The sequence below is a fragment of the Streptomyces sp. Root1310 genome (assembly GCF_001426425.1).
Classification (GTDB): Bacteria; Actinomycetota; Actinomycetes; order Streptomycetales; family Streptomycetaceae; genus Streptomyces.
In genome coordinates this window covers 1-115343 of record NZ_LMEQ01000002.1, presented here as the reverse complement: position 1 = coordinate 115343, position 115343 = coordinate 1, and the positions used below count along the sequence as shown (strand labels likewise).

Here is a 115343-nt window from a genome sequence, read left to right as displayed (position 1 = left end):
TGCCGGACGGCTCCACGGTCGGCTTCCCCGGCGATCCCGCCGAGGGGCCCATCGAGCGGGGGGCAGTACTCGACCACTGGAAGGCGAACGACTTCCGCGCGCCGGTGCACCCCGCGAGTCTCTTCGTACGGCGGGACCTGCTGACCGCGCTCGGCGGCTGGATGGCCCTGCCTGCGTCCGAGGACACCGGTGTCCTGCTGGCGCTCAACTCGGTGAGCCGCGGCTGGTTCTCGGCGCGGACCGGGCTCCTCTACCGGAAGTGGGACGGGCAGGTGACGGGCCAGTCCGCGCACGTCGACCCCGCCGAACGGGAGGCGCGCATGGCGGTGGTGGAGGCGCGGACCCGGGCGCTGGAGTCCTTCCGCTGGAGCTACCCGCCCCGGGGCACCCCTAGAGGCTGATGGCCTGCGACGGGCAGCGCTCGGCCGCCTCCCGCACCTCCGGGTCGCCGCCCGTTTCCTCGCGCCCCGGGACGACGGCTCCGAGGCCGTCGTCCGCGGTGGTGAAGACGGAGGGCAGGCGGAAGGCGCATTCGCCGGAGCCGTAACAGAGTTCGCGGTTCACGGAGACCGTCATACGCCGTGTCTGCCCTGCGTCCGCCTCACTCAACCGGCCTGCCCGCCAGGGCCATCCAGTGGGCGACCCGGCGCAGCGTGGCCTCGTCCACCTGGTCGACCAGAGTCCGGACGGCGGTCACGTCCTCCGGCGCGAGATCGTAGAGGCCCGCCTTGCCCAGGCCCGCCATGATGACCTGGTGCCGGCGGTCCTCCATGCGTTCCGCGAGCTTGGCATGGCCGGGCCGCGCGCCGCCATCGCCCGACGGCTGCGCAGCCTCCGGGACGGAACCGGCCGGGGACGAGGACGGGGTCAAGGACGGGGTCAAGGCCGGGGACGAGGACGGGGACGGGTCGTAGCGCCGCCACTCACCGTCCTTCGGGCCCCACAGGTCGACGGCGACCTCGTCGCCCCGGGCCCGTTTGACCTGCGTCATCTCGCCGATCGCGTACAACACGGGCGTGCGGTCGGGGGATTCGGCGCCCGGCCGCCAGGACGTCGAGGCCGGGTCGTAGAACATCGCCACCCAGCGGGGAACGCCCGGCGGCTGCGGGCTCCGGGGAGGACGGCTCGGACGATCCGTTTCGGTCTCCATGGCGCTCGCCCCTTCCATATCGGCAACGGCATCGGCAACGGCATCGGCGCCGGTCCGGGTGATGGCTTCGGCCCGCCAGGGGACGATAACTGACGGGCCGTCAGCTCACCAGACGCGGAACGGATTACCGGACGGCCGGGACGGGCGCCGGGAGGGCACCGGGCGGGCGCCGGGAGGGCACCGGGCGGGCACCGGGCGGCCGGACAGGTACCTGCCGACCGGCACGAACCGCAGGTGAAGGGGGCCTCGGAGTGAGTCCTAGATGCCGCCGGCGCTCTCGCGGGTGAGCGCCACTTCCCGGTGCTCGTTGCAGCGCGGAAGGACCGTGAGGTCCGCACCCGGGTACCTCTGGTGGGCCTGGAGAGCGGCGCTCACCAGCGTCATGAGCAGGTCGATGTCCGTCTCGCACTCCAGATGGACGGTCACCCAGGGCGAGCCGGGCAGCAGCCGGATCGCGCTGGAGTGCCGCAGGTCCCTCTCGAACCGGTGGATCGCCTTGCCGGTGAGATGCAGGTCGACACTCCGGTCGGAGTGGAAGTGCGCGATCTCGACCCCGCCCGAGCGCAACGCCCGACCGGTGCCGCAGCTGGGCCGGACCTCCGCGAGGTCGGGCCAGGTCGCCAGTCGTGTCAAGGCACGCGAGGCCGCCGTCATGGCCCCATCATGAGGCGCTAACCGCCCGGCCACCAGGGGTTGAGGGAGCCGTAACCGGCGCGTAGCAGGGGGAATTTCGGGTTTGGGACGCTCAAGTGAGCTGAACGTCGACGGCCGGGAACACTCAGTTGTTCCACGACTCGTCGTAGGGGTCCCGTGGGGTCGGGGTCGGTGTGGCGGTGGTGACCTTGAGGAAGGGGATGGGGCCGTTGTTCACCGGGTCGTGGGTGGTGCGAGGGGTGTAGGTGCCGGTGATGGTCAGCCAGGTGTCCGGCTGGAGGACCGGAGGAATGGCGCCGGTCAGACCGACCTTGACCGGCTGGGCATCCGCGGCGCAGCAGTTGAGGGCCATGCGGACCAGATAGGGCGTGCCGTCGTGGTCCAGGGCCACGAAGCCGGTCAGGCGGACCTCGCGGCCGGTGAGGGTGCGGCCGTGGTCGTATACGGCTCGGCCCGCGTAGTCGACGACGCTCAGCGGCAGCGGGTCCGTGGCGGGGAGGGCCGGGTAGGCGAGGGGCTCCTGGAGGGCCGTGCCCGTGCGGGTCGCGCTGTACGAGCCCAGGGCCGGCGGGGCGACCAGGATCAGTGCAAGGAGGGGGAGGATCAGAAGCCAGGAGACCCGGGGTTCGGGGTGGGCGTGTTCGAGGTGCGCTTCCTCGGGGTGTGTGTGGGCGTCCGCGGCTGCTTCGTGCCCCTCCGGCCGACGCGTCGTCGCCGTCTCTGTCGCCGTAGCCGTCTCTGTAGCCGTCGCCGTAGCAGTAGCCGTCGCTGTAGCCGTCGCCACGGTCTTCGTCCGGGCCTTCGTCCGGGCCTTCGTCCGGGCCTTCGTCCGGGTCCGCGTCTGGGTCCTCGTCCTGCGGTGTTCGTACCAGGCCGTCGCCAGCGCCGTGACGATGAGGATCGCGCCGGACGCCAGGAGCAGCGGGCGCAGGCCCGCCTTGACGTAGCGGAGATAGAGGTCGGTGGTGCCGGCGTGCAGCATGGCCGCGCCGAGGAGGAAGAGGACGGCCGCCTGGGACTGTCGGTTCACAGCAGGACCCATCCCGTCAGGACCGCCGACACGATGGCCAGCGCGAAGGTCGCCGGGGCGAAGCGCAGCGCGAAGCCCCGGCCGAAGGTGCCCGCCTGCATCGCGAACAGCTTGAGGTCGATCATCGGGCCGACCACCAGGAAGGCGAGCCGGGCCGTGAGGGAGAACTGGGTCAGCGACGCGGCGACGAACGCGTCCGCCTCCGAACAGATGGAGAGGACCACCGCGAGGACGGCCAGCGTCAGGACGGCGACCGCCGGGTTCTCCGCGGCCGTGCGCAGCCAGCTCTCCGGAGCGACGGCCTTCAGGGTCGCCGCCGCCATCGCACCCAGGACCAGGAAGCCGCCCGCGTGCATCACGTCGTGCCGGACCGAGTCCCAGAACGCGGCCCCCTTGGTCTCCCCCTCGTGCGGCGCGTGGGCCGGCAGCCGCAACCAGTCCGTGCGGCCCAGCCGTTGCCACAGCCAGCCCATCGCGCACGCCACGAGCAGGCTGGCGACGAACCGGGCCAGCACCATCTCGGGGTTGCGGGGAAAGGCCACGGCCGTCGCCGTGAGCACGATCGGGTTGATCGCCGGGGCGGAGAGCAGGAAGGCGAGAGCCGCGGCCGGGGTCACGCCCCGGCGGACCAGGGCCCCGGCAACCGGGACCGACGCGCACTCGCAGCCGGGCAGCAGCGCGCCCGCGACCCCGGCGACCGGGACGGCGAGTCCGGGGCGGGACGGCAGGGCACGGGCGAAGAAGGAGGGCGGTACGTAGACCGCGATCGCCGCCGACAGCAGCACCCCCAGCACCAGGAACGGCAGCGCCTGCACCACCACCGCCACGAACACCGTCATCCAGCTCTGCATCACCGGGGCGGACAGCGCGCGCCGGATGGGGCTCTGCAGCAGCACCATCAGGAGCAGCAGCAGGGTCAGGGCCAGGGGCGAGGTGAGCCGCCCGGGCTCGTCGGGCGGCGTGAGAGGCGCTGAAGACGCGGAAGGCGCTGAAGGTGCGGGATGCGCGGGGGATGCGGGAGGCGCCTGCGGTCGGTCCCGGCGGGGGCCCTCCTCGTGCGGGGCCGCTCTGGTGATGGCCACGGGTCGCGCACCTCCGGCTTCCGTGTTCTCCCTGATGCCTGTTTCTCGCATTCCCTCCCCTTTCATACGGGAGTTCCGTACGGGGTGTTCACCTCATCCGTGGAACCTCCCGTCCCGGTGAGGCAGTCTTCTCCCTCGTGGGGACCGTTCCGAATCAGGGTCAGCCGCCGGGCACCGCCGGCGCGCACATGGTGGTGTGCGGTGACGACGGTCTCGCGCACCGGCTCGCCGCCGAACTGCGGGGGGTGTACGAGGAACAGGTCACGCTCGTCGTGCCGCCCGCCGAGCGGACGGTGCGGCCGCCGGTCGTGGGGCGGGCCCGGGCGGTGTCGGCGGCGCTGCTCGACCGGGTGGTGAGCGCGGCCGTCAACCGGGCGGCGGGCAACGGCACGCCCGCCGCGCCGAGCGAACCCGTGGGCGGGCAGCGGACGTTGGAGGCCCTGGAGGCCACCGAGGCGGTGCTCGCCGAGGCGGGGGTGGAGCGGGCCGCCGCGCTGGCGCTCGTGTACGACGACGACGAGACCAACATCCGGGCCGCCCTCACCGCCCGCCGTCTCAACCCCCGGCTGCGGCTCGTCCTGCGGCTCTACAACCGGCGGTTGGGCCAGCACATCGAGGAACTCCTGGACCAGGCTGCCGCGTTGGCCGCCGAGAGCGGGGGCGCGACGGGAGACGCCTACGACATCTCCTCCGGTGACGCCTCGACCACCGTGCTGTCCGACGCCGACACCGCGGCCCCCGCGCTCGCCGCGACCGCCGTCGTCGGCACCAGCAAGGTCGTCCAGACGGACGGGCTGCTGCTGCGTGCCGTGGAGCGGCCGCCGGCCGGCCCCGGGGAGTCCGACCCGCCGGGCCTGCCCACGCTCGCGCTGCTCTCCGCGATCGGCGGCGACCCGGCCTTCGCAGACGGTTCCGAGGCCAGCGGTGAGCAGGGGCCGCTGCTGTTGCCCGACGCGGCGGCCGTCCGGGAGGCGGCCGCGTCCGGGAGGCGCGGATCCGTCGTCCTGGAGCAGGTCGCCTACTCCGCCGGGCCCGCGTTGCCGGCCGGGCGGGGCGTCGGGGTCGTGGCGCCCTTCGCCTCCCTGTTCTCGCGGCGGCTGCGGTGGTCGCTGGCCGGACTGGTCGGGTGTGTGTTCGCGCTGGCCGTGGCGTTATGGCTGGTGACCGGTATCCATCCGCTGGGCGCGCTGTATCTGACGCTGCTGGATCTGTTCGCCATCAACGACCCGGCCGTCGGGGCCACCACCGAACGCCAGGTCCTTCAACTCCTCTCCGGGCTGATGGGGTTGCTGCTGCTGCCGGTGCTGCTGGCGGCGGTGCTGGAGGCGCTCGGGACATTCCGCGGGGCGGGTGCCCTGCGCCGGCCGCCCCGGGGTCTCGGCGGACATGTCGTGCTGCTCGGGCTGGGGAAGATCGGCACCCGGGTGCTGACCCGGTTGCGTGAGCTGAACATTCCCGTGGTGTGCGTCGAGGCCGGGCCGGAGGCGCGGGGACTCGCGGTGGCGCGGCGGTTGCGGGTGCCGGTGGTGCTGGGGGACGTCACGCAGGAGGGGGTGCTGGAGGCCGCGAAGATCCACCGCGCGCACGCGCTGCTCGCGGTGACCAGCTCCGACACGACGAATCTGGAGGCCGCGTTGTACGCGCGGTCGCTGCGGCCCGATCTACGGGTGGTGCTGCGGCTGTACGACGACGACTTCGCGACCGCCGTGTACCGCACCCTGCGGGCCGCGCACCCGCAGGCGCTGACCCGGAGCCGGAGCGTCACGCATCTCGCGGCGCCGTCGTTCGCCGGGGCGATGATGGGGCGGCAGATCCTGGGGGCGATCCCGGTGGAGCGGCGGGTGTTGTTGTTCGCCGCGCTGCAGGTCGGGGGGCATGCGCAGTTGGAGGGCAAGACGGTCGGGGAGGCGTTTCGGGCGGGGTACTGGCGGGTGCTGGCGCTGGACACCGGCCGTGAGGGTCAGGGTGGGTCCGGACTGTTGTGGGACCTCTCTGACGCGTATGTCCTGCGGGGCTCGGATCGGGTGGTGCTGGCCGCTACCCGACGGGGGCTGGCGGAGTTGCTGCGCCGCAGGGGGCGAGGCGGGTCCGGGCGCTAGCCCCCACCCCTCCGGGCGAACCCTCGGCGGGTCCGGGCGCCAGCCCCCACCCCTCCGGGCGAACGCTCGGCCCCTCCCGCCCAGGGGGTTTCCCGCCCCCGCCGCCCCTGCCCTTCCCGACCTCGGGGGCTCCGCCCCCGAACCCCCGCTCCTGGAACGCCGGAGGGGCTGGGAGACGACCGGCGCGGAGGAGCCGAGGGTTCGGACAGAGGGAGGGGCCGCGTGGGGCTGAGAGTCGGGCTGGGGTTGGCACTCAGCGGGGCAAGTGCCTTTCCGCGAACTCGAGTTCCAGTCTCACCTGCTTGATGCGCTCGTCCACCACCAGTGAGCCGTGGCCCGCGTCGTAGCGGTACACCTCGTGCACCGCTCCCCTCGTCTCCAGGCGCTTGACGTAGTTGTCGATCTGGCGGATGGGGCAGCGGGGGTCGTTCACACCGGCCGAGATGTAGACGGGGGCCCGCACCTTGTCGACGTACGTCAGCGGGGACGAGGCCTCGAAGCGCTCCGGGACCTCCTCCGGGGTGCCGCCGAGCAGCGTGCGGTCCATCGCCTTCAGGGCCTCCATCTCGTCGTGGTAGGCCGTGACGTAGTCGGCGACGGGGACGGCGGCGATGCCCAAGGCCCACGCGTCGGGCTGGGCGCCGAGGCCGAGGAGGGTCAGGTAGCCGCCCCAGGAGCCGCCGGTGAGGATCAGCCGGGCCGGGTCGGCGAGGCCGGAGCCGACCGCCCATTCCCGGACCGCCTCGATGTCCTCGAGCTCGATGAGGCCCACCCGGTGCTTGAGGGCGTCCGTCCAGGCGCGGCCGTAGCCGGTGGAGCCGCGGTAGTTGACGCGGACGACCGCGTAGCCGTGGTCCACCCAGGCCGCCGGGGCCGCCGCGAAGGCGTCGCTGTCGTGCCAGGTCGGGCCGCCGTGGATGTCGAAGACGGTGGGCAGCGGGCCGGTGGCGCCGGCGGGCCGCTGGACCAGCGCGTGGATGCGGCCGCCGGGCCCCTCCACCCACACGTCCTCCACCGGGACCGATCCGGGGGACTTCATACCGGGCGGGTCCAGGACCACTTCGCCGGTCGTGGAGCGGACCGCCGGCGGCCGGGCCGCGGACGACCACAGGTACTCCACGCTGCCGTCCGGACGGGCCGTGGCCCCGGATACCGTGCCCGGCGGGGTCGTGATCCGCTCCAGCGCGGCGCTCGCGAGGTCGTAGCGGAACAGTTCGCTGCGGGCCTCGAAGCTGTGCACGATGAGCAGGCCCGAGCCGTCCGGGTACCACTCGGCGCTGACGTCGCCGGGCAGGTCCAGGTCCAGGTCCTTCTCCAGGCCGGTCGCCACGTCCCAGACCAGGGGCTCCCAGCGGCCGCGGCGCTGGTGGCCGATCAGCAGCCGGGAGTCACCGTCGACCGGGGCGAAGCCCAGCACCTCCAGGCCCAGTTCCTCGACGCCGCCCTTGGTGTCGTCCAGCTCGGCGACCTTCGAGCCGTCGGGGCGCAGGACCCGCAGCGCGGAGTGCATCGCGTCGCCGTGCTCTGTGTGCTCGACGGCGATGAGGGAGCCGTCGTGGGAGAGGTCGCCCACGCCCGCGGACTCCCGGTGGCGGTAGAGCTCGAAGGGCGGCTCACCGATCCGCGCCACGTGGATCGTCGTACCCTCCTCGTCCGTGGAGCGACCGACCACCGCGGTACGACCGTCGCGGCCGAGGGCCAGGCCCGCCGGGTAGGAGGCGTCCAGGCCCGGGGTGGCGGGCTCGTCGGCTCCGCCGCCGAAGGGCTGACGGCGCCAGACGCCGAACTCGTCGCCGTCCTTGTCGTCGAACCACCAGATCCACGCGCCGTCCGGGGAGAGCACGCCGTCCGTCGTGCCGTTGGCCCGGTCGGTCACCTGGCGCTGGTGGCCCGTGGCCCGGTCCCAGGCGTACAGCTCGTACGTCCCCGTCGCATTGGAAACGAACAGGGAGCGGTCCGGCGCGTCCTCCGCCCAGTCGGGCAGCGACACCCGCGGCGCCCGGAAGCGCTTCTCCCAGTCCGGCATCTCCTCGTACTGCTCGGGTGCGGCGGACCCGTTGCTCTCAGTCATGACCCCATATTGCCCGCCCGCGAGGGCAATGGGACGCCAAGGTCCCCAGGCTGTGGATAACTTCCCACCGACTTCGCACCTCCTTCCCACCAATGAGCCCCGGCCGACCCCCACCCGACCCCCGCGCAAGCCGCGCCACGAGCCCCGCACGAGCCGCGCAAGAGCCCCTCCCGCGTCCGGCCCCCGCGTCCGACCGCCCAGCCCCGCACGGCCCTCGCCCGCGTCCCGCCCGACCCTCACCCCGCGGGTCGGCACCCGGCGCCCGCCCCGTACCGTGGAGGGCGTGTACCGGTTCCTGCTGACGCCCCGCTGGTGGGGGATCAACGTCTTCGTGCTGCTGGCCATCCCCTTCTGCGTGTTCATGGGGTCCTGGCAGCTGAGCCGGTTCGAGGCGCGGGTGGACGACCACCGCAGCGCGAAGGAGCAGGCCGAGTCGGCCCGCACGCAGACCGCGCGACCCCTGACCGGGCTGCTGCCCGTGGACAAGTCGACCTCTGGCCGGCGCACCACCGCCACCGGCCACTACGGCACGCAGTTGCTGGTGCCCGACCGGCAGCTCGACGGCAAGGACGGGTACTACGTGCTGACCCTGCTGCGCACGGACGGCGGCAAGGCGCTGCCCGTGGTGCGCGGCTGGCTGCCCGGCAGCGCCGACTCCGCGAAGGCCCCGAAGCCGCCGGCCGGTCAGGTCACCGTCACCGGCACGCTCCAGGCCTCCGAGACGCCGGGCGACAACGGGGTGAGAGCCCAGGGCGGCCTGCCGGCCGGTCAGACCTCGGCGATCAGCGCCGCGTCACTGGTCAACCTGGTGCCGTACGACCTCTACGACGCCTGGGTCACGCTCGACACCGCCGACTCGGGGATGACGGCGGTGCCCGCGAGCGCGGCGGCCGACACGGGGCTCGATCTGAAGGCGTTCCAGAACCTCGGCTACACCGGCGAGTGGTTCGTCTTCGCCGGGTTCGTGGTGTTCATGTGGTTCCGGCTGCTGCGCCGCGAGGTGGAGTTCGTGCGGGACGCGGAGCTCGGCATCCTCCCCGAGGAGCCCGGGGAATCCGAGGAGCCCGGTGCCGGATCGGCCGGTCGCCGGGAGCCGGTTCAGGAAGACGCCAGCACGCCCGTCCGGTAGATCGTCCCCGCGCACGCGTCGGACACCGTGGCCACGCTCGTCGGGGAACCGCTCTCGGCCGTGTAGGACACGTTCACGCTGCCGTCGACCGTGCCGTCCTCGGTGTACATCTGGGCCGTGGTGCCGGAGGTGGTCTCGCCGGTCGTGCTCGACTGCTCGGTCGGAGTCGGGGAGGGGGACGCCGAGCCGCCGCTGTCGCCGCCGCCGCTGCCGCCCGTGGTGGGGCAGGTCTCGGAGGGCACCCAGGCGAACTTGACCTCGTAGGCCGAGCCGGGGGCGAGCGCGTGCTGGGAGACGTAGAGGGAGGGGTCGGGCAGGCCGGCCGCCGCGTCCCCGGAGGCGTGCTCCACGACGGTGATCTTCGAGGCGTCGGCGGCGCCCTGGGCACCGAAGGTCACGGAGACGGCGCCACTGACGGTGCAGGTGGCGCTGGAGGCGTTCTGGACGCGGAAGGTGCCGTAGACGGTGCCGGCCGCGTCGGGGACGTCGACGCTCGGGGTGCCGGCGTCGAGCTGGTCCGCCGTACAGGCGGGCGCGCTCGCCGCGGACTCGGAGGTGGGGCCGGTACCGCTGGAGGCGGTGCTGCCCTCGGACGCCTTGCCCTGGTCGGGATCGGTGGCGCCGCCCTTGTCCTGCTCACCGGTCTTGCCGGAGGAGTCGCCGACCTTGCCCGAGGAGCCGCCGTCGGGGCCCTTGCCCTGATCCGCGCCCCCCTGCGCCTGTGAGGCCTGGCCGGCGATGGAAGGGTTGGCGTCGGAGCCGCCGGAGTTCGAGACGTGCAGCACGGCCGGGACGGCGGTGCCGAGGAAGAGAGCCGCGGCCGCCATGCCGACGGCCGCCTGCCGCTTGCGGGCCCGCCGGACGGGAACGGCCCGCCGCAGGTGGTCCAGCGAGCCGTCGCGCGGCTCCATCTCCTGGACGGCGTCGCGCAGCATCCGGCGCAGAGCCAGCTCGTCCGAGTCGAGCCCTTCGGGGCCCTGGTCGTCGAGGTGGTGGTTCACGGTTGAGTTCCCAGCGTGCGATTGCTTCGGCTCTTGTGTACGCGACGCGGACGTCGGCTCGTGCCACGCGAACGGCTCGTGGCGCTCGTGGCTGTCGTGGCTGCCGTGTGCGCCCTGTCCTTCGGCTTCCCCGCTCACGCCGACGCCTCCATGGCTATGCGCAGGGCGGCGATGCCGCGTGAGCCGTAGGCCTTGACCGAGCCGAGGGAGACGCCGAGGGTCGCGGCGACCTGGGCCTCGGTCATGTCGGCGAAGTAGCGCAGCACGAGGACCTCGCGCTGCCGGCGCTGAAGGCCCTTCATCGCCTTGATGAGCGAGTCGCGCTCCAACTGGTCGTAGGCGCCCTCCTCCGCGCTGGCCATGTCCGGCATCGGCTTCGAGAGCAGCTTCAGACCGAGGATGCGGCGGCGCAGGGCGGAGCGGGAGAGGTTGACGACCGTCTGACGCAGGTAGGCCAGGGTCTTCTCCGGGTCGCGGACGCGTTTGCGCGCGGAGTGGACACGGATGAAGGCCTCCTGGACGACGTCCTCGCAGGAGGCGGTGTCGTCGAGGAGGAGGGCGGCGAGCCCGAGCAGCGAGCGGTAGTGCGCCCGGTAGGTCTCGGTGAGGTGGTCGACGGTGGTGCCGGCCGCCTCGGCGGTCTCGGCGGCGACGGTCGCTTCCGCGGCTTCGGCGGCTTCGGCGCCGTCACGCTGGCTGGGGACGCGGGCGGGCCGCGCTGCGGGCATGGGCGCGATCACCGGCATGCCGCCGGGCGTGCCGGGCATACGGGGTCGGAGGACGGCTCGCGGCGGCCGAAGGGCCGCGCCGCGGGGCGCCACTGGGAGTTCGAGTACCTCTGCCACGCCAGTTGGACACACTTCCCCCTGTGGGGGTTGTACGCGTCCGGCGTCACTTTTGCGTCGGCCAAGGCCCCGCGCACCCGTCTCATCTGTCCCGCTCTTCCCCTATATGCCATATGAACGGGCGTCCCCACGCCCCGATCACCGCGTCCCCGAACGCTGTGATCGTTCACACGTCTGCGCACACCCCGCAGGGTGTCCACAAAGACGCTCCCCGCCCTGCGCACGGTTGCGGAGAGCGGGGAGGAAAATCTTCGGATGCCAAAGGTGTCCGGTACAAGTGGTTCGGACCATCGACCCGCTCACATTGCACTGGAGATCCTACAAACCCACCAAGCCCTGGCCAGCGCTTTTACCCTGGGTAGCGCCTTACCGGACGCCGGCGCGGCCGCCTCAGGACAGCTCGGCCGCCACCAGCTCCGCGATCTGCGCGGTGTTCAGCGCGGCCCCCTTGCGCAGGTTGTCCCCGCACACGAAGAGTTCGAGCGCCGTCGGGTCGTCGAGAGCCCGCCGCACCCGGCCCACCCAGGTCGGGTCGGTGCCGACCACGTCGGCGGGGGTGGGGAACTCCCCCGCCGCCGGATTGTCGAACAGGACGACACCCGGCGCCGTCGCGATGATCTCGCGGGCGCCCTCCACGGTCACCTCGTCCTGGAAACGGGCGTGCACGGTGAGGGAGTGCGTGGTGACCACCGGGACGCGCACACAGGTCACGGCCACCGGGAGCTTCGGCAGCCCGAGGATCTTGCGGGACTCGTCCCGCACCTTCATCTCCTCCGACGACCAGCCGTCCGCGCGCAGCGACCCGGCCCACGGGACGACGTTCAGCGCCACCGGCTCCGGGAACGGACCGGTGTCGTCGCCGACGGCCCGCCGCAGGTCACCGGGCCCGGTCCCCAGCTCGGTGCCGGCGACCAGCGACATCTGCCGCCGCAATGTCTCCACGCCGGCCCGCCCGGCCCCGCTCACCGCCTGGTACGACGACACCACCAGCTCGCGCAGGCCGTACTCGGCGTGCAGCGCGCCCAGGGCGACGATCATCGACAGCGTCGTGCAGTTGGGGTTGGCGACGATCCCGCGCGGACGGGTCCGCAGCGCGTGCGCGTTGACCTCGGGGACGACCAGCGGCACCTCCGGGTCCATCCGGAAGGCGCCCGAGTTGTCGACGACGACCACGCCCTTGGCGGCGGCGACCGGCGCCCATTGCGCCGCGACCTCGTCGGGAACGTCGAACATGGCGACGTCGACCCCGTCGAAGGCCTCCTCCGACAGGGCCACCACCTCGACCTCCTCGCCGCGCACGGCCAGCTTGCGGCCGGCCGAACGCGGAGAGGCGACGAGGCGGATCTCACCCCAGATGTCGGCCCGCTGGGAGAGGATCCTGAGCATGACCGAGCCGACGGCCCCGGTCGCTCCCACGACCGCGAGGGTCGGCCGCACGGTAGTGGCCATCAGCGGCCGGTGCCCCCGTAGACGACGGCCTCGTCGCTGTCGGAGTCGAGCCCGAAGGCGGTGTGCACGGCGCGCACGGCCTCGTTGACGTCGTCGGCGCGCGTCACGACCGAGATGCGGATCTCGGAGGTCGAGATGAGCTCGATGTTGACGCCCGCGTCGGACAGGGCCTTGAAGAAGTCGGCCGTGACGCCCGGGTTGGTCTTCATCCCGGCGCCGACCAGGGAGATCTTGCCGATCTGGTCGTCGTAGCGCAGCGAGTCGAAGCCGATGCCGGCCTTGTTCTTCTCCAGGGCGTCGATGGCCTTGCGGCCCTCGGCCTTGGGCAGCGTGAAGGAGATGTCCGTCAGACCGGTGGAGGCCGCGGACACGTTCTGCACGATCATGTCGATGTTGATCTCGGCGTCGGCGATCGTCCGGAAGATCACGGCGGCCTCGCCCGGCTTGTCCGGCACGCCCACGACCGTGACCTTGGCCTCGGAGGTGTCGTGCGCGACACCGGAGATGATGGCCTGCTCCACCGGCTTTTCCCCTTGCTGCTGTGTCTTCGGAACGAGTGGCTCACTGCTGACCCACGTGCCCTGGAGTCCGCTGAAGGACGAGCGGACATGGATCGGGATGTTGTAGCGGCGGGCGTACTCCACACAACGGTGGAGCAGCACCTTGGATCCGGAGGCCGCGAGCTCCAGCATGTCCTCGAAGGCGATCCAGTCGATCTTCTGCGCCTTCTTCACCACGCGCGGGTCGGCGGTGAACACGCCGTCCACGTCGGTGTAGATCTCGCAGACCTCGGCGTCGAGCGCGGCGGCGAGGGCGACGGCCGTGGTGTCGGACCCGCCACGCCCCAGCGTGGTGATGTCCTTCTTGTCCTGGCTGACACCCTGGAACCCGGCGACGATGGCGATGTTGCCCTCGTCCAGCGCGGTCCGGATGCGCCCCGGCGTGACGTCGATGATCCGGGCTTTGTTGTGAACCGAGTCGGTGATGACGCCTGCCTGGCTGCCGGTGAACGACTGGGCGCTGTGACCCAGGTTTTTGATCGCCATAGCCAGCAGGGCCATGGAGATCCGCTCTCCGGCGGTCAGCAGCATGTCGAATTCCCGGCCGCTGGGCATCGGTGATACCTGCTCGGCGAGATCGATCAGCTCGTCCGTCGTGTCGCCCATCGCGGAAACGACCACGACCACCTGGTGGCCGTTCTTCTTCGCTTCCACGATCCGCTTGGCGACGCGCTTGATGCCCTCGGCATCGGCTACGGAGGAGCCTCCGTACTTCTGCACGACAAGGCCCACGTGCGCTCCTCGCTCAGTTTGTCTGTTTCCGCACATACGCCCTTGTACTGCGGGTCGGCTCAGTCTAACGAGCGCCCGAAAACCACCTCCCGAGTACCGCATGGTGAGACTCGTCGAGGCTCGTGGAAGAGGCCGGAAAGGGGTCCGTACGCCCGTCGTCGGGTCTTCCCTTCCCACTGACGCCGAAGTGATAGCTGTGAATTAAGTTTCAAGCACTATCGTGCGGCTGTGCACGTACTCCTCGTGGAAGACGACGAACCGGTCGCCGAGTCGCTGCGGCGCGGGCTGAGGCGCTACGGCTTCGAGGTCGACTGGGTCACCACGGGCGCCGCCGCGCTCGCCCACTCGGACCCCTACGACGTCGTCCTGCTGGACCTGGGCCTGCCCGACACCGACGGCCTGGACGTGTGCAGGGCCCTGCGCGAGCGCGGCGACGTCCCGATCATCGTGATCAGCGCCCGCAGCGACGAGACGGACCGGGTGGTCGGCCTGGAGCTGGGTGCCGACGACTACGTGTCCAAGCCGTTCGGGGTGCGGGAGGTCATCGCGCGCATACGGGCGGTGATGCGGCGCGTGCGGCGGGAGACGGCGGACGAGGGCACGACCGGCGGCGCGGACCGCTACGGCCCCCGGCTGACCGTCGACCGCAAGGCGGCCCGCGTCCACGTGGACGGCGCGGAGATCGCGCTCGCGCCGAAGGAGTACGACCTGCTCTCCTTCCTCACCGAGGAACCGGGCGCGCTGATGTCGCGCGAGCAGATCATGGAAGCGGTCTGGGACGCGAACTGGTTCGGACCGACGAAGACGCTGGATGTGCACGTGGCGGCGCTGCGGCGGAAGTTCGCCGGGGTCGTCGCCATCGAGGCCGTGCGCGGGGTGGGCTTCCGCCTGGAGATAGTCGGCGGGGCCGCTCCCACCGGCCCCACCGGCCCGGTCGGCCTCGGCGGGTCGGTCGGCCTCAGCGGCCCGGTCGGCCCTGGCGACGCCGGCGGCCCTGGCGATGCCGGCGGCCCTGGCGGCCCGGTCGACCCCGCGTCATGATCAAGCAACTCATCCGCAGCTATGTGCTGCTGGTGGCCGTCGCCATCCTCCTGTTCACCGTGCCGGTGGCCTTCACCCTCACCGCCCAGCTGCGCGGCGACACCGAGGTGTCCATCGAGCGCGAGGCGACGACCATGGCGCTGCTGCTGGGCAACGGCGACACCGCTTCCTGTCAGGCGCTGGAGGAGATGGCCAGGGCGTACGCCGTGGAGACCGAGGACGAGGTGCAGGCCACCGCCACCGCCCGGTGCACACCGGCGCTGCCGCGCCCCGAGCGGGACACGGCACTGGCCGAGGCCCTGGAGCGGGGCCGGCCGACCACCGACTGGGGGTCGGACCTCATCTGGGGCCGCGACCTGGTGATCACGGTCCCCGCGAAGGACGACGGTCAGGTCGTCGGCGCCGTACGGATCGTCTACCCGACCTCGGGACTCACCCACAGGCTGTGGACGATCTGGGGCTTCCGGGCGGGACTCGCCGTGACGGTGCTCGGCGTGGCCGCGTTGATCGGCGCGGTCGTCGCCCGCCGCATCACCCGCCCCCTGCGCCAGCTGAACGACATGGCGAGCAAGTTCAGCGACGGCGACCTGACGGCCCGCTCCCCCGTGACGGGCCCCCAGGAGACCCGGACCCTGGCCCACACCCTCAACCAGGCCGGGGAGCGCCTCGACACACTGATCGCCTCGCAGCGCATCTTCGTGGCGGACGCCTCGCACCAGCTCAGGACCCCGCTGACGGCACTCCGCCTGTCCCTGGACAACATCGCGGACGGTGTCGACGACGAGTTCGTCCGGGAGGACGTGGAGCAGGCCACCGCCGAGGTGGTGCGGATGAGCCGGCTGGTCAACGGCCTGCTGGTGCTGGCCCGGGCCGAGGCCAAGGTGACGGCGGCGGAACCGCTGTCCCTGACGGACATCGTGGCGGAACGTCTGTCGGTGTGGAGGCCGGCCGCCGACGAGCGCGGAGTCACCATCGCGCTCAGGGGGAGTGTTGTCGACGACCGGCCGTCTGTGCTGGCCAGCCCCGGTCATCTGGACCAGGTGCTGGACAACGTGCTCTCGAACGCCCTGGAGGTGTCACCCGACGGCGGGACGATCACCGTCCGGACCGACGCCGGGGCCAGGGAGGTGGTCCTGTCCGTCGCGGACGAGGGACCGGGCATGTCGGACGCTGAGAAGTCCCGCGCCTTCGACCGCTTCTGGCGCGGTCAGGGCCTGACCGGGCGCTCCGGTTCCGGGCTCGGCCTCTCCGTCGTCAAACAGCTGGTGACGGACGACGGCGGGACGGTGGCCCTGGCGGACGCCCCCGGGGGCGGGCTCTCGGTGAGGATCAGCCTTCGGGCATCGCGGACGAGTGGTGGTTGACGATCTTCCACACGCCGTCGCGCTTCTCGTACTCGTAGGTGTAGCGGGCCTCGACGACCCGCTTCCTGCCGGTGTCGGGGTCGGTGAGCGTGAACGCGTAGACGCCGGTGTCGATGGCGGAGTCGCGGTCGAGGACGTCGACGATCGTCTGAACCTTCTTGCCGACCGGCTTGTTGTGGAGGAAGTGCTCGAAGTAGTCGACGATGCCGGCGCGATCGGTGCGGACCTTGTTGGAGACGGTGGGCAGCAGGACCGCGTCCGCGGCGTAGCGGTCCGCGACGATCTCCGCGTCGCCGGTCCGCAGCGCGGAGTTCCAGCCGTCGAAGAGGGCGGCGATCTGCTTCTCGGAGGGCTTCGAGGGCTTCGCGTGCTTCTCTGAGCCGGCCGCGCTGACTCCGACCGTCACCGTGGCGGCGGTGACGACGGCGGTGGCGGTGACGAGGGCGGCGCGTATGCGGGTCGTGCGGGTCATCGCAACTCCTGTGCGGCTTGCTGCTGTCGGGATGACCCAAGATTCGCGGCCGGCCGGTTAGCGCCCGTGCAGCCCGCGTACAGGGGACGTCCAACACCCCGCCAATTCTCAGGAGGCGGTCTTCCGGCCCCGGTCCCGGTCCCGGACCAGGCTGACGCCGGCCCCGAGCGACACGACGCCCATCCCGACGGCCGTCATCACGCCCTGCGATCCGTCGACGACGAAGGGGGCGACGGCGGCGACCGCGAGGTTGAAGAGGAAGAGGAACCACAGGACGGGACGGGAGGAGAGCAGAGCCTTCATGACGGCCTTCCTTGAACGGGAGTCGGTTTCGCTTGCGAGATCAACGATCCCGTCCCTGGCCTGCGGGAAGGAGGGAGCGCACTCCCGAAGCCATGGTGTAGGCAGGTACACCATGACGACCGGGACGAGTGAGGCACTGCTGGCGGGGATCGTGCTGCTGGGTTCCTGTGTGCAGTGGCTGACCGGGATGGGCTTCGCCCTGGTCGCCGTCCCCGCGCTGGTGCTGCTGCTCGGCCCGGCCCAGGGGGTCGTCCTGGCGAACTGCGCGGCGGGCGCGATCAGCGTCGTGGGCCTGGCGGGCGGCTGGCGCCGGGTACGACCGGCCGCGATGGTCCCGCTGTGCGTGGCCGCCGCGTGCACGGTCCCGGCGGGTACCTGGCTGACCCGCAGGCTCCCCGAACCCGCCCTGCTGTCGGTCATGGGCGGGCTGGTGACGGTCGCGGTCCTGCTGGTCATGCGAGGCGTCCGCATCCCCGCACTGCGCGGTACCCGGGGTGCGGTCGTGGCCGGCGCGGCGGGCGGCTTCATGAACTCGGCGGCGGGCGTCGGCGGCCCGCCCGTCTCCCTGTACGCCGTCAACGCGGGCTGGACGGTACGGGAGTTCCTCCCGAACGCGCAGTTCTACAGCGTCGTCGTCAACGCCTTCTCGGTCGCGGCGAACGGCGTCCCGGAGCTGAGCGTCCCCCAGTGGAGGTCGGTGGCCGTCGCGATGACCACGGGCGCGCTCATCGGCAGGGGCCTCGCGGGCCGGCTACCGGAGAAACGGGCCCGCATGCTGGTACTCGGCCTGGCCCTGGCGGGCGGGGTGACGGCGGTGGGAAAGGGGGTGTGGGGGCTGTGATCGGTCCGCGCACCCCTTAGGGGCTCCGTGTCCAGGGTGCTGCGGCGGGGGGACTCAGCGCTTCCCCCGCACCGCCCGGACCACCTCGGCCACGGCCCCCAGGATCCCGGCCCGGTCCTTCGACTCGGCGCCGTGGAGGGCGGAGCGGACGACGAGAACGGCGGCCGCGGCGACGATCAGCAGGGTGAGAACGCTGCAGGCTGCGGCGGCGAGAACCGGGTCCATGGCGATTCCTTCGCAAGGTCGGGTGGTGCGGGTCGGTGACGTCGACGAAGGTGCCGAGGCCCGGTCGGCCGACGGGCGGGCAATCTGCCGGATCGGAGGTTGCCGCCCAGGTCAGGGCGGTACTTTGAGTCCTTCCGAGTCGCACGACTCGGACGACTCGGAGGCACACGCGGTACGAGGACGGGGGCCATGGCGGAAGCGGCCAGGTACGAGGAGCAGTTGGCCCGGCTGGTGAACCTTGCCGGGAAACCCAAGAGCCCGGCGGTCTGTGCGGAGATGCGGAACCTGCTGCCGCGCGGCGCGGAGACCCCGCACCCGAACACCGTCTCGGACTGGGTGGCGTTGCGTACCGTGCCCCGGGACGACGGCCAACTGGAGCTCCTGCTCACGGCGCTGCAGAACCTCGCCCGCGCCCGACAGAACCGGCCTGGCCTGCGCTTCGCTCCGGCCGGCGACTGGCACGCCTGGGCGGGACGCGCCAGAGAGCAGCGCAAGGCGAACGCCAGGCCCTCCGCGCCGCACCGTTCCCCCCTCACGAGCGTGCCGACCTGGCGCAGGAACGTGGCGGGCTCACCCGTCTGGCAGCTGCTCGCCGTGGACAGAGCCGGGGCGTCCGACGCGTTGCTCGACCAGTCACAGCAACTGGCCGATCTGCTGGAGGAGCTGTACGCGGACGCGCGGCACGCCCTCGACGACGACCCCTGGCACGACGAGCACCTGGCCCGCCGGATCTCCCGCCGGACGAATCAGCTGGTGCTCCTTCTGTGGCGCGGCAGGGAGGGCTTCCTCGATCCCGCCGAGGCGGCGTTGATCGCGCTCCTGCCCTTCCTGTACCAGACGCACCGAGCCCGCACGGCGGTGGAGCTGTCCCACATCGACCCGACCGACCTGAGTCACCGGTCCGCGCCGCACCCGGAGCGGCGGATGTACGAGAAACTGCTCCGCGCGCATGAACGGCTCGTACGGCGCGCCGAGTTGGGCGGCCTGGCCGACCGACGGGACGACGGGCGTCCGCTGATCGGCTGGTGGCTCTTCCACCAGTGGGCGGGGCGGCAGCCGGGGCGGCTGACGGACCTTCTCTCAGCCGTGGAGGCGGACGGCTCCGGCCTCGACGACATCGCCGCCGTACTCGCGCCCGACCTCCTCTCCCGACTCCTGCACTGCGCCCACGCGGGCCCGGCGGAGCTCTACGACCGCGCTCGCCCGGACCATCTGCGCGAGGACCCGTTCCCACTCGACTTCCACGGGCAGGACTTCCAGGATGTGCGCGAACGGCTGGTCGGCTCGCTGTTCGCCGTCGCGCACGCCCTGGCGATCGAGGCCACGACGCTGCCCTCGGTGATCGTCCGACACGTCGGCATCCCGGAGGCGCTGGACCCCGGTGCACTCCTGGGCACGCTCGAGAACGCGTCCTGGCTGCCCCGTCGGGACGGGGTCGGCCTCAGGGCAGGCTGCCGGCACCCCGCTGTCGTGGCCGCCCTCGACGAGCACGCCGAACGGGTCGAGTCACTGCTGCGTGCCGTACGCCGGTCCGGCCCGGCCGAGTTCGCCGCGCTGCCGCTGTACACCTGGGCCGACGAGGTACGCGAGGTCGACGAGACGGGCGAGCCGGTGCCGGTCGAAGGGGTCATCCGCTTCCGCCTCGACGAGGAACGCGTCCAGGAACTACTCATGGGAGAGAACCTCTACCGCGACCGCTCCCTCGCCATCCGTGAGCTGTACCAGAACGCCCTGGACGCCTGCCGGTACCGCAGGGCAAGGTCCCGGGCCGCCGATCCGTACAGCGAGTACAAGGGCCGGATCACGTTCACGCAGGGATACGACGAGGTCGAGGGCCGCCACTACCTCGAGTGCCGGGACAACGGCGTGGGCATGGACGAGCTGACCCTGTCGGAGGTGTTCTCACAGGCCGGAGTCCGCTTCACCGACCTTCCGCGCTACCGGGAGGAATCACAGGAGTGGCAGGACAGCGGGGTCGCCCTGCATCCCAACAGCAGGTTCGGGATCGGGGTGCTGAGCTATTTCATGCTGGCCGACGAAGTGCGGGTGACGACCTGCCACATGGACCGGATCGACGGCAGGCTGACGGAACTCGGCGTCCTCATCACCGGGCCCGGACACTACTTCCGGGTACGGCCCACCGGACGCCCCGGGACGATCGGTACGACCGTACGGCTGTATCTGAGGGACGGGGACAAGGCACCCTCCTGCGTGCGGGAGATGCGTCGGTTCCTCGGGATCGCCGAGTTCACGACGACGGCCGCGTACGAGGGACGGCCGCCGGTGACGTGGGAACCAGGGGTCATGCAGACCCGGGAACCCATGGCCTTCCAGCCGAACGGCTTCGCGGCCCACGGAACCACCGCGTCCTGGAAGTCCGGCCCTCAGGGCGAGGACGGCCAGGTCGTCTGGTGCGCGAACGGCGGAGGCGTCCTGGTCGACGGCATCCACGCCGAGCCCAGGGCGAAGCAGGGCATCCTGAGCAGCCCGGACGAGTCGCCCCGGCTGCGCGGCGTCGTGGTCAACCTCGCCGGTGCGACCCGGCCCCTGAACCTCTCCGTGGATCGTGCGGAGATTCTGGACCCCGACCTGCACCGGGTCGTCGAACAGCTGATCAGAAAGGCTCTGCCGACGCTCATCTCCGCCGAACCGCCCATCCTCACCCATGAGTGGCTCAGCAGCGTCGCCAACCACAGCCTGCGGCTCGCGGACATCGTGACGGAGGCGGCCGGGGCCGCGGGATACGCACTGGACATCCGGGGCACGTCGTCGGCGATGTCGGTCGCCGGCTTCTTTCCCGCGGACGCGTCCCTCATCGGCGAGGACGCTCCGTTCGACGGCTACACCAGGGGCGTCGCGGACGGTGCCACCGCGCTCTGGCGGCTGCTCTCCCACCGCCCGCACGCCACGCTGGCCGCGCTCACGGAACTCGTGCCGGAACTGAGCCGCGTGGAGAGTGTGCTTCCGGCGCGCCCTTCGGACTACTTCGCCCGCACGGAGATCCAGCGCGGGGGCCATTGGCAGGAGCGCGGCTGGGTCACCGATCGCGAGCACACGGACCTGACCCACCCGGGCCACGCGCTTCTCCTCGCCGGCATGTGCGGTTGCTCGTACCAGGAGATCCTGGCCCGCATGGCGGTGCTGCGCCTGCCGACTCCACCGGCGCCCGACGGCACGCCCTCGGCCGACGAGATCGACCTCGCGCTCGTCGCCGTCAGCTCCTTCTCCCCCGAGAGAACGGTGCCGCCCGGGCACCTTCTCAAAGCGCACCTCGAGTTCGGCATCAGCATCGACGAGGCGGCCCAGCGGATGCGCATGTACGGCCTCCGCCTCCCGGAACAGGACTCCTCCCCGGGCGACGCGGACGAGCTGACCCTTCGGCTGCTCAGCACGAACCTGAACGGAGAGGCCCCCTGGCTCGACATCGACCGCGACGTGCTTCCGGCACACCTGTACCGGGCCCACACCGCCCTGGGCGTGGGTGTCAGGGAGGCCGTGCGGCGCATCTCGGCGTTCGGTTTCACCGTCACGGGCACGCAAGCGATACCCGACGAGCCCGCCGAGAGCACTGTGCTTCTCTTCCGCGCCCTGGGTGGCTTCCTGACCTACACGAAGTCCGCCTCGGTCCCCCGTGTGCTCGACGCGGCGATCGAGGTCAAGCGTCCCGTGACCGAGGTGGTGCAGACGCTGCGCGCCCATGATCTTCTGGTGGAGATCACTCCCGCCCTCGAACTGCTGCCCCTCGAGGTCTTGGCGGACTCGGCGGCGTGGGGCATGAGCACCACCGACTGGGCGGAGTTCGCCGACGGAACGGTGGCGCCAGGTCTGCTGGCCCGTGTCGCTGCCAGGCGCAGCGGTGGCTCCGTCGAGGACACTGCCCGGTTCTTCGGGGATCTGGGCTTCGACATCTCCCCCGTGCTGCCCCGAACGGTGGCCCATTCGGACGAGACGATCCTCAGCCGCGACATCGACGAACGCACCCCCTGGCTCCGGACGGGCGATCTCGTCCCTCTTCTTCACGTGGTCAGGGCGTCCGTCCACACCGGTGTGCCGACCACGGAAGTGGCCGCGCGGCTCCGCGCCTACGGTCTGGTACCACCGGACATGCCGCTTCCCCCCGCGTCGAGACCGGACGGGAGCTTCAGGGTGGACTCCTACGTCCGCGACCTGAGCGCGGGCTACGACGGCCCGCTGTCCACGAGCGAGTCGGTACCGCTGCACTATCTGCTGTACATCGCGTCCCAGGTGTCGACGGATCCCGGGTCCGTCGCGGATTCACTGGCCGCCTACGGCTTCCGGGTCGACCGCGACCGGTTGAGCCGGCTCGGCGAGGCGGACCGTGTGTTCGTGCAGAACCTGACCATGCAGGGGGTGCACCTGAATCAGCCCCTCACCGACTTCACCGACTTCACCGACATCGTCGGCAGCTCCGGTCTGCCGGCCCGCGAGGTCATCCGGTTGCTCGACCGCCTCGACGTGAACGTCGAAAGCGTCCGCGACGCCGTCCTCGCCGCGCTCCCCTACGTCCCCGGACTCGTCGTCATGGAGCCGGAGGGCACGAATCCCTCCGGTGAGGACGTCAGCCCTTGACCGGTCCTCGTACGCCCAGCTGTCCGCCGATCTCCTTCTCCATGACCCGGCCCGCCTCGAACTCGAGGGTTTCGTCGCCCAGGGGGGACTGGTCGGTGTCGAGGCCGTTCAGTTCCTCGAGGGGCTGGTCCAGGCGGATGTGGGCGAGGACCGAGTGCAGGGCGCGCAGGGTCGCCGAGGCGGTCGAGCCCCAGTTGGAGAAGTAGGAGAACTGCCACCACCACAGGGCCTCCGTGGTGCGGCCGGCGCGGTAGTGGACCATGCCGTGGCGCAGGTCGGCGATGACGTCGGCGAGGTCGTCGGAGATCCGGGCCGGGACGGGCGCCTTGCGGGGCTCGTAGGGGTCGAAGACCTCCGAGTAGACGTCGACCGGCTCCAGGAGGCGGGCGAGGTTCTCGCGGAGTTCGTCGGCGTCCGGCTCGAAGCCCGGGTCGGGCTCGTAGCGCTCGTCGGGGACGATGTCCTCGTGCGCGCCGAGGCGGCCGCCGGCCAGGAGCAGCTGGGAGACCTCAAGGAGGAGGAAGGGGACCGCCAGGCCCGGCTCGTCGCCCTTCGCGACCTCCGTGACGGCTACCAGGAAGCTCTCGACCTGATCCGCGATCTGGACCACGAAATCGTCCGGGTTGTGGTCGGTCGCGTGCAGCGTGGCGTCAGACATCTAGGAGTCGTCTCCCCTCGAAGGCGCGACCGAGGGTCACCTCGTCCGCGTATTCCAGGTCGCCACCCACCGGGAGGCCGCTGGCCAGGCGGGTGACCTTCAGGCCCATGGGCTTGATCATGCGGGCGAGGTACGTGGCCGTCGCCTCGCCCTCCAGGTTCGGGTCGGTGGCCAGGATCAGCTCCGTGACCGTCCCGTCGGCCAACCGCGCGAGAAGTTCTCGTATCCGCAGGTCGTCGGGACCGACACCTTCGATGGGGCTGATCGCGCCGCCCAGGACGTGGTACTTGCCGCGGAACTCACGTGTGCGCTCGACCGCCACGACGTCCTTCGGCTCCTCGACGACGCAGATGACGCTCGGGTCGCGGCGCGGGTCGCGGCAGATGCCGCAGAACTCCTCCTGCGCCACGTTGCCGCAGGTCGCGCAGAAGCGGACCTTCGCCTTGACCTCCATCAGGCACTGCGCGAGCCGCCGTACGTCCGTCGGTTCCGCCTGCAGGATGTGGAAGGCGATCCGCTGCGCGCTCTTGGGACCGACGCCGGGCAGTCGCCCCAGCTCGTCGATGAGGTCCTGGACCACGCCTTCGTACAACGGACTGCCGTCCTTCCTGGGGTTCCTTGCGGTACGTACGGTAGTTGGCCGAGGCCGGTCTTAGAAAGGCGGACCGCTCCTAGAAAGGCAGTCCGGGGATTCCGCTGCCGCCACCCAGTCCCTGGGCCAGCGGACCGAGCTTCTGCTGCTGGAGCGTCTGCGCGTTCTCGTTGGCCGCGTGGACGGCCGCGACGACCAGGTCGGCGAGGGTCTCGGTGTCGTCCGGGTCCACCGCCTTCGGGTCGATCCGCAGGGCGCGCAGCTCACCGGAGCCGGTCACGGTGGCCTGCACCAGGCCGCCGCCCGCCTGTCCGTCGACCTCCGTGTTCGCCAGCTCCTCCTGGGCACGGGCCAGGTCCTGCTGCATCTTCTGGGCCTGCTGGAGCAGCTGCTGCATGTTGGGCTGGCCACCACCGGGAATCACGATCAGCTCCTGTGTCCTACGACTGTCGGGCGTGCCTTCGGGCGGGCTTTTTCCCGCTCGGCACGAGCCTACGTGGTCTGTGCGGGTGTCGCCCCAGCACTCTTTCGAGTGAGTCAGGTGTGAGGCCTATACCTGATCAAGGCCCACTTCCGGGCGTAAAAGAGATGAAACCTTCCTCTTCGCCACCCATTGGGAGGTAGGAAAGGTCCGGCGCAGCAGCATCAGGCGTCACGGGTGTCACGCAACGTGAGCGGTCGGGATCGGTCGGGTTCCATCGGCCGGGATCAGTAGGGAGTGCCGGGTGGGTCAGCAGCCGGAGATGCAGCCCGAGGGTCCGCCTCAGGACGGGCGGAGTGAGGGCGCGGCCGGGCTGCGGCCGGGCGACCTGGCCGGGCGGACGTTTCCGCTCGGGGACTGGGGTGAGCCAGCCGAGCGGCTGGACGAGCTGTACCGGTGGGTGGAGCGCGGGGCGCTGGAGACCGCCGCCTGGTACCTCACCGACCGGGTGTGGAAGCGGCGGGGCGCCCGGGTGCTGCGCACCGGGGCGGCGGCGGGGGCGGTGTGCGCGGCCGCGCTGCCGCTGCTGGACCTCACCCGGGTGCTGGGCGGTGTCGCTCCCTGGGGGTATCTGGCGCTGCTGGTCGCGGTGGCGTGTGCGGCGGTGGACCGGTTCTTCGGAGTGACGTCCGGCTGGATAAGGGACGTGGCCACCGCGCAGGCCGTGCAGCGCCGGCTCCAGGTGCTCCAGTTCGACTGGGCCTCGGAGAGCGTCCGGGAGGTGCTGGGCCCGGCGGAGGGTACGGCGAGCGAGGCCGCGGAGCGGTGTCTGGCGGTGCTGCGGCGGTTCTCGGAGGACGTCTCGGAGCTGGTGCGTACGGAGACGGCGGACTGGATGGTCGAGTTTCGGACCGGACCGGCGCCCATGGGGATGCAGGGGGCGGTCGCCTCCGGCGGGCGGGCGGAGGCGGGCGGGGGCTACGGGCGGTTTCCGATGCCGCCGGGGGCGAACGCCCGGCCGAACATGCCTCGTCAGCGGCCGCCCGAGCCTCGGTGAGGGGGGCTTCGCCACGCCCTTTCGCCCCGTCGCCCCTGACCTTCCCGTCCCCGTCCCCGGGGGCTGTGCCCCCGGACCCCCTGAGGCCCGGACCCCCTGAGGCCCGGACCCCCTGAGGCCCGGACCCCTTGACGCCCAGACCTCCTGAGCGGGGCGGCTGGGCGGCCTCGTCCTCGGTCGCCGGACGGGCTTCACCGGCACAGGCGCATGCCCTCCGGGGTCCGGACGTTCGCGTGACGTTCACCGCCGGGTGTAGGTCAGCTTCTCCCCGGTGCCGGTGTTCACCCGGCGCAGCGTGCCGTCGGCGAGCAGGGTGACCTCGGAGGCGGCGCCCGGGCTGCACGAGGAGAGGGGTTCACCGGCGGTGACCTTGGACGGGCCTATCTTCAACGGGCCTTCGCCGCCCGGCCGTTCGGAGAGGGCGGCGCTGAACTCGCAGTGGTAGCCCTCCCCGTCGGCGACGAGGGCGAGCACCGCGTCGCCCACCTTGCCCTGGGCGAGGGTCAGCCGGCGGGTGTTCGTACCGCTCTCGTTCTCGATGGTGGTGGTCCAGGTGCCGACGTAGGCCGCCGGGACCACGCCGTCCGCCGGGGACGCGGAGGGGGACGCGGACGGGGACGGCGACGCGTCCGGCGCGGGCAGCTCCGAGGCCTTCGCGGAGGAGGACGTCGAGCCGCCGGACGTCGTGGGCGCCGCGTTCGCGGCGGCATCGTCGTCACCGTTCATGTACGCGTACACCGAGCCGCCCGCGGCGATCGCGACCACCAGGGCGACGGCGACGAGCACCGCGGTCGTCCGGCCGCTGCGGCGCGGCGGCTCCTGCGGACCCGCGGGGCCGGCCGGCCCGTACGGGTCGTGCGGGTGGTGCGCGGGAGCGGCGCCGGGGCCCGCGGGGCCGTCCGCGTACGGGTTGTACGACCCCGGTGCCGCGGACCAGGCGGCCGGCTGCTGCTGCGGGTGGCCGTAGGCGGCCGGGGCCTGCTGCGCATGCTGCTGCGGATAGCCGTACACCGGGTGGGCCGGGGCGGCCTGGCCGCCGGGCGGCAGGGGCTGTGCCGGGATGCCGTCGGCGCCCGCGACCAGGGTGGGGCGGCGGTCCGGTGAGGGCGCGTGGCCGCGCGGGCCGGAGTGTTCCGGGAAGGCCTCGGGGGCGGTGGCCGTGTGGTCGAGGAGGGTGGGGCGCGTCCCGTGGCCGGAGGTGGACGGTGCCGCACCCTGCGGGTCCTCCACCTCCAGCAGTCGCACGGCGTGGCGGCCGAGCTGTGCCACGAGGGCGCCGGGCAGCCAGGGGTCGCGGGAGCGGCCGTCGGAGACGGTGTCGTCGACGCCGGTGAGTTCCAGGACGCGGTCGAGGGAGGGGCGGGCGCCCGGGTCCTTGCGCAGACAGCCGCGGACCAGGTCGGCGATGCCCTCGGGGACGCCCGAGAGGTCGGGTTCGTCCTCGGCGATGCGGAACATCAGGGCGTGTGCCGCACTGTCGGCGGAGCCGAAGGGGAGGCTGCCGGTCGCGGCGTAGGTGATCACCGAGCCGAGGCAGAAGACATCGCTGGCGGGCGTGACCGGGTCGCCGCGCAGCTGCTCGGGGGCCATGAAACCGGGCGAGCCGATCACCGCGCCGGTCTGGGTCAGCCGGCTGTCGCCGGTCACGCTCTCCAGCGCCCGCGCAACACCGAAGTCGATGACCCGGGGCCCTTCGATGGTGACCATCACGTTGGACGGCTTGAGGTCACGGTGGACGATCCCGGCCGCGTGGATGTTGGCCAGCGCGTGGGCGAGCCCGGCGGCGAGGATGCGCACCGACCGCTCGGGCAGCGGACCGTGGTCGTGGCTCACGACCTGCTGGAGGCTCGGCCCGGCGACATAGCCCGTGGCGACCCAGGGCACGGCGGCCTCGGTGTCGGCGTCGAGGACGGGCGCGGTCCAGAAGCCGCCGACCCGCTGCGCGTTGCGCACCTCCTGCCGGAACCGCGCCCGGAACTCCTCGCGCGCCGCCAGTTCCCGCCGGACCAGCTTCACCGCGACCGTGCGCCCCCGGTCCGAGCGGGCGAGGTAGACCTGCCCCATGCCGCCCGCGCCCAGCCGCGCGAGCAGCCGGTAGCCGCCGATGCGCTGCGGGTCCCCCGGGCCCAGCTTCTCCATCGCAGCGCCGCCTTTCCCGCACATGTGTGATCGAGACATGTGCAACCCAGCCGAGAATAATCCGGCGGTTCGGGGAGTAGTGCGGTGCGGTGTCTACGGTTGCGTAACAGCGGGCTCCAGGCCGTCCAGCACCTTGGACAGCCGTTCCAGTACATGGACGGCCTCGGCGAGCTCCGCCTGCCCGAACGCCTCCGCCAGCCGGTCGGCGAGGGCCTCGTGCCCGGGGTTGATACGGGCGACCGCGGCCCGCCCCGCCTCGGTGGGCGCGAGCAGCTTGGCGCGCCGGTGGGCCGGGTTGGGCCGGTACTCGGCGAGACCGTGCTCCACCAGCAGGTCGGCGACGCGCTGGACGCTCTGCCGGGTGATGCCCATGGCGCGGGCGATGCCGGACACGGGCAGCGGGTCGCCGAGCACCGCGCCGAGCACCTGCCACCGGGCGGCGGTGAGCCCGGCGGGCCCGGCCAGTTCCTCGGCCACGGTGAGGAACTGGCCGTTCAGCCGGAACACCCCGAGGGCGCTGCGGCTGAGCAGATCCTGCCGTTCCCTGCTCACCGGTCGGCCGTCGCCTTCTCCAGCACCTCGTACGCCGCCGCGTCGGAGTCGTGGAACAGCCGGTACCAGGCGTCCAGCACCTCACCCTCGTAGACGCCGAGCAGCCGGAAGATCTCGCGCGCGAAGGCGACCGGCTCGGTCGGGCCCGCGGTGATCAGGTTCGCGTCGGTGACCGCGTCCGCCTCGACGTACCGGTCGCCGCCCGCGTAGCCGGTCGCCGCCAGGTAGAAGGAGACCGCGCCGGTGTGGTCCCGGTCGTCGAGCAGGCCTTCGCGGGCGAGTCCGGCGGTGGCCCCGCAGATCGCGGCGACGGGCACCCCGGCGTCGAGGAAGGCGCGCGCCGTGCGGGCGAAGGGCGCGAGGTCGTCGGAGGTGTCCCAGAGGTCGGCGCCCGGCAGGATCAGCAGCGAGCTGTCCTCGGGGCGCAGGGTGTCCAGCGTCAGGTCGGGCCGGATCCGCAGTCCGCCGGTGCTGAGCACCGGCTCCCCCGACCCGCCGACCGTCCGGATCTCGTAGCCGTTTCGCGCGAGGTACGCCGTCGCGAACCCCGTCTCCCAGTCGGCGAGCGTGTCGTACACGGCGAGATGCACCGGCTTGCGGCTCATGGCTCCTCCTCGGTGAGCGGGTCCCCGCATCAGCGGGATGACAGCAGACTGTCACTTCGACAGCAGGCTGTCAACACCTGCAACGGGCTCCTCGCACGCCCGACAACCTGTCGCGGAATCGCCCCCTCCACGGAACAGGACGCCGATACCGCTTCCGCATCGCGGACATTTACGCTCACTGACATGACCCCTCAGTCCAGCCCCCAGGCCGGCGCCGCCGTGAAGGCCGCGGACCGCGCGCATGTCTTCCACTCCTGGTCCGCCCAGGAGCTCATCGACCCGCTCGCCGTGGCCGGCGCGGAGGGGTCGTACTTCTGGGACTACGACGGCAAGCGGTACCTCGACCTCACCAGCGGGCTCGTCTACGCCAACATCGGCTACCAGCACCCGAAGGTCGTCGCCGCGATCCAGGAGCAGGCCGCACACCTGACCACCTTCGCGCCCGCCTTCGCCGTCGAGGCCCGTTCGGAGGCGGCCCGGCTGATCGCCGAGCGGACCCCCGGCGACCTGGACAAGATCTTCTTCACCAACGGCGGGGCCGACGCGGTCGAGCACGCCGTGCGCATGGCCCGGCTGCACACCGGGCGCGCCAAGGTGCTGTCCGCCTACCGCTCGTACCACGGCGGCACCCAGCAGGCCGTGAACCTCACCGGCGACCCGCGCCGCTGGGCCTCCGACAGCGCGACGGCCGGGGTCGTCCACTTCTGGGCGCCGTACCTGTACCGCTCCCGCTTCTACGCGGAGACGGAGGAGCAGGAGACCGCGCGGGCGCTGGAGCACCTGGAGACGACGATCGCCTTCGAGGGGCCGGGGACGATCGCCGCGATCATCCTGGAGACCGTCCCGGGCACCGCCGGGATCATGGTCCCGCCGCCCGGCTATCTCGCCGGGGTGCGCCGGCTCTGCGACCAGTACGGGATCGTCTTCGTCCTGGACGAGGTCATGGCCGGGTTCGGTCGCACCGGTGAGTGGTTCGCGGCCGACCTGTTCGACGTGACCCCCGACCTGATGACCTTCGCCAAGGGCGTGAACAGCGGATACGTGCCGCTCGGCGGGGTCGCCATCTCCGGCGCGATCGCGGAGACCTTCGCCAGGCGGCCCTACCCGGGCGGTCTGACGTACTCCGGGCACCCGCTGGCCTGCGCGGCCGCCGTCGCGACGATCAACGTCATGGCGGAGGAAGGCATCGTCGAGAACGCGAAGAACCTGGGCGCCACGGTCGTCGAGCCGGGGCTGCGGGAACTGGCCGAGCGGCACGCGTGCGTCGGCGAGGTGCGCGGGGTCGGCATGTTCTGGGCCCTCGAGCTGGTGAAGAACCGGGGGACCCGCGAGCCGCTCGTGCCGTACAACGCGGCCGGCGAGGCCAACGCGGCCATGGCCGCCTTCGGCGCGGCCGCCAAGAAGGCCGGGGTGTGGCCGTTCGTGAACATGAACCGCACCCACTTCGTGCCGCCGCTCAACGTCTCCGAGTCCGAGATCAAGGAGGGCCTCGCAGCCCTGGACACGGCCCTCTCGGTGGCCGACGAGTACACCGACTAAACCCGGCCGGGGACCGGACGGGGCGCTGGGCGGGTGCCGSACGGGGGCCGGGCCTCGCCCGCAACGGGGCCGGCCCGGGGGCGCCCCAGCCGCCCCCAGGGGCGCGGGGAACTGCGCGACCAGCCCCCACCGACCCGCACCGGACAAAGCACCCGACAACACGCCCGACAGCGCACCAATCGTCCAAGGTCTTGATTTCGTCGAACGCGTAAGGTGGCGTGCTCGTACATACCGACGAGCACGCCGCTTTCCCGCACCTGACGATGGAGACGCCCCGACCATGCCCGGCAGCACCGGCAACGGAGCCGTGACGCGCAGCACCCTGCGACAGCAGATCGCCGACGCGCTGCGCGACGAGGTGCTGGGGGGACGGCTCCAGCCGGGCCAGGAGTTCACCGTCAAGGAGATCGCCGAGCAGTACGGCGTCTCCGCGACCCCCGTCCGCGAGGCCCTCGTCGACCTCTCCGCGCAGGGCCTCCTGGAGGCCGACCAGCACCGGGGCTTCCGGGTCCACGAGTACTCCGTCGCGGACTTCCGGGGCATGATCGAGGCGCGCAGCCTGATCATCGAGGGCATGTTCCTCGCCCTGGACGAGGGCCGTCAGCGCCACCACGACTACGAGGACCCGCGGACCGCCGCCGCGATAGCGGGTGTGCGCCGCCGCGGCGAGGAGGCGCAGCGGGCCGCGGCCGCCGGTGACCTCACCGTCCTGATCGGCTACGACCTGCGCTTCTGGCGCGAGCTGAGCGCCCTGTTCGGCAACCCCTATCTCACCGACTTCCTGCACCGGCTGCGGCTCCAGTCCTGGGTGTGCACGGTGCAGCACCTGCGCCGGCCGACCGATCTGCGCGGCCACCTGTGGTCCGGCCACACCGAACTGGTCGACGCCCTGTACGACCGCGACACCGCCACCGCCCGGGCGATGCTCGCCGCGTACAACGACGACTCCATCGCCCTGATCGAGCGACTGGCGGCGGAATGAGCAGGGCGCAAGCCCCCGGCAAGCCCGCTCCCGCGCACCGCACCGCGTCCGTCGAACTCTCCGTCGTCATCCCCGCCTTCAACGAGGAGCGCCGGCTCGGCGCGACCCTGGACGCCGTCACCCGCTACCTCGACGCGACCGGGAGCCACTGGCGCACCTGGGAGATCCTGGTCGCCGACGACGGTTCCACCGACGCCACCCGTGAGCTCGTCACCGTCCGCCGCGACCCACGGGTGAAGCTCGTCGCGGGTTCCGGCAACCGGGGCAAGGGCCACGCCCTGCGCCGCGGTGTCGCCGCCGGCCGGGGCCGCCAGGTGCTGGTGATGGACGCCGATCTCGCCACTCCCGTCGAGGAGTTGGAGCGCCTGGAGAAGGCGCTCGCGGACGGCAACGCGGCGGCGATCGGTTCGCGGGCCGTACCCGGCGCGACCCTCGGCGACCGCCAGCACCGGCTACGCGAACTCGCCGGCCGGGCGGGCAACCTGCTCATACGCCGGACGACCCTGCGCGGGACGCGCGACACCCAGTGCGGGTTCAAGCTGTTCGACGGCGACAAGGCCCGTGCCGCCTTCGCCGCCTCCCGCCTCGACGGCTGGGCCATCGACGTGGAGGTGCTGCGCCACTTCCAGCGGGTCGGCTGGCCGGTCGCCGAGGTGCCTGTGCACTGGTCGCACCAGCCCGGCTCGAAGGTCCGTCCGGCGGACTACCTCCGGGTCCTGCGCGACCTGGTCCGGCTCCGGATCCCGGTGCCGGGACCGGCGGACGTGGTCGCCGTCCTGCTGTTCCTCGCGATGGCGGTGGCCCTCTACTCCGGCCGCGTCCTCGAACCGGCCCACCGCTATCTCACCGACTCCCTCCAGGACCAGAACCAGTGGGAGTGGTTCTTCGCGGTGAGCGCCGACAACATCGCCCACCTGCGCAATCCCCTCTTCACCGGCCTCCAGGGCGCCCCGGACGGCGTGAACCTGATGGCCAACACGACGATGCTGGGCCTGTCCGTCCCGCTCACGCCCGTCACACTGCTGTCCGGCCCGGCGGTCACGCTGAGCCTGGTGATGACGCTGGGCCTGGCCGCGACGGCCGTCGCCTGGTACCGGCTGATCGTGAAACGGCTCGTCCGCCAGCGGGCGGCCGCCTTCGCCGGAGCCGCGCTGGCCACGTTCGCGCCGCCCATGATCAGCCACGCCAACGCGCACCCGAACTTCGTCGTGCTGTTCATGATCCCGCCGATCATCGAGCGCTCGCTGCGGCTCACGGCCGGTGAGCGGGTCACCCGCAACGCGGTCGTCCTCGGCCTGATGGCGGCCTACCAGTTCTTCCTCGGCGAGGAGCCGCTGCTGCTCGCCACGATGGGCATGCTGCTCTTCGCGGTCGCCTACGCGGCCGTACGCCCCGACGTCGCGCGGAAGGCCCTGCGGCCGCTCCTGAACGGGCTGGCGGTCGCCGCCGCAGTCTGTCTCCCGCTCGTCGTGTACCCGCTGGCCTGGCAGTTCTCCGGCCCGCAGAGCTACACCGGCATCGATCACGGCACGGGGCCCGGCGTCGCCAACTCCGTCCGGGCACTGCTCTCCTTCGCCGGGCGTTCCCTGATCGCCGGCGACGCCCACCGCGCCGACGCCCTCTCCCTGAACCCGACCGAGCAGAACGCCTTCTACGGCTGGCCGCTGGTGCTGCTCGTGTTCGCGATCGCGGTGGGGCTGCGGCGGCGGCCTGAGGTCAAGGCGCTGGCCGCCACGGCGGCGGCCGCGGCCGTGCTGTCCCTCGGCTCGCGCATCCCCCTCCCGCTCACCGACACCACCGTCCCCGGCCCCTGGGCCCCGCTCGCCGGCCTGCCGCTCTTCGATTCGGTCATCGAGAGCCGGGTGGCGCTGGTCTGCGCCCCGCCGCTGGGCATGCTGCTCGCCCTGGCGGTCGGCCACCTCGCCCGGGCCCGCCGGCTGGGCACGCAGTACGCCGGTCTGCTCGCCGTCTGCCTCGCCCTGCTCCCCCTCGTCCCGGCCCCGCTGAGGTCCGAGCCGCGCGCCGAGGTGCCCGCGTTCTTCACCGACGGCACCTGGAAGAGCTACGTCCGGGGCGACGAGACGCTGGTCCCGGTGCCGCTCGCGGAACCCGAGGACGCCGAGGCGCTGCACTGGCAGACGGCGGCCGGACTCGGTTTCCGGATGCCCGGCGGCTACTTCAACGGACCGTACGGCGACGGCGACCGCACCGGTGTCTACGGCGTCCCGCTGCGCTTCACGGCGAGTCTGCTGCGGGACGTGCGCTACACGGGCGTCGTCCCGGTGATCGACGCACGGGCGCGGGCCGAGACCCGCGAGGACCTCGCGTACTGGAGGGCGGGCGCGCTGGTGCTGGCCCCGCAGCCGCACGAGGACCGACTGCGTGAGACGGTGGACAAGCTGGTCGGCCGGCCGGGTAGGCGGGTGGCCGGAGTGTGGGTATGGGATCTGCACAAGGGGAGCTGATGCGGGTCGCACCGACTAGTCTTCCCTGACCGGTCAACGTACTGAGTGAGGAGCACTCTTTGGCCTGTGACCTGTGGCTGGTGCCACTCGTCGACGTGTTGTGCCACACCCCCGACAACCCCTTCGCCGACGAACTCGCCCAGTACAACAAGGTGCTGGCCGAGGCGGGTCTGCCGCCCGTGCCGGTGTACCAGTACATGCCGGGGCTGTCCGGCGAGGTCGCCCCGGTGGCCGGCTTCGACTACGACGCCCTGCACTTCCTGCGCCGCGCCTACCTCCTCCAGGTGTGCGGGCTGCCGGTGACTCCCGTGGACGAGCTGGGCGGCGACTACGAACAGCTCCTGGAGATGTTCGAGGCGACGGCCCAGCAGTCGCACCTGGTCTGGCACTACGACCACGCGGGCGCGTACGTTCCCGTCGACTTCCCGCAGCCCCTGTCCAACGACGAACTCCTCGCGGGCGGCGGGCCCCTGGGTTCCGCGCAGTCGCTGCTGCGGGAGCTGGAGTTCGTGGCCCCGTCGATCGGCATCGATCCGGCCAATCCGCCGTTGGCTCCGCAACCGCCCGCCGGGCCGACGGAGTTGGAGGAGCCCGCCGTTCCGGCGCCGTACGACTCCAGCCCCTTCGCGCGCGAGCGGCACGTCTGGCTAGGGCTGCACGCGGCGGCGACGCGGAGTCTGGCGCAGGGGTCGATGATCGTCTTCAGCTGACCGGCCGGCCGGGGGGACGGTCAACGGCCGAGCTGGGAGAGGCCCTTCTGCACGTCCTCCCTGTTCATCACCGGGGTGTAGGAGATCTCGGCCCCGAGGGTGAGGAAGAACGGCTCGCTGAGCACGGGCATCTGCGCGCTCTCCTCCATGTCGAAGAACAGGAAGGCGGTGCGCTTGCCGTGGTCGGTGGTGAAGTAGGCAGCCTCGGGCTTGAGCTGCGCCATGGACTCCTCGATCAGCTTCCCGAGGGTGCCGTTGCGGATGGCCTCGTTCGCCTTCTCGGTGTCCATGGACGCCTTCAGCATCATGCGCATCGCAGTCACTTCCTTCTGGTCGACGCACACGCCTGACCACCCCAGGATATGCCCGTATGCGGCATTTCTCCCTAGGTGCGGGACGGGCCGGCCGGCGCCGGAAGACGGCCGTGCCGGCCTGCGTCGGCTTCCAGTTGGCGGCAGCCACGTGCTTCCGCCGGTCACGGACGTGACCGCGTCGCCGGGTACGGACGTGACCGCGTCGCCGGCCACGGCTGGGACCGCGCACAGGCATGGGCCGGTCGTGGATGTCCAGGACCGGCCCATGCCGAGGTACCGCCGTGCTACTACAGGAACGAGTTGATCTCGATCGTCTCGTCCCGGCCCGGGCCCACGCCGATCGCGGAGATCGGGGCGCCGGACATCTCCTCCAGCGCCTTGACGTACGCCTGGGCGTTCTGCGGCAGGTCGGAGAAGGACTTCGCCTTGGTGATGTCCTCGGACCAGCCGGGCAGGGTCTCGTAGATCGGCTTCGCGTGGTGGAAGTCGCTCTGCGAGTACGGGAGTTCCTCGACGCGCTTGCCGTCGATCTCGTACGCCACGCAGACCGGGATCTGCTCCCAGCCGGTCAGGACGTCGAGCTTCGTCAGGAAGAAGTCCGTCAGGCCGTTCACGCGGGTCGCGTAGCGGGCGATGACCGCGTCGAACCAGCCGCAGCGGCGGTCACGACCGGTCGTCACGCCCCGCTCGCCACCGATGCGGCGCAGCGCCTCGCCGTCCTCGTCGAACAGTTCGGTCGGGAACGGGCCCGAGCCGACGCGGGTCGTGTAGGCCTTCAGGATGCCGATGACCCGGCTGATCTTCGTCGGGCCCACGCCCGCGCCCGTGCAGGCGCCGCCCGCGGTCGGGTTCGACGAGGTGACGAAGGGGTACGTGCCGTGGTCGATGTCGAGGAGCGTGCCCTGACCGCCCTCGAAGAGGACGACCTTGTCCGCCTCGAGCGCCTGGTTGAGCAGCAGGACCGTGTCGGTGACGTACGGAGCGAGCTTCTCCGCGTAGCCGAGCAGTTCCTCGACGACCTGGTCGACCGCGATCGCGCGGCGGTTGTACAGCTTGGTGAGCAGCTGGTTCTTGCCGTCGAGCGCGGCCTCGACCTTCTGGGTCAGGATCGACTCGTCGTAGAGGTCCTGGACCCGGATGCCGACCCGGTTGATCTTGTCGGCGTAGGTCGGGCCGATGCCGCGCCCGGTGGTGCCGATCTTGCGCTTTCCGAGGAAGCGTTCCGTCACCTTGTCGACAGTGACGTTGTACGGGGTGATGATGTGCGCGTTGCCGCTGATCAGCAGCTTCGACGTGTCGACGCCGCGCTCGTTCAGACCGCTCAGCTCGGAGAGCAGGACCGACGGGTCGACAACGACACCGTTACCGATGACCGGCGTACAGCCGGGTGACAGAATTCCCGAAGGGAGCAGGTGGAGTGCGTACTTCTGGTCGCCCACGACGACCGTGTGGCCGGCGTTGTTGCCGCCCTGGTAACGCACTACGTAATCCACCGAGCCACCGAGAAGGTCGGTGGCCTTTCCCTTGCCTTCGTCACCCCACTGAGCACCGAGCAGCACAAGTGCGGGCACGCGCGTACACCCCTTCCGGGTGGGGCATGTCCAAGGCCAGGGGCGTACGCGGTGGCTCTTTCCACCGCGTGCACCACGTGCACCGCGACCGTCGTCGGTCGCCGCTTGTCGGACCCGGATGCCCCGGAATAGACCAAGCCCCTGGCGCAATAGCGCAAGGGGCTCTTGCACAAAGATGCTACCCGAGGAAGCGAGGCAGGACCGAGGTGGCGACTTTCGCGACGTCCGATCAGCTGCTGGTGATCATCGATCCGGTCGCCCGGCGCTGGGACGGGGAGTCCGTACGCATCGCGAAAGACGTGCTCAGCGCGGGTGCGGCGAGTACCAAGGTGTGCCTCCCCGAGGACCAGGAGGAGTTCGCCCGGGTGCTGGCCCGGCGGGGCTCGCGGCGGCCGGTGGTCGTCGGCGACGACCGCGCGCTGATGCGGGCGGTGGCCCTGCTGCACCGGCAGCGGGCCCTGGCCGAAACCGTGCTGTCGGTGGTGCCGGTGGGCGCCGGTCTGGGCGTCTCGCACGCCCTGGGGGTGCCCACGGGTGCGGTGGCGGCGGCCCGGGCCGTCCTGGACGGCGCAGAGCGGCGTCTGGACGTACTGGTGGACGACAGCGACGGGGTGGTGCTGGGCGCGCTGCGGATCCCGCCGGTGCCGCTCGCCCCGCAGCCGGAGCCGACCGTGGCGGAGGCCGGGCTCGCGCAGGGCGGCGGCCACCCCTGGCTGCGGAGCTACCAGTCGCTCTTCCGGACACTGGTGCCGTCCCGGCCCTCGCGGCTCTCCGCCGCCCCGGCCACGCCCGGCCCGGCGCGGCTGCGGATCGAGGTCGACGGGGTGACCCTGGTCGACCTCGACCAGCCGGTGGAGGCGGTGTCGGTCACCCCGGGACCCTCCGGCACGGCGGTCGTGCGGGTACGGCCGCTGTCCCTGGGCGCCGTGGCGGTGCCCCTGGAGGCCCGGGGCCGGACGGTGACCGTCTCGGGCGCGGACTTCCGCTACCGGGCGGACGCGGCCGTCGCGGGGCCGGTACGCGTGCGCACCTGGACGGTGCGCGAGGGGGCGCTGGGACTGATGCTGCCGGGGTCGGCCTGAGTCACTCCCCGGTCTCGCTGCCCCCGGTCTCGCCGTCCCCGGTCTCGCTGTCCACGGTCTCGCCGTGCGGGGGCAGAGCGCCCGTGGTGTCGTCCTTCAGGGCCACCCCCGACCGCCCCAGCTCTCGCGCCCTCGCCAGCAGCGCGGCCAGCTTTTTCGCCGCCGTCCCGTAGGGCAGGCCCAGCGGCGGGCGGATGTTGGACAGGCAGTTGCGGTCGGCGTCCGTCGTGACGCCCGGCACGGGCCGGTGGGTCAGGTACGCGCCCAGCGAGTCCGCCGCCGACATGCCGGGGCGTTCGCCGACGAGGACCACCACGGCCGTGGCGCCCATGGCGTGCGCGATGTCGTCGCCGAGGGCGACCCGGGCCTGCTCGGCGAGCACGACGGGCGCCACCCGGGTGCCGTCCGGCAGCAGTTCGGCCGTCGCCCGGATCACCGCCGCCGCGTGGGCGTGCACCGCCCGGCTGGAGAGCCCGTCGGCGACCACGAAGACGACGTCCCACCCGTCCGCCGGCAGATGGGCCCGGTCGATGGAGTGGAGGCGACGGCCCAGGTCGGGGCGCTGGAGGTAGGTGCGGCGGTCGGGGGCGGCGCTGCGGACCCGGATCACCGGCGTGCCGGTCAGCCGCGCGGCCACCGCGTCCGGGTCGAACGGCGCGTGCACCGCGTCCCGGGCCGCGGCGTGCGCGGCCTGGAGCTCCAGGCGGTGCCGGGTGGGCAGGGCGGAACCGGCCCGGCCCAGGCCGATGCGGGCCTGGGTGCGCAGGCGCAGGGACGCCCACGGCTCGCCCTGGCCGTCGGTGATCCGGTGGTCGTCGACCTGGCTGACGGTCATGCGGCGAGCTCCCGTCCGGTGGCGCGTCCGGTGGTCCCGGTGGCGGCGGTTTCGGTGGCGGCGGTTTCGGTGGCGGCGGCCCCGGTGGCGGCGATCTCCGTCAGCGGGTGGGCCGTCGCGGACACCTCGCGGATGCCGCCGCGCGGGTCCAGCAGCCCGACGGAATCCAGCCATGCCTCGAACTCCGGTGCCGGGCGCAGTCCCAGCACCTCCCGCAGGTACAACGCGTCGTGGTACGAGGCCGACTGGTAGTTGAGCATGATGTCGTCGCCGCCCGGGGTGCAGATCACGAAGGAGGCCCCGGCCACGCCGAGCATCGTCAGCATCGTGGCGATGTCGTCGTCATCGGCGTCGGCGTGGTTGGTGTAGCAGATGTCGAGGCCCATGGGCAGGCCGAGCAGCTTGCCGCAGAAGTGGTCCTCGAGGGCGGCGCGCAGGATCTGCCGGCCGTCGTAGAGGTACTCCGGGCCGATGAAGCCGACGACCGTGTTCACCAGCAGCGGGTCGTAGCGGCGGGCGACCGCGTACGCCCGCGCCTCGACCGTCTGCTGGTCGACCCCGTGGTGCGCGCCGGCGGAGAGGGCGCTGCCCTGCCCGGTCTCGAAGTACATGACGTTCCGGCCGACGGTCCCGCGCTCCAGCGCCAGCGCCGCCTCGTACGCCTGGTCGAGCAGGCCGAGGGTGACCCCGAAGGAGGCGTTCGCGGCCTGGGTGCCGGCGATGGACTGGAAGACGAGGTCGACGGGTGCGCCCCGCTCCATCAGGTCCACGCTGGTGGTGACGTGGCACAGCACGCAGGACTGGGTGGGGATCGCGTAGCGCCCGATCACCCCGTCGAGCAGTTCCAGCAGGTCCCGTACGGCCTGCGGACTGTCGGTGGCCGGGTTCACGCCGATCACCGCGTCGCCGGAGCCCAGCAGGAGGCCGTCGAGGAGCGCCGCCGCAACGCCCGCCGGGTCGTCGGTCGGATGGTTGGGCTGGAGCCGGGTGGCCAGTCGGCCCGGCAGCCCGATGGTCGAGCGGAACGCGGTCACCACCCGCACCTTCCGCGCCACCGCCACCAGATCCGCGTTCCCCATGAGCTTGGAGACGGCGGCCGCCATCTCCGGGGTGAGTCCCGGCGCCAGCGCGGCCAGCGTCACCGCGTCCGCGGCCTCGGACAGCAGCCACTCCCGCAGCTCCCCGACGGTCAGCGACGCCACCGGCGCGAAGGCGGCCGGGTCGTGGGTGTCGAGGATGAGCCGGGTGACGTCGTCGTCCTCGTAGGGGATCAGGGGCCGGGTCAGGAAGTCCGCCAGCGGCACCTCCGCCAGCGCCCAGCGCGCCGCGACCCGCTGCCGGGCGTCCCGCGCCGCGAGACCGGCCAGGCGGTCGCCGGAGCGTTCGGGGCTCGCGGCGGCGAGCAGCCGCGCGAGCGAGTCGAAGCGGTACCGCTCGCCGCCGAGGGTGGAGGTGTAGTCGCTCATGGCGGCGACCGTACGAGGCGCGTGTTGCGACCAGATTTCTAAAGGTCTGGTTGACAAGCATTTAACGTCCCGACACCCTTGACCGACTCATTCGGGCTACAGAGTTCCGGTCCAGCACACCAGTGGACGACCAGGAGAGGGGCCACCCGATGGCAGTGGACGAGGGCGTCGCCTCAGCGGCGGGCGCAGCGGCGGGCACAGCGGCGAAGTCAGGCGGGGAAGGCGCCGTTCACCGGCTCAAGCCCAACGCCATCGGTCTGCTCGGGGTGGTCTTCATGGCCGTCGCGACGGCCGCGCCGATCACCGCGATGACCGGCAACGTGCCCTTCATGGTGTCGGCGGGCAACGGCATCGGCGCCCCGGCGAGCTACCTCGTCGCAATGGTCGTCCTGGCAATCTTTTCCGTCGGCTTCACCTCGATGGCGAAGCACATCACCTCGACGGGCGCCTTCTACGGCTTCATCTCCTACGGCCTCGGCCGCTCGGTCGGGCTCGCCTCGGGGCTGCTCGCGACCTTCGCGTACGTGGTCTTCGAGCCGGCGCTGATCGGCATCTTCTCGACCTTCGCCACCACCACCCTCCACGACCAGACGGGCCTCGACATCCCCTGGTGGGCGTTCGCGGTGCTGATGCTCGCGGTCAACGCGACGGGCACCTGGTTCGGCGTCTCCGTCGCCGAGAAGCTGCTCGTCGTCCTGCTCGCCACCGAGGTGACGATCCTCGCGGCGATGGCGATCTCGGTCGCCTTCCACGGCGGCGGCCCGGACGGCTTCAGCATCGACCCGGTCAACCCGGTCAACGCCTTCAAGGGGACCAGCGCGGGCCTCGGGCTCTTCTTCGCGTTCTGGTCCTGGGTCGGCTTCGAGTCGACGGCGATGTACGGCGAGGAGTCGCGCAACCCGAAGAAGATCATCCCCAAGGCCACGATGATCTCGGTGCTGGGCGTCGGCGTCTTCTACGTGTTCGTCTCCTGGATGGCCATCACGGGCACCGGACAGTCGTCGGCCGTGAAGGTCGCCGGCGACAACCCGCTCGGCCTGTTCTTCGGCCCCACCGAGCGGTACGTCGGCCACTGGGCCGTCGACGTCATGCAGTGGCTGATGATCACCGGTTCGCTGGCCTGCGGCATGGCCTTCCACAACTGCGCCGCCCGCTACATGTACGCCCTGGGCCGCGAGGGCGTACTGCCCTCCCTGAAGAACACCGTCGGCCGCACCCACGCCCGGCACGGCTCCCCGCACATCGCGGGCCTGGTCCAGACCGTCGTCTCGGCCGTTCTGATCGGCGCGTTCTGGGCGGCGGGCAAGGACCCGTACACCGGTACGTACGTGCTGCTCGCGATCCTCGGCACGATGGCGATCCTGGTGGTGCAGGCGGTGTGCTCGTTCGCCGTGCTGGTCTACTTCCGCTCCCACCACCCCGAGAGCAGGCACTGGTTCAGGACCTTCACCGCCCCGCTGGTCGGCGGCGTCGCGATGCTCGCCGTGGTCACCCTGCTGGTGTCCAACATGGGGGTCGCGGCCGGGCCGGAGTCGGGTTCGCTGGTGCTGAAGGCGACGCCGTGGCTGGTCGCGCTGATCGCGGTGGCCGGCGTGGGCTACGCCCAGTACCTCAAGCGGCGGGACCCGTCCCGCTATCTGCTGCTGGGGCGGACGGTGCTGGAGGAGACGAAGGAGCGCTAGCGGGCGCCGGAGGGAGGGAGCCGGTCCTCCCCGAACAGCGTCACCCGGTGGACGCGCCAGCGCTCCATCATGGCCGAGATCTCGCCTTCCATGAACTCGAAGAAGGCGAGCGTCTCGGCCATCCGGCGTCCGGCGGGCGTGTGCGGGCCGAGGCTCAGCACACCTTCGCGCAGCGCGCCCTCCCACCGCTTGATGAGGGTGTCGCGGTTGGTCAGCGCCTCGTACCACTGGTCGCCGTGCACCCGGTAGCGCTCCCGGCGCGAGCCGGGCTCCCGCTCGCGGGACACCATGTGCGCCTGGGCGAGGTAGCGCACCGCGCCGGAGACGGCGGCGGGGCTGATCCGCAGCTGTTCACCCAGTTCGGCGGAGGTCATCACACCGGCGTCGGAGGAGAGGAGCGCGGCGAAGACCCGGGCCGCCATGCGCTGCATCCCCGCCTCGACGAGCTGAGCCGCGAAGGACTCGACGAACTTCGACACGGCCTCCGCGTCCCGCCCGTCCTCGCTCATGCCCCGCATTCTAACGGTTCTTTGCACGATTCCTTAACTTCACAAATTTCTGAAAGAAGCGTACGTTCGGTGCCATGACGAAGGCCATCTCGGTGTCCGGACTGCACAAGTCCTTCGGCCGCGCCCACGCGCTGGACGGTCTCGACCTGGAGGTCGAGACCGGTGAGGTGCACGGCTTCCTCGGCCCCAACGGCGCCGGCAAGTCCACCACCATCCGCGTCCTGCTGGGCCTGCTGCGCGCCGACTCCGGCGCCGCGCAGGTCCTCGGCCGTGACCCGTGGACCGACGCGGTCGAGGCACACCGCCGCATCGCGTACGTCCCCGGCGACGTGACCCTGTGGCGCAACCTCTCCGGCGGCGAGGTCATCGACCTGTACGGCAGACTGCGCGGCGGCCTGGACAAGGCCCGCCGGGCCGACCTGATCGACCGCTTCGAACTGGACCCCACCAAGAAGGGCCGTACGTACTCCAAGGGCAACCGCCAGAAGGTCGCCCTGGTGGCCGCGTTCGCCTCCGACGTCGACCTGCTGATCCTGGACGAGCCGACCTCGGGCCTGGACCCCCTGATGGAGGAGGTCTTCCAGCGCTGCGTACGGGAGGAACGGGACCGCGGGCGGACGATCCTGCTGTCCTCCCACATCCTCAGCGAGGTCGAGGAACTGTGCGACCGCGTCAGCATCATCCGCAGGGGCCGCACGGTGGAGACGGGCTCGCTGGCCGACCTGCGCCACCTGACGAGGACCAGCGTGACGGTCGAACTCGTCCACTCCCCCAACGGGTTGGCCCATCTGCCGGGCGTGCACGACCTCGACGTACAGGGAAAGCACGTGAAGCTGCACGTCGACACCGATCAACTCGACGCGGTACTGCGGTCGTTGGCGGACTCGGGCGTACGGTCGCTGAGGTCGTCGCCACCGACACTGGAGGAGCTGTTCCTGCGGCACTACCAGGAGACTCGGGCATGACCACGCTGGCGGGCACCGGCCCGCTCCTGCGCTTCGCGCTGCGCCGCGACCGGGTACTGATCCCCGTCTGGGTGGCCGTGAACACCCTGATGGTCCTCTCCATGCCGAACACGCTCAAGAGCCTCTACGGCACCCCGGCCGACCGGGCCGACCTGCTGCGGCAGCTGGAGACCAACGCCTCCCTGCGGGCCCTGATCGGCCCCGTCTTCGACGACTCGCTCGGCGCGCTGACGGCCTGGCGGGTGGGCGTGTACGCGGGCGCGCTCGCCGCCGTGACGAGCCTGCTGATCGTCGTACGGCACACCCGTGACGAGGAGGAGTCCGGCCGTCAGGAACTCCTCGCGTCCGGCATGGTCGGCCGCCGCGCCTCCCTGACGGCGGCCCTGCTCGCGGCGGGCGTCGCCAACGCCGTACTGGCCCTGCTGGTGACGGCGGGCCTGGCGGGCCAGGGAGCGGCGGGCGCGGTCGCGTTCGGCCTCGGACTCGCCGGGGTGGGCATGGTGTTCGCCACGGCGGCGGCGGTCCTCGCGCAGCTCACCGAGAGCGCGCGACTGGCCCGGGGACTGACGGCGGCGGTGCTGGGCACGGCCTTCGTCCTGCGGGCGGCGGGCGACTCGTCGACCGACGACGGCTCGTCGGCGCTGACCTGGCTGTCCCCGCTCGGCTGGCTGGAGAACCTGCGGGCGTTCGCGGACGAACGGTGGTGGGTGCTGGGCCTGCTCGCGGCGGCGGTCGTGGCGCAGGGCGCGCTGGCATACGTGCTGGCCGGCCGCCGGGACGTGGGCATGAGCTTCCTGCCCACGCGACCGGGCCCCCCGACAGGACGCCTGGGAACGGCCGCCGCGCTGGCCTGGCGGCTGCAGCGCGGCGCCGTGCTGGGCTGGAGCGTCGGCTTCTTCCTCGCGGGGGTGGTGTACGGCGGGCTCACCGAGGGCGCGGCCGACCTGGTCGCCGACAACGACAAGGCCCGTGAGATCTTCGAGCGGATGGGCGGCCGGTCGGACCTGACGGACGCGTTCCTCGCCTCGATGATCGGCATGCTCGGCCTGATCGCGGCCCTGTACGTCGTCTCGTCCGTCCTGCGGCTGCACGCGGAGGAGACCTCGGGCCGCGCGGAACCGGTCCTGGCGAACGCGGTGGGCCGACTGCGCTGGGCGGCCGGTCACCTCCTGACCGCCTTCGGCGGCGCCACCCTGATCATGCTCCTGGCCGGGCTGGGCTTCGCGGCGGGCTACGGCAAGGAGATCCTGCCGATCCTGGGCGCCTGTCTGGTGCAGCTCCCGGCGATCTGGCTGGTCGGCGGCCTGGCCGTCCTGCTGTACGGCACGGCCCCACGCCTGGCGCCGGCCGCGTGGGGCGTGGCGGGCGCGATCCTGCTCATCGGCGGGATCGGCCCCGCGCTGGACGCCCCGCAGACCGTCCTGGACCTGTCCCCCTTCGGCCACCTGCCGAAGCTGCCGGGCGGCGAGATGGAATGGGGGCCGGTGCTGGTGCTCTCCGGCGCCGCGGCGGCGCTGGCGGCCACGGGACTCGCGGCCCTGCGCCGACGGGACATGACGACCTAGCGCGCCGCCCGGCCGAGCACCGCCGCGGCCCCCACGGCCCCCACGGCCCCCACGAAGAACGGGCGACGCAACGCGGACGACGCAACGCGGGCGACGCCCATCGGCGACCGACCGGACCCGTCACGGACCGACGAACCGTCGGTGGCCGACGCGACCTGTCACGCCCCGACCCGGGCCCGTCACGGGCCGACCGGAAACGTCGGTGGCCGACGCGACCTGTCACGGGCCGACCCGAACCCACCGGTGACCCACCCGAACCCGTCACAGGCCCGCCCGGACTGGTCACAGGCCGACGCGGACCCACCGGTGGCAGGCGGGGCCGGTCGGCGGCCGGCGGGGGCCTGTCGCCGGCCAGCCCCGGCCCGGCAGCGGTGGGCCCGGGCCAGCCGCCGGGCGGTCGCCGGCCGGTCGTACGGGCGGGGTTCCGGCCGGGTGGGGAACCCGGGGCGGCCGGCGTGCGTCCGTCCCGGGCATGGGAGAACGTACGCAGGCCGCCGGTGGCTGCCTCGCCATGGCGCTCGGCTGGGGTGCGGGACTCGCGGTGTGGTCCGTCGACGTCCGCGCCCGCTTCTGGCGCTTCGAACAGACACCCGACTGGAGCGTCCTCTACGCGGAACTGCCGCTCGCCCTGCTGGGCGGGACGGCCGCGGGCCTGGCCCTGTGGGCCGTGTTCGCCCGCCTCCGCCTCAGAGGGTCACGCTGAGCCCCTCCAGCCCCCGGATCACGAAGTTCGGCTTGCGCCGGGGCTCCGCCGCCAGGGCCAGGGTGGGGGCCCGTTCCAGCAGGGCCGTCATCGACGCGGCCAGCTCGATACGGGCCAGCGGAGCGCCGATGCAGTAGTGGATGCCCGCGCTGAAGGAGATGTGCGGGTTCTCGGTACGGGTGAGATCGAGCCGCTCCGGGTCGGCGAAGACGGCCGGATCGTGGTTCGCAGACCCGAAGAGCATGGCGATCTCGGCTCCCCGGGGCACGGTGGTCCCGTCGATCTCGATGTCGTCGAGCACCCACCGCTCGAAGAGCTGGAGCGGGGTGTCGTACCGCATCAGCTCCTCGACGGCGGAGGGGACGAGCGAGTGGTCGGCGCGCAGCGCGGCCAGTTGCCCCGGGTTCCTGAAGAGCGCCCACCACCCGTTGACGGTGGCGTTCACGGTCGCCTCGTGCCCCGCGTTGAGCAGCAGCACCGCCGTCGAGATCATCTCCTGCTCGGTGAGCCGGTCGCCCTCGTCGTGGGCGGCGATGAGACCGGAGATGAGATCGTCGCCGGGCTCCTTGCGCCGCGCGGCGATCAGCTCCAGCAGATACTCGGAGAACTCCACCGAGGCCCGCACGGCCTTCGCCGCCGTCTCCTTCGACGGGCTGAGTTCGTACATCCCGCAGATGTCCGCCGACCAGGGCCTCAGCGGCCCCCGGTCCGACTCCGGGATGCCGAGCATCTCCGCGATCACGGCGACGGGCAGCGGCTCGGCGACATCGGCGAGCAGATCGCCCCCGCCCGCCGCCACCATCCGGTCCACCAGTTCCCCCGCGAGCTGCCGCACATACGGCTGCAGCCGCTCCACCGTGCGCGGCGTGAACGCCTTCGACACGAGCCGCCGGATGCGGGTGTGGTCGGGCGGCTCCAGGTCGAGCATCCCGTGATCGTTGAGCGTGTGGAACGGCTCCTGCTCGGCCGGTGGCGCCGTCCGCCCGAAGTCCTCGTGCGTGAACCGGTGCTGATACGTCCGCCCGAGCCGGCGCTCCCGCAGCAGCGCCGAGACATCCGCGTGCCGCGGCACCAGCCACTGGTCGGTCGGCTCGTAGTAGATCACCCGCCCCCGCTCCCGAAGCTCGGCGTAGGCCGGGTAGGGGTCCGCCACGAACGCGGGATCCCAGGGGTCGAACGAGAGAGCGTCAACTGCTGCCATGAACGGACGCTAGCCGGTGGAGGGGCTGCTGACCAGGGGGGTCCTGCGGAACGGCGACCGGCTGCTCCCTCGGCGCACGGACGGCCGGACCGCCGTCGGACCGCCCCGGTGAGGCGGGGCGGCATGCCGTTCGGCCGGTTCGTTCCCCACCCCCGGTCATGCTGCCGAAGCACCGGCGGACGGCGATCCGGTGCGCGTTCTAGCCCGGGGTCACCAGTCGGGCCTCGTAGGCGAAGACCGCCGCCTGGGTGCGGTCCCTCAGGCCGAGCTTGACCAGGATCCGGCTCACATGGGTCTTGATGGTCGACTCCGCGACCACCAGCCGGCCGGCTATCTCCAGGTTGGACAGGCCCTGGGCGATGAGGACCAGCACCTCCGTCTCCCGTTCGGTCAGGTCGCCGTAGGCCGCCTGCGCGGTCGGCGACAGCCGCGGGGTGTCGGACAGCTTGGAGAACTCCGTGATCAGGCGCCGGGTGACGGACGGGGCCAGGAGCGCCTCGCCGGCCGCCACCACCCTCACACCGTCGGCCAGCTGGCGGGCCGACGCGTCCTTCAGCAGAAAGCCCGAGGCGCCCGCGCGCAGCGCCTGGTAGACGTACTCGTCCAGATCGAAGGTCGTCAGCACCAGGACCTTGGCCGAGCCGTCCGCCGCCACGATCTCCCGCGTAGCCTCGATGCCGTTCAGCTCCGGCATGCGGATGTCCATCAGCACCACGTCGGGCGCGAGTTCGCGGACACGGTCGACCGCCTCCCGGCCGTTGACCGCCTCGCCCACGACCTCGATGTCCGGCATCGCGTTCAGCAGGACCGAGAAGCCCTCGCGCACCATCATCTGGTCGTCGGCGATCAGTACTCGGATCGTCATGTTCCACTCTCGCTCGCGGCGGGCACCGGCAGGAACACCGTCACCTCGTAGCCGCCCGTCGGGGTCGGCTCCACCGTCATCTCGCCGTTCAGCATGCCGACCCGCTCCCGCATTCCGGTGATGCCGTGACCTGCCCCGGGTGAGGGCTTGACCAGGGACGGGTTCGGCGGTGCGCCGTTGACTATCCGCAGCCCCAGACCTCCCAGTACATAACCGATCTCCACGCGGGCGCCCGCCCCCGGGGCATGGCGCAGCGTGTTGCTCAGCGCCTCCTGGACTATCCGGTACGCCGACAGCTCCACGCCCTGGGGCAGCTCGCGCACCGCGCCGGTGACCGTCTTCTCCACGTCCAGGCCCGTCTCCCGCACGTTGGCGAGCAGCCCGTCCAGTTCGGCGAGCGTGGGCTGCGGGGCGTCGGGGACCTCGTAGTCCTCGGCGCGGACCACGCCCAGGACCCGGCGCAGCTCCGTGAGGGCCGCCACCGCGTTCTCCCGGATGGTGGCGAAGGCCTTCTCCAGCTCCGGCGGCGGGTTCTCCACCCGGTAGGGGGCGGCCTCGGCCTGGATGGCGACCACCGACATGTGGTGGGCGACGACGTCGTGCAGCTCACGGGCGATCGTGGTGCGCTCCTCCAGCAGGGTGCGGCGGGAGCGCTCGTGCGCGGTCACCGTCTGCTGGGCCGTGACCTTCTCCTCGGCCTGCCGGCGGATGTGCCAGACGGTGACGGCGAGCAGGAGGATCGCCGAGAAGACCAGCATGGGCGCGACGTTCGTGAAGTAGTGGCCCCAGCTGAAGACGGTCTCGGCGACGAAGCCGTAGGCCGCCGTCACCATCCACATCCACGCCGCCGTGCGCGGGCGGGTGCGTATCGCCACGACCGTCAGCACGATCAGATGGGCGGCGAAGCTGCCCGGCAGCCAGGGCCACTCGGTGTACGTGGTGCCGATGACCGCCACGACGGTGGTCCCCGCGAGCGACAGCCAGAAGGCGCCGACCGGTCGCACCAGCGTCAGCAGCACCGGGGCCAGGGCCAGCAGCCCGGTCGGCAGACCGACGCCGCTGCCCTCCGAGTCCGCCCAGGCGATCAGCATCGCCAGGACGCCGGCCGCCCCGACCACCGCGTGCCGGGACCAGGCCGCGTACTCCCGCCTGCGGCCCTTCAGGCGGCCCAGGGCCCGGCCCGCGGGCTCCTTGCGGGGCAGCGGGCGGTAGGCGAAGGCGTCGTGGAAGAGGTCCTCCCGCAGGCCGCGCAGGGCGTCCACGGCCGCCCGGAACTCCGGACTGCGCGGCCGGTAGGCCTCGTAGGAGTCGTCCGGGTCGTCCGGGTGCGTGGGGTGCGTCTGCGTCGTCTCTGTCACGTTGAGAACGGTAGGCGGGGGAGGGGGTCCCGGTCGTCACCAGTGAGAGGGGTTCGTGCGGATCCCTCTCAAGTACTACGGGTCCGACGGGGAGCCACCGCTCAGTACCCCGACGGTCTCACCAGTCCCGACTCGTACGCGAACACCGCCGCCTGGGTACGGTCCCGCAGCCCCAGTTTCACCAGGATGCGGCCCACGTGTGTCTTCACGGTCTGTTCGGCCACGAAGAGGTGGTCGGCGATCTCCGCGTTGGACAGACCCTGCGCGATCAGGGTGAGCACCTCCGTCTCGCGCTCGGTGAGATCGCCGACCCGTTCCTTCAGCGGGGCTCGCGGCCTGCCGTCGAGACGGGAGAACTCGGCGATCAGCTTGCGGGTGATGACCGGCGCGAGCAGGGCGTCCCCGGCCGCCACCACCCGGACCGCCTCGGCGAGCCGGTCCGCGGAGGCGTCCTTCAGCAGGAAGCCGGACGCCCCTGCCCGCAGCGCGTCGTACACGTACTCGTCGAGGTCGAAGGTGGTGAGGACCAGCACCTTGATGTGCGGGTGCGCGAGGGTGATGCGGTGCGTGGCCTCGATGCCGCCGAGCTCGGGCATGCGAATGTCCATCAGGACGACGTCCGGGGCGAGTTCGTCGACCTTGGCGACGGCGTCCAGGCCGTGCACCGCCTGCCCGACCACCTCGATGCCCGGGTGGGCGTTGAGCAGCACGGTGAAGCCCTGCCGGACCATCTCCTGGTCGTCGGCGATCAGTACGCGGATGGTGCCGCCGGTCGTCATGGGGTTCCTTCTCCTGTCCGGGGCGGGGCGCCCGCGTCGTGCACGGCGTCCGTGCCGTTCATGCCGTCCACGTCGGCCATGTCCTCCGGGAAGACGAGTTCGAGGCCCTCGGGGGCACCTGGATCCACGGAGCCCTCTCCGGAGCGGGGGGCGGGGAGAGCTGCCGAGTCGTCGCGGGGCGGCGCCGCGCCGTCCCGCGGGAGGAACGCCGAGACCGCGAAACCGCCGTGCAGGGTCGGACGGGCGCTGACATGGCCGCCCAGCATCACCGCCCGCTCGCGCATCCCGAGCAGACCGTGCCCGGCTCCCGGGGAGGACGGTACGGGTTCGCGCGGGCGGGAGTTGACGACCTCCAGGTACAGGCCCTCGCCGTGGTGGGTGACCGCCACCCGCACGTGGGAACCCGGCGCGTGCCGCAGGGCGTTGCTGAGCGCCTCCTGGACTATCCGGTACGCCGACAGCTGCACTCCCGGCGGATACACGGGCGCCTCGCCCTCGACGGTGGCGACCACGTCCAGTCCCGCGGCGCGGGTGTTCTCCATGAGGGCGTCGAGGCGGTCGAGCGTGGGCTGCGGGGTGTCCGGGGCGGCTCCGGTGCCGGCCGCGCCGAGTCCGTAGGGGTCCTCCGGGTTCTCCGAGCGCAGCACGCCGAGCACCCGGCGCAGTTCGGCGAGCGCCTCCAGGGCGTTCTTCCGGATGCCGGCGAGGTTCTCCCTCAGTTCCTCGGACGGGTTCTCCACCAGGTGCGGGGCGACCTGCGCCTGAATGGAGATCACCGACATGTGGTGGGCGACCACGTCGTGCAGTTCGCGCGCGATCCGGTTGCGCTCCTCCAGCAGGGTGCGACGGGCGCGTTCCTCGGCGGTGATGCCGGTCTGCTCGACAAGCTGCTTACGGGCCTCGCGCCGGCCGCGCAGAGAACTGCCGACGAGAACCACGGCGGCGAACACGATCACCGCCACGGGTCCGGTCGGCCCGTAGTTGGCGGCGCCGATGAGCCCTTCCATGACGTAGGTGACGAGCGCCGTCAGGCCCAGCGCCGCCACGGAGGCTCGGGTGGGCACGCGCAGCGACAGCAGGAGCAGCACCATGGCGTGCGCGATCAGGCCCGGTCCGCCCCAGGGCCATGAGGCGTTGGGCTCGGCCTGGCCCGAGAGCAGTTGGGAGCGGGCGCCCATGGCCACGACCACCGTGACCGTCATCGACAGCCACCACGCCAAGACCGGCCGCCACAGTGCCAGCGCCACCGCCCCGCCCTGCGCCGCCGCGCACAGCAAACCGTAGTTCGTGCCCTGGCGGTATTCGTCGGCGATCTGATCCACTCCGCCCAGCGTGATGCCGACGGCGACCAGGATCACATGCACGTGCGGCAGCCGGCGCAGCCATACGAACGACGGCAGCGGTGCCGCCCGGGTCGTCCACAGGTCGTCACGCAGGACCCGCAACCTCCCGGTCAGCCACTCCCCCACACCGTTCATCCGCACCACCTTAGACATGCCATGTCTCCCGCAGACCCGAGGGTTTCGGCCGCCCTCCGACGCGCACCACACGTGATCGGCCCTCGCTCTTCCGCCCGCGTCGCCCTGCGCTGTTCTCACAGCCGTGGAACGCGGCCCGGCACACCCCCAGCACCAGGGCGAAGACCGGCAGCCACAGCAGCCGGGCCGCCACCCACCCCAGCCCGTCGGGGACCGTGTGCAGGCCGGGCAGACGGCCCGCGAACAGGCCCGTCGCAGTGGTCGCCATCATGGCCGTCTGATGCCAGAGGAACACCGTCATCGCCGAGAGGTTGACCAGCGCGACCGCCGCCCAGGCCAGGGGCCCGCGCACGGCCCGGCGCAACCGGTCACGCAGCAGCAGCGCCAGTCCGCACTGGGCGAGACCGAAGGTGACGGCGGCCAGCGTCGGCGGGTTGAGGTTGGACACCGCCGCGCCCGGCACACCCACCATCGACGCCGGGTACCCGGCCCAGCCGACGAGCAGTGCCGTCGCCGCCGCCCCGCCGACCAGCAGCAGCCGGCCCGCGCGGGGCCGCTCCAGCTCACCGCGGGTCCAGGCCGCGCCGACGGTGAACGGCACCAGCCAGCCCGCCACCACGTTCACCCAGCCCAGCGACGCCGGGCCGCCCAGGCCGAAGCGCACCAGGTCCACATGGAGGACGACGGCCAGCGGCCACAGCGGGTTGAGCCGGACCAGCAGCGGGGTCGCCGCCGTCAGCACGGCGAAGACCAGCAGGAACCAGAGGGGGGACAGCGCCAGTTTGACCACGGTGTGCACGGTGACGAAGGACGCGCCGCCGAGCAGCAGGCCGACCGCGGCGACCGTCCACACGGCCACCACGGCGGCGACGGGGACGAACAGCCGCGCCAGTCTGGCTCTGAGCCACGCGCCGTAGGTCCCGCCGCGCGCGCGGGCCGAGGAGAGGCTTCGGGTCGCCACATGGCCGCCCACCATGAAGAACACCGCGAGGGTCTGGAACATCCACGACACCGGGGCCAGCCAGGGCATGGGACCCAGCGGGCTCGCGGCCCGCAGGGTTGCGCCGTCGGCGACGAGCGCCGTCACCAGCCAGTGGCCGAGGACGACACCGAGGATCGCCAGTGCCCGCAGGGCGTCCACGGCCCGGTCGCGCTGCGGCGGCGTGGCGGCGTCGATCCGGGCGGCGGCCCGCCGGATCCCGAACAGCGCCCGCCCCCGCGCCTCACGCACCGGTGATTCCCGCACCGCCGACTCACGCACCGACGCCTCACGCTCCTGGGTCTCACGCACCGGTGACCTCCGAGGTCTCGCCGAGGACGATCCGGGCGATGTTGGCCAGGGAGGGCGAACCCGGCCTGAAGTAGTCGCTGTGGCCGCCGGAACCCGCCGCGAAGACGCGGGCGCCGAACGACGGGGACAGGGGGTCGGTGCCGAAGCCGACCGTCGTGCCGAACAGGTCGGCGCTGACGTGCGGGACGTCGGCCACCCAGTCGTCGGCGCCCCGGGCCGCCCAGATCCGCGCGCGGGTGCGCAGGTCGGCCGCCGACACCGCACCCGTGCCCGGGCTGCCGAGGAGGACGAGATCCGTCACGTCCAGGTGCGGGGCGGCGCGGGCGCACACCACCGTGCCGTACGAGTGGCACAGGAGGGTGAACCGGGAACCCGGTGCGGTGACGGCGCGCAGCTCGCGCAGGAACTCCCGCAGGTCCGGGGCCGCTTCCTCGGCGCGGTCGGGGGTGATCACGGTGGCGCTGATCGTGCCCGGGGTGGTGTAGCCGAGCCAGGCCACCACCGCCGTACGGGGGTCGGCGCCGGTCTGCCCGGTGAGCCGGTGGTGCAGTGCGGCCGCTCCCGCGCGGAAGCGTCCGAAGGTGTCCAGCGAGGTGTCGGAGCCCGGTACGAGGACGGCGACACGGTCGGCGTGGGCGAGGTCCCCGAACACCTCGACCGCCCGGCCGGAACCCCGGCCGTCGAAGGAGAGCAGCCGACGGGAGGGAGCCGCCAACTCCCTTTCTGCGGCGGCACGGTGACGGTCCCCGTGGTCGGCGGCCATGCCGGCCGCCAGGGCGGCGTTGGCCCGGTTGGCGGCGTACGCCTTCTCCAGCGTCTCCGCCGTCGGCGGGGCGAGGGCGGCGGGGGCCGGGGCGGGGATCCGCGGCCGGGCCGCCACCGCCGTGAGGGGGACGACCACGGCGGCGGTGATGAGGACGGCCAACAGGGCGCGGCCCCAGTGCCGCTCCCCACGCGTTTCCCTCGCACGGCGCCACCGCCCGCGAAAACGAAGCTCCGCCATCCCGCCCCTCCCCCGCCACAGCGCCCGTCCATCGGGCTTTTCCGGGTTGGAAGTTACGGATCGGCGCTCGTCGTTCGCGTCCCGCTGAGGAGCTCTTCTTCGGCGTAGCTCTCAGGTACTACGGGGACGACCTAGGGGACTTCACTCGAACGAACCGGGGCTACGGCTACCACGCCAGCTGCGCGACCTCCTCCGCCACCACCGCGCACGCGTCGGCCGCCGGGTCGATCAGCGGGAAGTGGCCGACGTCCTCCAGCAGGGTCAGCCCCACCACCTCCCCCGCCTTCGCCGCCGCGTCCGCGTACGCCTCGGCGACCGCCTGCGGGACGACGAGGTCGGTGCGGCCCTGCACCAGGGTCGTCGCGACACCGGTCGGCAACAGCAGCGCCGGGTCGGCGTACGGCTGTCGCGCGCCGAACTGCTCTTCTCCGCCCAGGAGTTGGTGAGCCGCTCCGCCGCACACGTCCAGCTTCTCGGCAACCGCGAAGTCGGCGATCGGGGCCAGCGCGACGACGCCCCGCAGCCAGGCCGAATCCCCGGTGCGCCAGGGCGCGTCGGCGGGCAGCACATGCCGGGCCGCCGCCCACAGGGCGAGGTGACCGCCCGCCGAGTGACCCGTGAGCACCGTACGGCGGGCGTCGGCCTGCGGCACGGCCTCCCGGACCAGGGCGGGGAGGGCGTCGAGGGCCGCGGCGACATCGTCGAAGGTGTCCGGCCAGCGTCCCGCCACCGGGGACGTCCCCTCCGGGGCGGGGCTCTCGGCGCCCCGCCGGTACTCCACGTTGGCCACGGCGAAGCCACGCTGGGCCAGGTAGTCCGCGAAGGGCGTGATGTGCCGCCGGTCGTAGGGCGCCCGCCAGGCCCCGCCGTGCAGCACGACGACGAGCGGGACGGACCCGCCGGGGCCGACCTGCGCTCGCGGGACGTAGAAGTCGATCACCTGGTCGGGGTGATCGCCGTACGCCGTGGTGACGTCGGGCTCGACGGGCGGATGCGCGAAGGCCGACGCCTCCTCGGCGGCGGCCCGGGCTGCGACAACGTCGTCCGGCATGCTCCAACCTCTCAGCGGCGAAACGGATTTGGCGGACCAGGTGAGAATTCGGCCGTTGGCCGGGACGGTATCAGGCCCGTGACGTGCGCGGACACGCGGATGTCACGCTCGGTGAGAGGCAACCGGTCCAGGTAAACGGTTCTGCTGTTCCGCCGCCCCGGCGGGCCCGACCGCCGGGAAACCCCCTGGGCGTACCCCTGGATACGCCCGGGAGACCCGGCCGGTTCAGCCCGCCGGACTCATCGCCGGGCTGCCGGACTCATCACCGGGCTGCCGGGCTGCGGGACTCATCGCCGGGGTCGGCCCGCCGGACTGATCCCCAGGCGGTCGGTCCGGCGGACCCACCGCCCGGGTCCGTCCGCGGGCGGGCCACGGGACCCGCCCGGGTCAGCGCAGTTCCTCCGCCAGCACCCGTGCCGCCCGCTCCACGTCCGCGAACCCGACGTACAGCGGGGTGAAGCCGAAGCGCAGGACGTCCGGGCGGCGGAAGTCGCCGACGATCCCGCGGCCGATCAGCCGTTTCATGACCTCGCCGGCGTCCTCGCAGCGCAGCGCCACCTGGCTGCCGCGCTCCTCGTGACGGACCGGGGTCAGCGACTCGACCCGCCCCTCGGGGACGTACGCGGCGACGCATTCCAGGAAGAAGTCGGTCAGGGCCAGCGACTTCGCCCGCACCGCCTCGACCGGGACCCCGTCCCAGACCTCGAGCGCCGCCTCCAGGGCGAGCATCGACAGGATGTCCGGCGTGCCGACCCGCCCGCGCGGGGCGCCTGCCGCCGGCTCGTACGTCTCCCGCATGCCGAAGGGCTCCGCGTGCGAGTTCCAGCCGGGCAGCGGTGAGTCGAACCGGTCCTGCAGACCACGGCGGACGTACAGGTACGCCGGTGAACCCGGTCCGCCGTTCAGGTACTTGTAGGTGCAGCCGACCGCGAGGTCCACGCCGTGCTCGTCGAGACCGACGGGCAGGGCGCCCGCGCTGTGGCACAGGTCCCAGACGGCGATCGCGCCGACCGCGTGCACGGCGGCGGTGAGCGACGGCAGGTCGTGCAGCCGCCCGGTGCGGTAGTCGACGTGGTTGAGCAGCACGGCGGCCGTACGCTCCGACAGCGCCGCGGGCACCTCGCCCGGTGCCACCGCGCGCAGGGTGCGGCCGGTGAGACGGGCCGCCGACTCGGCGATGTAGCCGTCCGTGGGGAAGGTCGTCGCGTCGACGAGGATCTCGTCCCGGGCGCCGTCCACCAGGCGCACGGCTCCCACCAGCGCCTTGAAGACGTTGACACTCGTCGAGTCGCCGACCACGATCTGGCCGGCCGCCGCGCCCACCAGCGGGGCGATCAGGTCGCCGATCCGCTCGGGCGCCGTCCACCAGCCGCTCTCGTCCCAGGAGCGGATCTTCAGCGCGCCCCACTGACGGCGTACGACGTCCTCCACGTGCCCGGGGACGGACCGCGGCAGCGCGCCCAGCGAGTTGCCGTCGAGGTAGACGCCGTCGTCGAGGAGGAACTGGGCGCGCTTGCCCGCCAGTTCGTCGCCGCCGTCCAACTCCTTCGCCTTGAAGGCGAGTTGCTCGAAGCCGGGGCGCTCAGACATGGGACCTGGCCGTCCACAGCTCGGGGAACACGTTCTTCTGCGCGCGCTTCTCCAGCCAGGCCACGCCGGCCGAGCCACCGGTGCCGGCCTTCGCGCCCATCGCGCGCCGGGTGGCGACGAGGTGGTCGTTGCGCCAGCGCCACACCAGCTCGGCGACATCCGTCAGGGCCTCGCCGAGGCGCGCGATCTCGTCACCCTCGTCGCCCGCGTACACGGCCGTCCAGACCGCCTCGACCTCCGCCGAGGGCTCGTACCGGCGCGAGATGTCCCGCTCCAGGACGGCCGCCGGGATCGCGTGACCGCGCCGAGCCAGCAGCCGCAGCACCTCGTCGTACAGGCTCGGCTCGTACAGCGCCTTCTCCAGCTCCGCGTGGACGCGGGGCGCGCCGCGGTGCGGGACCAGCATGGACGCGGACTTCTCGCCGAGCAGGAACTCCATGCGGCGGTACATCGCCGACTGGAAGCCGGAGCCCTCGCCGAGGGCGGAACGGTACGAGTTGAACTGCGCCGGGGTCAACTGCCCGAGCGGCCGCCAGGACGCGTTCAGCGCGTCCAGCTCGCGGACGGACCGCTTCAGCGCGTCGATCGCCACCGGCACCCGGTCCTGGCGGAGCGCCCGCGCGGCGGTCTCCCACTCGTGCACGATGACGGTGAACCACAGCTCCATGACCTGGGTGGTGACCAGGAAGACCATCTCTCCGGGATCGTCGGAGAGGGTGTGCTGGAGGTGGGTGAGCACGTCCGCCTTGACGTAGTCCTCGTACGGCGTGGTGCCGGCGAAGTCGAGATGCGGGGTCTCGGGCTCCGAAGCCTCTTGGGGCTGAGCCTGCTGGGACATCGCTGTCTCCTGTTGTGTACTCCGGGTAGCGGTCCGCCCCTGCCGTTACCGACACGGGGGCCCCGGTCCCCACCGGCACATACTGCGCAATGCTCTCCCGAAAACGCAAGGCCCGCCTGGTCACACCAGACGGGCCTTGCGAGGAACACACAGGTGAGCGGCTATCCCAGGGTCTGGGCGGCCGTCGGCGAGGAGTCCTTCAGGAACTGCGAGCAGCGCTCCCACTCCGCCTGCTCGCCGATCGCCTGCGCGGCGCGGGCGAGGCCGTGCAGGGCGCGCAGGAACCCGCGGTTCGGCTCGTGCTCCCACGGCACCGGGCCGTGGCCCTTCCAGCCGTTGCGGCGCAGGCTGTCCAGGCCGCGGTGGTACCCCGTACGGGCGTACGCGTACGACTCCACCACGCTGCCCCGCTCGAACGCGTCGTCGGCGAGCTGGGCCCAGGCCAGCGAGGACGTCGGGTACTTGGCGGCGACGTCGGCGGGCGCCGTGCCGTTGGCGAGGAGCTCGCGCGGCTCGGGGTCGTCGGGGAGGTGGGTCGGGGGCGGTCCCCCGAGGAGGTTTTCGTGAATGGACATGCGTCCAGTCTGCGCCATCCGGGAGCCCTCGGCCCCGGGCCACCCGGGAAACCCGGACAGCGGTCCCGCCCGGGACACCCCTAGGAGAGCCGCCCCTTCGTCCGCTCCCCCTCCAGAGGCGGCGCCAGCACGCTCCCGTGCGTCCTGCACTCCGGCCTGCGGCAGTCCGGGGCCGGGCGGCGCACCGTCGCGAAGGCGACCGCCGCGCCCACCACCAGCACCCCCGCACACAGCACCATGGCCCGCCGGAACGCGTCGTCGAAGGCGGTGGCCGAGCGGTACGCCTCCGAGCTCATCCCGGTCAGCAAAGGCAGCGCGGCCACTGCGACGAGACCGGCCGCACGGGCCGCCGCGTTGTTGACACCGCTGGCCACCCCGGCCCGTGTGACGTCCACGGAGGCCAGCACGGTCGCGGTGAGCGGGGCGACCAGCGCGACCATGCCGAAGCCCAGCACCAGGACGGCGGGCAGGACGTCGGTGGCGTAGGAGGCGCCGGGTCCGACGCGCAGCATCAGGAGCATGCCGGCGGCGCACAGCAGCGGGCCGGCGGTGAGCGGGATCCGCGGCCCGATGTGCTCGGCCAGTTCGCCGGAGCGCGCGGACAGCAGCAGCATCAGCACGGTCGTCGGCAGCAGCGCCGTACCGGCCCCGAGGGCGGACCAGCCGGCCACGACCTGGAGCTGGACCGCGGACAGGAAGAAGAACCCGCCGAAGGCCGCGTACACGCACAGGGTGACCAGGTTGACGGCCGTGAACTGGCGGGAGGCGAAGATGTCGAGCGGCAGCATCGGGTCCGGGTGGCGGCGCTCCACCGCCACGAAGGCGACCCCGGTGACCAGTCCCGCGACCGCCGCTCCGAGGACGACCCCTACGGGTCCGCTCCGGGCCTCGATCAGCGCGTAGGTGACGAGGGCGAGCGACAGCGCGCCCAGGACGGCGCCCAGCACGTCGAAGCGCTGGTGCGCAGGCCCTGCCGCCTTCCTTGCCGCCTTCCCTGTCGCGCTCCCCGCCGCGCTCCCTGCCGGGCTCTCGGTCACGCTCCCGGCCGCGTTCCCCGCCGCACTCCCGGTCGCGCCGGAGCGGACGGGCCGCCCGTCCGACTCCGGTACGTGCCGCAGCGCCACCGGCACGCACACCACCGCCAGCGGCACGTTCAGCAGGAAGACCCAGCGCCAGCCCGGACCGTCCACCAGCCAGCCGCCCAGGAACGGCCCCACGGCCGCCCCCATGCCTCCGAACCCGGACCACAGGCCCACCGCCCGCCCCCGGTCCTCGGGGTGGAAGGAGGCCTGGATGAGCGCGAGGGAACCCGGTGTGAGGAGCGCGCCGCCGATCCCCTGCAAGGCCCGGGCGGCGACCAGCACGCCCGCGTTCGGGGCGATGCCGCACAGCAGCGAGGCGACGGCGAACCACACCACCCCGATGACGAACACCTTGCGCCGCCCGTAGTGGTCGCCCAGGGAGCCGCCGAGCAGGATCAGCCCGGCCAGCGTCAGCAGATACGCGTTGACGGTCCACTGGAGGGCGGCCAGGTCGGCGTCCAGGTCGCGGCCGATGCGCGGGAGGGCGACGTTGACGACCGTCGAGTCCAGCAGGGCCATGCTGGAGCCGAGCACGGTGGTGAGCAGGATCCACTTGCCCCGCGGCGAGGCCAACCGGACGTCAGGCATGCCCCCAGGTATACAGCGAGCCCGGCGCCGTAGACAGCCGCCGGGCTCACCCGTACCCGTAGTACCTCCGGGGTACCTCCAGGGGTCCGGAGGTACTCGGAGACGCTTTCGGGGACTACTTGATCTTCTGGCCCGCCGAACGCAGGTGCTGCGTGGCCTCGAGGACCCGCGCGGCCATGCCCGCCTCGGCCAGCTTGCCCCAGGTCCGCGGGTCGTAGGTCTTCTTGGAGCCGACCTCGCCGTCGACCTTCAGGACGCCGTCGTAGTTGCGGAACATGTGGTCGGCGACGGGACGCGTGAAGGCGTACTGCGTGTCCGTGTCGATGTTCATCTTGACGACGCCGTTCTCCAGCGCGGTCGCGATCTCCTCCGGGCTGGAGCCCGAGCCGCCGTGGAAGACGAAGTCGAACGGCTGGGAGCCGGCCGGCTTGCCGTACTTCGCGGCGATGCCCTCGTTCAGCTCCTTGAGCAGGTCCGGGCGGAGCACGACGTTGCCCGGCTTGTACACGCCGTGGACGTTGCCGAAGGACGCGGCCAGCAGGTAGCGGCCCTTGTCGCCCAGGCCCAGCGCCTCGACGGTGCGCACCGCGTCGTCGACCGTCGTGTACAGCGAGTCGTTGATCTCGTGCGAGACGCCGTCCTCCTCGCCGCCCGTCGGGGTGATCTCCACCTCGAGGATGATCTTGGCGGCGGCGGTGCGGGCGAGCAGCTCCTGCGCGACGGTGAGGTTGTCGGCGAGGGTCTCGGCCGAGCCGTCCCACATGTGGGACTGGAAGAGCGGGTTGCGGCCGGCCTTCACGCGCTCCTCGGAGATCGCGAGCAGCGGACGGACGAACCCGTCGAGCTTGTCCTTCGGGCAGTGGTCCGTGTGCAGCGCGATGGTGACCGGGTACTTCTCGGCGACGATGTGCGCGAACTCGGCGAGGGCCAGCGCGCCCGTCACCATGTCCTTGCTGTACTGGCCGCCCGCGAACTCGGCACCACCCGTCGTGATCTGGACGATGCCGTCGCTCTCCGCCTCCGCGAAGCCGCGCAGTGCCGCGTGCAGGGTCTGGCTCGAGGTCACGTTGATGGCCGGGTAGGCGAACTTGCCTGCCTTCGCCCGGTCGAGCATCTCGTTGTAGACCTCGGGGGTTGCGATGGGCATCTGTCCGCTCCTTGGTATCTGCGGGTTGGCGATCTGTCGATCTGCGTACTACGGCCCTGACCTAGACCTGGGGTGCGACGTCATCGTCGGCCCCATCTTTCCAGACCTGGGCGAATGGTCCATGCCTGGTCCACACCCCGGTCAAGTGCAGGTCAATACGGCCCGTCAGTCCAGACCCAGTTCATCCTTCGAGAAGGCGAACAGGTACGGCACGCCCGCGCCCTCGCGGATCTTCTCGTCGGCGCCGGTCGCCCGGTCCACGATCGTCGCCACGGCCACGACCTCGGCGCCCGCCTCACGGACGGCCTCCACCGCGGCGAGCGGCGAGCCGCCCGTGGTGGAGGTGTCCTCGACGACCAGGACGCGCCGGCCCTTGATCTCCGGGCCCTCGACCCGCCGCTGGAGCCCGTGCGCCTTCGCCGCCTTGCGGACGACGAAGGCGTCCAGCTTCTTCCCGCGCGCGGCGGCCGCGTGCAGCATGGCGCCGGCCACCGGGTCGGCACCCATGGTCAGACCGCCCACCGCGTCGAAGTCGAGCTCGGCGGTCAGGTCGAGCAGCACCTGCCCGACCAGCGGAGCGGCCTCCCCGTCGAGGGTGATGCGGCGGAGGTCGATGTAGTAGTCCGCCTCCAGACCCGACGACAGGGTCACCTTGCCGTGCACCACGGCCTTGTCCTTGATCTGCTGCAGCAGCGCGCCACGTACGTCCGTCATGCCGCCCAGCTTAAGGGCGAAGCCAGGAGGCCGAACTCAGAGCCGGGTCCAGTGCCAGGTGGTGGTGGCCTCCAGCGGATCCAGGGGCGTGACCAGGCGCGGAAGCGTGTTCAGGCCGTCGGGCGGCCCGGTCTGCGGCTCCACGCACACGGCCGCCTCCTGCTCGTCGTAGACGACGACCCACTCCTCGGGGCTGGTCACCTTCAGCTCCAGCCGGCCGGGCCAGGTGAGGCCGACGGCGACCCCGCCGGGCATGCCGAAGCAGTCGTCCCAGGGGCCGGGCTTCGGCTCGATCCGGTTGCCGGTCGGCAGATGGTCCTCGCCGCGCTCCTCCTGCCACGCGGGCTCGAAGGAGACCCGCACGTCCTGGTCGTCCGGGCCGCCGAGGTTGCGGTTGAACCAGGGGTGCCAGCCGATCTGCGCCGGGAAGGACGAGCCGTGCGTCTCCACGGCCGTCGCGAGGGTCAGGGTGTCCTCGGTCAGCGTGACCACCTGGGTGACCCGGCCGGGGTAGGGCCAGGGTTCCACCAGGTCGTACGTCAGGACGGCCTCGTCGGCGGTCCGCCGCGCCACCTTCCAGGCACCGTCGCGGACGGTGCCGTGGATGGCATTGGGCGCGGCGTTGAGCGGCATCTGGCGGACGGTTCCGCCGTCCCGGAAGCGACCGTCGCGGATCCTGCCGCACCAGGGGACCATCGGGAAGCACCCGAAGCGCTCTCCCTGGCGCAGCAGTTCGAGGCCGCCGACGCGCAGCCCACCGACCCGGCCGCCGTTGTGCGGCTGCACGGTCACCTCCGCGTCGCCCGCGGTCAGCGTGATGTCTTCGTCACTCACGGGACGACCCTACTGGGGCGGTCGGACCGGTGCGGTGGCGGACCGGCCGAGACGCAGGGCCGGACACCGGCCCGCCCGCACGGCCGCTCGCGTGGCCGGGTCGGCCCTCAGCCGCGTCGGCGCAGCGCCCTGCCCACCACGATCGCCGACGCCACCACCAGTGCGGCCGCCGGCGCCGCCCACCGCAGCGTGCTGTTCGGTACGACCGTCTGCGGGGCCGGGACCGGCGCGTAGCGCCCGCGTGGCGGGGCGTGGTCCACCTCCTCGGCGCTGCGCCCGATCATCGTCCGGCGCGCGTGCGCGGCCTCGGCGGGCGGCTCTCCGGGGCCGGCGAGGTCCTCTAGCCCGGCGGGCGACACCTCGGCCTCGAAGACGGCCCCCGGGACCGGTGATTCGTCGACGTCGTCGAGCTCATCGACGTCGTCGAGCTCATCGCTGTCGCCGCCCGCGTCACCCGCGTCACCGTGATCGACGGCGTCGTCCACGGCATCCGCATGCACGGCGTCCACCGCCTCTGCCACCTGTGTCGCCTGTGTCGTTTCGGCCGTTTCGGCCGTTTCGGCCGTTTCGGCCGTTTCCGAGGCGAGGTTCGCCGCGAAGCGGTTCAGCAGCCGGGTGACCGCCGAGTCCACCGCCTCCGACGGCAGTTCCGTGATCCGGCCGTCCGCCGAGGCCGTCCCCTCGAAGCGGAGCGTCGTGCCCGCTTCCGTCTCCCGCAGCCACAGCGTGAGGTTCGGCTTCACCACCCCGCTGCCGCGCACCTCGGTCGCGTCGCCCTCCACGGCGTACGCACCGTCCTCGCGCGGGGAGACCCGCAGGGCACCCCGGTACGTGATGGTGTGCCCGCCGACCCGCACCTTCAGCCGTCCCGCGACGGGCTCGGTGCCCGCGTCCTGCTGGAGCCCGGGGACCGCCCGGGCCACCTGCGCCGGATCTGCGAGAGCCGCCCTCAACCGCTCGGCCGGAACCGGAACGAACACCTCTTGCTCCATGACATCGGAGCCTACCCAGCAGGTACCGGAAAGCACCCGGCGAAACCGGGATTCGGCTCCGCCGGGCTCCGGCCGGTGATAGGCCCCCGCCACCCGGTCAGTACCGCGGATGCACCAGCGTCGAGGGCCGCAGGCCCGTCACCCGGGTCGCCTCCGCCGCCCGCGCGTCCGCCGTCAGGTCCGCCTGGGTCAGGGTGCGCGGCGACACGTGCCGGTCGAGGCGCAGCGGCGGGCGGGTGTCGGCGGTGGCCAGGACGAAGCCCCAGTCGCGGGGGGCCCGTGACTCGCCGGCGGTGTCGGGGCGCGCGGTGCGGCCGGCATCGCGGCCGGGGTCGCGGCCGTCCACGCGGTAGGGGGCGGTGTGCAGGCCCGCCGCGCGCATCGTCGCCTCGACCGTCCAGAACGCGCGCGGCCGGCCGGTGACCGGGCCGGCGTGCACGACGAGGCGGCCGCCCGGGGCGAGGGCGCGGCGGGCGAGGCCGTAGAACTCCTGGGAGTAGAGCTTCGTGCTCGCCGTCATGCCCGGGTCGGGCAGATCGGCGACGACCACGTCGTACGTCGCCGGAGGGGCCCCGCGCAGCCAGTGGAAGGCCTCCCCTCTGGCGACGTGGACGCGCGGGTCGCCGAAGACGTGGTCGTTGAGCCGGGACAGGCCGGGGTCGGTGCGCGCCAGCCGGACCAGGCCGGGGTCGAGTGCGACGACGTCGGTGCGGCGCACGCCGGGGTGGCCCAGGACCTCGCGGGCGGCCAGGCCGTCGCCGCCGCCGAGGATCAGCACCCGTGCGTGGGGTCCGCTCATCGCGGGTCGCACCAGGGCCTCGTGATACCGCCGCTCGTCGTGACCGGCGAAGCGGAGCCGGCCGTCCAGGTAGAGGTCGAGGGACCGGCCGTCGGTGCCGCCGGTGAGGACGATCTCCTGGACGCCCGTCCGTACCGCCACGCGCACGTCGTCGCCGTACACCGCCTGCCGGGCCGCCCGTTCGAAGTCGTCGACGAGGACGGCGGCGGAGGCGAGGACACCGAGGACGGTGATGTTGGCGACGAGCAGCAGACAGCGGGCCCGGCAGGTGAGGTCGCGCCGGAAGAGGCCCAGGACCAGGGCGGCGCCGGCCACGACGTTGACCCCGCCGGTCAGCAGGGAGCTGGTCAGCTGGCCCAGGAAGGGCAGCAGCAGGAACGGGAAGGCGAGGCCGCCCACCAGCGCGCCCACGTAGTCCGCGGCGAACAGGTCGGCCACCGCGCCGCCCGCGTCCTGGCGGCGGATGCGCTGGATGAGCTCCATGAGGAGGGGCACCTCGGCGCCGATGAGCACACCGATGGCGAGCGAGAACGCGACGAGGAGCACGCGGGGCCCGTAGGCCCACCCGCCGCCCCAGTCGCCGGTCCAGGCGAACACCGCGTAGAGCGCCATGGCACTGCACCCGCCGACCAGCGCGAGGGTCGTCTCCAGGGCCCCGAAGCCGGCCGCGGCGAACCGGCGGAGCCGTTTGGCGGCGAGGGAGCCGATGCCCATCGCGAAGACCATGACGGACAGCACGACCGATGCCTGGGTGACGGAGTCACCCATCAAGTACGAGGCGAGTGCGACGAGTTCGAGTTCGTAGACGAGACCGCAGGCCGCGCAGACGAAGACGCACGCGAGGACCAGGAACCGCCCGGTGGCCGGCCGGACGGGGAGCCGCGCGGGCCCCGGCGGGGGCGGCTCCCGGTCCGGCCGGACACCGGGCGGGGCCGGCGCGTGCGGTTCGATCACGACTGCGACGTTACGTTACGGCATGGTGGCCCTTCGTCACCCACACGTGTGGAATCCGATGCCCTTCGCGCAACGGACGTTTGAGCCGTCGGCGCTTCAGGCTCCCTGGGCGGAGGCGCTCACGGACAGGCCGGGATCGCCCGACCGCGCCCGGACACCCACCCTCGTCCTGGTCGCCACCAGCTGCCCGTCCTGCGGGTAGGCGTGCCAGGTGCGCCAGTGCACCTGGCCGTCGCTGCGGTGGGCGAGCAGGGCGGTGAAGGCGTGCGGGCTGCCGGGGAAGACACCGGCGAGGCCGTGCGGGTGCTCGGAGACGAGGGCCAGGAGTTCCTGGGCGCGGCCCGCGAACTGGCCAGGCGAGAGCTCCTCGACGCGCGCCGCGAACTCGTACTCCCAGTCGCCGACCCTCTTGGCGACGCCCAGCGGGAGCGGGGTGCTGCTGCCGGGGATGCAGGCGACCGTCTCGGAACAACTGCCCTGCTCCTCCTCCAGCAGCACCTGGTGCGATGCGCCGAGCAGTCTCAGCTGCAACCTGGCGGCGGACAGTTCCAGGTCGAGTGTGGCGAGGGCGGGCAGCGGCTCTCGCCCCAGGGCCCAGGCGAGATCGGCCGCGCGCGTGTCGGAGTAGGAGGTGTTCAGGGTCGTGAGCATGGATCGGCTCCGCGGAGACGCAAAGAGAGGAGGGGGCAGGTCGGCGCACCCCGGTCGAAGCCGGGAGAACGGCCCCGGTCGGCCCGGTCCGGAAGGTCGTCCGCACGGGACGTCCGAAGGGGTCCGAGGGGCTGCGTTGGTCGTTTAGAGGGAATCATGAACTGTGGTGGCTCCACAGCGTTTTTACCCAACTTCGTAGGGTTTCCATCCCTCGGGGGGTCCACAGCTCAATTGTTCAACTATGGCGTACCCCGGGCGGCCCAGGCGTGCATCCGCGCGCCCCACATGAAAGGGGCGACCGCGGGTAGACGATGCGGCCGCCCTGATGGTGCGACCGCGGAGCCCGTGGTCGGATCGGGCCCCGCGGTCCGGATGCGGCTCCCCCACGGGGAGCTCAGCTGCCCCGTGTCAGCTGCCTCCGCCGCATCCGCCGCCTCCGCCGCCTCCGCCGCAGGACGATCCGCCGCCCCCGCAGGACGACCCTCCGCCGCAGGAGTGGCCTCCGTGGTGACCGCCGCCGGAGCCGCCGTCTCCCCCGCCGGCCCACCAGCTGCCACCGCCGCCACCGGCCGAGCTGCCGCCGGCGCCGTACCGGCGCGAACGGCCGCCGCGGTACGACCCCGCGGCGCCGCGCCTGCCGGCGTTGGCCACCAGGGCCACCACGAGCACGATTCCGATCACCGCCAGGATGATGCCGAAGACCATGGCGCCACCCTCCTTCCGTGTCCCCCGAAGCGGCCCCCCGTGGGCGCCTCGCGTGGCGTCCGAGCGCCACGTGCACGGGGGATGCCCGCCCGTCTCATCTGCCAAAGCAGAGTTGAGGAACTCCAGAGCTTCGGCGCAGGATGACCGGCATGACCTCCACCGCGCGCCCCTTCCTCAACCGTCGCCTCGCCGAGTTCGGGACGACGATCTTCGCCGAGATGTCCGCCCTGGCCGCGGCGACCGGCGCGATCAACCTGGGGCAGGGTTTCCCCGACACCGACGGCCCCGAGGAGGTCCGTGAGGCGGCCGTGCGGGCGCTGCGGGACGGGCGCGGCAACCAGTACCCGCCGGGCCCCGGCGTCCCCGAACTGCGCACGGCGATCGCCGACCACCAGCGCCGCCGCTACGGCCTCTCCTTCGATCCGGACACCGAGGTCCTGGTCACCGCGGGCGCCACGGAGGCCATCGCCGCCACCCTGCTCGCGCTGCTGGAGCCGGGCGACGAGGTCGTCGCCCTGGAGCCGTACTACGACTCCTACGCGGCCTGCATCGCGATGGCGGGCGCCACGCGGGTGCCGGTGACCCTGCGCCCGGACCCCGAGCAGGCCCGGTTCCGCCTCGACCTGGACGAGCTGCGCGACGCGGTCACCGGGCGCACCCGGCTGCTGCTGATCAACACCCCGCACAACCCGACCGGCACGGTCCTGACCCGCGACGAGCTGACCGCGATCGCCGAGCTGGCGGTGGAGCGGGACCTGCTCGTCGTGACGGACGAGGTGTACGAGCACCTGGTGTTCGACGAGGCCGAGCACGTGCCGCTGGCGACGCTGCCCGGGATGCGGGAGCGGACGGTCACCATCGGGTCGAGCGGCAAGACCTTCTCGTTCACCGGCTGGAAGGTCGGCTGGGTCACGGCGTCGCCCGGGCTGGTCACGGCGGTGCGCTCGGCGAAGCAGTTCCTGACGTATGTGTCGTCGGGCCCGTTCCAGTACGCGGTCGCCGAGGCGCTGAGCCTGCCCGACGGCTACTTCGACGACTTCCGCGCGGACATGCGGGTCAAGCGCGACCTGCTGGCCGCGGGACTGGCGGACGCGGGCTTCGCGGTCTTCCGGCCGGCCGGCACCTACTTCGTCACCACCGACATCCGCCCCCTCGGCGAGTCCGACGGCTTCGCGTTCTGCCGCTCGCTGCCCGAGCGGGCCGGCGTGGTGGCCATCCCGAACGCCGTCTTCTACGACCACCGCGAGGAGGGCGCGCCGTTCGTACGGTTCGCGTTCTGCAAGCGGGTGAGCGTGCTGGAGGAGGCGGCCACCAGGCTGAAGGCGCTGGCGGGCTGACGGCGCCCGCCGGGCGGGAGCGGAACGCGCGGGATCGGGACGCACGGAAACGGGGCGCACGGAAGCGGGCGCCCGTCCACAGGCTGTGGACGGGCGCCCGTTCGGCGCTCTCAGGCAGGGTGGGGACCTAGTTGTCGCCCTCGGCGCCCTCGGCGCCGTCTTCGGGCTTCGCGTCGGCGTCGTTGACCGCCGACTCCAGGCCCAGCTGCTCCACGAGCCACTTGTCGAACTCGATCGCCGCCCGCACCCAGCTCACCGTCGAGGAGACGAAGAGCTCGATGTTCACACCGGCGCCGATCAGCAGCTGCGCCTCGCCGATGAGCCGGACGGTGCCGTCGTCGTGGGTGTGGGTGTAGACCTTCGGCCACAGGGTGCGGCGGTTCCAGTCGTCGATCGACTCGAGCAGCGCCACCTTGTCGTCGATCTTGTGGGGCCGGTCGTAGAACGTCCGCACCGAGTAGACCGCCTGGTCACCCTCGCCGCGGAACATGAAGTACGTACGGAACTCCTCCCACGGCGCCGCGAGGTCACCCTCGTCGTCGACGACGTACTTCAGCTCCATCTGGTCGAGGAGCTGCTTCACGAGATCCTGATCCGGGACGACGGGGCCCGCCGGTCCACCCTGGGGCTGCGGCTCCTGCTGGCCCCCGAAGTTCGGAATCGAGGACGGGTCGATGCTCACCGTGATTTTCCCTTCGTACGGATCCCGCCATCCTCCCCCATGCGGGGAGGGGGGTGGCAAGCCCAGCACGGGCCTGTCAGCCCTGAGCTGACATGATCCGGCCTGTTGCGCGAAGGGGCGGTGACAGGTGGAGGGGAATCGCATGGCGAACGGGCGAAGCGAGGCCGGAGCGTTTCCGGGACCGGGGCCACGGGGCCGGACCAGGTGGGGTGTGGTGGCCGCGGTCCTGGCCCTGCCGGTGCTGCTGGTGGCCGGCCTGCTGGTGCTGGCGCTCGTCTGGGTGCTGACCGACGACGAGGAGCAGGACGGGACCCGGTTGAAGAAGGTGCCCTGCGCCGAGGCGCTGGCGTTCGGCGGAGCCGAGCTGCCGGTGGGCGCCCAGGACGCCGCGTGCACGGTGCAGTCCTGGCTGGACACGAACTACCAGGCCGATTTCCGGATGCCGCGCGCGGGCTTCGACGCCTGGCTGGCCGACACCTATCCGGAGGCGCCCGAGCCGGGCGGCCCGGGGACCCAGGCCTGTGCGCACGGCTCGGACTACTGCTTCCAGCTCGACGTCACCGACCGCCCCGGGACGGACGCCTACTACGTCAACGTGACCATCACGCGGGTGAACGCCGAGACCGTACGGGTGCGGTACTCGGCGTTCACGACGTGAGGTGAGCCGGGACGGGGGCGTTACAGCGTCTTGCCCGACCCCGCCGTCACCGGGCCCACGATCAGGCCCTCGCCGAAGGTGTCCACCCGGACCGTGTCGCCGTCCTTGATCTCGCCGGCCAGGATCTCCTTGGCGAGCCGGTCGCCGATGGCCGTCTGGACCAGGCGGCGCAGCGGGCGGGCGCCGTACGCGGGGTCGTTGCCCTCGTCGGCGAGCCAGGCCAGGGCCGCGTCGGTGACCTCCAGGGTGAGGCGGCGGTCGGCGAGCCGCTTGGCCAGGCGGTCGATCTGGAGGCGGGCGATCCGCTCCAGCTCCTCCTTGTTCAGGGCCGAGAAGACGACCAGGTCGTCGAGCCGGTTCAGGAACTCCGGCTTGAACGAGGCCCTCACCACCTCCAGGACCTGCTCCTTCTTCTCCGCCTCGGTGGTCACCGGGTCGACCAGGTACTGGCTGCCCAGGTTCGACGTCAGCACCAGGATGGCGTTGCGGAAGTCGACCGTGCGGCCCTGGCCGTCGGTCAGCCGGCCGTCGTCCAGGACCTGGAGCAGGACGTCGAAGACCTCCGGGTGCGCCTTCTCGACCTCGTCCAGCAGGACCACGCTGTACGGGCGCCTGCGCACCGCCTCGGTGAGCTGGCCGCCCTCCTCGTAGCCGATGTATCCGGGGGGCGCGCCGACCAGGCGGGCGACGCTGTGCTTCTCGCCGTACTCCGACATGTCGATGCGGATCATGGCCCGCTCGTCGTCGAAGAGGAAGTCGGCCAGGGCCTTGGCCAGCTCGGTCTTGCCGACGCCGGTCGGGCCGAGGAAGACGAATGAGCCGGTGGGGCGGTCGGGGTCGGCGATACCGGCGCGGGAGCGGCGTACCGCGTCGGAGACCGCCTGTACAGCCTCCGTCTGGCCGATGAGGCGGCGGCCGAGCTCCTCCTCCATGCGCAGCAGCTTCTGCGTCTCGCCCTCCAGGAGGCGGCCCGCGGGGATGCCGGTCCAGGCGGCGACGACGTCGGCGATGTCGTCCGAGCCGACCTCGTCCTTGACCATGGTGTCCTTCGCGGCCTCCTCCTCGGCCTCGGAGGCGGCCTCCAGGTCGCGCTCCAGGGTCGGGATCTCGCCGTACAGCAGCTTGCTGGCGGTGTCGAAGTCGCCGTCACGCTGGGCGCGCTCGGCCTGGCCGCGCAGGTCGTCGAGCTTCTCCTTCAGCGCGCCGACCCGGTTGAGGGACTGCTTCTCCTTCTCCCAGCGGGCGGTGAGCAGGCGCAGCTCCTCCTCCCGGTCGGCGAGGTCGCGGCGCAGCTTCTCCAGCCGCTCGCGGGAGGCGGCGTCCGTCTCCTTGCTGAGCGCCAGCTCCTCCATCTTCAGCCGGTCCACGGACCGCTGGAGCTCGTCGATCTCGAGGGGCGAGGAGTCGATCTCCATGCGCAGGCGGGAGGCCGCCTCGTCGACCAGGTCGATGGCCTTGTCGGGGAGGAAGCGGGAGGTGATGTACCGGTCGGAGAGGGTCGCGGCGGCGACCAGGGCCGCGTCCGCGATCTGCACCTTGTGGTGGGCCTCGTAGCGGCCCTTGAGACCGCGCAGGATCGCGATGGTGTCCTCGACCGACGGCTCCGCCACCAGCACCTGCTGGAAGCGGCGCTCCAGCGCCGGGTCCTTCTCGATCCGCTCGCGGTACTCGTCGAGCGTCGTCGCGCCGACCATACGCAGCTCACCGCGCGCGAGCATCGGCTTGAGCATGTTCCCGGCGTCCATCGCGGAGTCGCCGCCGGCGCCCGCGCCGACGACCGTGTGCAGCTCGTCGATGAAGGTGATGATCTGCCCGTCGGAGTTCTTGATCTCGGCGAGGACGGTCTTCAGCCGCTCCTCGAACTCGCCCCGGTACTTGGCGCCCGCGACCATGGCGCCGAGGTCGAGCGCGACGAGCCGCTTGTTCCGGAGGGACTCGGGCACGTCACCCTTGACGATCCGCTGGGCGAGCCCCTCGACGACGGCGGTCTTGCCGACGCCGGGCTCGCCGATGAGGACGGGGTTGTTCTTCGTGCGCCGGGAGAGCACCTGCACGACGCGCCGGATCTCATGGTCCCGCCCGATGACCGGGTCGAGCTTGCCCTCGCGGGCGGCGGCGGTGAAGTCCGTCCCGAACTTCTCCAGGGCCTTGTACTGCCCCTCGGGGTCGGCGCTGGTCACCCGGCGCCCGCCGCGGGACTTCTGGAAGGCCTCCTGGAGCTTCTTCGGGGTCGCTCCCTGCCGGGCCAGCACGTCACCGGCCGCTCCGCCCTTGGCGGCGATGCCGAGGAGCAGGTGCTCGGTCGACAGGTACTCGTCCCCCAGGTCGCGGGCGCGGCTCTGCGCGTCGGCGATGACGGCGAGCAGCTCGCGGTTGGGCTGCGGGGGCGCGACGGTGGACCCGGTCACGCTGGGCAGCGCGCCGAGCACCTTCTCGGTCCCGGCCCGCACGGCCGCCTGGTCCGCGTCGACGGCGGCGAGGAGGTCGACGATGTTGTCGTTCTCCTGCCCCTGGAGCAGAGCGAGCAGCAGATGGGCGGGGATGAGGTCGGCGTGTCCCTGGGACACGGCCGTGTTACTGGCCGCGTTGATCGCGTCCCGGCTCCGGTTGGTCAGCTCGGCGTCCACGTTCGCTTTCTCCTCCTGGCGTCAGCAGTCTCCCGTGTCTGACTCAGTCAGCGTACACAAAGTTGAGTCTATTCCGCTCAAGGTGCGCGCGGGAGTCCGGGAACGGGTTAGGTTCCGGACCATGGCCGCATATCCCCAGGACCCGGGTTCCCCGGACGCGCCGTATCTCGCCTTCTGGCGCGAACGGCACCTGTGCACACTGACCACATCACGTCCGGACGGGAGTCCGCACGTGGTTCCGGTCGGAGTGACATACGAACCCGAGGCCCGGCTCGCTCGGGTCATCGCCGACCGGCGCAGCACGAAGGTCGGCAACGTCCTGGCGGCGGGCCCGGCCGGCGCCCGGGTCGCGGTGTGCCAGGTGGACGGCCGGCGCTGGGCGACCCTGGAGGGCAGGGCCTGCGTGCGGGAGGAACCGGACCGGGTCGCGGAGGCGGAGCGCCGGTACGCCGAGCGCTACGGGCGCACGCCGAGCCCGAACCCCTCGCGCGTGGTGATCGAGATCGAGCTGACCCGGGCGATGGGGCGCGGCTGACCCGGACGATGCGGCCGCCCCGGGGGGCGGGGCGCGGCCGACGCGGGGACGAGGCGAGGCCGACGCGGGGGAGGCGGATGACCAGATCCGTCCCCGTCGTTTTTCGGCCAACGCTCAAGCGGGTGCATGTACGGAAATGTCTCCGCAAATTACAGCGGCGTCACCGTGTTCAGGTCACGGTGACGCCGCTGCGGGGGGAAGCACCTGAGCGATCTGTTACGACGGGGGAATCGCGTCAGGCACTGCGGGGGGTGGCTGAGATGGTCTTCAGGGGCGGGGTCTCGGGCTCCACGAGCCTGTGGTCCCGCTGGTCCAGGTTCACAAAGATCATTCCGTAACGAATGGCGCACCGCACGGGCTGCGGTGCCCCCCGGGGCTTGCGCAGGCACCGGTAGGCCCGTACGTCCTCGTCCTCGTCGCGCGTCACGACCACCGGCTCGCCGAACACGGTCACCATCAACGAGTCACCACTGTGGGGGATGGCGGTGACCAGGTCGATGAAGTGCCAGCCGGAGCGGTAGGCGGTGGCCATTTCGCGGCGGAAGGAGCGGTCGTCGGGTGGAGTGGTCATGACTCGGCGACCCACGTACTGTCGCCGGGAGCGACCCATGTGCTGTCGCCGGGAGCGACCCACGTGCTGTCACCCGGCACGTCTGCCGCCGTGATCACCCACGTGCTGTCACTGGGCGCGACCCACGTACTGTCCGCGGGCGCCGCGACGGTCTCGGTACCCGTGCTCCAGGTACTGTCGCGCGCCGTGTCACCCGTCGTTCCCGCAAGGCCACTCAGCGCCCCGAAGGCCAAGGCGGCGGAGAAGGCGGCGGCAAGCGCCGAGCGAAGCATTCTCTTATGCATAGTCGGCTTCGTCCTCATTTGAAGGTCACCTCTCCCCCGTCCACTACGACGATGGCCCATTCGGGCACGTCATGGCCACACAATCGATGCATCATGTTCCTGCACGTTCAGGACCCTGGGGGGTGGAGATTTGACGAAAAATGAGACAAAGCAGACACATCCTCATGCGTCGACTGAGCTGTGCGAGGAAGGTCGCCGTCTCTATGGGAACGCTCTTCGGACGGGCCGCATAGCCCGTGCGGACGTGGAGCCTGCTCCGTGTTTGATGGAGTTCGCCCTGCTTCACGCGGACCCCGACGACGCGAACTGGCTACGTCCGGTGCCCCCGTCGATCGCCCTGTCCCAGCTGCTCAACCCGATCGAGCGCGAGATCACCCAGCGCAGACGGCTGTCGGTCGAACTCGCCGACGCATTCGAGCCGTTCATGACCCTCAGCGCCCAGCCGACGCCGACCACACACTCGATCACGGTGCTGGAGGGCATCGACCGGATCAACGCGGCACTCGATCTGGCCACCTCGCAGTGCCAGACCGAGATGCTCACCGTCCAGCCGAGCCGCCGGCGCCTCGAACACACCCTCGTCCAGGGCCTCGAGCGCGACAGACCGCTGATCGAACGCGGCTGCCGGATCCGGACCCTCTACCAGCACACGGCCCGGTACAGCCCCGAGACGCTGGCCTACGTCTCCCAGTTCACCGACGGCAAGGTGGAGTACCGCACCATCGACGAACTCGTGGAGCGGCTGATCATCTGCGACGAGACCGTCGCCTTCATCCCGACCCGGGACGACGGACAGGTCGCCCTCGAGCTCCGGCACCCCGGACTCGTCCGCTACCTGATCAAGGTCTTCGAGTTCATGTGGGGCCGTGCGGTCCCGCTGGCCACCGGTGCCCCCTACGAGACCGCCCCCGACGGCATCACGGACATCCAGCACTCCATCGCCAAGCTTCTCGTCGAGGGGCATGTCGACGAGGCCATAGCCCGCCGTCTGGGCATGAACGTACGCACCTGCCGAGCCCACATCGCGAAACTCGCCACGGCCCTGGGCAGCGGCAGCCGTGCCCAACTCGGCTTCCTCATAGCCCAGTCGGGGATCCTCAAACAGGAACCCTGACCGCGCGGGGGGCCGGAACCGAGAACCGGGCCCGGCACGCCCGCGCCGGCCGGGCCCGCGCGCCTCCCGGCCGCGCACCTCCCGGCCGCCCGCAGTCCGCAGTCCGCAGTCCGCAGTCCGCAGTCCGCAGTCCGCAGTCCGCAGTCCATCGTCCGCCGTCCGCCGTCCTCGAACAGGAGCGAGATTCGCAGTGAACGCGCCGCCGCACGCCCACCACGGCGTGGAGAACCTGTGCGCCGCCGGCACCAACCTCTACGAGGCGGCCCTGCGCGACGGACGGGTCAAGACCGAGGAGGCCGAGACGGCGGCCCCCTGTCTGCTGTCCTTCGGCCTGCTGCACCCGGTCGTGGACGACCCGGACCAGCTCGAACCCGTCTCCCCCGCGCTGGCCCTGCACCGGCTGCTGCGCGCCTCGGGCACCCGCATCGCCGACGAACGGCGCCGCGAGGAACGACTGGCGACCCTCTTCGAACCCCTGATGCGGATCACCGGCAGCCGCACCGCCGCCGCCGACCCCGCCTCCCTGCGGCTCCTCAGCGGCACGGAACAGATCAACGGGGCCATCACCGAGGCCACGGCCGAGGCGACGGACGAACTGCTCTGCATCCAGCCCAACGTCCACTACAGCGGGCCGCGCGGCGAGACGGCCCAGACCGTGGCCATGGCCCGCGACCAGGCCCTGCTCGACCGGGGCTGCCGCATCCGCACCCTCTACCAGCACACCCAGCGCCACCAGCCCCTCGTGCTGGCCCGCTACGAGCAGTTGCGGGGCGACGTGGCGGCCCGGACCCTCGACGAGGTCACCGACCGCCTGATCGTCATCGACGGCAAGGTCGCCTTCATCCCGGCCGGCGAGGACGGCCGACTCGCCCTGGAGGTGCGCCACCCCGCCCTCCTCACGTACTTCACCATCACCTTCGACCGCCTCTGGCGGCTGGCCACCCCGATGTACCCGCAGGCGGTGCACCGCCCGTCCCTCAACGGCGTCACCCCCCGGCAGCAGGCCATCGCCGCCCTCCTCGTCGAAGGGCACACCGACGCCGTCATCGCCGACCGCCTCGGCATGAACATCCGGACCGCACGCGTCCACATCGCCAAACTCGCCACCACCCTGGGCAGCGAGAGCCGCGCCCAACTCGGCTATCTCATCGGGCAGTCGGGGATCCTTGACCGGGTACGGAACCCGAACCGGGCGCCGGAGCAGGAGCAGCGGCCGGGTCCGGACCGGCTCCCGGCACCGGAAGACTGACCGGCGGCGGCTCCGCCTCCCCGGACGGCCGGTCGAGGCCGACCTGCGCGATCCGCACCCCCAACTGGGTCCGGCTGGCCGCGCCCAGGGTCTCCGAGAGCCGGGCGATGTGCGCACGGCAGGTGCGGACACTGATGCCCAGACGCTCGGCGATCACCGCGTCCTGGTGCCCCTCCGCCAGCAGCGCGGCGATGGACTGCTCCCGGTGGGAGATGCCCTCGATCCGGGTCTCGGGCAGGGGCGCGGTGAGCGGGATCGCCAGCCGCCACAGCCGCTCGAAGACCGTCACCAGGTAGGAGACCAGGGCCGGGTGGCGCAGCTCCAGGGCCATCGTGCGGTCGGTGTTCGCCGGGATGAACGCGACCGTGCGGTCGAAGAGGATCAGCCGGTCGATGACCTCGTCCAGCGTGCGGGCCTCCACCGCGTCGCCCATCAGCTCCAGGTAGGTCAGCAGGCCCTGGCCGTGCCGGGCGACGTGGTTGTAGATGTCCCGCATGCGCACGCCCCGGCCGCGCAGCTCCAGCGCCCGGTGCAGGCCCTCCGACAGTTCGTGCTCACGCCGGATGCCGCCGGGCTGCACGGTGAGGACCTCGGTCGTGCACGCCTCGGTCGCCGCGTCCAGGGCGGCCTGGATGCGGGAGGCGCCGTCCAGGACCCGGATCGCCGAGCCCTCGCCGGCCGTCCCGCCCCGCGCGGGACCGCCCAGGCCCGCGTACCACTCGAAGGCGGCGACCGCCGAGCCCATCCGGCGTCCGCTCGCGCTCACCTCGTCGTACAGACCGCGCAGCAGCCGGGTCATGACCTCCTGCGGGGAGGTCGGCACCAGCCAGTCCATGTCGTCGGGGTCCGGGTGCAGCAGGGCGAGTTCCAGCAGGCACGGGACCGGCTCGGCGTCGGTCCGCGCCACCCGACCGCGCCGCACGGCCCGGGAATACACGCGATCCCCGGCCTCGCACAGTCGGTCGGCACCGTGTGGATGCTCCTCCGTCCCGTGCCCGGCCATCGCCCATCCCACCCCCGCCGTACGCCTCTTCCGGAGCGCAACTATGCGCGGCCTGGACCAGCTCCGCAACACGGCTGCCCCGGCCGACGCCTGGGAAAACCACCGGTCTGTTCCTGTTTCTCCCGGCCTCCTCCCCTCGCACTGCAACAAGCTGACGGTGGTGCGGGGCGCTCGCGGCAAGGCATGGTGGATTCCGCTTGCCCCCGGGTGCTCCCCACTCGGGGGAGGGCAGAGCCAACCCGGCCGGACCACGGGGGAGTCCGGCCGGGCTCAGGCCCCGGGCCACCACACCCGTGATGCCCCGCGGCCCCACAGCCCCGCCGAGCACCCAGGCACCCGTGCACCACCCGAGCACTCCCGGAAATGCCGGAGTGATCGCCGTGTTACGTCCCCCACTTAACGTCGGCCCATGGCGGACATATTTGACGCGTACGCGCTGGTCGACGCGTGGGACGAGATGTTCGAGCGGCCGGGTGAGGTCAGGACCGCCTACGAGCCGGTACTGGCGGCGCTCCAGCCGATCGAACCGGGTGAACTGCGCTTCAGGGCCGACCAGATGGCCCGCGCCTTCACCGACCGCGGAGTGACCTACGCCTTCGCGGGCGAGGAACGGCCCTGGCCGCTGGACCTGGTGCCCAGGATCCTCGACGCGCTGGAGTGGGATTTCGTACAAAGAGGGGTCGCCCAGCGGGTCAGAGCCCTGGAGGCCTATCTCGCCGACGCCTACGGGCCCTGCCGCGCCTTCGAGGACGGCGTCGTCCCCTGGCGGCTGCTGCTGGGCTCCCCGCACTTCCACCGCGCCGCCCACGGCGTCGAGCCACCCGGCGGGGTACGCATCCACGTGGCCGGCATCGACCTCGTCCGGGACGAGGCGGGGGACTTCCGGGTGCTCGAGGACAACGTACGGGTCCCCAGCGGGGTGTCGTACGTCATCGAGAACCGGCGGGCGATGACCCGGGTGTTCCCCTCGCTCTTCGACGGGCAGCACGTCGTGCCGGTGGACGGCTATCCCGCGCGGCTGCTCGCCGCCCTGCGGGCCGCCGCGCCCGAGGGGACCGCGGACCCGCGGGTCGTCGTCCTCACCCCCGGCCCCAGCAACGCCGCCTACTTCGAACACGCCCTGCTGGCACGGCTGATGGGCGTGCAACTGGTCGAGGGACACGACCTGGTGTGCCGCAACCACCGGGTGTGGATGCGCACCACCAAGGGCGAGGTGCCGGTCCATGTCGTCTACCGGCGGCTCGACGACGACTTCCTCGACCCGCTCCACTTCCGCCCCGACTCGGTGATCGGCTGCCCGGGCGTCATGACCGCGGCCCTGGCCGGAAAGGTGACGCTCGCCAACGCCGTCGGCAACGGCATCGCGGACGACAAGCTGCTGTACACGTACGTCCCGGACCTCATCCGGTACTACCTCGGCGAGGAACCGGTCCTCCCCAACGTGGAGTCGTACCGCCCCGACGAACCCGGGCAGCTCGACGCCGTCCTCGACCAGCTGGACCAGCTGGTGATCAAGCCCGTCGACGGCGCCGGCGGGCAGGGCATCGTCATCGGCCCCAAGGCCGACGCCACCACCCTGGCGAAGACGCGGAAGGCCGTCGCCGCCGACCCGCGCGGCTTCATCGCCCAGCGGCCGGTGGCCCTGTCCACCTCCCCCACCCTCGCGGGCGAACGCATGGCACCGCGCCACATCGACCTGCGGCCGTTCGCCGTCAACGACGGCACCGACGTCTGGGTGCTGCCCGGCGGACTGACGCGGGTGGCCCTGCAGGAGGGCAACCTGATCGTCAACTCCAGCCAGGGCGGCGGCTCCAAGGACACCTGGGTGCTCGCCGAGGGCCCGGCGGACGGCCCGGCCGCCCTGCCGGCCGGCGACGCGCCCCCGGCCGTCGCACCCCGCCAGCTGGGCCCGGACGGGGTCCCCACCGCCGTACCGGAAGGGGCGCAGCAGCAGTGAACGACGTGATCCTCTCCCGCATAGCGGAAGCACTGACCTGGACCGGCCGCTACGTCGAGCGGGCCGACGCCACCGCGCGGATCCTCGACGCCTACCTCCACCGCATGCTGGAGGACCCCTGGCGGGACGAGGACGCCGCCTGCCGGTCGCTGTACGCGATCCTCGGCGTCGACGCGGGCCCCGACACCGTCGACATGCGGCAGGTCCTGGACCAGCTGGCCTTCGACTCCCGCTCCACCTGCGCCATCGAGGGCGCGCTGGGCGCCGCCCGGCTGAACGCGCGCAGCGCCCGCGAGGCCGTCTCCTCGGCGATGTGGGAGTGCCTGAACGCCACCTGGCACGCCCTCGCCGACCAGCGCCGCGCGGCCTCCCGTACGGGCCCCTACGGCTATCTGGAGCTCGTCCGCAGCCGTGCCGCGCTCTTCTTCGGGCTCGCCGACTCCACGATGAGCCGCGACGACAGCTGGCGGTTCGTCGTCCTGGGCCGGAGCCTGGAGCGGGTGGACATGACCGTACGGCTGCTGTCGGTGCGCGTCCTGGACGCCGCCCACGCGCCCGACTGGCCGACCCTGCTGAGCGCCTCGGGCGCCGACGAGGCGTACGCGCGCGTGTACGGCGGTTTCGGCGACACCCCGAGAGTGGCCGAATTCCTGCTCCTGGACCGGGACTTCCCGCGTTCGGCACTGCACGCGCTGACGACGGCCGAGGAGTGCCTGAGCGCGCTCGGCCGTCCCCGGCAGGACCCGGCCCGCCGTCCCATCGGCCGGCTGCGCACCCGCCTGGAATACCTCGACTCGCCCGCCCTGGAGGAACAACTACCGCTGCTTCTCGGCGACTTGCAGACGGCCTGTATGGCGTCGGCGGAGGCGGTGGCGGAGCGCTTCTACCCGTACCAGGGGCCCGTCGTGTGGGCCCAGGAAGGAGCGTGAGCACGATGACCACCGCGGCGACCACCCGCAGGCTCCGCATCCGGCACACGACCCGTGTCTCCTACACGCAGGCCGCCGTCCTCTCGCACAACGAGGTTCGGATGACTCCCCTCACCCTGCCGGGCCAGACGACGCTGGACTCCCGGGTGACCGTGCGCCCCGCGGCCACCACCTGGTCGTACTGGGACTACTGGGGGACCCAGGTCACCGCCTTCGAGCTGATGGACCCGCACGCGGACCTCACCATCACGGCGTCCAGTCTGGTGGAGACGGCCCCGCCGGACGCGCTGCCGGCGGCCCCGGGATGGCCGGAGATCGCCGCCCGCACGGCCGGCTCCCGGCTGCTGGAGTTCGCCGGCCCCACGGCCCGTACGACGGTCCCGCCGAAGCTGGTGAAGAAGGCGCGGAAGGCGGCCATGGGCCTTGACCCGCACGGGACGGCGGTGGCGGTGTCGGCGATGGTCGCCGATCAGGTGTCCTACCTGCCCGGCGTCACCGGCGTGAACACCTCGGCCGCCGAGGCCTGGGACCAGGGCGCCGGGGTCTGCCAGGACATCGCCCACGTCACGATCGCGCTGCTGCGCGGCCTGGGCCTGCCCACCCGGTACGTCTCCGGCTACCTGCACCCCGAGCGGGACGCGGAGCTGCACCGTCCGGTGGCCGGGCAGAGCCACGCCTGGGTCGAGTACTGGGCCGGTGACTGGCACGGCTACGACCCGACGAACCGGACCCGGCCCGACGAGTCCCACGTGGTGGTCGGGCGGGGCCGCGACTACGACGACGTCACCCCCCACAAGGGCATCTACCGGGGTGTCGCCGGCGGACCGCCGGAGGTGACGGTGGAGTTCACCCGGGTGGCGTGAGCGGCGGCGCGGGAGGACGCGGACCGGGCGGGCGGCGGGCCCGCGCCGGGCCGGACCGGTGCGCGGCCCACCGGGCGGACGGCTGCGGGCCGGACGGGCGGGTGCGCGGCCCACCGGGCGGGCGGCTGCGGGCCGGCCGGGCGGGTGCGCGGCCCACCGGGCGGGCGGCTGCGGGCCGGGCGGGTGTTCGGTCCGCCCGGCGTCCGGGGCTCGGCTCAGAGCAGGTCGAGGGCCTGGCAGGCGGCCTTGTACTTGGCGGTGCAGATCTCGGAGACCTTGTAGATGCCGTCGGCGACGATGGTCGACTTGATGTTGCTCTTCGTCAGCGCGACCACGGTCACCAGCTTGGCCGGGATGTCCTTGGTGGTCGGGCTGTCGACCCGGTCGCGGGTGAGCGCGTCGAACTGGATGTCGCGGCCCTGGACCTTGGCGACGGCGGCCTGGGCGGCGGCCTCCGCCTCGCCGGGGTACGGCTTGTAGACGCTCATGAACTGCTCGCCGCTGATGATGCGCTGCACGGCCGCCAGCTCCGCGTCCTGGCCGGTGATCGGGGGCAGGTCACCGTCGTTGAGGCCCGCGGCCTTCAGGGCCTTGATGATGCCGCCGGCCATGGCGTCGTTGGCGGAGTAGACACCGGCGATGTTGGACACGCCCAGCGACTCGATCGCCTTCGTCATGTTGGCCTCGGCGACCTCGGGGCTCCACTTGTCGGTGTCGTACGACTTCGCCACCGTGACCCGGCCGCTGAGCTCGCTGAGCGCACCCGCCTTGAACTGACCGGCGTTCGGGTCGGTGGGCGAGCCGTTCACCATGACGATCTTGTCGCTGGCCTTGACGCCGGGGATGGCCTCCACGAGGGTGCGGCCCTGCACCTCGCCGACGAGCTCGTTGTCGAAGGAGACGTACCCGTCGATCGGCCCCTGGGCCAGGCGGTCGTAGGCGATGACGGGGATGTTCGCGTCCTTGGCCTTCTGCACCATCGGCGCGATCAACTTCGAGTCGACGGCGTCCAGCAGGATGACGTCGACCTTCTCGTCGATCATCTTCTGCATCTGGGTGAGCTGCGTCTTGGCTTCACCGGCGGCGTTCGCGTACTCCGTCTTGCCCTTGTTCTCGGTGAGCTCGGCGACCTTCTTCTTGATGATGGGGTAGTCGAAGTCCGCGTACCGGGTGTTGGTCTCCTCCGGCATCAGCACGCCCACCGTGACGTCGTTGCTCCGGGTCGGTGTCGCGCTGCTGCTGTCCTCCGAAGCCCCCAGCATTCCGCACCCGGCGAGCGACAGGGACATCGTGGAGGCGACCACAGCTATGGCGATACGACGCATTCGGGGGCTCACTTCAGGTGCGTTCGGTGCGATTCCGGACACATGGGTGTGACATGTAGACCCAGGTGTCTGAAAAGACAACGCGGCGGCGGCCGTCGGCGTCAAGCGGAACTACTTAACGAAGTAGCAACATCACACTCCGCTTAACAGGTGAAGACACATGGAGAGCACGCGGAGACGTTGAAAAGACCTGGGCGGAGAACCCGCCGACGCGTGGGCAAAAAGGCGCACAACCAAGGCCGTTCCGCACAAGTCACGATCACGACAGCCTTCCTTCCGACCCGGGGAACGCATGGATCCCGCCAGACCCGCGACGACCGCCGCCCCGGCCACGACCGCCGCCCTTCTCACCACCGCCGTCACCGCCCCGGCCCTGACCAGTGGAATTGTCGCTTCCGCCGCTGTTGCGAAGTGGTGACGGAGCGACGATTGATCACCTGTGAGATCCGGGTGAAGATGAGCGCACCGCGAGCCGCCGGGGGGACGAGCAGGACCGGCGGGCGGTCACTCTTCCGGTTCCCTCGCCGCCGTGGTCACGGCGTGCGCTTGCCGTTCGATTCCTTGGGGGATTCATCATGTCCGCTGGTTCCGTCGCCGCCCGCCGCATCCGCACCGTGGCCGCGACCGCCGTCGTCACCGCGGTGGCCGGCGCCGCTCTCGTCCCGGCCACCGCGGTCGCCGCCGACAAGGCGGGCGACCACGCGCTGAAGATGACGCTGGGCGCGCCCGCCCCCACCGGCCCGCTCAAGCGCGGCGGGGCGACGGAGTCGATGATCCTCACGGTCGCCAACTCCTCCGACCGGGCACAGGACTTCTCGGCCTGGCTGCCGGGCACGCCGGACGGTCCGAGCCCGGTTCTGAAGGACTCCATCGTCTTCGACGTGACCGCGGTCGACGCGCCCGCGACCAAGTCGGCCGTCGGCCGCCAGGACGGTTCCTTCCAGGGGCTGTTCTTCCCGGCCACCGGGAACGCGGCGTCCACCTTCTCCATCCCGGCGAAGACCGAGTACACCTGGAAGGTCACGGTCGGCCTCGGCGCCTCCTACCCCACCAACGACGGTGACTTCACCCTCACCGCCGGGCGGCTGATCGGCGACACCGACGACGACCCGTCCCGCAACACCCAGGTCTTCAAGACCGACCCGGCGATCACGCCCGGCAAGCTCAACGTGGCGTGGGAGCAGAAGACGGGCGCCGTCGCGCGACCCGGCCGGCGTGCCGAGCTGGTGCTGAACGCCACGGCCACCGGCCCCGGCGAGTTCCCCGCCGAACTGCAGCGCACCGTGTCGGCCCAGCAGTTCCGTGAGGGCGCGGGCCACCCCGACTTCGTCCTGGAGGCCGAGGTCGGCGGCAAGATCGTCAAGCTGGAGGAGTCCAACGACAGCGAGTGGGAACTCCCCGCCATATCCAAGGGCTTCGGCTCCTCCAAGGGCACCGAGAGCATCAAGCTGTACCTCTCCCTGGGTGAGAAGAGCGACATCAAGAAGGACACCTTCGTCCCGCTGGAGGCGCTGTTCTCCATGGCCGACTCCTGGGGCTTCAACGGCGCCCGGACCCAGGTGAAGGCCGGCCCCGCCCTGGTCACCCCGCCGAGCGGTACGCCGTCCGCGACGCCGTCGGCGTCGGCCTCTCCCTCTGCCTCGGCCCCGGCCTCTCCGTCGGCGTCCGCGTCCGGCTCCGCGGCCACCACCACGGGCGGCACGACCGGCGGCACCACGACCACCACGGGTTCGCTCGCCGCCACCGGTTCGGGCGGCGGCGTCCTGTACGGCGCCCTCGCGGCCGCCCTGCTGGCCGTCGGCGGTGCGGCGGCCTGGTTCGGCACTCGCCGTCGGCGTTCCGCGCGCGTCTGATCCCGGCGGACGGCGACGGAGGACGGACGAGGCCGACGGACGACGACGGACGGGGGAGGGGCCCGGAGGCAGTCGCCTCCGGGCCCCTCCCCCGTCCTGTCCGCTGTCCTGTCCCTGCCCTGTCCTGTCCTCGGTGCCGCCGTCGGCTCAGCGCGCCCCGGGGTCGTACTTCTTCAGCGAGGCCTGGACCTCGGCGGCATACGCGCCCTCCCACCAGGGGACCGTCTCGACCAGCACCGGCTTGGTGCCGGAGGCGAGGACGAGGGCCCGGCCGGGCGGCATCGCGCCGAGGTCGGATACCTGCAGGACGCGTTCGCGGCGCGTGGACTCGCTGATCGCACGGTTGCCGGACCAGCCGCCGAACTCCGACTCACGGCTGATCTGGTACTCACGCAGGTCGTACTCGCCGGCCAGCTCGCTCAGGTCGCCCAGGAAGCGGGTGTCCGAGACGCCACCGCCGTAGACGCGCACGTTCGCGGCGGACCACAGCTTCTCCATGCCGCGCTCGCCCCACACCTCGATGCCCTGCGCCCAGGACTGGAGGATCGTCATCAGGATGATCCCGCGCGAGCCGTAGTGCGAGTACAGGTCGGGCAGCGTCCGCCAGCGGCACACGTTGGCCGCCTCGTCGAGGACGCCGACGAGCGGCAGCGGGAGACGGCCGCCGCGCTGGGTCGTGGCGTACTCCTCGGCCGCCTCGACGACGGCCACGGTCAGCGCGGTCACCAGCGGCCCGGCGGAGTCGCGCCCCTCCCGGCTCAGCGAGTACAGGGTGCCGCCGGTGCGGACGAACGCGTGCGGGTCGAACTCGCCCGCGTACTCGTCGGACGGGGGCGTGACCCACCGGTTGACCTCGGGATTGACCAGGCAGGACGCCATCTGCTGGGCGACACCGTAGATGCCGCTGCGCTGCTTGTCGGGGGCGTTGATCACGCCGGCCAGCCCGTCCGCGGACATGGCGTGCCCGGCGCCGCGCAGGATCCGCTCCGGGGCGTCGTCCTTGGGGTTGGACAGCCAGGTGTAGATCTGGGTGATCGGCGCCTTGGCGCAGGCGGCGGCCAGCAGCAGGTTGGCGAGCAGGTCCTGGCCGGCCGGGTCGAAGAAGGCGTCGGTGGAGGCGTTGGCGTCGCGCGAGCCGCTGGCGAAGTGGTCGGCCATCTTGCGGGCCTTGGCCACGTCGGTGACGTACGACAGCGGGTTCCACCACCAGCTCGGCTCCTCCTGCGCGACCTGCTGCGGGTCGAACACCCACACCGGGCCGCGCGCGGTCCGCGGACCCCGGGTCGCGTCCACGATGTCGCGCTTGTTGGAGGTGACGAGGACGGCGCCGGGTCCGTCCAGGATGGCGGGGATGGCGCGCCGGGTCGTCTTGCCGGTCCGCGGGCCCCAGATGTCGACGTGCATGTCCTCGTACGACCCGAACAGCGGCTGACGCCCCTTGACGGACCGTCCGATGAACACGCCGGGCGTGCTCGCCTGCACCCCGAGGCGCTCGGCGGTGGCGGCCGCGCCCTTCATCGTGAGCTTGCCGAGCTCCTCGCCCTTCGCGAGATGCCGGGCGGCGCCGTCCACCTTGGGCTTGTTCCTGAACCGCTCCCGCACCCGGTAGGCGGCCAGGCCGAGGATCCCGACCACCACCGCCTCACCGGCCGCGACGGCACTGGCCGCCGAGCCCGGCCAGCTGTAGTCGCCCTTGATCACCTCGACGAGGAACGTCAGCGGGTTGGCCGGCGGCGCCGGAGCGTCGGCGTACCCGGCCCCGACCTTCGCGGCCAGCCAGGCACCGGCACCGACGAGGAGCACGACCGCCACGGCGATGACGATCTCGAAGGTCCAGTCGTCCTCGGCGCGGGGTTTCTTCTGCTGGTTTGCGGTCACCCGCGGGTCCGTCCTTTCTGGACTGTGGACTTGCTGAGTTGTCTGGCGGGGTGGGGGTGCTGGGATTCGGTGGCCGCGAGGGCCGTGGTCAGGCCTTCTCCGGAGCGAAGACGAAGACGCCCTCGCTCGTCGCCAGCAGGGCGTGGCCGTCGGACGTGCGCTCCAGGACATCGACGTCGTCGTTCAACGAGGAGCCGGGCGCCAGGCCGGAGGCCAGTACCTTCTTGGTGCGCATGTCGAGCGCTGCCAGCCCCAGGTCGCTGACGGACGCGTACAGGACGTCGCCGGTCGGCAGCGCCACCGGCTCGATCTCCTGCTCGTCCTCCTCCTGACGCCAGAGCTCGTCGCCCGTCTCCACGTCCCAGGCGACCGCGCCTCCGCCGAACTGGGTGACGACGCTCTTTCCGTCCGCGGAGAGCACGACGAGCGGCTCGTGCGCGTCGTTGGGGTCGAGGGCGGTCTTGGGGCCTTCCACGAGGGTGCGCCCCGTCCGGAGGTCGACCACCGTCAGGAGCGCGTCGTACGTGTCGTCCTTCAGGCCCCAGGCGAGCAGGCCCTTGTCTCCGGCCAGCGGGAAGAGGGAGGCGGCCGCCCGGTCGCCGTCCGGGGTCTTCGCCGCCACAGCGGCGGGCAGGGTGACGCCCTCCGTGTTCCACAGCTCCCGGCCGGTGAGCCGGTCGGAGACCTGGAGCCGGTCACCGCTGACGTAGAACTCGGCCAGGGACGTCGCCACCCGGTAGCCGAAACCCGGCCCGATCGGCGCCTGGTCCTCCCACCGGTCCTGGACCTCGACGGCGGCGCCGCCGCCGAGCGGGGCGTAGGAGCCGCTGTCCTTCCCCTCCTTCAGCCGTACATGGCCGGCCTCGACGGTGTAGTCGGTGCCGTCCTCGCCGTCGTAGGCCGAGCTGCCGAGCTTCTCGCCGGAGGGGGCGTACATGGTGTACGTCGTCCGGACCGACTCCTTCTTCAGCCCGCTCGCCGGGGTCACATCGCCGTCGACGGCCAGGAGGGCGGGTGTGCCGTCCTTCCACTCGCCGATGGTGAAGAACTCGGCGGGCGCCGGGTCCCGGTCGCTCGACCAGCCGTCGGCGGGGATCGTGACCTCGACCGACTTGCGTTCGCGGCCGGTGGCCGCGTCGAGGAGGCGGGCTCGGAAGAGGTACTCCTCCGGTGTGCCGCCGGTGTTGTCGGGGTACGTCGTCGCGTCCTCGGTGAGGACGACGGCGTCACCGAGGACGCAGGTCTGCGAGTGGTCTCCGACGACCCTGCTCGTGGCCCGCGCGACCGGGTCGCCGGGGCACCCCGAGACACCGTCCGCGGTCAGGCTCCACACGGGCTTCCGGGCCATGCCGGGCAGTGCGGCGCCCTGATACGCGGGGCCCTGCGCGATGGACGCGGACGCCTTGGATGTCGCCTTCCCGTCCGTCGCGCCGTCCTTTCCCGTGTCGTCGCCTCCGCCGCAGCCCGCGACGAGCCCAAGTGACACCAGGGCCCCGGTGAGAGGGAGTAGGTGACGCCTCATCTGTTGGTTCATGCTCCTGTTCCGCTGTCTGTGCCATCGCCCTCGACCGCGTTCGTGCCCTGGGGGATCGGCACGCGGTAGACGCCGGTGATGTCGTCCTGGTAGTCCCAGTTGCTGAACTCGACGGACTTGCCGGGCCGCGGGGCGTGGATGATCTTGTGGCCCTTGGGGTCCCAGACCAGGCCGACGTGCCCGGAGTGATTGCCCTCCGGCCGGAAGAAGATGACGTCGCCGGGCTGCGCCTCGGACAGCGACACCTCGTACTTCTTGAGGTAGGGCTCCTGCGTGTAGGTCGTCGTACCGATGTTGATCTTCCCGCCGCTGGCCATGTAGTACGCCCACTGCGTGAAGCTGGAGCAGTCGAAGCTGGTGGGGTTCTCGCCCTGGAGCCGCGGGGCGCCGAACACGTACGGGACCCCGATGCCGCGCTGGGCCCAGCCGAGGACCGCGCGGATCACCGGGTCGTCGGCGTCGGGAAGGACACCGGAGGCGCCCGCGCCGTCCGGGGCCACCGCGGCACCGCCGTTGTCCTCGGCGCAGTCGGCGTACTGCGCGTCCCTGCTGCTCTCGTCGGATCCCGGGACGGTCCCGTAGTCGGGGTTGGCTGTGACCTTGCCCTTCATCCACTCGTCCGGGTCGACCATGCCCGGGCCCTTGTCCTGGCCGCCCACGAACGGGTTGTCGACACCGGGGACGAGGACCTCCCAGTGCAGGTGGGGTCCGGTGACGTTGCCGGTCGCGCCGACCGTGCCGATCTGCTGACCGCGCTTGACGGTCTGCCCGACGGACACCTTGATCGAGGTCTGGTGGCCGTAGAGCGTGATGACCCCGCCCGCGTGCTCGATCTTCGTCATGTTGCCGTACGAGCCGCCGGGCCCGGCGTGGACGACCTTGCCGTCGGCCGGGGCGTAGATCGGCGTGCCGCCGGAGGCCACCAGGTCGAGACCGGTGTGGTAACCGAGGCTCCACATACGGCCGTTCTGGTGGTACGGGGTACCGACCGTGTACGTGCCCTGCTTCATGGGCCACTGCCAGTCCTTGCCGGTGGTGGGCTCCTTGGCGAGGGGGAAGGACACCGTCGTCGCGTATCCGGCGCCGATGCTGCCGCCGTCGCTGCCCCTGATGCCGCTGATGTCGCTGCTGTACGCGGCGAGGGACATCGCGGTCGTGCTGCCGTCACCGCTGTCGTCGTCCAGCGCCGGCGTCGACCAGGAGCGGGCCGGGGTCGCGGCGATGCTGAGTGCGGAGCCGGGCTGGGCGTTGTTGCCGACCGGCTCGGGAATGTCCGACTGTTTCCCGAGAGTGGGAAAGCCGGGGTTCTTCTCGATGGTCTCCTTCAGATGCGCGTACCAGCGCTTGATGAGGTCCTGGTCGCCGGTGAGCACCCCGCGGTAGCGCGCGGCCTGGGTGAGCACGACCCGCGGGTAGATCGTGTTGGCGGCCGTGGAGCCGGAGTAGATCTGGAGCGCCTTGAAGGGAGCGGTCTCGGCCTTCTTGGCGTGCAGGAAGTTGGCGGCGGCCCAGGCCGCGTCGTCGATGTTGTACAGGTCCTTCGTGCCGTCGCCGTTGCCGTCGGCGCCATAGTCCGTCCAGGCCGGCTTGCCGAACTGGAGGATGCCCATGTAGCCGAGGGAGTTCTTGCCGCCGGGCGCGGCCGAGGGGTCCTGGCCGTACTTGGTCTCCTGGTACATCTGCCCGGCGATGAGCGTCCAGTCGAGGCCGTCGTAGCGGGCGGCGGCGCGCATCGCGGCGAGGATCATCTTCGGCGGTATCTCGTTGCGCGCCGTCTCGCTCGGCATGTACATCTTGCCGGCCGGCATGACCGGGTTGGTGGCCGCGGCGTCACCGGTGTTGCCGGCGTTGGCGTTGTCGGCGTAGTCGCCGCAGGAGGCGGCCGCGGCACCGGCGCCCACCCCGCCGATCATGCTTCCCACCAAGACCAGCACGAGGGTGCCGACACCGGCGATGGGCAGGCAGCCGACACCGCCGGCTATCCACATCCACTTGTTGTTCTTCTTGCCGCCGCCACCCTGGCCGCCGCCGCGCTGGGCCGCCGCCTTGGCCGCCTTCGCGGCCTTGGCGACCTTCGCCGCCTTGCTGGCGGCGGCCAGTACCGCTGGTGCAACCATGCCGGCTCACACCCCCGAGTCGTCGGACGCGCCCACGTCACCGAGGCCGAAGACGTCGAACCCGGAGACGAGCCAGTCGCCGCCGTCCTCCTTGACCGTCACCAGCCACTGGTTGGACTCGGTCGTGCTCTGCCCGTCCGCGGTGTGCGTGGCGGTCACCTTGACCAGGGTGGACATCGAGCGGCCGCTGTCACGCACCAGGTCGTCCGAGACCAGGGCATCGCGCACCACGACGGCCTCCCCCTTGGAGGAGCACTGCTCGGCCTGGCAGGTCGCCCACTCCTTGCCGGTCGGCAGCGAGGTCGCGGCCTTCATCCGGTCGTCGTTCGTGGTGAGCCGGACCAGCGGAACAGTCCAGGTGGCGGCATTGCTCGAGTGGTCGTACGTGGTGAGCCCGGCCATGTACTGGACCATGGCGGCGTGCGCCTTCACGGCTTCGGAGGCCGAGATGATCGGGGCGACCGCGGTGTTCTGCGACCCGTCGCCGCCGGTTCCCACCCCGTCCGCGCCTGCGGCGCTGCCGCCCGAGGTGGCGGTGGGCACCGCGGAGCCGCCCCCGGCTTCACCGCCGTCGCCCTCGTCGTCACCGTCGAAGACGGTGAACACGGTGAGCACGGCGATCAGGAGAAACCCGAGCACCCCCAGGGCCAAGAGCCCCGTGCGCTTGTTCTCCGCAGGCAAGTCCACGTTCCCGCGCCTCCCTTGTGCTGAGCCGGTACGGCGGGTGACCGGGACACGGTAGGGGGAGGCGGAAGCGGGGAGTCGGGGGAATTCCCGGCGAGGAAAAGAGCGGCCGGCATCGGGAAAGAGCGAACGGGAAGCGGGAGCGAAGGAAGGGGAGGGGGCTGCACCGCTCGGGTGCGGCCGGTCGCGATCACTCCGTCCGGTCCCACTTCACCCCGCTGCCGCGGACGGCGTACGAGAACGTGCCCCCGGCGGTCGACGCCCCCAGAGGAAGACGCCGCGCACCCCGGCACTCCTGTCGTACGACGTGTTCCCGACGGTTCGTCGTTCAGGAAGGCCGCGGAGCCACCGGCAGCGGATCGAACGGGTACGCCGTGTGACCGTCCTTGGGTGAACAGGCCGCGAACGGACCCGAGTCGGCGTCCATGAGGACCCGCAGATGCGGGTCGGCGTGGTGCAGCCACCACGTGGACATCCCGAGCGCCGGGTCCTTGCGCAGATGTTCCCAGGCCAGCCAGAGCGCGGAGAGGCGGGCGCCCGCCTCGGGGTGCTCCCACCACTGCGGGCACCAGGTGGCCGACGCGCCGTTGACCCGGCGACGGATCATCTGGGCGAGGTAGTCGGAGACGAAGACGAAGACGTCCGCGAAGAAGAACTCCGGCTCCTCGTCTGTGGGTTCGGTACCGGTCATCGCTCGACTCCTGCGGGGCTGCTGTTGGGAACCGGGGGCGGCAGGGTGAGGGCCGCGCGCTCTCAGGTCAGGACGATACCGAGCAGCAACAGCACCACCACGACCGCGCCCATCACGATGCGTGCCGTCGGGTCCTCGCGTTCCCACAGGTCGTGAACGACGGCCCAGCCCGTCAGGCGCGCAGCCCGACCGCTGTGGATGTCGGAGGCGGTCGCCTGCTGCTCCTCGTCCACCATCTCCTCGTCCGGCGACGACGGCTCGGGGTCCTCGTCGAAGCCGACCGGCATCCCCTGCTGCTCCTGCGCCACCAGGACCATCTGCTCGAGGAGTTCGGGAATCGTGTTCGGCGTGAGGGGATAGGCGAAGGTGCCGTACGGCGTCTGCACGCACAGGCTGGCCTGCCAGGGGTTGCCGGGCTCATAGCCGTCGACCCAGGCGTGCTCGGCCTGGAAGACCTGCGGGGCCTGGGCCGGCTCGGGGACCGGTACGGCGGCGGGGGCGGGGGCGGGGGCGGGAACGGGCGCCGGAGCAGGGGCGGAGACAGGAGCGGGCACGGGGGACTGCTGGACCGGGGGAGCCTGGGGGATCTCCCAGGTACGCGGGTCGGGCTGCTCCGGGGGTTGCGGCTGCTGCGGGTACTGCGGGTGCTGCGGGTGCCCGTTGTGGTCGGTCAACTCTCGTCCTTCGCCGGGTCCGTCGGGTCCAGGGGGTGGTGCGGGGTGGCGGCACCCAGCACCTCGGGCACATGTGCCCCGCGCATTGTGGGCCCAGGACGGGCCGGAACGGCACGGCACCTTCCCGACGTGTCCCTGACACTTTTCCCGGCCGGTTTCCTCATGCACACGGCATGGGGAATTCCCGCAGTCCCGGCGAGGAAAGAGACACCGGGCCGGTGACAGGTCTTTGTCACACTGCCAAGCGCACCTGGCCGGGCCAGGGCCCGTCGTGCGGTGCGGTCGTGAACCCGCCCAGGCGGACGGGGAACCGACTCGCTGGAGTAACCGACTCGATGACAGACCACAACAGCCCTGCTGGCGCGGTCGGCGGAGGCCAGCCTTCCGGGCAGCCCGGGTCCTTCGGTCCTTCCCAGCAGCCGCCGCAGCAGGCGTGGCAGGGGCAAGGGCAGCAGGCCCCCGCCCCGCAGCAGGCCCCCGCCCCGCAGCAGCCGCAGCCGCTGCCCTCCGACGCGGCCCGCGCACAGGTCGCCGCCGCCTGGGTGCGCAGCACTCCCCGGGCCGGCCAGGCCGCCGTCCCGTCGCTGCCGCCCCGTGAGACGCGGCCCCAGGGCGAGTCGAAGAAGGAGAAGCGCGAGCGCGAGCGCGCGGCCCGCAAGGCGGCGTACGAGCAGAAGAAGGCGGAGAAGGAGCAGCGCAAGCGGGGCGGCACGGCAACGGCCGCCACCGCCGCGACCACCGCACCGGCGCCCACGCCCGGCACGGCCGCCCAGCACCCGCCCCAGCACGGCCACCAGGCCCCCGCCCAGAGCTCCTCCACGATGTCCCTGAGGGCCACGGCGGCCCCGACCGCCCCGCCAGCGGGCGCCGCCACCCCGGGCCAGGCCACCGCGAAGCCCGCCCCCCGGCGTGACTTCGACGTGCCCAGGCCCGGCGGCCGCATCCCCGGCGGCGGGCGCCGTACCCACGTCGCGCTCCGCGCCACCCTGCTGATCACGACCTGCGTGTTCGCGCTGGGCTCGTGCGGCGTGATGGGACTGGTCATCGGCAAGTCCTCCGGCACCACCACCGCGGGGCTGGACTCCTCGGACGCCACCCGGTACCGCCTCACCGAGTTCCCCACCGAGCAGGCGGCGGCCTTCGCGGAGCAGTACGCGCAGCTCTGCATGACGTTCTCCCCGGACACCTCGTCCACCCGCCGCGACGACCTCGCCCGCTACGCCTCCGCCGGTGTCGACCCCGACTGCGGCTGGAGCGGTGAGGGCACCAGCAAGGCCGTCTCGGTCACTTGGGACGGCACCGCCGAGAAGCTTCCCGAGTACGGCGACCACGGCCGCTACATCGGGGTCCAGGTCCGCACCGACGACGGCACGCTCACCACTCTCACCGTCCCCGTGTACGTACAGAACCTCAAGACGGGCGAGGGCATGCGCGTCTCCGGCGACGTGGGTCAGATGCCGCTGCCGGCCGCCGCGGACGTGCCCGAGGTCGACCAGGGCGACGAGGTCGTGGACGACACCCTGTCCACGCAGCTCCAGAAGGAGGTACTGCCGGGCTACTTCGAGGCCTGGGGCGCCTCCGACGCCACCGCCATGGCCCGCTTCCTCACACCGGACGCGACCCTGACGGCCACCACCGGTCTGGCCGGCCGCCTGACGGGCCCGCAGATCGGCACCGTCGTCGCGCTCGTCCCGGCGAGCGCCCAGGACACCAAGCCGTACTCCTACGACACCGGCCAGGCTGTCCAGGTGCGGGTGGCCGTCGACTGGACCGACGCGAAGGGCGTCACGGTTCGCCGTGCGTACCGGATGACGATGGTCAACACGGCGCAGGGCTGGTTCATCAAGGACGTCCGGGGCGGCGTGCTCGACGCCGAGGGCGGCCGGGCCGACGACGACACCGACAGCGATGCCGCGACGGGAACGGCCGCACCCTCGGCAGGTGCCTCCGGATCCCCCTCACCCTCCGCCTCCGCCTCCGCGGCCGTCCCGTCGCCCACGGCCAAGCCCAGCAAGCCCTGACCGGACCACGCCGTCCACACCCCCACACCACTACCGCCGCTCCACCACCCGAGAGGAACCACCATGTACATGGCCGAGACGACCCTGAACGACATGTTCGGGCAGATCGAGGACATCCTGCGTAACGCGGGCACCATGGTCGCCGTCATCGCCCTGCTCATCCTCGGCATCCGCATGCTCCTGTCGATGAAGCGCGGCGACGGCATGCGCGAAGCCTTCCAGGGCTTCGGCATGATCGCGCTGGCCGCCCTGATCATCGGTGGCGCCGGCGGCCTCGCCGGTGTGCTGATCGGTCTCGGTAGTCAGATCGGCGGCGGCAACTGACGGACCGCTCGGGCTTTGCCCGACGTACCGTCAGCCGCCGTTCCAAACAGGGGAGTTCGCAGACATGAGCCAGGAGGCACCGGAGCCGCTGGTCGCGTACGACCACACCGATCTGGTCAACCGCCCCAAGCGGATCTGGAACTGGGGCAACATCCCGCTGCCCGGCTTGCTGCTGCCCGCGCTGGGCGCGGCCTTCGGCTTCGGGCTGGTCTGGCTCATCACCCTGTTCACCGTGTCGGCGTTCCTGCCCTTCCTCGGCATGTCGATGTGGACGTCGGTGCTCTACTTCGGCCCGCCGTTCGGCATCTACTTCGTCTGGGGGCGCCCACTGCCCTCGGCGCTCACCCTGAGCCAGCAGCTCGTGGTGTGGACCGACTGGTGGTTCCAGCCCAAGCGGCTGCAGGGCCTCGCCGCCGACCAAGAGCCGGAGCAACTGCACTGGCAGGTCATCCTCTTCACCCCCGGCTCGCCGCGCTGGCAGGCCCGCTACGAGACCGCGCGTCGCGTCGCAGCCGAACGCGGCAGCGCGTTCGCCGCCGCCAGGCGCTGACCCCGCGACCACCCCACCACTTCCCGATGTCGACTACCGCAGGATGAGTCCTCCATGTTCATGATGATCCTTCTGGGCGGGGCGGCCGCCTTCTTCGTGGTCGCCATGATCATGGCCGCCTCGTCGAGCAAGAAGAACGGCCAGGGCGGCTCGAAGCAGTCGTCCTCGGCTCGTTCCAAGCCGTCCGGCTCGTCGGCCGCCGCCCGCCGCGAGGACCTCCGCCTCCCCTACCGGTACGCCGACGACATGATCTTCGTGCACGGCGACTCGGTGTGGACGGGCATGGTCCTGCCCAACGCCATCGACGAGTACCTGAACGCCGGCGAGCTCCAGGCGATGGCGGAGGGCCCGGCCCGCGGTCTGCTCAACCTGGCGCGCGGTGACCGCAACGTCGAGTGCCACTACCGCAAGGTCTACCAGCCGATCACCGCGCTGACCTGGGCGGAAGACCTGAACGCGGTCGCCTGGGACCCCACCGAGAACTACAAGGCGTACAACCTGCGCAAGGCCGAGTACCAGGAGCGCATCGGCGCCAAGCGCGAGCGCAACATCCTGCTGGTGAAGCTGGGTTCGCTGAAGCGCACCAACGGCGGCAGCGGAGTCGTCGCCCAGGACGACGAGCCGTACGACGAGCCCGGCCTCCTCCAGGGTGTCCGCGGCGCCGCCGACCAGGCCGCCGCCACCGCGACCGGTGTCACGGACGAGTACCTCTCCCCGCACGTCCTCGCCGAGTGGACGCAGGTCGCCGTCGAGGTCCACGAGAGCCTGGAGGGCCTCAAGGGCACCCCACTCAGCCGCGAGGAGCTCGTCTGGCTGATCCGCAAGCCGCTCCACGGCGACCTGCCGGTCCCGCCGGAGCCGGTGCTCGGCTCGCGCGCCTGGGGACCCAACCAGTTCGACCTGGTCGTCGACTTCTCCGGCGAGAACCGCAAGACGCACATCGTCCTGAACCAGTACGACGAGGTGACGGGCGAGCAGCAGACCAGCTACACCACCACCCTCGTGGCCGCCAACTGGCCCGCGGAGACCCGCTTTCGCCAGTCGACCGCGTGGGCGCGTTACGCCGCCCAGCACGTGGACTTCCCCGTCGAGATCGACATGCGGTTCACGCTCATCCCGTACCTGAAGTTCAAGGACCGCGCCGACAAGATCCGCGGCAACCTCGTGGACGAGATGAACGACATGGCCAACTCCGGCCGCAGCCCCGACACCAAGCTGGCCACGCAGGTCACCCGCGCCCAGGAGCTCGTCGACGACATCGACGAGCACAAGATGCCGGGCATGGAGGCGCAGATCCGCTTCACGATCTCGGCGCACGACGTGAAGGAGCTCGAGCGCCGCCGCCGGGTCCTGGAGATGCAGTTCAAGCAGGACCTGAAGGTCACGCTGCTGCGCCCGACCCGCCAGCAGTGGCGACTGCTCCAGGCGCAGCTCCCCGGCGACGCGCCGAAGCTGCCGATCGCGCCCTACCTGCGGCTGCAGGAGGTCGAGCAGCTCGGCGCCGGACTGCCCACCGCGGGAACGGAGTTGGGCGACAACCCCGAGCACCGCTCCGGCAAGCGTCTGGGCTGGGTCGGCAACCTGGTCGGCTGGGCGGGCAAGATGCCGGTCCACTATTCCCTGCACGTCGGCCCCGCCCGCAACGACGGCGGTGGCCTGGCCATCGTCGGCGCGTCCGGCGGTGGCAAGTCCTCGCTGGCCCTCCAGAAGTTCTACGAGGAGTCGGAGTCGGGCGTCCGCTGCCTGGTCATCGACCCGAAGACCGACTTCGCCCAGCTCTGCTACTACCTGGCCTTCGGCAGCCAGGTGAACGACCCGGACTTCGCGGGCGACGCGGAGACCGGCCTCCTCGGGACCCCTGCCAGCAAGTTCCAGCCGGTGAACCCGGAGTTCTGGGCCGAGACGGAGGTCGTCGACCTCCTGAAGGGCCAGGCCGGCGTCCTGGACCCGTGGGTCATCGCCCGCGACGTCCCCGCGGGCCGCCTGCTCGCCGAGTCCATGCTCCGGGGCTTCCTCGGCGACGAGGACTACCAGCGCGTACGCCTCCCCGTCATCGAGGGCATGGCGTCCGTCATCGGCCGCTACAACTCCGCGATCCGCCAGGCCGTCGAGCAGGGCTACACGGCCCGCGACGCCGAACTCGCCGTCCCCCGGCCGACGTTGTGGCAGGTGGTCGACGAGGTCGTGGCCGCGTACGACCACGCGGTGGCCAGCGGCGACCGCGAGGCGATCAAGGACCTGAAGCTCGCGCAGATGCTCCTGACCGAGCTGCGCACGCTCCCCTACGCCCGTCTCTCCTTCGCGGAGCGCCCGCAGCCCCTGTCCAGCATGCGCAAGCGCCGTACGGTCATCACCCTGCGCGGCTTCCAGTCGCCCGCTGCCTCCGACCCGCGCAGCTGGAACCCTGCGGAACGCCTCGCTGCGACGGCCCTCATGGCGGTCGTGGAACTGGGCAGCCAGATGCTCGACGTCGGCTACGAGAAGAACCCGGTGACCGGCGAGATCGGGCTCCGCCCGAAGGCGCTCTTCGTCGACGAGGCGTACGTCGTCACGGCGACCGAGTCCGGCCGCGACCTGATGCGCCGCGCGCTGAAGCAGGGCCGCTCCTACCTGGCGGTCACCGTCCTGATCACCCAGCAGGCCATCGACCTGGTCCAGATCGAGGACTCCGAGGCCCGCAGCGGTGGCGCCAACCAGATCCACACGGTCTTCGCCTTCAAGCAGAAGTCGGCGCAGGAGGCGTCCATGGTGGCCCCGCTCCTGGGCCGACCGGAGAACGACCCGAAGGTCATCGCCGCCCTCCAGGAACTCCGCACCGGTGTGTGCCTCCAGCGCGACGCGGACAAGCGGGTCGGCACGGTCGCGGTCGACCTGGTCTTCAAGGAGATCCTCGCCGCCACGGACACCAACGGCACCACCCGCCCGGCCCGCCAGGGCATCAACCCACCGCTCAGCGTCTGGGACTGGACGTTCCTGCAGGAGGCGGAGGAGGACCCGGCACGGTCGGCGACCCCCGCGCAGGAAACGGCTACGGCTACGGCTACGGCTACGGCTACGGCGACGGCATGACGCGCCTCACCGGCCCCACCCCCACGCACACCCACCCAGGAGTCGGTTCCACCGTGCGCATGTCCAGAAGTCTCGCCACCGGGGCCGCGGCCCTCGCCCTGCTCGCGGCGCTGAGCGGGTGCGGGTCGGACTCGGAGTCCGGCTCGGGATCCAAGACCGGGGCGGACTCCGTCTTCGGCTCCGACGCCGACTCGGACGGCGGCAGCGGACAGACCACGACCGATGGCCTGCCCCAGGCGTCGGACACGGCGTCCATCGCGAGCTACCTGAACCGGTACACCTCCTGCCAGGACGTGGCGACGGGCGACGAGTACGACGGCGGGAATGACGGCGGGAATGACGGCGACGCCTGGGGTACGGACGAGTCGGAGGACCCGGCCTGGGGCATCGAGGAGCGCGCCGTGTGCACGGACGACTCGGGCGGGCCCATCGCTCTGCTCACCGTCCCCGACATGAAGAAGTTCCAGACCGCCGCCAAGGCGAGCGGCGACGAGTTCCTGGTCGGCGAGGACTTCGCGGTCGTTCCGGTCGGCGACGAGGCTATCCGCGGCCTCCAGCAGTCCGAACTGAGATTCCTGACGTGCGATGCGGGCCTCGCGGTGCCGAGCGGCTTCGACAAGGAGCCGGCCCTCGTGGACGGCTGCGTCCTGACCAACTACGTCCCCGAGTAAGGCGAGAAACCCCATGCGAATCAGGCGAGCGATCACCATCGGCGCCCTCCTCCTCATGTCGGTGTCGCTGACGGCGTGCGGCGACGACAGCGACGCCGGCGACAACGACGGCGACGGCAAGAGCAGTGCGAGCACGGGCAGCGGAAAGGGCGGCGGCGGCAGCGAGACGGCGAGCACGGAGCTGCCCGAGGCATCGGACATGGCGACCCTCGCGTACTTCCTCAACGAGCACGCCTCGTGCCTTGATCTCAAGGCGGGCGCCGAATACGACGATTCCAACTACGCGGACACGGACCCCGCCTGGGGCGAGGAGAGCATGACCCAGGATCCCGCCTGGGGCATCAAAGAGCGCGCCGTCTGCATGGACAAGTACAACGACGCCAACACGCTGCTCCTGCTGTCCGACATGAAGAAGTTCCAGACCTCCATCAAGGAGAGGAACTACAGCTCCATCCTGATCGGCAAGGACTTCGCGGTGGATCCGGGCGACGCCCAGACCATCCAGGAACTGAAGACATCGGGCCTCAAGACCCTGCACTGCTCTGCGGAACACCCGATACCCAGCGGCTACAAGCAGGAGCCCGCACTGGTCGCCGGATGCGTTCTCACCGACTACTACGACGACTGACCTCCTACCCGTCCCTGAAGGGCTTTTCATGCTGACCCGCTTCCGGCCGCGCTCCGGCCGTCCGGCACGGCCCCGGACGAGGCGCTCCCCGCGCGAGAAACTCATCAGCACCGGCATCGCCGCCAGGGCCGTGCTGTTCCTGGTGCTCGGGGTGATCGCGCTCTCGTTCTCCGCTCCACAGCAGGCGCAGGCCCTCTTCGACACCTGTGACTGGGCGCAGCAGAGCATCAACCAGAAGGCCGACATGCCAGGCCCCGCCGCGGAGAACATCTTCCCCTCGGTGAAGCAATGGGACGGGAAGCGCGAACTCGTCGCCGGGGCGACGAAGATGGACGGCCCCGCGTCGAAGTACACGCTCTACGAACTCAGCGCCATGCGCGGTCTCAACTGGGCCTCGACCCAGCAGAGCCAGCACGATGCGCAGCAGGGCGAGCGCGGTCAGGCCGCCGACGACGACGAGTGCAGCCTCCAGAACGAGATCTACAACAGCATCGCCCAGGCCATCTTCGACCTGAGCAAGATCATGAGCCGGGCCGCGATCAGCATCAAGGAGATCTCCTCCAACCCCAGCCCGCTGGCCGCCCTCTACGACGGCACGGTCTCGGGTGACGACAGCGTCGTCGACCGCCTGAACAACGGCGTCTTCAAGCTCGCCGTGCCCACCATGATCCTTCTCACCGGCCTCTGGGTGTTCGGCAAGTGGCGCAAGGGCGACATGCGCGAGGTCTGGTCGGGTGTCGGCTGGGCCGCGTTCGTCGTCATCGCCGTGTCGGCGTTCCTCGTCAACGGAAACTACGTGGCGGTGGTCGAAACCGCCGACTCGGGAATCGCGCAGGGAAACGCCGCCCTGACCGAGGCCGTGCTGGACGGTGCGATCAACGGTGTCGACCCGCCCTGCGACCTGCCCGACAACGCACCGCAGCGCGGCATGCGCATCTCCAGCTGTGCCATGTACGACACCCTCGCGTTCCGCCCGTGGGCCATCGGCCAGTTCGGCGACCCGGGCAAGGCACGCATGGAGTACAAGGGCACCGAGAAGTGCGACTTCGGCGCGGGCAAGCGCTGCACCGACCTACGGGTCAAGCAGGTGATCATCCAGTCGGTGACGAACATCGAGTACTACCAGCACCCTTCGCCGGTCGAAGTCGAGGAGAACGAAAAAGGCGACATCATCAAGGCGAAGGAGAACCAGTACGGCGAGCTGCGCCACTACATCGCGAAGAACGAGGATGCGCGCATCTACGAGCAGTGGTCCGGCGACAAACCCGCCAACCGCATCAGCATCGGGGTCTACGCCCTGGTCGCCTCGCTCATCGTCGGCCTGATGGTGGTCGTGCTCAGCGCCCTGACACTCCTGTGGCACGCGGTCACACTCATCATGGTGATCCTGCTGCCCCTGGTCGCGATCATCTCGATCCACCCGACCCAGCAGAAGCTGCTGCGGGGCTGGTGGCAGACCTTCGTGCACAGCTTCGTCCTGCGCGCCGGATTCGGCGTGATCCTCACGATCCTGCTGCTCTTCTACCAGCTGATCCTGCCGCTTCAGGTCCCGCTGGGCATGCAGTTGCTGATGCTCCTGCTGGTCACGGTCGCCGTGATCATGCTGCTCAAGAACCTGCTGTCCGGGAAGTTCAGCCCGCAGGTCCAGGGCGCTGACGACGCTCTCGGCGTCGGGGACATGGCCGGCAAGGTGACCGCCATGGCTCCCGGCCTGGCCGCGTCCGCCGCAGGCTCCACCGCCCGCACCACGGGCCGCGTCGCGAGCACCACGGCCAAGGGCACGGCCCGCGCGACGGGCAGCACGGCACGCGGGACCGCCTGGGCGGTGGACAAGCTCGCCTTCAAGGGCAAGGGCCGGGCCAAGATGCAGGAGAAGGGCTGGCTCGGTCAGTCCAAGCGCGAGCAGCGGCAGACGGCCTACCAGAGTTCGCAGGTCGCCCAGAAGAACTACGACCGGGAATTCGGCGAGCAGGGAGGCCAGGAGTCACCGGCTCCGGAGCCGCCCCGCACCCGAGGCCGCCGTGTCAGCGGGTCCAGCACCGCGCCGGCTCCGCAGTCCACGAAGCCGACCGAGTCCCGCCCGGCACCCGCTCCTGCTCCCGCGCCCGCTCCCGCTCCCGCCCCCGTACGGCAGGTGCCCGCCCCCCGCCCCCGTCCCGCCGAGCCGCCGGCGGCACCGACCCCGCCTCCGAGGGACCCGCGCGGCCCCAGCGGCCGTGTCTAGACCCACCCTGCCTCCTCCGCCTCCCGTCCCACACCAAGGAGCCATCCGATGCCCGCCCTGACCGCCGACCGCAGTCCCGACCAACTGGTCGCGGAACTGGACCGGCTCATCGGCGTGGACTGGCCCACGGTGTGGGCGGGGGTGCCGGAGGACACGGTGAAGCGGGCCAGGTGGTGCGCCGGGTTCGGCTGGCGTCCGCTGTGGGCCGAGGCGGGACTGCGCGTCCGTACGGCCCTGGGCGGCCGCCTGTATCTCGCGTCCGCCACCCCCGGCGGCCCGGTGACCCGGATCGACCACACGGTGTGGTCGGCCCGGGCCCGGGACACGGGCGAGAACGCCCTCGTCACCGCCCTGGCCGAGGACCGCTGGACCGCCTGCCTGACCGCCCTGCGCGGCCTCCTGGGCAACCCGTCCTGGAACGGCGCCTGGGACACTCCGGACTTCCCGGAACTGCCGGGTCCGGGGGCCTGGCCAGACGCCGGGTGGCGTGCGGAACACCAGGACCCGCACCGCGTCGCGGTGTGGCGGTTCCGAGTGCCGCAGGCGCCGGTGTTCGAGCTCAGGACGACGCTCGGCGCAGCGGCACGAGGTGGTCCCGTACCGGCTAATGCGAGGATCGGACTCGTCTGCCACGACCCCGACCACGTGGAGTCCCGTCGGCAGGCGCGGCACGGATGAACCGGAGCCGTGCGGAACGCGAGGAAGGTGACAAGCGATGACGACCCTCAGGATCGACCGTAGTCCCGAGCAGCTGGCCGAGGAACTGAAGGGCCTGGAGCACGTGGACTGGCCTGCCGTCTGGGCGGGCCCGCCGAATCCCGGTCAGGCGCTGGACGACTGGTGCGCACTGTTCGGCTGGAAGCCGACGTCGGCGGAGCGTGTGTTGTCGGTGCGCAGTGGCACGGGCCAGGACTTCACCCTCTTTCCCGTGCGTTCCGCCGGGTGGGCTCCGGTCAAACAGCTCAGCTGGACCAGTTGGCACCTGTCCGCGGACGACTCCTCCGAGAACGACGAGGTGCTCACCCGGGCTGCCGGGACTTGGGCCGCCTATGTCGAGGCTGCCCGCGCTGTGCTCGGTGACCCTTCCTTCGCGGGCGCCTGGGATGACCCCGCTTTCCCGGAACCGCCGCACGACCGGCACTGGCTCGCGCCCAGCGACCTTCGTCTGGAGGACAGGGACCCCTATCGGGTGGCGATCTGGCGGGAGAGCGGGCCGGAGGGCCGCGTCACCGTACTCGCCGTCAAGCCGGGATCCGTCCGAACGCCGGACGCGCTCCGACGCACGATGATCAAAGTGACCTGCTATCCGCCGGAGGCCGTGTGATCCAGGCACACATCCCGGACCGTGTCCTCGACAACGCTCGTGTCCGGCAGCGGACCGTCGAGCCCGAACTGACCGAGGCCGAGGCCAAGAGGATCGCGAGAGGGCTGCGCGAGGGTATCGACCACCTCCCGGAGAAGGAATACCGGGAGCAACTCCACGAGCGACTGCGGGCGTTCGCGGCCGCCCAGGACATGGAGCTGCCCAACCCCGACACCCGGTCCACCTTCTGGTCCTACCAGCTGGCGGATCATCCGCAGATCAACATGGAGCCCGGGGAAGAGCTGTACAGCATGCACATGGCGGCTGCGTACACCGAGGAACAGAACTCGATCGTGGAGGACAGCCTGCGGTACCTGGAGGGCACGCCTGGCGGAGAAGCACTGGGCCGGCTCCATCTGTGGGACGCGGAGATGCAGGACGCGCTGGACCTGGACGAGCAGGCGGGGCTGGCCCTGGCCTACGACGCCTGGGGCACCCTCTCCGAGAAGTACGCCGCGAAGACGGAGAACGAAGCCCTCTTCTTCATGGCCGAGCTCAACCCCGGAACCGTCGCATACCAGACGGAGTCCCGTCAGCTCCGCCAGGACGGCAAGCTCGACATCATCAACTTCATGTATCCGGCCCCGGCACAGAAGTACGCGCATCTCGCCCCGGAGACACAGGAGTTGCTGGCCTCCCAAGCCGTCCGCGCCCAGGTCCACACGTTCCCGTACGACGAGAGCGACGCGAAGTACACGCCGCTGACCAAGGCGGGCCACTTGGACCTCGAACAGCTGGCTGCGCTCCCCACCCCCGAGGCCCAGCGCGCCGCCGTGCTGGAGGTGTGCGCCCGGGTGGCGACCATGGACGGCCCCGCTCGCGCGGCCGACGTGGAGAAGCTCATCGAGGAGATCAAGGTCCTGCGTCCGGACCATGAGGTCACGCTGCCCAGCGTCGAGGACCAGCAGTGGGCGGCCGGACTACGCAGCCCCGAACCGGACTCACCGGCGGGACCGCCACCCGTCGCCGTCAGTACCCACGGCCAGTACCTCCCCGGTGTCACGGTCAACGCCAGGACGGGACCGGCCCCGCTCGACTCGCTCACCCTCCCGACGGCGCAGGCGGCGACCGCGCAGGCCCACAACTTCCTGCCCGGTGTCACCGCCCAGGCGAAGTCGGTCGTCGCCGCCCCGGGCAGGTCCGACACACCAGCGGCTCCGCCGAAAGCGCCTCCGGCTCCTGAGCAGTCGAACGACACCGGCATGGGAGTGTGACCCGCCCATGAGCCGCACCCCGGGCAACGCCCCTACCCCGCGCAGAACCGGCACCCCGCGCCCCGCTCACCCCGTTCCACAGAGCGCCGCCGTCCGGCCGGACGCCCGCAGCGCCGACCGGCCGGACAAGCCCACCGCTTCGGCGGCCGGCACTGCGACACCCACCGCCCCGGAACCCACCACCCCTCCGCTCCCCCTTTTCCGCCGTTTCCTCCGCCAGGAGAAGAGCGACGCCTGGGCCGTCCGCCTCCTCCCCCGCATCGTCTTCGGCGCGGCCGCGCTCTACACGGTGATCACCCTCGCCTCCCAGAGCGGCTCCAGCTTCGTCGCGGTCCTCACCGCCCTGCTCCTCGGCCTCGTGCTCTGGCTCCTCCGCCGCCGCACCCAGCTGCTCCTGGGGATGGGGGTGAGCATCCTCGCCATCGCCTTCACCGGCTACTTCTCCGCGGTCGGCGACGCGGCCCGCGCGAGCGAGGACGCCGGAGCCACCGTCACCGGCGCAGCCGCCTTCGGCTACTGGGCCCTCGCCGGAATGGCCCTCCTCGGCGCCTGGATGGTGAAGGAGCACCCGGGCCGGCGGGGCGTCACCGTCGTCCTCGCGAATGTGATCCTCGTCATCGCGTCCGTCGTCGGGATGTTCCTGCCGGAAGCGGGTGTACCGCTCGGATTCCTCGGCGTGCTCGGTGTACTGGCGATGCGCGGGAGCAGCGCGAAAGCGGTTGCAGGCCGGGCCCGCCAGGCACTTGGCCGTCTGCGCACGCACAAAGCCAGTGACCCGTCGGACAGTTGAGGCCCGTGTGAACGTTTCGTCTCGTCACTGTGCCAAGTCGGCACATGCTTTGCAGATGCGTTGCACGGGGTTGACGGAACGATTTAGGCTCCCCCCCGATCACGTATCACCACGGGGGACAACACACATGCCTATGGCCAGCCATACGGCGCTGCCCACGCGCCCCGCGCGCGGGGCGGTACGGGGAGCGGGGGCGGGGACGGGGGTCCACACCCCCGACGCCGCTCTGCCCTGCCAGCGCCGACCGGACGTCTTCCAGCACCCGCTGCTGGAGGCACCCACGGACATTCCGTACACCTCGCCCGAACAGCGCCACCAGCACCTCGTGCTGCTCCGCACCGCCCGCGACCTGTGCGCTTCCTGCCCGTTGTGGGCGGAATGCCTGCAGGACGCCGTCGGCCACGCCGAGCCCTACGGCTACGCGGCCGCGACCACTCTCGACGACCGCCGCTGGATCCGCCGCGCCCTCGGCGTCGGCGACGCGAACGGCGACCTGCCCACCCACACGGTGGACGGACCCGGCGCGGGCCCCGGCTACAGCTCCGGCGAAACGTCCCGCCGGCTGCTGCGGCTGCGCTCCCTCAGCACCGACACGGCCGCCCGGCACGACGCCGAGCGCGGCCAGCCCACGCTGGAGCGAATCCTCGACGCGTTCGACGCACGACAGGACCAACTGGCCAGGCCACGACGCGAGTTGCCCGCCATCCCGAGGCAGTTGCACGAGCACACCACCGCACAGCAGCCGCACAGCGGCGGCAGCGGCCACCGTCCCAGACAGACCCCCCCGGAAAGCAGGAGCGAGGACATGGCAGCGGCCGAGTCCGGGCAGCGGATCGCCTTCTCGTACGAGGATCCCGCCCAGGCCGTACGACAGGCTCTGCTGGCCCCTCTGATCCGCTCCGCCCTGCCCACGCTCACCGGCCTGGAGCAGCTGGTCACGATGCTGGCGAGCGTGCCCGGCGGCGACATCGCGCCGGAGATGCCGGACACCATCCGCGCCGCCAGGAAGGCCGTGGAGGCACTGGCCCCGGCAGGAGGCCCGGGCTCAGGCGACGCCGCCGACGGCACCCCGGACACCGCCGGCCCGCTCCGCGCCCTCACCGGCTCGGTCTCCGTCGAACTCGCCACCACCGACCCGGTGGCGGCCCTGCGCCGTGACTTCCTGGAACCGCTGCTGCGCGAACTGGCCGCCTCTCTCGCCAACATAGAGAAGGTGGCCACCATGCTGGCCGCGACGGGGGCCTCGGACCGCGACGAGGTACACCTGGAGCCGATCCGCACCGCCCTGCAGGGCATCCGCGCCTGTCTGCCGCATCCGGCCCCGACCGGCAGGACGTCCACCGGCACGGGCCAGGCCGCCGCCCTCGCCCCCTCCGGCGCCCCGAGCATCCGGGCGGCCGTGGAGACGGCCGTGTCGACCTTCCCCGGCCCCTTCTCCGCCCGTGACGTCCTGCGCGCCCTCACGCCCGGCGTCTACGGCGACCCCTCGAAGACGATCAGCAACGTACTGTCCGCCCTCGTCAAGTCGGGCCGCCTTCAGCGTCTCGCCCGCGGCACGTACGCTCGCACCGTCGACGTCACCATGGACGTCGCCATGGACGTCTCCGAGCAGGACGAGGCGAAGAGCGCCTGAGCCGGAACCGAGCCGGAAGGAACCCCGACCACCGATGACCGAACCGACGCCGCCACCCCCCGCCACGGCGGACGCCCAGGTGCACGTCTTCTCCCCCAACGCCGGCCTGATCGACGGCGTCCCGGTCACCGCCCCGCCCTACGGCGACATCCAGGACGTGGTCCTGGCGATCCTTCAGCAACGCGCCCAGCAACTCGGCGCCCCCACGCCCGCCACCATCACGGACAACCGCTACGGCGGCGCGATCCGCCTCCTGATCCACCCGGACGGCACGACGGAACAGCTGGGCTGAGCCGCCCGCACCGCCGGGCCCGCACTCAGCCCCGGGGGCCGGTCCCCCCGGGCGGGGGGCTGACCTCGTCGATGTCGGCGAGAATCTTCCGCGTGAGGTCGATGTCCATCTCGAGGATGTCGCGGTCGAACTTCGCCGGCTCGCGCTCGTAGCGGGCCCTGCCCACCTCGGAGGTGAAGGCGGAGGCGGGAACCGCGTCCTGCCCCGGCGGAATGAACTTCACCACCTCCTCGGAGGCGGCCAGCGCGTACGCCATGGCTCCCCGGTACTTGTGGTGCTCGGATTCGGGTGAGTTGAGCATGTCCAGTCCCGCGCGGCGCGAGATGTCGTGCGCGACCTCGGAGAACTCACCGGGGTCGATGATCTCGGAGGGCTCGGGGCCACCGAAGGCCGGCGGAGGCGGAGGGATCTCGTCCGCCATCAGGAAGGCGAAGTTCCGGTTGCGACCGCACTGGGTGCACGGCCCCTCGTACACGGCGACGATGCCGTCACCGCGCTGCTCCAGGCGGTGCCGGCGGACGAAGTCGGAGCTCCCGCACTCGCATGGGTGCAGGTCCATGTACAGGTGCGCTTCGAGTGAGGAACGGGCTCTCAACATGGGATGATCCTAAAGTCTGTTGTGCGGTGTGCATATGTACAGAGCCTGGGGGAGGGCATCACGTGGACACATCGGCCGATCCGCAGATCGTCATGGGCACGCTTGGCATGGGCGGACCCGCGCAGCAGCAGGATCTCGTGTGGGCCGCCAGGCGTGACATGGGTGCCGTGGCGGCCGTCGTCCTGGGGGACAGACTTGCCTCCCTCACTCCGGCTCAGACCGAGGACGGGCGTCAGTATTTCGTGCTGCAGGACAGTCAGGGGGAGTCCGCCCAGATCTGGGTGGACGCCATTCCGCTGACGACGGGAGCGATCGCCGACACGGCGACGAACACCACCTCGCAGAACTACGTCATCCGGGTGTCCGACCGCCTTCCCACCGCGATGCTGGGACGAGTCCTCGCCCACGAACTCGGTGAGCTCGCCGCCGTACGCGAACGCGCCGCCGATGGTCTTGCCCCTGTACGGGACAATCTCCTGCGCGAAGGGGCCGAACTCCCCGCCCATCAGGAGCTGTCCACAGCGGACCGGGGCCGCATAGGCGAGCTCAACTGGCTCGCTGCGCGGAGCTCGGCTCCCGATCTTTCCCCAGAGCAGCAGCTGGAAGCGCGTGCGGAGTTCTCGGCGCTGCTGGATCCCTACGGAATCCGGCCGACCGCCGCCGTCAGCGACGAAGAAGCGTTCCGCCCCCAGGAGAGAGCCGCCCGTGTGCGCCACCGGGTGTCGGCCGATTTTCTCTCCGCCGGCTCCCGTCGCCTGCTGACCGCCCTCGCCCACCCCATAGAGAACCTCTCCCCCGCCGACGCCACCGCGCTCCAGGCGTCCCGCGACGCCGCGCTGCGGGCCGAGCGGCAGGTCGAGGCGTTCATCGGGCGGCGTGAAGTCACCATGCCCATGCCCGGCTACGACCAGAACGGGCTGCCGCTCCCCCGCGACGAGCTGGAACCCGCCGCCGAGCGGTGGGCCGAGTACCGCGCCCAGGTCAGCGATCGCACCGTACAGACGCTGGAGGGGCAGCTCGCCGAAGGGCAACTCCCGCTGCGCAAGGTCGTGATCGGCGGCGGGGCGAGTCTCACCGGGCGGGATCCGGAGGCGCTGCTGGTGGACGGGGCGGGCCGCTGGCACCTGGACCCCGGTGCCGGGATCGTGCAGTCGGCGGATCAGGACCGCGACCTCGCCCAGTGGATGGGCGTGGACCCGTATTCGGCGGTCGAGGATCCCCGGCACCGCATCTCCATCCACGCCGTCCGCGTCTGGGAGGACCAACTCGCCACGCAGGGCGACGTGGTGAACGGCCACGCCCGGCTGCGCCTGGGGCAGAACGGCGAACTCCTCGCCGAGGTACGCACGTTGGGCGAGGATGGCGCGGAGAGCGCGACCCCCCTCTGGGTGGCCTGCGACGGCACCCCCAGCATCGCCACCGGCCTCACACCGGAACTCGTACCGGGAATGCCGCGCGGGGAATTCGCCGTGGAGAGCCGCAGCGAAGCCGTCCGGCTGATCAGCGATCGGCTGCGCGAGCTGGAGGGGCAGGGGTTCGCCGGCGCGGGCGAGATGCGCGCCTGGCTGACCCGGGCCGAGCGGGGCGGCACGGACGCCGGCACCGTGCTCGGCGCCCTGAACTCCTACGCGGAACTGAAGGACGCCCTCTCGGCCGGCCTGGGCGCCGCGGACGAGACCCGGATGGGCAACTGCTTCACCGCTCTCGACTCGACGCAGAAGTGGGAGGAGGCGCGCAAGGCCGCGGAGGGGCGGGCGCTGCTGGGCGACGAGGTCGCCGAGAGCCGTTTCGACCCGCACGCCGCCCAGGAGTGGATCGTCGTCGGGTCCGGCGGAACGGCCGTCGCCAACGCGGAGATCATCCTGATCCAGAATCCCGACGCGCACGTCACGATCATCGGCTCGAGGCCGCCGCCGGCGCTGCAGCACCAGGTCCAGTTCCCGGCGATGGAGGCGAAGTACGGCCACGGCGAGGGCGGCGAGAAGCGTCTGAGCTTCGTCGAGGCACGTGTCGGGGCCATCGAGACCTACCAGGACGAGAAGGGTGAGACCCGCTTCCAGGTCCCCTACGTGGAAAAGGGGACCAAGGAACCGAGGGTGGCCCGCAGCGACGGCTACGTCACCAGCCTCGGCCGCACCAACCCCCTGCCGCCCGCCCTCCAGGTCCTCGCCGACGAGGTGCGCGACCGGGGTGGGGAGATCTCCGGGGACCTGCTGTTCGACAAGGACGACCAGTACGTCGGCTACGGGCTCACCTTCGCCGTGGACGGCACGGAGCACCGTGTCGACGTGGACGGCGCCGCCTCCTGGCAGCTGCCGCGCGAGATCTTCACCCCGGAGACGGGAATCCAGGGCCAGTTGAACGGGATGGGCGTCCGCGGGCTGCCCTCCGAGACCGGCAACGCGGCTCCCGGCTTCTCGCCCATCGCCCGCCAGAGCGCCCTGCGCGCCCGCGCCGTCGCGGCGGCAGCGGCGGGCGACCCCGAGGCCGTACGACGGCTGTCGACGATCCCGGAACGCTGGCGGCGCCCGGACCTGGGCCCCGACCAGGCCCAGGACACGGGCAAGGACACAGGCCCAGACACAGGCCCAGGCACAGGCTCGGAGGCGACGCCACCGGCTGCGGGCACGGGCGGCGCCACCCCGCACCAGGAGAAGACCCAGCCCGCACCTGAACGGAAACCGGAGCAGGAACGGGAACGGGAACGGGAGCAGGAACCGGAACCGGAACGGGATCCGGAGCAGAAACGGGAACCGGAACGGGAACAGGAACGGGCGCAGGAGCAGGACCGGGTACGAGAGCCGGACCCGGAGCCCGTCCTCACCCCCGAATCGGCCACAGCCCCGGGCCAGTCTCCGACGACAACCCCGTCTCCGTCCCCGTCCCCGACGACAACCCCGGTGCCGGCACCGGCACCGGCACCGGGACCCGCCTCCACATCGACCCCGGCCACGGCACCGGGACCTGCCCCCGCATCGACCCCGGCCCCGTCCCCCGCACCGGACATCCCCGGCTCCCACCTGTGGCAGATGGGCGTGCCCCGGGGCGGCGGCAACCGGCCCCCGGCTCCCGTACGGGAGCCGGAGCAGCGGCCGCCGGGTCACGAGCGGCCGGAGCCGGGCGTCGACATGGGCGAGTGACGGCCGTAGAGAACGAGGCAGGGGCCGGAGACGAATCTCCGGCCCCTGCCTCGTACGCGTATGCCTCGGTCCTGAAGTCCCCAGGTCCAGAAGTCCAGAAGTCCCGAGTTTCCTGAGATCTCAGTCGGAAGACGGCTGCTGCGACCGCTTGGGCCGCCAGACCACCAGCGCGCTGGTCTGCTGAACCTCCTGGTACGGCACCAGGTCCCGCCGGTAGGAGGCGTGCACCGCCGCCTCCCGCTGCTGCATCGCCGCGGCCGCGCCGTCCAGCGCTGCCTCCAGCTCCGCGGCCCTGGCCTGGAGCGCGGCCACCTGGTTCTCCAGCTCGATGATCCGCTTGATGCCGGCCAGGTTGATGCCCTCGTCCTGGGACAGGGCCTGCACCGTGCGCAGCAGCTCGATGTCGCGGGCCGAGTAGCGGCGCCCCCGGCCGGCGGTGCGGTCGGGGGAGACGAGACCCAGACGGTCGTACTGGCGCAGTGTCTGCGGATGCAGGCCAGAGAGCTGGGCCGCCACCGAAATGACGTAGACCGGAGTCTCCTGGGTCAGTTCATACGGGTTACGCCGACGGCCGTCCATCACTCTCATGCTCCCTTCGCGGCCTCGAACAGCTCCGCCCGCGGGTCCTCGCCCGCGGTCGCCTCGCGATACGCCTCCAGCGCCTCACGAGCCTTCCCCGACAAGTCCTTCGGAACACTCACCTCGACGGTGACCAGCAGGTCGCCGCGGGTGCCGTCCTTGCGGACCGCGCCCTTGCCCCGCGCCCGCATGGTGCGGCCGTTGGGCGTGCCGGGCGGAAGCTTCAAGGTCAGGGACGGCCCGCCGAGCGTCGGCACCTTGATCTCGCCACCGAGTGCAGCCTCGGTGAAGGTCACCGGCACGGTCACCGTCAGGTTGTCCTCCTTGCGGCCGAACACCGGGTGGGCGCCGACATGGACGACGACGTACAGGTCGCCGGCCGGGCCGCCACGCTCGCCCGGGGCTCCCTTGCCGCGCAGCCGGATGCGCTGACCGTCCGTCACCCCGGCGGGGATGCGGACCTGCATGGTCCTCGACGACTTCGCGCGGCCGCTGCCCTTGCAGTCCAGGCAGGGATGCTCGGCGATCAGGCCGCGCCCCTTGCAGTCCGGACAGGGGTCGGTCAGCGAGAAGCCGCCTCCCGAGCCCCGTGCCACCTGTCCCGTGCCCACGCAGGTCGGGCACACGCGCGGGGTGCCGTTCTTGTCACCCGTCCCCGAACACGCCTTGCAGGGGGCCTGCGAGGACATGCGCAGCGGGACGGTCGCGCCCTCGATCGCCTCCGAGAAGGTCAGGGTGACCTCGGTGTCGATGTCCTGGCCGCGCCGGGGCTGGGTACGGGTCGTGCCGGGGCCGCCGCGATTGAACAGGCCGCCGAACACGTCCCCGATGCCGCCGCCGAAGCCGCCCTGGGCACCGCCGCCCTGGGCGCCGCCTCCGAAGAGGTCGCCCAGGTCGAAGTTGAAGGAGCCGCCCGCGCCCGGACCGGGGCGGAAGCCGCCGTTGCCGAAGAGGGCGCGGGCCTCGTCGTACTCCTTGCGCTTCTTGGGGTCACCGAGGACGTCGTTCGCCTCGGAGATCTCCTTGAAGCGCTCCTCCGCCTTGGCGTTGCCCTTGTTGGCGTCCGGGTGGAACTCGCGGGCGAGCTTCCGGTACGCCTTCTTGATCTCGGCCTCGGTGGCGTCCTTGGGGACGCCGAGGACCTTGTAGAAATCCTTCTCGACGAAGTCCTTGGTACTCATCCTCGACGTCCCTCCTCCCCATCACTCATCCGATCGAGCTCAGCCCTCGTCCGGGCCACCGCTCTCCTTGTCGTCGGCCGCCTCGGCCTCCTCGGCCTTCGCCGCCTGTGCACCGGGCTGCGGTTCGGCGACGGCCACCCGCGCGGGGCGGATGGTGCGCTCGCCGATCCGATACCCGGGCTGAAGGATCGCCACGCACGTCGTCTCGGTGACGTCGGGCGCGTAGCTGTGCATCAGGGCCTCGTGGATCGTCGGGTCGAAGGGCTCGCCCTCCTTGCCGAACTGCTGGAGGCCCATCTTGGCCGCGACGGTCTCCAGCGATTCGCCCACCGACTTGAAGCCGCCGACGAACTCGCCGTGCTCCCGCGCGCGGCCGATGTCGTCGAGGACGGGCAGGAGCTCGGTCAGGAGGTTCGCGATGGCGATCTCCTTGACCGCGATCCGGTCGCGCTCGACCCGGCGGCGGTAGTTCTGGTACTCGGCCTGGAGGCGCTGGAGGTCGGCGGTGCGCTCGCCCAGAGCGGTGCGCACCTGGTCCAGCTGAGCCACCAGACCGGCTGTCTGGTTCGCGTCCCCGGCCGGGGCCGCCCCCTCCGCCGAAGCGGAGGAGGAAGCGGCCTTCGGCTCGGCGTCTTCAGGGGTGGCGCCGGAGGGGACGTCGGGCTTCTCCTCGAAGCCCGGGGTCTCCTCCGTCACGCGGCACCGTCCTTGCGCTCGTCGTCCACGATCTCGGCGTCCACGACGTCGTCGTCCGCCTTCGGTGCGTCGGCCTTGGGAGCGTCGGCACCCTGGCCGGCCTGGGCGTCCGCGTACATGGCCTGGCCGACCTTCTGCGAGACCGCGGCGACCTTCTCGGTGGCCGTGCGGATCTCGGCGGTGTCCTCGCCCTTGAGCGCGGCCTTCAGCTCCTCGACGGCGGCCTCGACCTCGGTCTTGACCTCAGCCGGGACCTTGTCCTCGTTGTCCTTGAGGAACTTCTCCGTCTGGTAGACGAGCTGCTCGCCCTGGTTGCGGGACTCGGCGGCCTCGCGACGGCGGTGGTCCTCGTCCGCGTACTGCTCGGCCTCCTGGCGCATGCGGTCGACCTCGTCCTTCGGCAGCGAGGAGCCGCCGGTGACGGTCATCTTCTGCTCCTTGCCGGTGCCGAGGTCCTTGGCCGTGACGTGCATGATGCCGTTGGCGTCGATGTCGAAGGCGACCTCGATCTGCGGGACGCCACGCGGCGCCGGCGGCAGACCGGTCAGCTCGAACATGCCGACTGGTTGTCCTCGGCCGTCGTGAAGATCTCCGAACGCTTCGTCGGGATCGTCGTGTTGCGCTCGATCAGCTTGGTCATGATGCCGCCCTTGGTCTCGATACCGAGGGACAGCGGGGTCACGTCGAGGAGCAGGACGTCCTTGACCTCACCCTTGAGGACACCGGCCTGGAGCGCGGCGCCGATGGCGACGACCTCGTCCGGGTTCACGCCCTTGTTGGCGTCCTGACCGCCGGTCAGCTCCCTGACGAGCTCGGCGACGGCGGGCATCCGGGTCGAACCACCGACGAGAACGACGTGGTCGATCTCGGAGAGGTTGATGCCGGCGTCCTTGATGACGTTGTGGAACGGCGTCTTGCAGCGCTCCAGCAGGTCGGCCGTCAGCTGCTGGAACTGGGCGCGCGTGAGCTTCTCGTCCAGGTGCAGCGGGCCCTCGGCGGACGCCGTGATGTAGGGCAGGTTGATCGAGGTCTCGGTGGACGAGGACAGCTCGATCTTCGCCTTCTCGGCGGCCTCGCGCAGACGCTGGAGCGCCATCTTGTCCTTGGCGAGGTCCACGCCGTGGCCGGCCTTGAACTGCTGCACCAGGTAGTCGACGACGCGCTGGTCCCAGTCGTCACCACCGAGGTGGTTGTCACCGTTGGTGGCCTTCACCTCGACGACGCCGTCACCGATCTCCAGGAGGGACACGTCGAAGGTGCCGCCACCGAGGTCGAAGACGAGGATCGTCTGGTCGTCCTTGTCGAGGCCGTACGCGAGCGCGGCCGCGGTGGGCTCGTTGACGATACGAAGGACGTTGAGACCGGCGATCTCACCGGCTTCCTTCGTCGCCTGACGCTCGGAGTCGTTGAAGTACGCCGGGACGGTGATGACCGCGTCGGCCACCTTCTCGCCCAGGTAGGCCTCGGCGTCGCGCTTGAGCTTCTGCAGGATGAACGCGCTCATCTGCTGCGGGTTGAAGTTCTTCCCGTCGAGCTCGATCGTCCAGTCCGTGCCCATGTGACGCTTCACGGAGCGGATGGTCCGGTCCACGTTCGTGACTGCCTGGCGCTTTGCCACCTCGCCGACGAGCACTTCACCGTTCTTGGCGAAGGCGACGACGGACGGCGTGGTCCTGGCACCCTCGGCGTTGGTGATGACGGTGGGCTCGCCGCCCTCCAGAACGCTGACGACGGAGTTGGTTGTGCCCAGGTCGATGCCGACCGCACGTGCCATGGTGATCTTCCTCCAGCTGACTTGAGTGGAACGGACTCAAGTGTGCACGAGGCTCCCCTCTCGGTCAACAGACCTGAGTCGTACCCACTCAACTCTTATCCGTTCCTTACGCGCAAGGAAGCGTTGACCTGCGGCGATACGGATCGACCGGTTCGCCGCACACCGGCTTCCGGGTGGTGCGCCCGGTCCTCGGATTGACGCCGGGGCGCGTAGACCGACGCCGGAGCCGACCCGGGACGCTGCTCGGGGCGGGGCGCGGAACGGCCCGTGAGCCGCGCCTCCCGAAGCGTGCCGGCGGCACCGTGACCGGCACCGCCGGCCCCTCCCGCCGCCCGAGCGGCACCCGCGGTACGGGGCCGCCGCGCCCGCCCGTCACGTCGGCCACGCGCGCGTGGTGGCCCGTACACCGCGACCCGCAGCATCCCGAGCACCACGACGAGTGCCCCGCCGGCCACCCACAACACCGCCCGCGCCTCGGCCCATCCCGCGTGCACCAGCACCCCGACGAGCACCGCCGCGAAGGCGGCCGCCCCGACCAGGACGGTCACCCCCTGCGCGGTGAGCCCCAACCTCCGCAGCCGGTGGGCGAGATGGTCGGACGCGCCGCGCAGCAACGGCCGTCGGGCCAGCCGCCGGGACAGCGCGACCAGGACGACGTCGGCCATGGCCACCGCGGTGAGCGCTACCAGCACCCCCGCGCCGGCGACCGGATCGTGCCCCGCGCGGGCGATCACGGCGGCGGCGGCGAGGAGGAACCCCGCGAACAGCGATCCGCACGCCCCGAGGGCGACCCGCGCGGGGGGCCAGTTGTGCATCAGGAACCCGGTCAGCGCGGCCGCGAACACGCTCAGCAGAACCGCCAGCCCGTCCATGACCTCGACGGCGGCACAGGCGGCCACCCCGAAGGCGGTGACGACCCCTACGGTTCCGGCCACTCCGTCGGCGTGGTCCAGTGACCGGAAGGCGAGGGCGACGAACGTGATCCAGCCGACACCGGCCACCCCGGCCACCACACCCGTGTCGCCGTACGGCACCACGAAGGCGGCCGCGACCGCCGTGCCGATCACCAGGAACCGTGCGTTGAGCCGCCACACGTCCGCGACCAGTCCGAGCGCGGCGACGGCACCCCCGGCGACCAGGAGCACCTCGATGCCGTCACCGAGCGGGGCGATGCCCGTCCAGTCCCCGGCGACCGCGACGAGACAGGTGGCGAGCACCACGGCGGCACCCCCGAACAGAGGCACCCGCCGCTGCCGCTGCCGCCGGTCGAGCAACCCCAGGCGCAGGGCGGGCACGCGCAGCAGGGCGGCGAGGACGGCGGCGAGGAACAGGGCGGTGATGGCGGCGACGATCCCGTAGAGCACGGATATAAATTAGTCACATATGTACCAATTTGGTACGAATAACACGGCCGATTCGCCACCGGATCCCAGCCGGACCGCCGCCGGATCACCGCCGGACCACGGCCGGACCACGGCCAGGCCCCGGCCGGACCTCAACCGGAACCCGACACTCCCCCACCCGGACCCGACTCGAACCCGACCCCGGACCCACCCCTGAACCCGACCCCGAACCCGACCTGAACCCGACCTGATTCTGAGGCAACCCTCAGCGACTGAGATCACTCCGCATCCCGCTACAGTGCGACGGAGAATACGGGGTAGTCTCAAACGGACTGCATAAGTTACCGCTTAGTAATTTCCCTCGCAGGCCCGAGGAGCCCCCAAATGCAACTCGCCGCGATCATCGTGTCGCTGCTTCTGACCGTGGTCGGCGTCGCCCTGATCGCACGTGCCGTCGGCCAGTTCGTCCGGTACTTCAAGCTGGGCCAGCCGCTCGCCGCCGGAACCCGCAAAGACAACCCCTACGCGCGCAGCGTGACATTGGTACGGGAGTTTCTCGGCCACACGCGGATGAACCGCTGGGGCATCGTGGGCTTCGCCCACTGGTTCGTGGCGATCGGCTTCCTGACGCTTCCGCCGACCCTCGCCCAGGCCTTCGGCCAGCTCTTCGAGGCCGACTGGGTGCTGCCGGTCATCGGCGACTTCCTGCCGTTCGAGCTCTACATCGAGTTCATCGGCGTGATGACGATCCTGGGCATCGTCGTCCTCATGGCGATCCGCCTGCTGAACCTGCCCTCCCGCGCGGGCCGCAAGTCCCGCTTCGCCGGCTCCAAGTCCGGCCAGGCCTACTTCGTCGAATACGTCATCCTCACCATCGGCCTCGCGATCTACGTGCTGCGCGGCCTGGAGGGTGCACTGCACCACGTGGAGCACTACGAGGCCGGCTACTTCGCCTCGTACCCGCTCGTCCTGGCGTTCAAGGGGCTGGGCGTCACCACGCTCCAGAACCTGGTCTACCTGGTGGCGATGATCAAGATCGGGACGTCGTTCATCTGGATGATCGTGGTCTCGCTGAACACCAACATGGGTGTGGCCTGGCACCGGTTCCTGGCGTTCCCGAACATCTGGTTCAAGCGCAACGCC

The 115343-nt window shown here is 71.7% G+C and carries 100 protein-coding genes and 2 pseudogenes (1 of these 102 running past the window's edge); 42 read left to right on the top strand and 60 right to left on the bottom strand.

Features of this window, described 5'->3' with window-relative positions; genetic code table 11:
- Positions 1–401, top strand: partial view of a glycosyltransferase family 2 protein gene (locus tag ASD48_RS10190; RefSeq protein ID WP_057601185.1) — the 3' portion only. It extends 370 nt beyond the left edge of the window; the window shows 401 of its 771 coding nt (coding positions 371–771); its start codon lies beyond the left edge, outside the window; the stop codon is at positions 399–401.
- On the opposite strand, the gene ASD48_RS10185 is transcribed toward ASD48_RS10190, so the two are convergent.
- The 5 genes from ASD48_RS10185 to ASD48_RS10165 form a co-directional block, all read right to left on the bottom strand.
- Positions 391–576 carry a ferredoxin gene (locus tag ASD48_RS10185; RefSeq protein ID WP_057601184.1) on the bottom strand — a complete coding sequence of 62 codons (186 nt, stop codon included), beginning with the start codon at positions 574–576 and terminating at the stop codon, positions 391–393. The two genes, ASD48_RS10190 and ASD48_RS10185, sit on opposite strands and share 11 nt — an antisense overlap.
- Positions 577–601: 25 nt before the next feature.
- Positions 602–1150 carry a hypothetical protein gene (locus ASD48_RS10180; RefSeq protein ID WP_057601183.1) on the bottom strand — a complete coding sequence of 183 codons (549 nt, stop codon included), beginning with the start codon at positions 1148–1150 and terminating at the stop codon, positions 602–604.
- 258 nt (positions 1151–1408) lie between these two features.
- Entirely contained in the window at positions 1409–1804 is a 396-nt protein-coding gene (locus ASD48_RS10175) for a luciferase family protein (protein ID WP_057601182.1), read from the bottom strand.
- Between the two features lie 124 nt (positions 1805–1928).
- Positions 1929–2834 carry a TIGR03943 family protein gene (locus ASD48_RS10170; protein WP_057601181.1) on the bottom strand — a complete coding sequence of 302 codons (906 nt, stop codon included), beginning with the start codon at positions 2832–2834 and terminating at the stop codon, positions 1929–1931.
- The gene (locus ASD48_RS10165) at positions 2831–3916 is read right to left on the bottom strand and encodes a permease (protein ID WP_057601180.1); all 1086 of its coding nucleotides are present in this window, start codon (positions 3914–3916) and stop codon (positions 2831–2833) included. Before ASD48_RS10165 ends, ASD48_RS10170 begins: the two co-directional genes overlap by 4 nt.
- A 188-nt stretch (positions 3917–4104) precedes the next feature.
- Here ASD48_RS10165 and ASD48_RS10160 point away from each other — a divergent pair, with 188 nt between their 5' ends.
- On the top strand, positions 4105–6015 hold the full coding sequence (locus ASD48_RS10160; RefSeq protein WP_057601381.1) for an NAD-binding protein: 1911 nt from the start codon (positions 4105–4107) through the stop codon (positions 6013–6015).
- A 253-nt stretch (positions 6016–6268) separates the two neighbouring features.
- Here the strand turns inward: ASD48_RS10160 and ASD48_RS10155 are convergent, their stop codons facing one another.
- Complete coding sequence (locus ASD48_RS10155) at positions 6269–8086, bottom strand: prolyl oligopeptidase family serine peptidase (RefSeq protein WP_057601179.1); 1818 nt, start codon at positions 8084–8086, stop codon at positions 6269–6271.
- A gap of 283 nt (positions 8087–8369) precedes the next feature.
- On the opposite strand from ASD48_RS10155, the gene ASD48_RS10150 reads away from it, so the two are divergent.
- Entirely contained in the window at positions 8370–9215 is an 846-nt protein-coding gene (locus ASD48_RS10150) for an SURF1 family protein (RefSeq protein WP_199875740.1), read from the top strand.
- On the opposite strand, the gene ASD48_RS10145 is transcribed toward ASD48_RS10150, so the two are convergent.
- The 4 genes from ASD48_RS10145 to ASD48_RS10130 all read right to left on the bottom strand — a co-directional run bounded on the left by ASD48_RS10145 (position 9185) and on the right by ASD48_RS10130 (position 13802).
- A complete protein-coding gene (locus ASD48_RS10145) occupies positions 9185–10216 on the bottom strand; it encodes a hypothetical protein (protein ID WP_057601177.1) in 1032 nt (343 codons plus the stop codon). The genes ASD48_RS10150 and ASD48_RS10145 overlap by 31 nt on opposite strands.
- A gap of 134 nt (positions 10217–10350) precedes the next feature.
- Entirely contained in the window at positions 10351–10983 is a 633-nt protein-coding gene (locus ASD48_RS10140) for a SigE family RNA polymerase sigma factor (protein ID WP_242432565.1), read from the bottom strand.
- Between the two features lie 468 nt (positions 10984–11451).
- Entirely contained in the window at positions 11452–12510 is a 1059-nt protein-coding gene (locus ASD48_RS10135; RefSeq protein WP_057601176.1) for an aspartate-semialdehyde dehydrogenase, read from the bottom strand.
- On the bottom strand, positions 12510–13802 hold the full coding sequence (locus ASD48_RS10130) for an aspartate kinase (RefSeq protein WP_020129234.1): 1293 nt from the start codon (positions 13800–13802) through the stop codon (positions 12510–12512). The genes ASD48_RS10135 and ASD48_RS10130 overlap by 1 nt, the downstream gene beginning before the upstream one ends.
- 228 nt (positions 13803–14030) lie before the next feature.
- On the opposite strand from ASD48_RS10130, the gene ASD48_RS10125 reads away from it, so the two are divergent.
- Together ASD48_RS10125 and ASD48_RS10120 are read left to right on the top strand one after the other, a co-directional pair.
- Positions 14031–14843, top strand: a complete 813-nt coding sequence (locus tag ASD48_RS10125; RefSeq protein ID WP_079073703.1) for a response regulator transcription factor — start codon at positions 14031–14033, stop codon at positions 14841–14843.
- Positions 14840–16207 (top strand): HAMP domain-containing sensor histidine kinase, encoded by a 1368-nt coding sequence (locus tag ASD48_RS10120; protein ID WP_057601175.1) that lies wholly within the window; start codon positions 14840–14842, stop codon positions 16205–16207. The genes ASD48_RS10125 and ASD48_RS10120 overlap by 4 nt, the downstream gene beginning before the upstream one ends.
- Here the strand turns inward: ASD48_RS10120 and ASD48_RS10115 are convergent.
- A complete protein-coding gene (locus tag ASD48_RS10115) occupies positions 16173–16679 on the bottom strand; it encodes an SgcJ/EcaC family oxidoreductase (RefSeq protein WP_057601174.1) in 507 nt (168 codons plus the stop codon). The genes ASD48_RS10120 and ASD48_RS10115 overlap by 35 nt on opposite strands.
- A 108-nt stretch (positions 16680–16787) precedes the next feature.
- Complete coding sequence (locus tag ASD48_RS10110; RefSeq protein WP_057601173.1) at positions 16788–16982, bottom strand: hypothetical protein; 195 nt, start codon at positions 16980–16982, stop codon at positions 16788–16790.
- Between the two features lie 112 nt (positions 16983–17094).
- On the opposite strand from ASD48_RS10110, the gene ASD48_RS10105 reads away from it, so the two are divergent.
- The gene (locus tag ASD48_RS10105) at positions 17095–17823 is read left to right on the top strand and encodes a sulfite exporter TauE/SafE family protein (protein ID WP_107104284.1); all 729 of its coding nucleotides are present in this window, start codon (positions 17095–17097) and stop codon (positions 17821–17823) included.
- A 54-nt stretch (positions 17824–17877) separates the two neighbouring features.
- Here the strand turns inward: ASD48_RS10105 and ASD48_RS44145 are convergent, their stop codons facing one another.
- Entirely contained in the window at positions 17878–18048 is a 171-nt protein-coding gene (locus tag ASD48_RS44145; RefSeq protein WP_157880614.1) for a hypothetical protein, read from the bottom strand.
- Positions 18049–18237: 189 nt separating this feature from the next.
- Between ASD48_RS44145 and ASD48_RS10100 the strand changes: the two genes are divergently transcribed.
- Positions 18238–22638, top strand: coding sequence for a hypothetical protein (locus ASD48_RS10100; RefSeq protein ID WP_057601172.1), 4401 nt, complete (start codon positions 18238–18240; stop codon positions 22636–22638).
- Here ASD48_RS10100 and ASD48_RS10095 read toward each other — a convergent pair.
- The 3 genes from ASD48_RS10095 to ASD48_RS10085 all read right to left on the bottom strand — a co-directional run bounded on the left by ASD48_RS10095 (position 22628) and on the right by ASD48_RS10085 (position 24312).
- Complete coding sequence (locus ASD48_RS10095; protein WP_057601171.1) at positions 22628–23296, bottom strand: DUF5063 domain-containing protein; 669 nt, start codon at positions 23294–23296, stop codon at positions 22628–22630. The two genes, ASD48_RS10100 and ASD48_RS10095, sit on opposite strands and share 11 nt — an antisense overlap.
- A complete protein-coding gene (gene recR / locus ASD48_RS10090) occupies positions 23289–23888 on the bottom strand; it encodes a recombination mediator RecR (protein ID WP_057601170.1) in 600 nt (199 codons plus the stop codon). Before recR ends, ASD48_RS10095 begins: the two co-directional genes overlap by 8 nt.
- Positions 23889–23967: 79 nt before the next feature.
- A complete protein-coding gene (locus ASD48_RS10085; protein ID WP_028806749.1) occupies positions 23968–24312 on the bottom strand; it encodes a YbaB/EbfC family nucleoid-associated protein in 345 nt (114 codons plus the stop codon).
- A 301-nt stretch (positions 24313–24613) separates the two neighbouring features.
- On the opposite strand from ASD48_RS10085, the gene ASD48_RS10080 reads away from it, so the two are divergent.
- The gene (locus tag ASD48_RS10080) at positions 24614–25366 is read left to right on the top strand and encodes an SLATT domain-containing protein (protein WP_057601169.1); all 753 of its coding nucleotides are present in this window, start codon (positions 24614–24616) and stop codon (positions 25364–25366) included.
- Between the two features lie 240 nt (positions 25367–25606).
- Here ASD48_RS10080 and ASD48_RS10075 read toward each other — a convergent pair whose 3' ends face one another.
- The 3 genes from ASD48_RS10075 to ASD48_RS10065 form a co-directional block, all read right to left on the bottom strand.
- A complete protein-coding gene (locus ASD48_RS10075) occupies positions 25607–27505 on the bottom strand; it encodes a serine/threonine-protein kinase (protein ID WP_057601168.1) in 1899 nt (632 codons plus the stop codon).
- Positions 27506–27598: 93 nt separating this feature from the next.
- Positions 27599–28057, bottom strand: a complete 459-nt coding sequence (locus tag ASD48_RS10070; RefSeq protein ID WP_057601167.1) for a MarR family transcriptional regulator — start codon at positions 28055–28057, stop codon at positions 27599–27601.
- The gene (locus ASD48_RS10065) at positions 28054–28662 is read right to left on the bottom strand and encodes a type 1 glutamine amidotransferase family protein (RefSeq protein ID WP_057601166.1); all 609 of its coding nucleotides are present in this window, start codon (positions 28660–28662) and stop codon (positions 28054–28056) included. The genes ASD48_RS10070 and ASD48_RS10065 overlap by 4 nt, the downstream gene beginning before the upstream one ends.
- 183 nt (positions 28663–28845) lie before the next feature.
- On the opposite strand from ASD48_RS10065, the gene ASD48_RS10060 reads away from it, so the two are divergent.
- The 4 genes from ASD48_RS10060 (at position 28846) to ASD48_RS10045 (ending at position 34358) form a co-directional block, all read left to right on the top strand.
- Positions 28846–30201, top strand: a complete 1356-nt coding sequence (locus tag ASD48_RS10060) for an aspartate aminotransferase family protein (protein WP_057601165.1) — start codon at positions 28846–28848, stop codon at positions 30199–30201.
- Positions 30202–30481: 280 nt separating this feature from the next.
- Positions 30482–31183 (top strand): GntR family transcriptional regulator, encoded by a 702-nt coding sequence (locus ASD48_RS10055; RefSeq protein WP_057601164.1) that lies wholly within the window; start codon positions 30482–30484, stop codon positions 31181–31183.
- Positions 31180–33648: a dolichyl-phosphate beta-glucosyltransferase gene (locus tag ASD48_RS10050; protein WP_057601163.1), complete on the top strand. Its 2469-nt coding sequence runs from the start codon at positions 31180–31182 to the stop codon at positions 33646–33648. Before ASD48_RS10055 ends, ASD48_RS10050 begins: the two co-directional genes overlap by 4 nt.
- Positions 33649–33707: 59 nt before the next feature.
- Positions 33708–34358 carry a hypothetical protein gene (locus ASD48_RS10045; protein WP_057601162.1) on the top strand — a complete coding sequence of 217 codons (651 nt, stop codon included), beginning with the start codon at positions 33708–33710 and terminating at the stop codon, positions 34356–34358.
- A gap of 20 nt (positions 34359–34378) precedes the next feature.
- Here the strand turns inward: ASD48_RS10045 and ASD48_RS10040 are convergent, their stop codons facing one another.
- Both ASD48_RS10040 and ASD48_RS10035 read right to left on the bottom strand, forming a co-directional pair.
- Positions 34379–34672 (bottom strand): hypothetical protein, encoded by a 294-nt coding sequence (locus ASD48_RS10040; RefSeq protein WP_057601161.1) that lies wholly within the window; start codon positions 34670–34672, stop codon positions 34379–34381.
- A 287-nt stretch (positions 34673–34959) separates the two neighbouring features.
- A complete protein-coding gene (locus ASD48_RS10035) occupies positions 34960–36243 on the bottom strand; it encodes an adenylosuccinate synthase (RefSeq protein WP_057601160.1) in 1284 nt (427 codons plus the stop codon).
- Positions 36244–36449: 206 nt separating this feature from the next.
- Between ASD48_RS10035 and ASD48_RS10030 the strand changes: the two genes are divergently transcribed.
- Complete coding sequence (locus tag ASD48_RS10030) at positions 36450–37325, top strand: diacylglycerol kinase family protein (protein WP_057601159.1); 876 nt, start codon at positions 36450–36452, stop codon at positions 37323–37325.
- 1 nt (position 37326) lies between these two features.
- Here ASD48_RS10030 and eutC read toward each other — a convergent pair whose 3' ends face one another.
- Together eutC and ASD48_RS10020 are read right to left on the bottom strand one after the other, a co-directional pair.
- On the bottom strand, positions 37327–38160 hold the full coding sequence (gene eutC / locus ASD48_RS10025) for an ethanolamine ammonia-lyase subunit EutC (RefSeq protein WP_079073702.1): 834 nt from the start codon (positions 38158–38160) through the stop codon (positions 37327–37329).
- The gene (locus tag ASD48_RS10020; protein WP_242432564.1) at positions 38157–39626 is read right to left on the bottom strand and encodes an ethanolamine ammonia-lyase subunit EutB; all 1470 of its coding nucleotides are present in this window, start codon (positions 39624–39626) and stop codon (positions 38157–38159) included. The genes eutC and ASD48_RS10020 overlap by 4 nt, the downstream gene beginning before the upstream one ends.
- A 149-nt stretch (positions 39627–39775) precedes the next feature.
- Here ASD48_RS10020 and ASD48_RS10015 point away from each other — a divergent pair, with 149 nt between their 5' ends.
- On the top strand, positions 39776–41308 hold the full coding sequence (locus ASD48_RS10015; protein WP_057601158.1) for an APC family permease: 1533 nt from the start codon (positions 39776–39778) through the stop codon (positions 41306–41308).
- Here ASD48_RS10015 and ASD48_RS10010 read toward each other — a convergent pair.
- Positions 41305–41817: a MarR family transcriptional regulator gene (locus ASD48_RS10010; RefSeq protein WP_057601157.1), complete on the bottom strand. Its 513-nt coding sequence runs from the start codon at positions 41815–41817 to the stop codon at positions 41305–41307. The two genes, ASD48_RS10015 and ASD48_RS10010, sit on opposite strands and share 4 nt — an antisense overlap.
- A 74-nt stretch (positions 41818–41891) precedes the next feature.
- On the opposite strand from ASD48_RS10010, the gene ASD48_RS10005 reads away from it, so the two are divergent.
- The 3 genes from ASD48_RS10005 to ASD48_RS09995 all read left to right on the top strand — a co-directional run bounded on the left by ASD48_RS10005 (position 41892) and on the right by ASD48_RS09995 (position 45050).
- Positions 41892–42782 carry an ABC transporter ATP-binding protein gene (locus ASD48_RS10005; RefSeq protein ID WP_057601156.1) on the top strand — a complete coding sequence of 297 codons (891 nt, stop codon included), beginning with the start codon at positions 41892–41894 and terminating at the stop codon, positions 42780–42782.
- Entirely contained in the window at positions 42779–44347 is a 1569-nt protein-coding gene (locus ASD48_RS10000) for a hypothetical protein (protein WP_057601155.1), read from the top strand. Before ASD48_RS10005 ends, ASD48_RS10000 begins: the two co-directional genes overlap by 4 nt.
- Positions 44348–44819: 472 nt before the next feature.
- A complete protein-coding gene (locus ASD48_RS09995; RefSeq protein ID WP_057601154.1) occupies positions 44820–45050 on the top strand; it encodes a hypothetical protein in 231 nt (76 codons plus the stop codon).
- Here the strand turns inward: ASD48_RS09995 and ASD48_RS09990 are convergent.
- The 19 genes from ASD48_RS09990 to ASD48_RS43170 all read right to left on the bottom strand — a co-directional run bounded on the left by ASD48_RS09990 (position 45034) and on the right by ASD48_RS43170 (position 65545).
- Positions 45034–46251 (bottom strand): cytochrome P450, encoded by a 1218-nt coding sequence (locus ASD48_RS09990; RefSeq protein WP_057601153.1) that lies wholly within the window; start codon positions 46249–46251, stop codon positions 45034–45036. The two genes, ASD48_RS09995 and ASD48_RS09990, sit on opposite strands and share 17 nt — an antisense overlap.
- Positions 46252–46450: 199 nt before the next feature.
- A complete protein-coding gene (locus ASD48_RS09985) occupies positions 46451–47116 on the bottom strand; it encodes a response regulator transcription factor (RefSeq protein ID WP_057601152.1) in 666 nt (221 codons plus the stop codon).
- Complete coding sequence (locus tag ASD48_RS09980) at positions 47113–48474, bottom strand: histidine kinase (protein WP_057601151.1); 1362 nt, start codon at positions 48472–48474, stop codon at positions 47113–47115. Before ASD48_RS09980 ends, ASD48_RS09985 begins: the two co-directional genes overlap by 4 nt.
- A gap of 101 nt (positions 48475–48575) precedes the next feature.
- The gene (locus ASD48_RS09975) at positions 48576–49253 is read right to left on the bottom strand and encodes a response regulator transcription factor (RefSeq protein ID WP_057601150.1); all 678 of its coding nucleotides are present in this window, start codon (positions 49251–49253) and stop codon (positions 48576–48578) included.
- Positions 49250–50749 carry a sensor histidine kinase gene (locus ASD48_RS09970; protein ID WP_242432563.1) on the bottom strand — a complete coding sequence of 500 codons (1500 nt, stop codon included), beginning with the start codon at positions 50747–50749 and terminating at the stop codon, positions 49250–49252. The genes ASD48_RS09975 and ASD48_RS09970 overlap by 4 nt, the downstream gene beginning before the upstream one ends.
- Positions 50742–51962, bottom strand: coding sequence for an acyltransferase (locus ASD48_RS09965; RefSeq protein ID WP_107104288.1), 1221 nt, complete (start codon positions 51960–51962; stop codon positions 50742–50744). The genes ASD48_RS09970 and ASD48_RS09965 overlap by 8 nt, the downstream gene beginning before the upstream one ends.
- 52 nt (positions 51963–52014) lie before the next feature.
- Positions 52015–53025: an alpha/beta hydrolase gene (locus ASD48_RS09960; RefSeq protein ID WP_242432562.1), complete on the bottom strand. Its 1011-nt coding sequence runs from the start codon at positions 53023–53025 to the stop codon at positions 52015–52017.
- 166 nt (positions 53026–53191) lie between these two features.
- Positions 53192–54076 (bottom strand): alpha/beta hydrolase, encoded by an 885-nt coding sequence (locus tag ASD48_RS09955; RefSeq protein WP_057601148.1) that lies wholly within the window; start codon positions 54074–54076, stop codon positions 53192–53194.
- A 387-nt stretch (positions 54077–54463) separates the two neighbouring features.
- Complete coding sequence (gene kynU / locus ASD48_RS09950; protein WP_057601147.1) at positions 54464–55666, bottom strand: kynureninase; 1203 nt, start codon at positions 55664–55666, stop codon at positions 54464–54466.
- A complete protein-coding gene (locus ASD48_RS09945; RefSeq protein ID WP_057601146.1) occupies positions 55659–56504 on the bottom strand; it encodes a tryptophan 2,3-dioxygenase family protein in 846 nt (281 codons plus the stop codon). The genes kynU and ASD48_RS09945 overlap by 8 nt, the downstream gene beginning before the upstream one ends.
- 161 nt (positions 56505–56665) lie before the next feature.
- Positions 56666–57079, bottom strand: a complete 414-nt coding sequence (locus ASD48_RS09940) for a DUF3151 domain-containing protein (protein ID WP_020129192.1) — start codon at positions 57077–57079, stop codon at positions 56666–56668.
- Positions 57080–57159: 80 nt separating this feature from the next.
- Positions 57160–58749 carry an MFS transporter gene (locus tag ASD48_RS09935; protein WP_057601145.1) on the bottom strand — a complete coding sequence of 530 codons (1590 nt, stop codon included), beginning with the start codon at positions 58747–58749 and terminating at the stop codon, positions 57160–57162.
- 115 nt (positions 58750–58864) lie between these two features.
- Positions 58865–59896: a class II fructose-bisphosphate aldolase gene (fbaA, locus tag ASD48_RS09930; protein WP_020129190.1), complete on the bottom strand. Its 1032-nt coding sequence runs from the start codon at positions 59894–59896 to the stop codon at positions 58865–58867.
- Positions 59897–60061: 165 nt separating this feature from the next.
- A complete protein-coding gene (gene pyrE, locus ASD48_RS09925) occupies positions 60062–60610 on the bottom strand; it encodes an orotate phosphoribosyltransferase (RefSeq protein WP_020129189.1) in 549 nt (182 codons plus the stop codon).
- A gap of 36 nt (positions 60611–60646) precedes the next feature.
- The gene (locus tag ASD48_RS09920) at positions 60647–61444 is read right to left on the bottom strand and encodes an aldose epimerase (RefSeq protein ID WP_057601144.1); all 798 of its coding nucleotides are present in this window, start codon (positions 61442–61444) and stop codon (positions 60647–60649) included.
- Between the two features lie 107 nt (positions 61445–61551).
- Complete coding sequence (locus tag ASD48_RS09915) at positions 61552–62436, bottom strand: SRPBCC domain-containing protein (RefSeq protein ID WP_199875738.1); 885 nt, start codon at positions 62434–62436, stop codon at positions 61552–61554.
- Positions 62437–62533: 97 nt separating this feature from the next.
- Positions 62534–64189, bottom strand: a complete 1656-nt coding sequence (locus ASD48_RS09910; RefSeq protein WP_057601142.1) for a polyamine aminopropyltransferase — start codon at positions 64187–64189, stop codon at positions 62534–62536.
- Between the two features lie 96 nt (positions 64190–64285).
- Entirely contained in the window at positions 64286–64840 is a 555-nt protein-coding gene (locus tag ASD48_RS09905) for a DUF2617 family protein (RefSeq protein WP_057601141.1), read from the bottom strand.
- 408 nt (positions 64841–65248) lie between these two features.
- Positions 65249–65545, bottom strand: a complete 297-nt coding sequence (locus tag ASD48_RS43170) for a hypothetical protein (RefSeq protein ID WP_057601140.1) — start codon at positions 65543–65545, stop codon at positions 65249–65251.
- 140 nt (positions 65546–65685) lie between these two features.
- Here ASD48_RS43170 and ASD48_RS09895 point away from each other — a divergent pair, with 140 nt between their 5' ends.
- Entirely contained in the window at positions 65686–66882 is a 1197-nt protein-coding gene (locus ASD48_RS09895) for a pyridoxal phosphate-dependent aminotransferase (protein WP_057601139.1), read from the top strand.
- Between the two features lie 127 nt (positions 66883–67009).
- On the opposite strand, the gene ASD48_RS09890 is transcribed toward ASD48_RS09895, so the two are convergent.
- Positions 67010–67564: a YbjN domain-containing protein gene (locus ASD48_RS09890; protein WP_057601138.1), complete on the bottom strand. Its 555-nt coding sequence runs from the start codon at positions 67562–67564 to the stop codon at positions 67010–67012.
- A gap of 214 nt (positions 67565–67778) precedes the next feature.
- Here ASD48_RS09890 and ASD48_RS09885 point away from each other — a divergent pair, with 214 nt between their 5' ends.
- Complete coding sequence (locus ASD48_RS09885; protein WP_157880613.1) at positions 67779–68222, top strand: hypothetical protein; 444 nt, start codon at positions 67779–67781, stop codon at positions 68220–68222.
- A 20-nt stretch (positions 68223–68242) separates the two neighbouring features.
- On the opposite strand, the gene clpB is transcribed toward ASD48_RS09885, so the two are convergent.
- The gene (clpB, locus tag ASD48_RS09880; RefSeq protein WP_057601136.1) at positions 68243–70849 is read right to left on the bottom strand and encodes an ATP-dependent chaperone ClpB; all 2607 of its coding nucleotides are present in this window, start codon (positions 70847–70849) and stop codon (positions 68243–68245) included.
- A gap of 121 nt (positions 70850–70970) precedes the next feature.
- Here clpB and ASD48_RS09875 point away from each other — a divergent pair, with 121 nt between their 5' ends.
- Entirely contained in the window at positions 70971–71384 is a 414-nt protein-coding gene (locus tag ASD48_RS09875) for a TIGR03618 family F420-dependent PPOX class oxidoreductase (protein WP_057601135.1), read from the top strand.
- Between the two features lie 235 nt (positions 71385–71619).
- On the opposite strand, the gene ASD48_RS09870 is transcribed toward ASD48_RS09875, so the two are convergent.
- Entirely contained in the window at positions 71620–71955 is a 336-nt protein-coding gene (locus ASD48_RS09870) for a hypothetical protein (RefSeq protein WP_054241900.1), read from the bottom strand.
- A 414-nt stretch (positions 71956–72369) separates the two neighbouring features.
- Between ASD48_RS09870 and ASD48_RS09860 the strand changes: the two genes are divergently transcribed.
- Together ASD48_RS09860 and ASD48_RS09855 are read left to right on the top strand one after the other, a co-directional pair.
- Positions 72370–73353: a helix-turn-helix transcriptional regulator gene (locus tag ASD48_RS09860; protein WP_079073700.1), complete on the top strand. Its 984-nt coding sequence runs from the start codon at positions 72370–72372 to the stop codon at positions 73351–73353.
- 190 nt (positions 73354–73543) lie between these two features.
- Positions 73544–74602 carry a LuxR C-terminal-related transcriptional regulator gene (locus ASD48_RS09855; protein ID WP_057601133.1) on the top strand — a complete coding sequence of 353 codons (1059 nt, stop codon included), beginning with the start codon at positions 73544–73546 and terminating at the stop codon, positions 74600–74602.
- Here ASD48_RS09855 and ASD48_RS09850 read toward each other — a convergent pair.
- Positions 74499–75605: a helix-turn-helix transcriptional regulator gene (locus tag ASD48_RS09850; protein WP_057601132.1), complete on the bottom strand. Its 1107-nt coding sequence runs from the start codon at positions 75603–75605 to the stop codon at positions 74499–74501. The genes ASD48_RS09855 and ASD48_RS09850 overlap by 104 nt on opposite strands.
- Positions 75606–76014: 409 nt before the next feature.
- Between ASD48_RS09850 and ASD48_RS09845 the strand changes: the two genes are divergently transcribed.
- Genes ASD48_RS09845 through ASD48_RS09835 form a run of 3 tightly spaced genes read left to right on the top strand, consistent with a single transcriptional unit; the run spans position 76015 to position 79354 of the window.
- Positions 76015–77562 carry a circularly permuted type 2 ATP-grasp protein gene (locus tag ASD48_RS09845; protein ID WP_057601131.1) on the top strand — a complete coding sequence of 516 codons (1548 nt, stop codon included), beginning with the start codon at positions 76015–76017 and terminating at the stop codon, positions 77560–77562.
- Positions 77559–78491 (top strand): alpha-E domain-containing protein, encoded by a 933-nt coding sequence (locus ASD48_RS09840; RefSeq protein ID WP_057601130.1) that lies wholly within the window; start codon positions 77559–77561, stop codon positions 78489–78491. The genes ASD48_RS09845 and ASD48_RS09840 overlap by 4 nt, the downstream gene beginning before the upstream one ends.
- A gap of 5 nt (positions 78492–78496) precedes the next feature.
- A complete protein-coding gene (locus tag ASD48_RS09835) occupies positions 78497–79354 on the top strand; it encodes a transglutaminase family protein (protein ID WP_057601375.1) in 858 nt (285 codons plus the stop codon).
- A gap of 215 nt (positions 79355–79569) precedes the next feature.
- Here the strand turns inward: ASD48_RS09835 and ASD48_RS09830 are convergent, their stop codons facing one another.
- A complete protein-coding gene (locus ASD48_RS09830) occupies positions 79570–80679 on the bottom strand; it encodes a substrate-binding domain-containing protein (RefSeq protein WP_057601129.1) in 1110 nt (369 codons plus the stop codon).
- A gap of 292 nt (positions 80680–80971) precedes the next feature.
- On the opposite strand from ASD48_RS09830, the gene ASD48_RS45940 reads away from it, so the two are divergent.
- Together ASD48_RS45940 and ASD48_RS09825 are read left to right on the top strand one after the other, a co-directional pair.
- Positions 80972–81097 carry a hypothetical protein gene (locus ASD48_RS45940; protein ID WP_282438182.1) on the top strand — a complete coding sequence of 42 codons (126 nt, stop codon included), beginning with the start codon at positions 80972–80974 and terminating at the stop codon, positions 81095–81097.
- A 157-nt stretch (positions 81098–81254) separates the two neighbouring features.
- On the top strand, positions 81255–82532 hold the full coding sequence (locus ASD48_RS09825) for a hypothetical protein (protein WP_057601128.1): 1278 nt from the start codon (positions 81255–81257) through the stop codon (positions 82530–82532).
- Positions 82533–82679: 147 nt separating this feature from the next.
- On the opposite strand, the gene ASD48_RS09820 is transcribed toward ASD48_RS09825, so the two are convergent.
- The 6 genes from ASD48_RS09820 to ASD48_RS09795 all read right to left on the bottom strand — a co-directional run bounded on the left by ASD48_RS09820 (position 82680) and on the right by ASD48_RS09795 (position 90110).
- Complete coding sequence (locus ASD48_RS09820; RefSeq protein ID WP_057601127.1) at positions 82680–84410, bottom strand: type IV secretory system conjugative DNA transfer family protein; 1731 nt, start codon at positions 84408–84410, stop codon at positions 82680–82682.
- An 88-nt stretch (positions 84411–84498) separates the two neighbouring features.
- A complete protein-coding gene (locus ASD48_RS09815) occupies positions 84499–85932 on the bottom strand; it encodes a PQQ-binding-like beta-propeller repeat protein (RefSeq protein WP_057601126.1) in 1434 nt (477 codons plus the stop codon).
- Positions 85933–85940: 8 nt separating this feature from the next.
- Positions 85941–88061: a peptidoglycan DD-metalloendopeptidase family protein gene (locus ASD48_RS09810; protein WP_057601125.1), complete on the bottom strand. Its 2121-nt coding sequence runs from the start codon at positions 88059–88061 to the stop codon at positions 85941–85943.
- 6 nt (positions 88062–88067) lie between these two features.
- The gene (locus ASD48_RS09805; RefSeq protein WP_057601124.1) at positions 88068–88748 is read right to left on the bottom strand and encodes a hypothetical protein; all 681 of its coding nucleotides are present in this window, start codon (positions 88746–88748) and stop codon (positions 88068–88070) included.
- 325 nt (positions 88749–89073) lie between these two features.
- A complete protein-coding gene (locus ASD48_RS09800) occupies positions 89074–89436 on the bottom strand; it encodes a DUF4913 domain-containing protein (RefSeq protein ID WP_057601123.1) in 363 nt (120 codons plus the stop codon).
- 62 nt (positions 89437–89498) lie between these two features.
- The gene (locus tag ASD48_RS09795) at positions 89499–90110 is read right to left on the bottom strand and encodes a hypothetical protein (protein WP_057601122.1); all 612 of its coding nucleotides are present in this window, start codon (positions 90108–90110) and stop codon (positions 89499–89501) included.
- Between the two features lie 335 nt (positions 90111–90445).
- On the opposite strand from ASD48_RS09795, the gene ASD48_RS41660 reads away from it, so the two are divergent.
- The 13 genes from ASD48_RS41660 to ASD48_RS09730 all read left to right on the top strand — a co-directional run bounded on the left by ASD48_RS41660 (position 90446) and on the right by ASD48_RS09730 (position 104889).
- Complete coding sequence (locus tag ASD48_RS41660) at positions 90446–92131, top strand: conjugal transfer protein (protein ID WP_079073698.1); 1686 nt, start codon at positions 90446–90448, stop codon at positions 92129–92131.
- Positions 92132–92200: 69 nt separating this feature from the next.
- Positions 92201–92455 (top strand): hypothetical protein, encoded by a 255-nt coding sequence (locus ASD48_RS09785; RefSeq protein ID WP_230195104.1) that lies wholly within the window; start codon positions 92201–92203, stop codon positions 92453–92455.
- 64 nt (positions 92456–92519) lie between these two features.
- On the top strand, positions 92520–93005 hold the full coding sequence (locus tag ASD48_RS09780) for a hypothetical protein (RefSeq protein WP_057601121.1): 486 nt from the start codon (positions 92520–92522) through the stop codon (positions 93003–93005).
- A 54-nt stretch (positions 93006–93059) separates the two neighbouring features.
- Positions 93060–96074: an ATP-binding protein gene (locus ASD48_RS09775; protein WP_057601120.1), complete on the top strand. Its 3015-nt coding sequence runs from the start codon at positions 93060–93062 to the stop codon at positions 96072–96074.
- Positions 96071–96745, top strand: a complete 675-nt coding sequence (locus ASD48_RS09770; protein ID WP_242432561.1) for a hypothetical protein — start codon at positions 96071–96073, stop codon at positions 96743–96745. Before ASD48_RS09775 ends, ASD48_RS09770 begins: the two co-directional genes overlap by 4 nt.
- A gap of 13 nt (positions 96746–96758) precedes the next feature.
- A complete protein-coding gene (locus tag ASD48_RS09765; RefSeq protein ID WP_057601119.1) occupies positions 96759–97373 on the top strand; it encodes a hypothetical protein in 615 nt (204 codons plus the stop codon).
- Positions 97374–97401: 28 nt separating this feature from the next.
- Entirely contained in the window at positions 97402–99597 is a 2196-nt protein-coding gene (locus tag ASD48_RS44140; RefSeq protein ID WP_057601118.1) for a hypothetical protein, read from the top strand.
- Between the two features lie 48 nt (positions 99598–99645).
- Positions 99646–100275, top strand: a complete 630-nt coding sequence (locus tag ASD48_RS09755; protein WP_057601117.1) for a hypothetical protein — start codon at positions 99646–99648, stop codon at positions 100273–100275.
- Positions 100276–100312: 37 nt separating this feature from the next.
- On the top strand, positions 100313–100921 hold the full coding sequence (locus ASD48_RS09750; protein WP_057601116.1) for a hypothetical protein: 609 nt from the start codon (positions 100313–100315) through the stop codon (positions 100919–100921).
- Positions 100918–102174: a hypothetical protein gene (locus ASD48_RS09745; protein WP_057601115.1), complete on the top strand. Its 1257-nt coding sequence runs from the start codon at positions 100918–100920 to the stop codon at positions 102172–102174. The genes ASD48_RS09750 and ASD48_RS09745 overlap by 4 nt, the downstream gene beginning before the upstream one ends.
- Before the next feature lie 7 nt (positions 102175–102181).
- Positions 102182–102964 carry a hypothetical protein gene (locus ASD48_RS09740; RefSeq protein ID WP_242432560.1) on the top strand — a complete coding sequence of 261 codons (783 nt, stop codon included), beginning with the start codon at positions 102182–102184 and terminating at the stop codon, positions 102962–102964.
- 133 nt (positions 102965–103097) lie between these two features.
- Positions 103098–104597, top strand: coding sequence for a WhiB family transcriptional regulator (locus tag ASD48_RS09735; RefSeq protein ID WP_057601114.1), 1500 nt, complete (start codon positions 103098–103100; stop codon positions 104595–104597).
- Between the two features lie 34 nt (positions 104598–104631).
- On the top strand, positions 104632–104889 hold the full coding sequence (locus ASD48_RS09730) for a hypothetical protein (RefSeq protein ID WP_020129155.1): 258 nt from the start codon (positions 104632–104634) through the stop codon (positions 104887–104889).
- 25 nt (positions 104890–104914) lie between these two features.
- Here the strand turns inward: ASD48_RS09730 and ASD48_RS09725 are convergent, their stop codons facing one another.
- Positions 104915–105487: a hypothetical protein gene (locus tag ASD48_RS09725; RefSeq protein ID WP_057601113.1), complete on the bottom strand. Its 573-nt coding sequence runs from the start codon at positions 105485–105487 to the stop codon at positions 104915–104917.
- A gap of 62 nt (positions 105488–105549) precedes the next feature.
- Here ASD48_RS09725 and ASD48_RS09720 point away from each other — a divergent pair, with 62 nt between their 5' ends.
- Positions 105550–108627, top strand: coding sequence for a hypothetical protein (locus tag ASD48_RS09720; protein ID WP_057601112.1), 3078 nt, complete (start codon positions 105550–105552; stop codon positions 108625–108627).
- A 120-nt stretch (positions 108628–108747) separates the two neighbouring features.
- Here the strand turns inward: ASD48_RS09720 and ASD48_RS09715 are convergent, their stop codons facing one another.
- From ASD48_RS09715 to ASD48_RS09695, 5 genes and pseudogenes are all read right to left on the bottom strand, one after another.
- The gene (locus ASD48_RS09715) at positions 108748–109206 is read right to left on the bottom strand and encodes a helix-turn-helix transcriptional regulator (protein WP_057601372.1); all 459 of its coding nucleotides are present in this window, start codon (positions 109204–109206) and stop codon (positions 108748–108750) included.
- A 5-nt stretch (positions 109207–109211) separates the two neighbouring features.
- The gene (gene dnaJ, locus ASD48_RS09710) at positions 109212–110387 is read right to left on the bottom strand and encodes a molecular chaperone DnaJ (RefSeq protein ID WP_057601111.1); all 1176 of its coding nucleotides are present in this window, start codon (positions 110385–110387) and stop codon (positions 109212–109214) included.
- Positions 110388–110426: 39 nt separating this feature from the next.
- Positions 110427–111083 carry a nucleotide exchange factor GrpE gene (gene grpE, locus ASD48_RS09705; protein ID WP_057601110.1) on the bottom strand — a complete coding sequence of 219 codons (657 nt, stop codon included), beginning with the start codon at positions 111081–111083 and terminating at the stop codon, positions 110427–110429.
- A pseudogene (gene dnaK / locus ASD48_RS09700) lies at positions 111080–112857 on the bottom strand (molecular chaperone DnaK). Before dnaK ends, grpE begins: the two are co-directional and overlap by 4 nt.
- 95 nt (positions 112858–112952) lie before the next feature.
- Positions 112953–114221: an MraY family glycosyltransferase gene (locus ASD48_RS09695; RefSeq protein WP_057601109.1), complete on the bottom strand. Its 1269-nt coding sequence runs from the start codon at positions 114219–114221 to the stop codon at positions 112953–112955.
- A gap of 363 nt (positions 114222–114584) precedes the next feature.
- On the opposite strand from ASD48_RS09695, the pseudogene ASD48_RS09690 reads away from it, so the two are divergent.
- Positions 114585–115343, top strand: a pseudogene (locus ASD48_RS09690) (Fe-S oxidoreductase); the annotation flags it as partial.

Coding starts and splice junctions, on each gene's coding strand:
- ASD48_RS10185 (WP_057601184.1), bottom strand. CDS start 576: ATGACGGTCTCCGTGAACCGCGAACTCTGTTACGGCTCCGGCGAATGC.
- ASD48_RS10180 (WP_057601183.1), bottom strand. CDS start 1,150: ATGGAGACCGAAACGGATCGTCCGAGCCGTCCTCCCCGGAGCCCGCAG.
- ASD48_RS10175 (WP_057601182.1), bottom strand. CDS start 1,804: ATGACGGCGGCCTCGCGTGCCTTGACACGACTGGCGACCTGGCCCGAC.
- ASD48_RS10160 (WP_057601381.1), top strand. CDS start 4,105: ATGGTGGTGTGCGGTGACGACGGTCTCGCGCACCGGCTCGCCGCCGAA.
- ASD48_RS10155 (WP_057601179.1), bottom strand. CDS start 8,086: ATGACTGAGAGCAACGGGTCCGCCGCACCCGAGCAGTACGAGGAGATG.
- ASD48_RS10140 (WP_242432565.1), bottom strand. CDS start 10,983: ATGCCCGGCACGCCCGGCGGCATGCCGGTGATCGCGCCCATGCCCGCA.
- ASD48_RS10135 (WP_057601176.1), bottom strand. CDS start 12,510: ATGGCCACTACCGTGCGGCCGACCCTCGCGGTCGTGGGAGCGACCGGG.
- ASD48_RS10120 (WP_057601175.1), top strand. CDS start 14,840: ATGATCAAGCAACTCATCCGCAGCTATGTGCTGCTGGTGGCCGTCGCC.
- ASD48_RS10115 (WP_057601174.1), bottom strand. CDS start 16,679: ATGACCCGCACGACCCGCATACGCGCCGCCCTCGTCACCGCCACCGCC.
- ASD48_RS10110 (WP_057601173.1), bottom strand. CDS start 16,982: ATGAAGGCTCTGCTCTCCTCCCGTCCCGTCCTGTGGTTCCTCTTCCTC.
- ASD48_RS10105 (WP_107104284.1), top strand. CDS start 17,095: ATGACGACCGGGACGAGTGAGGCACTGCTGGCGGGGATCGTGCTGCTG.
- ASD48_RS44145 (WP_157880614.1), bottom strand. CDS start 18,048: ATGGACCCGGTTCTCGCCGCCGCAGCCTGCAGCGTTCTCACCCTGCTG.
- ASD48_RS10100 (WP_057601172.1), top strand. CDS start 18,238: ATGGCGGAAGCGGCCAGGTACGAGGAGCAGTTGGCCCGGCTGGTGAAC.
- ASD48_RS10095 (WP_057601171.1), bottom strand. CDS start 23,296: ATGTCTGACGCCACGCTGCACGCGACCGACCACAACCCGGACGATTTC.
- ASD48_RS10075 (WP_057601168.1), bottom strand. CDS start 27,505: ATGGAGAAGCTGGGCCCGGGGGACCCGCAGCGCATCGGCGGCTACCGG.
- ASD48_RS10065 (WP_057601166.1), bottom strand. CDS start 28,662: ATGAGCCGCAAGCCGGTGCATCTCGCCGTGTACGACACGCTCGCCGAC.
- ASD48_RS10060 (WP_057601165.1), top strand. CDS start 28,846: ATGACCCCTCAGTCCAGCCCCCAGGCCGGCGCCGCCGTGAAGGCCGCG.
- ASD48_RS10055 (WP_057601164.1), top strand. CDS start 30,482: ATGCCCGGCAGCACCGGCAACGGAGCCGTGACGCGCAGCACCCTGCGA.
- ASD48_RS10050 (WP_057601163.1), top strand. CDS start 31,180: ATGAGCAGGGCGCAAGCCCCCGGCAAGCCCGCTCCCGCGCACCGCACC.
- ASD48_RS10040 (WP_057601161.1), bottom strand. CDS start 34,672: ATGCGCATGATGCTGAAGGCGTCCATGGACACCGAGAAGGCGAACGAG.
- eutC (WP_079073702.1), bottom strand. CDS start 38,160: ATGACCGTCAGCCAGGTCGACGACCACCGGATCACCGACGGCCAGGGC.
- ASD48_RS10020 (WP_242432564.1), bottom strand. CDS start 39,626: ATGAGCGACTACACCTCCACCCTCGGCGGCGAGCGGTACCGCTTCGAC.
- ASD48_RS10015 (WP_057601158.1), top strand. CDS start 39,776: ATGGCAGTGGACGAGGGCGTCGCCTCAGCGGCGGGCGCAGCGGCGGGC.
- ASD48_RS10010 (WP_057601157.1), bottom strand. CDS start 41,817: ATGAGCGAGGACGGGCGGGACGCGGAGGCCGTGTCGAAGTTCGTCGAG.
- ASD48_RS10005 (WP_057601156.1), top strand. CDS start 41,892: ATGACGAAGGCCATCTCGGTGTCCGGACTGCACAAGTCCTTCGGCCGC.
- ASD48_RS10000 (WP_057601155.1), top strand. CDS start 42,779: ATGACCACGCTGGCGGGCACCGGCCCGCTCCTGCGCTTCGCGCTGCGC.
- ASD48_RS09995 (WP_057601154.1), top strand. CDS start 44,820: ATGGGAGAACGTACGCAGGCCGCCGGTGGCTGCCTCGCCATGGCGCTC.
- ASD48_RS09990 (WP_057601153.1), bottom strand. CDS start 46,251: ATGGCAGCAGTTGACGCTCTCTCGTTCGACCCCTGGGATCCCGCGTTC.
- ASD48_RS09985 (WP_057601152.1), bottom strand. CDS start 47,116: ATGACGATCCGAGTACTGATCGCCGACGACCAGATGATGGTGCGCGAG.
- ASD48_RS09975 (WP_057601150.1), bottom strand. CDS start 49,253: ATGACGACCGGCGGCACCATCCGCGTACTGATCGCCGACGACCAGGAG.
- ASD48_RS09970 (WP_242432563.1), bottom strand. CDS start 50,749: ATGTCTAAGGTGGTGCGGATGAACGGTGTGGGGGAGTGGCTGACCGGG.
- ASD48_RS09960 (WP_242432562.1), bottom strand. CDS start 53,025: ATGGCGGAGCTTCGTTTTCGCGGGCGGTGGCGCCGTGCGAGGGAAACG.
- ASD48_RS09955 (WP_057601148.1), bottom strand. CDS start 54,076: ATGCCGGACGACGTTGTCGCAGCCCGGGCCGCCGCCGAGGAGGCGTCG.
- kynU (WP_057601147.1), bottom strand. CDS start 55,666: ATGTCTGAGCGCCCCGGCTTCGAGCAACTCGCCTTCAAGGCGAAGGAG.
- ASD48_RS09945 (WP_057601146.1), bottom strand. CDS start 56,504: ATGTCCCAGCAGGCTCAGCCCCAAGAGGCTTCGGAGCCCGAGACCCCG.
- ASD48_RS09940 (WP_020129192.1), bottom strand. CDS start 57,079: ATGTCCATTCACGAAAACCTCCTCGGGGGACCGCCCCCGACCCACCTC.
- ASD48_RS09935 (WP_057601145.1), bottom strand. CDS start 58,749: ATGCCTGACGTCCGGTTGGCCTCGCCGCGGGGCAAGTGGATCCTGCTC.
- fbaA (WP_020129190.1), bottom strand. CDS start 59,896: ATGCCCATCGCAACCCCCGAGGTCTACAACGAGATGCTCGACCGGGCG.
- pyrE (WP_020129189.1), bottom strand. CDS start 60,610: ATGACGGACGTACGTGGCGCGCTGCTGCAGCAGATCAAGGACAAGGCC.
- ASD48_RS09915 (WP_199875738.1), bottom strand. CDS start 62,436: ATGGAGCAAGAGGTGTTCGTTCCGGTTCCGGCCGAGCGGTTGAGGGCG.
- ASD48_RS09905 (WP_057601141.1), bottom strand. CDS start 64,840: ATGCTCACGACCCTGAACACCTCCTACTCCGACACGCGCGCGGCCGAT.
- ASD48_RS43170 (WP_057601140.1), bottom strand. CDS start 65,545: ATGGTCTTCGGCATCATCCTGGCGGTGATCGGAATCGTGCTCGTGGTG.
- ASD48_RS09895 (WP_057601139.1), top strand. CDS start 65,686: ATGACCGGCATGACCTCCACCGCGCGCCCCTTCCTCAACCGTCGCCTC.
- ASD48_RS09875 (WP_057601135.1), top strand. CDS start 70,971: ATGGCCGCATATCCCCAGGACCCGGGTTCCCCGGACGCGCCGTATCTC.
- ASD48_RS09870 (WP_054241900.1), bottom strand. CDS start 71,955: ATGACCACTCCACCCGACGACCGCTCCTTCCGCCGCGAAATGGCCACC.
- ASD48_RS09850 (WP_057601132.1), bottom strand. CDS start 75,605: ATGGCCGGGCACGGGACGGAGGAGCATCCACACGGTGCCGACCGACTG.
- ASD48_RS09845 (WP_057601131.1), top strand. CDS start 76,015: ATGGCGGACATATTTGACGCGTACGCGCTGGTCGACGCGTGGGACGAG.
- ASD48_RS09835 (WP_057601375.1), top strand. CDS start 78,497: ATGACCACCGCGGCGACCACCCGCAGGCTCCGCATCCGGCACACGACC.
- ASD48_RS09830 (WP_057601129.1), bottom strand. CDS start 80,679: ATGCGTCGTATCGCCATAGCTGTGGTCGCCTCCACGATGTCCCTGTCG.
- ASD48_RS45940 (WP_282438182.1), top strand. CDS start 80,972: ATGGATCCCGCCAGACCCGCGACGACCGCCGCCCCGGCCACGACCGCC.
- ASD48_RS09825 (WP_057601128.1), top strand. CDS start 81,255: ATGTCCGCTGGTTCCGTCGCCGCCCGCCGCATCCGCACCGTGGCCGCG.
- ASD48_RS09815 (WP_057601126.1), bottom strand. CDS start 85,932: ATGAGGCGTCACCTACTCCCTCTCACCGGGGCCCTGGTGTCACTTGGG.
- ASD48_RS09810 (WP_057601125.1), bottom strand. CDS start 88,061: ATGGTTGCACCAGCGGTACTGGCCGCCGCCAGCAAGGCGGCGAAGGTC.
- ASD48_RS09800 (WP_057601123.1), bottom strand. CDS start 89,436: ATGACCGGTACCGAACCCACAGACGAGGAGCCGGAGTTCTTCTTCGCG.
- ASD48_RS41660 (WP_079073698.1), top strand. CDS start 90,446: ATGACAGACCACAACAGCCCTGCTGGCGCGGTCGGCGGAGGCCAGCCT.
- ASD48_RS09785 (WP_230195104.1), top strand. CDS start 92,201: ATGGCCGAGACGACCCTGAACGACATGTTCGGGCAGATCGAGGACATC.
- ASD48_RS09780 (WP_057601121.1), top strand. CDS start 92,520: ATGAGCCAGGAGGCACCGGAGCCGCTGGTCGCGTACGACCACACCGAT.
- ASD48_RS09775 (WP_057601120.1), top strand. CDS start 93,060: ATGTTCATGATGATCCTTCTGGGCGGGGCGGCCGCCTTCTTCGTGGTC.
- ASD48_RS09770 (WP_242432561.1), top strand. CDS start 96,071: ATGACGCGCCTCACCGGCCCCACCCCCACGCACACCCACCCAGGAGTC.
- ASD48_RS09765 (WP_057601119.1), top strand. CDS start 96,759: ATGCGAATCAGGCGAGCGATCACCATCGGCGCCCTCCTCCTCATGTCG.
- ASD48_RS44140 (WP_057601118.1), top strand. CDS start 97,402: ATGCTGACCCGCTTCCGGCCGCGCTCCGGCCGTCCGGCACGGCCCCGG.
- ASD48_RS09755 (WP_057601117.1), top strand. CDS start 99,646: ATGCCCGCCCTGACCGCCGACCGCAGTCCCGACCAACTGGTCGCGGAA.
- ASD48_RS09750 (WP_057601116.1), top strand. CDS start 100,313: ATGACGACCCTCAGGATCGACCGTAGTCCCGAGCAGCTGGCCGAGGAA.
- ASD48_RS09740 (WP_242432560.1), top strand. CDS start 102,182: ATGAGCCGCACCCCGGGCAACGCCCCTACCCCGCGCAGAACCGGCACC.
- ASD48_RS09735 (WP_057601114.1), top strand. CDS start 103,098: ATGGCCAGCCATACGGCGCTGCCCACGCGCCCCGCGCGCGGGGCGGTA.
- ASD48_RS09730 (WP_020129155.1), top strand. CDS start 104,632: ATGACCGAACCGACGCCGCCACCCCCCGCCACGGCGGACGCCCAGGTG.
- ASD48_RS09725 (WP_057601113.1), bottom strand. CDS start 105,487: ATGTTGAGAGCCCGTTCCTCACTCGAAGCGCACCTGTACATGGACCTG.
- ASD48_RS09715 (WP_057601372.1), bottom strand. CDS start 109,206: ATGGACGGCCGTCGGCGTAACCCGTATGAACTGACCCAGGAGACTCCG.
- dnaJ (WP_057601111.1), bottom strand. CDS start 110,387: ATGAGTACCAAGGACTTCGTCGAGAAGGATTTCTACAAGGTCCTCGGC.